The sequence below is a fragment of the Neisseria sp. P0016.S008 genome, assembly GCF_051957775.1.
Lineage (GTDB): Bacteria > Pseudomonadota > Gammaproteobacteria > Burkholderiales > Neisseriaceae > Neisseria > Neisseria flavescens_B.
Genome location: NZ_JBQCWB010000002.1, coordinates 1 through 103,976, shown reverse-complemented (window position 1 = coordinate 103,976; position 103,976 = coordinate 1). Strand labels below are relative to the sequence as shown.

Here is a 103,976-nt window from a genome sequence, read left to right as displayed (position 1 = left end):
AATACGGCGGCGAATGTGGTCAATACGTCCAACTCCGAAGTGAAAAACTATGTTTTTATCGCTTATGTAACATACGCTGTGGGCTTATTGATTTTGTTTACGCCCGTAATCGGTGTAATTTTGGCGTTTATCAAGCGCGATGAAGCGCAAGGCAGTATTTACGCCAGCCATATTGATTGGCTGATTAAGACATTTTGGGTGTCTTTGATTGGTCTGCTTTTAGGACGATTAACTATACTTATCTTGATTGGTTGGCTGATTCTGTTGGTAACTGCCATTTGGTTTATTTATCGCGTAGTCATCGGACTGATTAAACTGAATGAAGATAAGCCCATCTCCACTAAAGGATGGTTCTAGAGCATGGCATATTTGTTAGCAAGTATCGTTTGCAGCGTGTTGGTTTCCGTATTGCTGAAAGTGGCGCGCAAGCAAAAAATCAATATCGAGCAGGCGGTGGCGGTGAACTACATCGTTGCTGTCACTTTGACCATGCTGGTGTTAAAGCCTGATTTAAGCAATCCGCAGGTATTTTTGCCGACTTGGTGGCTTTTTGCGGCCTTGGGCATTTTGCTGCCAACCGTGTTTGTCATTATGGGCAAATCCGTAGATGCGGCAGGTATCGTCAAATCGGACGCGGCGCAACGATTATCGCTGTTTCTACCGATTGTCGCTTCATTCACGCTTTTTCATGAGCAGTTGACCGAAGGCCGTCTGATCGGTTTGGTATTGGCATTTACGGCACTGTTTTTCTTGCTTTGGAAAAGCGATGGCGGCAAGAAATCCGGCGGTCTCAGTACGCAAGTGATGCTGCTTTTGGGCGTTTGGTGCGGCTATGGTGTCATTGATATTTTGTTCAAACAAGTGGCGAAAAGCGGTACCGCGTTTGCCGGTAATTTGCTGGTGGCGTTTTGTTTGGCCGGTATCTTGATGTTTGGCTACCTGTTTGCCAAAGGAAGCAAATGGACTAAAGAGGGCATAGTGGGCGGTATGATTTTAGGCTGCCTGAACTTTTTGAATATTGTTACCTATATCTCAGCACACCAAATCATGAAGGATAATCCGACCTTGGTATTTGCCGGTATGAATATTGGCGTAATTGTTTTGGGTACGCTGATTGGTGCGGCAATATTTAAGGAAAAAATCAGCAGCATTAATGCAGCCGGTATCAGCATTGCTATTTGCTCGATAGCCTGTTTGTTTTACTGGCCGCAGATTCGTAGCTTGGTAGGCTAAAAATACTTAGGCCGTCTGAAAATTTTCAGACGGCCTTATTTTTATTATAAAATAGCCATTCATGCGCCAATTTGGCCGTATGGAAATTATTTTGCGCTTACGGGCGTTTCTATGTTAAACAAAGAAGTTGAACTCACACAATAATATCGATAGTTACATCATGAAACATATTCAAAAACACATTCAATGCGCCGTTCTCGGCATGCTGGTATTGTCTGGCTGTCAATCGTATCAGGAAGATCAAAGCCGCCGCAGTAAAATGGCTCAATTCGCGCTTAACCATCCCGTAGCTGCCCAAGTTATCGGCATGGAAGACGAAGGCTTAATCAATATGACCAGCAATGCCGCACGTTTTGCCGAGCGTTCAGGTTTGGACGACAAAGCAAACGGCGACAGCAGGGGGACACAAGTCAATGCCGTACGCCAAGCATTGTGGCAGGCGGCGATTGCTTCCAAATTTGACAGCATTATTGCAGAAAAAGCAGGTAATGCGCGTCTGACGGATATGGAATTGCGTGAAGGTAAAGACGACTACTTCAGCCGTTACCTTGCCGACCAAGCGGCCGATCAGCGCAACAACCGTATCGGCCGCAGTATCGGCAGTGCCAAGCCTGACAGCGATATGAAAACGCTGGCGGCAAGCATTTTGTTCTACTACAACAAAGTAGGTTTATGGACGGCTTCCGAAGTGAAAAACCGTTGGCACATCAAACAGGAAAAACTTTCAGACGGCCAGTATGCCGAGGCATTGAAAAATATCGCCAAATTGGATCAAAACGGCATGACCGAACAGGAGCGCAGCGGTTATAAAACTGATACGCTCAACGAAATCAAACGTTCGGTTAAGGCCATGCGTCAAGTCGAAGACTGATTTTAAGACTTCATCATTTAAAGGCAATTATTATGAATTTCCCTCCGCGTTATGTCTCAAACACCCGTATGCGCCGTATGCGTAAAGATGATTTTTCACGTCGCCTGATGCGCGAGCATACTTTGACGGCAGATGATTTGATCTATCCGGTTTTTGTATTGGAAGGCCAGAATCAGGAAGAGGCAGTGCCATCCATGCCCGGCGTCAAACGCCAAAGTTTGGACAAATTGTTGTTCACTGCTGAAGAAGCACTGAATCTCGGTATTCCTATGCTGGCTTTGTTTCCCGTAGTAACGCAAAACAAAACCGAGCTTGCGGAAGAGGCTTATAACCCTGAAGGCTTGGTGCCGACAGTGGTACGAGCCCTGCGCGAGAAATTCCCAGAGCTGGGTATCATGACTGACGTTGCCTTGGACCCTTATACCATTCACGGCCAAGACGGTTTAACCGATGAAAATGGCTATGTCCTCAACGATGAAACCATTGAAGTTTTGGTAAAACAGGCTTTGTGTCATGCTGATGCAGGCGCACAAGTCATTGCCCCATCCGATATGATGGACGGACGTATTCTTGCCATCCGCGAAGCTTTGGAAGATGCCGGACATATCCATACGCGCATCATGGCATATTCGGCAAAATATGCTTCAGCATTCTACGGTCCGTTCCGCGATGCTGTTGGCAGCTCCGGCAATTTGGGTAAGGCAGACAAGAAAACCTACCAAATGGATCCTGCAAACACTAACGAAGCCTTACACGAAGTCGCATTGGATATTCAAGAGGGTGCAGACATGGTAATGGTAAAACCAGGTCTGCCGTATCTGGATGTCGTCCGCCGAGTTAAAGATGAGTTCGGCGTACCGACTTATGCTTACCAAGTTTCCGGCGAATATGCCATGCTTCAGGCTGCCATTCAAAACGGTTGGCTGGATGGTGAGAAAACCATTTTGGAAAGCCTATTGGCATTCAAACGTGCCGGCGCTGATGGCATTTTGACTTACTATGCGATTGAAGCGGCAAAATTGTTGAAGAAGTAAAATAAAGAAATAAATCAAAAAAGCGGCAAACAGTGTTTATCCTGTTTAGCCGCTTTTTTGCATTACTTAAGATTGGCCCAATCATTATATTTCAGACGGCCTGGATACGAACAAATGTATAGTTATTAATAGATTAATTGAGATCTAAGTTACTGAATTTCAAATTATGCAATTTTGAAATTTATGGTTTGTTTTTAATAATATCGTCTGGTACCTAAGGCTTCTAATATGTTTTCAAGTAACGGCATGGTAATGAACGACAGTATCAATGAAGATATAATGCTTATCAAAATAATTTTATTTAAAAATTGAGCATATTGAGTTTTTGAAAAAGCCAAAGCCACAGCAATAATGAAATACAGTAATGTCATGAAAGGTGGGAACGCCAAGTAGTAAAAAGCAGCACTGCATATCACGCTGGATAAGATGATTTTGCTTAATTTGGACAGTTTCTCAAACTCAAGAGGCACGATAACTAGTGAAAGCACAAATGGTTTAAAAAATAGATAATTCATTTGTGTAAATAGTGGATCAAATGCCCAATATTCTTTTATGCGGACGTATTTCAAAAAAATAAAGGTATGTAGGAATATAGATAGTAATACACCATAGAAAATAACTTGTTTTCCAAGCTGCTTCTTAGAGTAGAATCCAGCAAGCCTGATAAAAGCAATGACAGCTGCAACTAAGCATAGACCCATTAGGAGGAAAAGGATAAATCCCATTTTTTCTCAATTTGTTATAAATATCGGTGGATTGAATTTTTAGTTTTCTTTAGAGTCCGACTAAGGTTTATTTTTTGAAAATCTAAAAAAATCTTGTATAGTAATTTTGACCAAATAAAGGCCGTCTGAAAAATAGCCTACTGATTTTTCAGACTAAGTAGCCTAGAAGGTGATCCGAATGTCCAATTATTGAATATTCAAGGAGGAATAGGGAAAATAAAGGGGAGATTTAGAACAAAACAGCTGAAATCCTGTATTTGGATCTCAGCTGTTGGGTAGAGTTTTTGCCCAGGCATAGACTTATTGATCCAATCGGATTGACTTACCTTTTATTTTGGTGCAAATACCTCCATCCTCTCCACATCGCACCAGTTTACCATTATCAATAGCTTTATTAATTTCTTCAACCCATTCTATACGTTTTATCTGGGTATTAGCTAGTTGAATAGAATAAACTATCGTACCTAAACATAATAGAGCAGTTAGGCCAAATAGGGTGATTGATGCTATTACCAAATATTTTAAATTTTTAGCTGATTGCTGCTGCTGCTTTTCAATTTCACGAGAATTTTCGAGCAACCATCTTCCACTTGTCTCCATTCTTTCGGTAAATTTATCTACAGACTGATTTATACCACGATGTACTTCTTCTGCTGCAGTTTGCTTAATAGTATCTACTGAGCGGTTCAAATCGGTAGTCGCTATATTCAATTCTTCGAATGCTTGTGAAATTAATAGTTCAGCATTTTTTGCCCGCTTTTCCGTTTGTCCAGCTAAAGCAATGATATTATCAGTCAGATGATCAATTTTTTGGTCTAGATCCATATGCTTTCCTTAGCTTCGAAATATACCTGAAGCCCTTGATTGCTCTTCAGCCAATCTCATACTTTCCTGTTCCTGAAGCATTTTTTCTGTATTTTGTTGTAAACCTCGATTAATGTTGGAAGCAAGTAGACTGTCTAGCGAATGTTGCATTGTTTTGTCGTCTGCTAATAATGCTGCAAAACCGTATTCACGGAATTCTTTAGAGGAAGCATTTGAAGCTAAAGGTTTGCTAAGATCAAGTTTATTTGCATCAGCATAAATAGTTTTATCGCTATGAGGATGTTTACCCTTATCTTGCATAAGATGCATTGACCGACTATCGAATATAGATTTTGGAGTAGGCGCACTATTAATAAGCTCCTTAATCTTTTCCTGATCTCTATCGTATTTTTCTGTCATGTTACGCAGGATTTTCATTTTTTCAAAAAGATTGGCATTCGCAAAACTAGCTGCAGCAAATAAAGTTTTTGAGGTAGCTACATCACCTCGATAGTCTGAAATCATAAATTTATTTGCTTCAGCAAGTTGGCGAGCACGAGTGTAATTATGTTCAGACAGGATCGAATCTTTACCCACAAAATGATCAGATGAGTGAGTTTTATATGATCTTGCTGCTGCAGTCACTGCATGGTAAGCAGACGTATTGCTTTTATTGTTATAGCCAGATTTTTTTAATGGTGCAAGATCGTCTTGTTCGGCTAGAATGATAACTTTGCCGTAATGCGGATTAGCAGAAGAGACGGCATCTGCAGCTTTAACGTAATTAGTTACATCACCGTTACCCTGTCGCACACCATGCATACGGACAGCGCCATATGCATTAAAGGTTACTCCTTCATGACCAAAGCGATATGTTTGAATTTGAACGTGTGTCCCACCGAGTGAATGTCCGGTATGGGTAACAGAAGGTTTGGGTAAATATGGGCGATTACGATGAAATTCTTCTGCTTTTGCAATAGCCATGCGTGTTAGTTTTTCTGCATCGGCTGATTGATTATTCATACTTCGGGTAACCATTTTTAAGTCTGTATACCCATCACTCAAATCATTAAGACTGATTAAGGTTCCTCGATGGGCAGCGATAAAGTCATTGGTACGGACATCTTGATATACAGCACCATAATATCCAGTTTTCGGATTATTCCATACAGCAGCCACTTTATATTCATTACCTCCGATTTTAATAGTTTCGTTTCCTTTGGTAACGGAGCGTGAGATATAAGCATCTACAGCCAAATCGGCATATTGTTGTCTGGTAATTGTACTCATGGTTGAATTTCCTCTAAAGAAACGGTAATGCTGAATTTTTCTTTGTCTTGATCTGGATTATATAGCTCTGATGGTGTTATGCCGTAATGAGTAGGATCATCAATATTAATAGTACCGTCTTCTTTTTTTGAAAAAGGATATGGTCGTGTTGAGAAGTATTGTGTCAGTGATTTTTTACTCAGTAGTTTTTCCAATATATCGCTAAAATTAAATCTAGTTTCTTCTGGTTTCCCCGTTGCTGATAGTGAAAATCCAAATCCTTCAGGGTTCCAGTGACAAACTCCGTTACCAAAGTAGTCTTCATTTAAAACAGCATCTGCATATATAATGGATTCATATTCAAACTCATTGATTTGATGGATATCAAACTGCACATTTTTTTCAGGATGGGCGGGAGCTCCTTCAATTTTATTGATAATGTATGTGCAATCCTCAGCTTTATAGCCAACACCCATCTTTCCCATGAGTTTTAAGGGGCCTGGAGCATCATTAATTTTAATTTTGAGGCGGTATGCCTGTTTAGGCTGAGGATTTAAATGAAATTTGGCTTCTGTCTCTTGTTGAATACTCATACTGTTCTCCGAATTACTACAAGCACTTATGCTGGAAATTGAAAGCAGGGCTGCAGTCAATAATACGGTCATCGGTTTCATTAGATAGTCCTATTGGAATAGAGAAGATAGTCCGAAGACTGGTGCAGATGGCTTTTTATTTTACACGAATAAACTAGTGAATCAACATATTAATCATTTTGGACATTTCTTTATTGTCGGGAGAAGGCATTTTTAAGAAGCCTTTGATAGGAAATTATTGTTTTGTGGACACACTTTTTTGCAAAGGTCTCGGCTTGTGCGGTTTGCTGGAAGAAAGTGCTCATGAGAAATCCCCTAAATGTCTTGGTGGGAATTTAGGGGATTTTTGGGAATTTTGCAAAGGTCTCAGGCCGTCTGGAAACTGCTGCAGACGGCCTTTTAATTATATACTAATAAATTTGCGAACTAACTTATTGATTATTTCAGAATGCGCAATATATTTTTCTACTATTGGAAAATCATAATATTTTAATTAAAGTTAGGAATTGAGCATCCTGCTGATTGAAGAATTCTGCATTCTTTTGCCCCTTTTTTGATACAACGGCGCAGAGCATCATCTTCCGTTTCTCCAGGGGAAGCTCCGCTGCCAGTAGTTACAAAATATTTCCCTTCTAATTTTCCTTCTGCTACGGCTAAACAACCATTCTTGATCCACGTAACCACTTTACAGGGAGTGTTACGGCTACCTTTTTGACACTGCTCAATCGCTTTCTTTTTGGCCATATCTAAAGATATTTGATTTATGGCTCCTCCAAAATGTGCTGCTTGACGACTCAAAGCCAAAGCCCCATATAAGGAAGGAAGTTCGACATCAACATTATAATAAATGATTTCTGTGGGTGGAGCAGATCTATTTTTAGAACCGCAATTTGGATTATATCCATATTGACACAAGGTAGGGTCGTTTTGCAGGGCGCCTCTTGTGGCATCATAGGCATAAGCATTAAAGCTTAGTAAGCCTAAAAAAATAACAATCATTTTTTTCATTATGATTTTTCCTGTTGTTTAGTGGTGGCTACACCCGCCGTGGGTTTCACGCAAAGCTTCGGCTGCTTGTTCATCTGCATGGTAGCTGGAACGAACCATTGCGCCGATGGCGGCATTGGTAAAGCCCAATTCGTATGCTTCTTTTTCAAAAACTTTGAATTGGTCGGGCGTTACATAGCGCAAGACGGGCAGGTGGCCGTCTGAAGGTTGCAGATATTGGCCGATGGTAATCATCTCGATATTGTTGGCACGCATATCGCGCATGATTTCGCGCACGTCCTCGTCTGTTTCGCCCAAGCCGACCATGATGCCGGATTTGGTCGGAATATGGGGCATCATTTCTTTGTAGCGGCGCAGAAGCTCGAGGGAATGTTGGTAGTTGGCACCCGGACGGGCTTTTTTATACAGGCTTGGATGGGTTTCCAAGTTGTGGTTCATCACGTCGGGCGGCGTTTCTGCCAAGATTTCCAGTGCGATGTCCAGACGGCCGCGGAAATCGGGAACAAGGATTTCGATTTTGGTATTCGGGCTGGTTTCGCGGATGGCTTTAATGCAGTCGGCGAAATGTTGGGCGCCGCCATCGCGCAGGTCGTCACGGTCGACGGAAGTGATCACGACATAGCGCAGGTTCATGGATTTGACGGATTCGGCCAAGTGTTTAGGCTCGTCAGGATCCAACATGTTGGGGCGGCCATGGCCAACGTCGCAGAACGGGCATCGGCGGGTACAAATATCACCCATGATCATGAATGTGGCAGTACCCTTGGTAAAGCATTCGCTGATGTTTGGACAAGATGCTTCTTCGCACACGGTATGCATTTTTTGTTCGCGAAGAATGTTTTTGATTTCAAAGAATTTCTTGCCCGGTAATTTGGCGCGGATCCATTCGGGCTTTTTCAATTTTTGTTCCAATGGAACAACTTTAATCGGAATACGTGCAGTTTTGTCTGCACCTTTTAGTTTGATGCCGCGTTTGGGGTCGTGTTTTACTTCTTCACTCATGGTGATGTGTTCTTTCTGTCGTTATAAAGGCCGTCTGAAAAGCTGATTGCGGCCTTTATGGCCTAAGGGCTTGTGGGTTCAGAGGGGCTGTTAAAGGATGGCGTTGGGGCTGAATATTTTCAGACGGCCTTATGCCAGCTCTTTTTGTAAATGCTTGGTCAGTTTGTCTGCAACTTCTGCCAAGCTGGGTGCCGGAGAGACATAGTCGGCAATTTGGGTCATTTCCATACCGGCATAACCGCAAGGGTTGATATGGGTGAACGGACTTAAATCCATGTTCACGTTGAGGGCCAAACCGTGGTAAACAGAGCCGTCTTTGATACGCAGGCCAAGGGAAGCGATTTTACGCTCGCCGACATAAACGCCGGGGCGTTTAGGGTCGGCTGCTGCTTCGATGCCGTATTCTGCCAAGGTAGCGATGATGCTGTTTTCAAGTGCGGAAACGATATGGCGGACACTGGTTTTACGGCGTTTGAAATTGATCATCGTATAGACGACCAGTTGACCGGGGCCGTGATAGGTAATTTGACCGCCTCTGTCGATTTGGACAACGGGAATATCGTCGCGGATGAGGAGGTGTTCGGGCTTGCCGGCCAAGCCTTGGGTAAATACGGGCGGATGTTCGACCACCCATAGTTCGTCTTCGGTATTTTCGTCACGCGAGGCATTAAATGCCTTCATGGCTTCGAAAGTCGGCAGGTAATCGACCAAGCCTTTGTGCACGATTTTCATTACAGCACCACTTTTACCAATTCGTGTGCAGTCAGGTCGCGGTAGATATTGTCGAGCTGCTCTTGGTTGTCGACATTTACTTTGACGGTTGCACCGGTGTAGTTGCCTTTGCTGCTTGGGCGCGTAGTAATGTGGTGCGGCTCGGTATCGGGAGCATGTTTGCGCACGGTTTCCAAGATGGCGGATTCAAATTCCGGATGAACCGCGCCCATGACTTTTACAGGGAAGGTGCAAGGGAATTCAATTAATGATTTTTTTTCGGTTGAGTCTGTCATGGTTTACTACCTTGTTTGGTTAGCCAGGGCCGTCTGAAAAGTTTTCAGACGGCCCAAAATCCGATATATTTTATCGTAAACGTCCATATCGGGCTATTAAAAATGATGTTTTCGAAAATAGGTGCGGATAAGCTGTTTTCAAGTCTTGAAATGGAGCGCTTCAGCCCAATTTTGAGCTACATTCTGATTTAACAATGATTGAGATTATTAACTATGCCGACAAAAGACAAATATTTCGAGGAATACAGTGCGCTGGCTACTTTGCCTTTACGCGATGTCGTGGTGTATCCGCATATGGTATTGCCGCTGTTCGTCGGTCGTCCTAAATCGATTGCGGCCCTTGAGGCGGCAATGGCCAATGATGATCCGGTTTTCCTGTTGGCCCAGCTTGACCCTAATACAGAAGACCCTAAAGCCGAAGATTTGCACCAAACTGGTACTGTTGCCCAAGTTTTGCAGGTTTTGAAGCTGCCTGACGGTACCGTTAAAGTATTGGTAGAAGGTATCCGTCGTGCGCGCGCGTTGACGGTTGATGAAACAGGAGGATTGTTTTTGTCTCATGTTGAGGCGATTGATGAGAATAGCGACAAGGACAATCCTGAAATTGAGGCCTTGCGCCGTACTCTGCTGACTCAATTTGAGCAATATGCGAAGTTGAACAAAAAAATCCCTGCCGAAGTTATCAGCACCATCAGCAGTATCGATGACAACAGCCGTCTTGCCGATACTATTGCCGCGCATTTGCAGCTGAAATTGGAGCAGCGTCAATATGTGCTGGAGACTGCCGGCATTGTTGAGCGTTTGGAATTTCTGCTGGCTCAGTTGGAAGCCGAACTCGACATCATGCAGGTTGAGAAACGCATTCGTGGCCGTGTGAAACGTCAAATGGAAAAATCCCAACGCGAGTATTACTTGAATGAGCAAGTGAAAGCGATTCAGAAAGAGTTGGGTGAAGAAGACGAGCGCGGCGAGCTGGATGCGCTGGAAAACAAAATCAAAGAAGCAGGCATGAGCAAAGAGGCTGAAGAAAAATGTCTGTCTGAATTGAAAAAACTGAAAATGATGCCGCCGATGTCTGCGGAATCTACCGTCGTGCGCAACTATATCGATACTTTGCTTGAGCTGCCGTGGAAGAAAAAATCCCGTGTCAGCAAAGATATTGCCAAAGCTGATTTGATTTTGAATGCCGACCACTATGGTTTGGAAAAAGTCAAAGAGCGCATTTTGGAATATTTGGCCGTTCAAAAACGTATGGACAAGCTCAAAGGCCCGATTTTGTGTCTGGTTGGTCCTCCGGGGGTGGGTAAAACTTCCTTGGGTGAGTCGATTGCCAAAGCGACAGGCCGCCAATATGTGCGTATGGCCTTGGGCGGCGTGCGTGACGAAAGCGAAATCCGCGGCCACCGCCGTACCTATATCGGCTCTATGCCGGGCAAAATCCTGCAAAACATGGCGAAAGCGGGTGTGAAAAATCCATTGTTCCTTCTTGATGAAATCGACAAGATGGGCAGCGATTTCCGTGGCGATCCGGCCAGTGCTTTGCTTGAGGTGCTGGATCCTGAGCAAAATAACAAGTTTGCCGACCACTATGCCGAAGTCGATTATGATTTGAGCGATGTGATGTTTATTGCCACTTCAAACAGCTTGAATATCCCGACTCCGCTGCTTGACCGTATGGAAATTATCCGTCTGTCCGGTTATACGGAAGATGAAAAAATCAATATTGCCATGCAATACCTTGTGCCGAAACAAATGAAGCGCAATGGTGTGAAAGAGGGCGAGTTGGTGGTTGATGAAAGTGCGGTGCGCGATATTATCCGTTATTACACCCGCGAAGCCGGTGTCCGCTCGTTGGATCGTGAAATTGCCAAAATCTGCCGCAAAGTGGTAATGCAGGTTACTTTGAATGAGGACAAGAAAAAAGCGTCCAAATCCAAAACAGTAAGCAAGGCCAAGCCTAAAGCGATTAAAGTTACTGAGAAAAATCTGCATGACTATCTAGGCGTGCGCCGTTTCGACTATGGCGTGGCCGAAAGCGAAAACCGCATCGGTCAGGTAACCGGTCTGGCTTGGACTGAAGTCGGTGGCGAGTTGTTGACTGTTGAGGCGGTTGCCTTGCCGGGCAAGGGTACGATTCAATGTACCGGCCAACTGGGCGATGTGATGAAAGAATCAGTATCGGCCGCATGGTCGGTTGTCCGTTCCCGTGCCGAATCAGTGGGTCTGGCTCCTGATTTTTACGAGAAGAAAGACATTCACGTCCATGTGCCGGAAGGTGCGACGCCGAAAGACGGTCCAAGCGCAGGTATTGCCATGACTTTGGCGATGGTTTCTGCCTTTACCAAAATTCCGGTGCGTGCGGATGTGGCGATGACCGGTGAAATCACTTTGCGTGGCGAAGTGTTGCCGATCGGCGGTTTGAAAGAAAAACTGCTGGCTGCTTTGCGCGGCGGCATCAAGCATGTATTGATTCCGAAAGACAACGTCAAAGATTTGGAAGAAATCCCTGAAAATGTCAAAACCGGTCTGACCATCCATCCGGTCAAATGGATTGATGAAGTGTTGGCTTTGAGTCTGGAAACTCAGCCTGAGCAATGGGTTGCCGAATTGGCAGTTGCCGAGACCGTGCAAACTCCTAAGACAAAGTCAAGAACAAAAGCAACCAAGCATTAAGTTGGCCGTCTGATGTTGCAAAAAATGTGGTTTTGCCCTGAATGCCCCAAAAATAGGGCAATTCCACATTTTTTACTTGACATGATAATTTCAGAATTGCTATAAAGTGCGTATGTGCTTTGAAAGCGCTCAAGCCCCGAGTATTCGGGCATTTCATCATTTTTTACGATAGGAAGGGACTAATTGTGAACAAGTCTGAATTGATCGAAGCAATTGCTCAAGAAGCCGGCATTTCCAAATCTGCTGCGCAAAAAGCTTTGGATGCTACTACTAATGCCGTAACCAATGCGTTGAAAAACGGCGACACTGTTACTCTGGTCGGTTTCGGTACTTTCTACGTCGGCGAACGCGCCGAACGTCAAGGCCGCAACCCTAAAACTGGCGAGCCTTTGACTATTGCTGCTGCTAAAACTCCTAAATTCCGTGCCGGTAAAGCATTGAAAGACGCTCTGTAATTTAGAGTCTTTCCCTGAATGGGAATAAAAAACCGATTTGATTCGGTTTTTTATTTTGAAGGCCGTCTGAAAGTTTTCAGACGGCCTTTAGTTTGTTGAGTGTATAAAAAGGCTGAAATCCTAATGATAAAAGGATTTCAGCCTTTTTAGTTTATCTTGTTACATTTGACTTTTACATTAATAAGATTTATCATTAGCAAAGAAAATAACAATACTTAAAACAAACCGCACTTATCGAAAGAAGAGGCAAATAGCCACTCATAACCAATCTTTCAAATGTGCCACACATTCATCATACTTCTCACGTTTTTTCAATAATCTATTTTTAAAACAAAAAGAAAAGAGAGACTTATGTCTGCTGTTCCTTTGTCGCGCCTGAAAAAAGGCGCAGTCGTACATATTGATTCCATTGCTCCCAATCCTGTTTTTGGTGATTTGGATACCTTGGTAACCCGTCGTCTTGCAGATTTGGGTTTTTCCAGCGGAATGCCGTTGCAAGTGATTGCAGTGGGTGGTTTTGGGAGAGGCCCGTTTGCGGTACGTTTGGGTAACCAATCTCAATTTTCCCTGCGTTCGGAAGAGGCCGGGAAGATTATGTGTCGTATCGTTGAGGCCGTTTAAGGCCGTCTGAAAGAATAAGGAAAAATGATGGAACTAAGCTATTTTGCCTTGATTGGCGCGCCAAACTGCGGCAAAACCGTTTTGTTCAACGGTTTGACCGGCTCACATGCCAAGGTTGCCAATTATCCGGGCGTAACTGTCGATAAGCGCGAGGGCGCCTTCCTCGACGACGAGGCCGTCCGCATTATCGACCTGCCGGGCACATACAGCCTACGCACGACCAGCCCCGACGAAGCGGTGGCGAAAGATGTAATGGTAGGCAAGATGGGCATTCCGCCCGATGCCATTATTGCCGTTGCCGACGCGACCAACCTGCGTATGACCCTGCGCATGATTTTGGAACTGAAAACGCTGGGACTGCCTATGGTGGTGTCGCTGAATTTGAGCGACGTGGCCCGCAAAAGGGGCTTGAATATCGACGCGGCCAAACTGAGCGAGTTGTTGGATGCACCTGTTTTGGAAACAGTTGCAGTGAGCGCGTCGGGTGTACAGGCTGTACGCGAAGCCGTGGCGAAGCTGCCGCGCAAACGCTCTTTCCCCGCAAACCCCGCCTCTGCCGAACGCACGCTCGATGCGCTGGATAGCGACAAACTTTATCAAGAAGTCGAATCGATTTTGGCACAAGTGGTACGCACCCAGATGACGCTGCCCGCATGGCACAAAAAACTCGACGACATCGTGCTGCACCCCGTCTGGGGCATGATTATGCTGCTGGTCATCCTGTTTATGGTGTTCCAAGCGGTTTACACATGGGCGGCGCCGATTATGGACGCCATCGAAGGTGGCTTTACCGCGCTGGGCGAATGGATAGGCGCCAACATGGAGCCGGGCATCCTCAACGATTTGCTGGTCAACGGCGTCATTGCCGGTTTGGGCAGCGTGTTGGTGTTCCTGCCTCAGATTACGATTTTGTTTGCCTTTATCCTGCTATTGGAAGACTCAGGCTATCTGCCGCGTGCAGCCTTCCTGCTGGATAACATCATGGCAAAAAGCGGTTTGTCCGGCCGTTCGTTTATTCCCCTTTTGTCCAGCTTTGCCTGTGCCGTTCCTGCCGTGATGTCGGCGCGTACCATTAACGACCCGCGCGAACGCCTTGTTACCATCGCGGTTGCGCCGTTGCTGACTTGTTCCGCACGTTTGCCGGTGTATGCGCTGATTATCGCCGCTGTTATTCCTGACCGTACAGTGGGTGGGATTTTCAACCTGCAAGGCCTGACATTGTTTATTCTTTATATCGTAGGCATTCTGTCGGCCGCATTGGCAGCGTATATCATGAAACGCTTGGCGCGGATGAAAGGCAATGTGCAACAATTCCCACTTTTGATGGAATTGCCGACTTTCCGTACGCCTAACTTCAAACACATCATGACCAGCTTGTGGGATAGGGTAAAAGCCTTCCTGAAACGCGCGGGTACCATCATTTTTGCGTTGGCCGTGGTTCTGTGGGGCTTGGTAAGCTGGCCGCAACCGCCTGAAGGCGCAACCGGTGCCGCCATCGATTACAGCTTGGCAGGTACGCTTGGTCATGCTATTCAGCCGTTTTTTGCACCTTTGGGTTTTACTTGGGAAATGTGTATCGCCATGATTCCGGGTATTGCCGCGCGCGAAGTGGTCGTTGCCGCATTGGGTACCGTTTATGCCGTCAGCGCGTCGTCTGAAGATGCCGTACAAAACGCATTAATTCCCATCATACACAACAACTGGGGCTTGCCGACCGCCTTTGCCTTCTTGGCTTGGTATGTGTATGCTCCGATGTGTGCCGCGACTTTGGCCGTAATTAAACGCGAAACCAAATCCACGAAAAATATGCTTATGATTACAGGCTATTTGTTCCTGATGGCTTATTTTGCCGCATTCGTGGTTTACCAAATTTCTTCAAGGATACTATCATCATGACTCAATATATTATCGTCGGCTTGATTATGCTCACTTGCGTATTCTTCCTCTTGCGAAAATTCGTGTTCAAACCGAAAAAACGCGACTGCAGCAGCGGCTGTGGCAAATGCGGTGGTTGCGGTTAAATATTGATAACCAGAAAGAATAAAGGTCGTCTGAAAAGAGGTTTCAGACGACCTTTTTAACGCAAACCGTTATAATAACGCCCCATCCATTTACACAATACATTCATTCCATAAAGTCATGAAAACCTTGCTCCAACTCCAAAGCGCTGCACAAAATTTCGCCGACCACTATAAAAACCAAACCGACGAACGCCGTGAAAAAGACACCTTTTGGAATGAATTTTTTGCGATTTTCGGCATAGACCGCAAAAACGTCGTCCACTTCGAATATGCCGTTAAAGACCCGAGCAACAACACCCAATTTGTCGATGTCTTTTGGGAAGGCATCTTCCTGGCAGAACACAAATCCGCCAACAAAAACCTAGCCAAAGCCAAAGAACAGGCGGAGCGTTATTTGCAGGAAATCGAGCGCACCAAGCCGTCTGCATTACCTGAATATTACGCCGTCAGCGATTTTGCCCATTTCCACCTTTATCGTCGCGAGCCTAAAGAAGGCGTAGAAAACCAATGGCAATTCCCGTTGGAAGCATTGCCCGAATACATTACGCGCGGCGTTTTCGACTTTATGTTCGGCATCGAAGCCAAAGTCCGCCAAATTCAAGAAGAAGCCAATATTCAAGCGGCGACGGCCATTGGCAGACTGCACGATGCCTTGCAGGAAGAGGGCATTTACGAAGAACACGAACTCAGGCTCTTCATCACGCGCCTGCTTTTCCTCTTTTTTGCCGACGACAGCGCCGTTTTCCAGCGCAACTACCTCTTTCAAGACTTTTTAGAAAGCTGCAAAGAGGCCGATATGCTTGGCGACAAGCTCAATCAACTCTTTGAATTCCTCAACACACCCGACCAAAAGCGCAGCAAGACCCAAAGCGAAAAATTTAAAGGTTTCGAATACGTCAACGGCGGCCTTTTCAAAGAACGCCTGCGCACTTTCGACTTCACCGACAAGCAGCACCGCGCCTTAATCGACTGCGGCAATTTCGATTGGCGCAACATCAGTCCAGAAATCTTCGGCACGCTCTTCCAATCCGTCATGGACGCACAAGAGCGGCGCGAAGCAGGCGCACATTACACCGAAGCCGCCAACATCGACAAAGTCATCAACGGCCTTTTTTTAGAAAACCTGCGCGCCGAATTTGAAGCCGTCAAAGCCCTCAAACGCGACAAAGCCAAAAAACTCGCCGCCTTCTACCAAAAAATCCAAAACCTGCAATTCCTCGACCCGGCCTGCGGCTGCGGCAATTTCCTTATCGTTGCCTACGATCGCATCCGCGCCCTTGAAGACGACATCATCGCCGAAGCCCTCAAAGACAAAGCAGGCGGCTTATTCGACAGCCCGTCCGTCCAATGCCGTCTGAAACAATTCCACGGCATCGAAATAGACGAATTTGCCGTTCTTATCGCCCGTACTGCCATGTGGCTCAAAAACCACCAATGCAACATCCGCACGCAAATCCGCTTCGACGGCGAAGTCGCCTGCCATACGCTGCCGCTCGAAGACGCCGCCGAAATCATCCACGCCAACAGCCTTCGAACACCTTGGCAGGCGGCAGACTACATCTTCGGCAATCCGCCCTTTATCGGCTCGACCTACCAAACCAAAGAGCAGAAAAACGACCTCGAAAGCATCTGCGGCCATATCAAAGGCTACGGCCTGTTGGATTACGTCTGCAACTGGTATGTCAAAGCCACCGGCATCATGGCGCAGAATCCCCAAGTTCAGACGGCATTTGTCTCCACCAATTCCATCTGCCAAGGCCAGCAGGTCGAAATTCTCTGGGGCAGCCTTTTGAACCAAGGCATCGAAATCAACTTTGCCCACCGTACCTTCCAATGGACGAGCCAAGCCGCAGGCAAAGCCGCCGTCCATTGCATCATCGTCGGCTTCAGCCGCAAACCGCAAACGTCGTCTGAAAACGGCAGTGCAAACACTTCGGAAATTTCCGCCTTGCCCAAATACCTCTACGACTATCCCGACATCAAAGGCGAACCCGTAAAAAACGTTGTAGCCAACATCAATCCTTATCTGATTGATGCGCCCGATTTGATTATTGCCAAGCGCAGAAGCCAAATCAGCGGGGAAAATGAAATGGTTTATGGTAATAAGCCGACCGACGGCGGCAACCTTATCCTTTCAACCGATGAAAAAGAAGCGTTGATTGCCGCCGAACCCTTGGCGGAAAAATACATCCGCCCCTTTGTCGGCGCAGAGGAATTTATCAACGGCAAAACCCGTTGGTGCTTGTGGTTTCACGGCGTATCCGATGTCAAACGCAACCACGACCTGAAACAGATGCCCAAAGTTCAAGCCCGCATTCAGGCAGTCAAAGCCATGCGAGAAACTAGCAACAAAGCCGCTACGCAAAAAAAAGCGGCCACCCCGTGGCTCTTCGACGAAATCCGTCAGCCTTCAGACGGCAATTATCTTGCTATTCCCGAAGTATCATCGGAAACACGTCGTTTCATTCCTATTGGTTTCTTATCTTCTGAAAATATTGCCAGCAATAAACTTTATATGCTCGCAAGTGATACGCCGCTTTATCATTTTGGTATCCTCAACTCTACTATGCACAATGCTTTTATGCGTACCGTTTCAGGTCGTCTAGAAAGCCGCTATCAATACTCCGGTGGCATTGTGTACAACAACTTTCCCTTCCCAGAAAGCTGCCGTAAACCCGACGATGACGAAACTGCCTGTCAGGAAACCTCGGGCAAAAAAGGCAAAACGCCAAGGTCGTCTGAAAACAATCCCCTCCGTTCCGCTATCGAAGCTGCCGCCCAAGCCATCCTCGACATTCGCGAGAAATACCGCGCCGATGCGCTTGCTGACGATCTGCCTCCCCCTACGCTCGCCGAACTCTATGCGCCCGACGCAGGCTATCCCGACCTCGTCAAAGCACACGCCGCCCTTGACAAAGCCGTAGATAAAGCCTACGGCTACAAAAAAGGCAAAAACACCGACGACGAGGCAGAACGCGTCGCCTTCCTGTTTGACCTATACCGAAAGGCAATAGAAAGCCAAAATACCAAACCGCCTAAAAAAACTAAATAAAGGCAAACGGCAAACCCGACTTGGTTTACAGTCAAACCTGATTCGCCGGAAATATTGGTTTTTCCTCATCTCATTACTTCACAACAAAAAGGCCGTCTGAAAACCAAATTCCGGTTTTCAGACGGCCTCAATCATTCAAAACTTTCAATAAACCATTATTTCAACGCTTCCAACAGCTTTCCGTGTATGCCGCCGAAACCGCCGTTACTCATCACCAAAATATGGTCGCCTGCTTCGGCATTTTTCACGATTTCGGCAACAAAGGCATCGAAGTCTTTGCCCACATGCAGCTTGCCGCCTAAAGGTGCGAGGGCTTCGGCGACGTCCCAGTCCACGCCGCCAGCGTAGCAGAACACTTGGTCTGCATCGTTTAAGCTTGCGGGCAGGGCGGCTTTCATGGTGCCGAGTTTCATGGTGTTGGAACGAGGCTCGAGGACGGCGAGGATGCGTGCGTTACCGACACGTTGGCGCAGGCCTTCGATGGTGGTTTCGATGGCGGTCGGGTGGTGGGCGAAGTCATCGTAAACAGTGATGCCGTTCACCGTGCCTTTGATTTCCATACGGCGTTTGACGTTTTTAAATGCACTCAAAGCTTCGCAAGCCGTCTGAATATCGACTCCGGCATGGCGTGCAGCGGAGATAACGGCGAGGGCGTTCATGCGGTTGTGTTCGCCCATCAGTTCCCAAGCGACGTGTCCAACCGTTTCGCCGTGATGGCGTACGTCAAACGAGCCGTCGGCATGGACGGTACCAACCTGCCAGCCTTGTTCGGTACCGAATTTTTCTACGGGCGTCCAGCAGCCTTTGTCCAAAGTATCTTGCAGGCTTTGCTGCTGGCCGTTGCAGACAATGAGGCCTTCAGACGGCACGGTGCGTACCAAATGATGGAATTGTGTTTGAATGGCGCCCAAATCGGCAAAAATATCGGCGTGATCAAATTCCAGATTGTTCAAAATGGCGGTACGCGGACGGTAGTGTACGAATTTGGAGCGTTTGTCAAAAAAGGCGGTATCGTATTCGTCGGCTTCGATGACGAAAAACGGCGATTTGCTGTTCGGATCTTGGCGTGGCGTTTGCGGCAGACGGGCGGAAACGCTGAAGTTTTCCGGTACGCCGCCAATCAGGAAGCCCGGTGCGAGTCCGGCATATTCTAAGGCCCATGCTAGCATGGAGGCGGTAGTCGTTTTGCCGTGTGTGCCGGCTACGCCGAGTACCCAATGATGGTGCAACACGTTTTCAGCCAGCCATTGCGGGCCGGAAATATAAGGCAGGCCTTTGTTCAAAATGGCTTCAATCACATCCATGCCGCGTTTGGCAACATTTCCGATAACGTAAATATCGGCTTTAAATTCGTCTAATTGAGCGGCATCAAAACCTTCGTGTACGTCAATGCCCAAGGCTTCGAGCTGGGTGCTCATCGGCGGATACATCTTTGCGTCGCAACCGCTGACTTTAAAACCTGCTTCTTTGGCAATAGCCGCTACGCCGCCCATAAATGTGCCGCCGATACCGATAATGTGGATGTGTTTCATGATAAGACCGTCTTGGAAATGAATTAATTTTAAAGCCGTCATTATAACGGAGTTTGGATAAAGGGGTCGTCTGAAAAGTAAAGCGGCAATAAGAATGGGGAAAAATATGGGGGATTTGATTTTAGAAGTAGGGCGTTGAGGTTTTTAAGTATGGGATTGGGTAATTTATTTTTTGGAAAGAGTTATTTGATACGGTAAAGTCGTTCATGAAGGCCAAGGGAAGCATTGCCTTGAATTCCTCCATACTTGATGGCGTGAGGTTTTCGGTAACCGGTTTATTTGGATAGACTTTAGAAAATGGATGGTTGTTGTTATTAAAATAATGCCGTCTGAGAAATAAGTCTTGATTAAAACAAGTCATGACTTTTTTCAGACGGCATTTGTATTCTGTGTTTTGAGATTTCTATTAAAGCGCTGCTTCTGAGCGTTCACCGGTACGGATACGGATAGCCTCTTCAACCGGATAAATAAAGATTTTACCGTCACCGATTTTGCCGGAATGCGCGGTTTCCAAGATGGCATCAACAGCTTGATCAACTTTGTCATCAGCCAATACCAATTCAATTTTCACTTTAGGCAGAAAATCGACTGCGTATTCTGCGTCGCGATAAATTTCCGTATGGCCTTTTTGGCGGCCGAAACCTTTGACTTCGCTGACAGTCATGCCGGTAATGCCGATTTCAGTCAGGGTTTCGCGTACATCGTCAAGTTTGAAAGGTTTGATAATAGCTTCGATTTTTTTCATATTGAGTCTCCTTATTTGCGAAAAGGCCGTCTGAAACATTCAGACGGCCTTTGTTCCATCAAGTTCGTTCAAATTTTATTTGAGTGAACTTATTTCTTTTTCTGAGCAGGCAGGTCGGTACATACGCCCAATGCCACTTCCGCAGCCATACCGATGGATTCGCCCAGGGTTGGGTGTGGGTGGATGGTTTTACCGATATCGGCTGCATCACAGCCCATTTCAATCGCCAAGCAGACTTCGCCGATCATATCGCCGCCGTTAGGGCCAACGATACCGCCGCCGATGATGCGGCCGGTTTCAGCATCAAAAATCAGTTTAGTGAAACCATTGTCGCAACCGTTGGCAATCGCACGGCCGGAAGCAGCCCATGGGAAGTTGGCTTTGGTGATTTTGCGGCCGGAGGCTTTGGCAGACAACTCGGTTTCGCCAACCCATGCCACTTCAGGAGAAGTGTAGGCAACGCCCGGAATAACGCGTGCGTCGAAGTAGGCTTTGTGGCCGGCACAGTTTTCAGCGGCAACGTGACCTTCGTGAACGGCTTTGTGTGCCAACATCGGTTGACCGACGATATCGCCGATGGCGTAGATGTGCGGCACATTGGTGCGCATTTGTTTGTCCACTTCGATGAAGCCGCGATCAGTTACAGCAACACCAGCTTTCTCAGCGCTGATGAGTTTGCCGTTAGGCGCACGACCGGCAGCTACCAGTACGGCATCGTAACGTTGTGGTTCTTTAGGCGCATTTGCACCTTCGAAGGTAACGTAAACGCCGTCTTCTTTCGGCTCGACTGCAACGGTTTTGGTGTTAATCATGATGTTGTCAAAACGGTATTCGTTTTGTTTTTGCCATACTTTCACCAAATCGCGGTCTGCACCTTGCATCAGACCGTCCATCATCTCAACAACGTCAAGACGAGAACCCAGCGTGCTGTAAACCGTACCCATCTCAAGGCCGATAATACCGCCGCCGATAATCAGCAGCTTGCCCGGTACTTCTTTCAGAGCCAAAGCACCGCTGGAATCGATGATGCGCGGATCTTCAGGGATGAAAGGCAGTTTGGTTACGCGGCTACCTGCTGCAATGATACAGTTTTTGAAGGCAACGATTTTTTTCTCGCCGGTAGGAGTCGCTTGCTCGTACACGTCGCTGGTCGTCAGAGAAACTTCCAAGTGGTGCGGATCTAAGAATTGGCCGTTACCTTGGATAATGTCTACTTTACGGCCTTTAGCCATGCCTGCCAAACCGGTAGTCAGGCGGGAAACAACGCCGTCTTTGTAAGCGCGCAGCATGTCGATATCGAGTTCAGGCTCAGGGTATTTGATACCGTTGGCAGCCAAGTGGCGTACTTCATCGATAACGGCAGCATTGTGCAAAAGGGCTTTGGAAGGGATACAGCCGACGTTCAAGCAAACGCCGCCCAAAGTTTTGTAACGTTCAACGATGGCAACTTTCAAGCCTTCGTCAGCAGCGGCAAATGCAGCAGAATAACCGCCAGGGCCGCCACCCAATACAACTACATCGTATTCAGCATCGGCAGAACCGCCAAATTGTGCAGCTTGAGGAGCTGGAGCAGCAGCTTTAGGGGCTTCTTGTGCAGGAGCAGCTGGTGCTTCGGCTTTAGGAGCGTCAGCCGCACCTTCGGCTTCAACGACTGCAATCAAGCCGCCTTCAGAGATTTTGTCGCCCACTTTAACTTTAACTTCTTTGACTACGCCTGCAACTTCGGCAGGTACGTCCATAGTGGCTTTATCGGTTTCCAAAGTAATCAGGGTATCGTCCACAGCAATGGTATCGCCCACATTTACTTCAACCGCAATAATATCTACGTTTTCGTGACCGCCAATGTCGGGCACTTTTAATTCAACTAAGCTCATGTCTAATCTTTCTGAATGATGTTCGGACTTCTTTTTTCAGACGGCCTGAATAAAAAGGCCGTCTGAAAATGCTCGGATTACAGAGTAATGCGGCGGAAGTCTTTCAACAGGTTAGCCAGGAATACGGTAAAGCGCATACCGGCGGCACCGTCGATGACGCGGTGGTCGAAGGACAGGCTCAATGGGCACATCAGGCGAGGAGCGAATTCTTTGCCGTTCCAAACAGGTTTGATTTGGGATTTGCACACGCCCAAGATAGCAACTTCAGGAGCATTCACGATCGGTGTGAAGCCTGTGCCGCCGATACCGCCCAAGCTGGAAATAGTAAAGCATGCGCCTTGCATTTCTTGTGGTTTGAGCTTGCCTTCGCGGGCTTTTTTAGATAATTCGGTCAGCTCTTGGCTGATTTGTTTCAAGCCTTTTTGATCTACGTCTTTGATTACTGGAACAACCAAGCCGTTTGGTGTATCGGCTGCGAAACCGATGTTGAAGTAGTTTTTCAGCACCAGGTTGTCGCCATCCAGAGAAGCGTTGAATTCAGGGAAAGCTTTCAGCGCAGCAACAGAGGCTTTAATGATGAACGCTAACGGAGACAGTTTCACGCCTTCGCGTTCCCATTCTTTGTTCAGCTGTTTGCGGAATTCTTCCAATTCGGTCATGTCCGCTTCTTCGTGTACGGTAACGTGAGGAATCACAACCCAGTTGCGAGACAGGTTTTGACCGGAGATTTTCTTAATGCGAGACAGTTCTTTAACTTCGACGCTGCCGAATTTAGAGAAGTCAACTTTAGGCCATGGCAACAAGTCCAGACCAACGCCCAAAGAAGCAGCGGCAGGTTTGCCTGCACCGCTTTGCATAACGGATTTAACGAAGGCTTTAACGTCTTCGCCCATGATACGGCCTTTCAGACCGGTACCTTTGACTTGGCCCAAATCTACGCCCAATTCGCGAGCCAGTTTACGAGCAGAAGGACCTGCGTGAGCTTTGGCAAATGCAGCTTCGTCGATTTTGGCAGCAGCAGGAGCAGCAGGTGCAGGCGCAGCGGCTGGTGCAGCAGGAGCTGGAGCGGCAGCTGGTGCAGGTGCGGCAGCTTGAGCGGCAGGAGCTGGAGCTGCAGCAGCAGAGCCAGCAGTTTCTACTTCGATGATGGCGGATCCTTCGGATACTTTGTCGCCAACTTTCAGGAATACGGCTTTAACCACACCAGCTTCGGTACATGGTACGTCCATAGTGGCTTTATCGGTTTCCAAAGTAATCAGGGTGTCGTCAACGGCAACAGTGTCGCCGACTTTAACTTCAACAGCAATAACGTCTACGTCAGAGTGACCGCCGATATCAGGTACAACAACTTGTACGGTAGCGCCACCGGCAGGAGCGGCTGCGGGCGCAGCAACTGGAGCAGCAGGAGCTTCTGCTGCAGGAGCCGGAGCGGCATCAGCAGCGGCAGCACCGGTTTCAACGGTCAGAATAACGCCGCCTTCAGAGATTTTATCGCCAACTTTCACTTTAACTTCTTTCACGACGCCGGCTGCATCAGCAGGCACATCCATAGTGGCTTTGTCGGTTTCCAACGTAATCAAGGTGTCGTCAACGGCGATGGTGTCGCCCGCTTTGACTTCTACGGCGATGATGTCGACGTTTTCATGACCGCCGATATCAGGGACTTTGATTTCTACGATACTCATTTGAGTTCCTTTAACATTTTCAGTTTGATGCCGTCTGAAAACTGTTTCTTACGGCATCGGTACAGTTTGTTCAAGCCATTCAAGCATTCGGTTTCCAGACGGCCTGATGTCTGAATAAAGCAAACAGGCCGTCTGAAACATCAATTAGCGTTTCCAGCTTGGAGCCACATCGGCATTAATGCCGTATTTTTCAATGGCTTGCTGAACGGTTTCTTTGCTGACTTTGCCTTGCTCTGCCAATGCGCTCAATGCTGCCACGGCAACGTTGTAGCGGTCCACTTCGAAGAAGCGGCGCAGGTTGGCACGGCTGTCGGAACGGCCGAAACCATCGGTACCCAAGACATGGTAGTCGTTCGGGATGTACGCGCGGATACGGTCGGCATAGCTGCGGATATAGTCGGTAGCGGCGATAACCGGACCGTCATGACCTTGCAGTTGTGAGGTAACGAAAGGCACTTTTTCAGCTTCCAGCGGATGCAGGCGGTTGAAACGTTCTACTTCGATGGCGTCGCGGTGCAACAGGTTGAAGGACGGGCAAGACCAAATGTCTGCTTCTACGCCGAAGTCGGCTTTCAGCAATTCGGCACCGGCAATCACTTCTTGCAGGATGGTGCCGGAACCCATCAATTGAACTTTCTTGTCGCCTTTGTCACCGGTTTTCAGCAAGTACATACCTTTCAGGATGTCTTGTTCCACGCCTTCAGGCATGTCAGGATGAGCGTAGTTCTCGTTCATCAGGGTGATGTAGTAGAACACGTCTTCGTTATTGGCATACATACGGCGCAGACCGTCTTGTACGATAACAGCTACTTCGTATTGAAAGGTCGGATCGTAAGAAACACAGTTCGGGATCAAATCGGCTTGAATGTGGCTGTGGCCGTCTTCGTGTTGCAGGCCTTCACCGTTCAGTGTTGTACGGCCGGCAGTACCACCCAACAGGAAGCCGCGTGCGTGCATATCGCCGGCAGCCCATGCCAAATCGCCGACACGTTGGAAACCGAACATAGAGTAGTAAATGTAGAAAGGAATCATCGCAAAGTTGTTGTTGGCGTAGCTGGTTGCAGCCGCGATCCAGTCAGCCATTGCGCCTGGCTCGTTAATACCTTCTTGCAAGATTTGACCGTCAACAGATTCTTTGTAGAACATCAGTTGGTCTTTATCTTGAGGGGTGTATTGTTGACCTTTAGGGTTCCAAATACCATATTGGCGGAACATACCTTCCATACCGAAAGTACGGCTTTCGTCAGGAACGATAGGTACAACGCGTTTGCCGATTTTTTTGTCTTTCAGCAGAGTAGACAGGATGCGTACGAAAGCCATAGTGGTTGAGAATTCACGGTCACCGCTGGATTTCAGTTGGGCATCAAATGCTGACAGTTCAGGCACTTCCAGAACGTCTTGGGTAGGGTTGCGTTGAGGCAGGTAGCCACCCAAAGATTCGCGGCGTGCGTGCAGGTATTTGTATTCTTCGCTGTCAGGAGCAAAAGTCAGGTAAGGCAGGTCGCCGCTGTCGATTTGCTCGTCAGTTACAGGAATGTCAAAGCGGTCACGGAATTGTTTCAGAGACGCTTTGTCCATTTTTTTTGCTTGGTGGGCAACGTTTTGACCTTCGCCGGATGCACCCATACCGTAACCTTTAATGGTTTTTGCCAAGATTACAGTAGGTTTGCCGTCGGCGTGGTTCACTGCGCGGTCGTAAGCGTTGTACACTTTTTGAGGGTCATGACCACCACGGTTCAATGCCCAAATTTGCTCATCGGTCATATCGGCAACCAATGCTTTCAATTCAGGGGTATTGAAGAAGTGTTCGCGAACGTACGCACCGTCTTTGGATTTGTAAGTTTGGTAGTCACCGTCCAAACATTCTTCCATGCGTTTGCGCAGGATACCGTCTTTGTCTTTTGCCAAGAGGCGGTCCCAACGACGACCCCAGATGACTTTCACAACATTCCAGCCGGCGCCGGCAAAGTTGCCTTCCAGCTCTTGAATGATTTTGCCGTTACCGCGTACTGGGCCGTCCAAACGTTGCAGGTTACAGTTGATAACGAATACCAAGTTGTCCAAGCCTTCGCGTGAAGCCAGAGCAATAGCACCTTGGCTTTCAGGTTCGTCCATTTCACCGTCGCCACAGAATACCCATACTTTACGGCCTTTGGTTTTAGCCAGGCCGCGAGATTCCAAGTATTTCAGGAAGCGTGCTTGGTAAATCGCCATCAATGGGCCAAGACCCATAGATACGGTTGGGAATTGCCAGAAGTCAGGCAGCAGGTGAGGGTGAGGGTAAGAAGGCAGACCTTTACCGTCAACTTCTTGACGGAAGTTGTTCAGCTGGTCTTCAGTCAGACGGCCTTCAACGAACGCGCGTGCGTAGATACCAGGAGCAACGTGGCCTTGGAAGAATACTAAATCGCCTTCTTCGCCTTCGCCTTTAGCTTTCCAGAAGTGGTTGAAGCCGACTTCGTACATAGTGGCGGCTGATTGGAAAGATGCAATGTGTCCACCCAATTCCAAATTTTTTTTACCCGCGCGCAAAACGATAGCGGCAGCGTTCCAACGGACGAATGCACGGATGCGGTGTTCGATGTTTTGGTCGCCAGGGATGCCTTTTTCGTCTTCAACGGAAACGGTGTTCAAGTATGGAGTAGTGGTGCCGTGAGGCATACGGATGCCTTTGTCACGGCTGTATTTGACCAAACTTTCCAGCAGGTATTGAGCGCGCTCACTGCCTTCATATTCTAAAACAGAGCTTAACGCGTCTAACCATTCTTTGGTTTCAATTGGGTCAACATCGTGTAATTGGGTGGACATAATATCTATCCTTGTGTTGAGTGTTTTTCAATGACGGAGTATTACTCCGATATTTTCGTTTGTGAACAAATGTGAGTTAAAAACGAAAATTCCTAGAGTCAAATTCGAAAAAGTCTTAATTACTGTAATGTTTTCAATACGTTATAACCGTTGATGAAAAATCAGAAAGAATTGAACTTTTTGCGAACAGGCTAATCTGCAAATGCTATCAGTAATTGGGCAAACTGGCAAATCATGCTGTAGATATTGATAGGATGTAGAGGTTGAAATTAAGACTTTTTAAAAGAGTTATGGAGCTTGTTTTTAGTAATACAGTAAAAAGTATCAGATATTTGAGTAAATAGATTCGAATACGAAAAATATTTTTTAAATTTTGTTGTAAATTGAAAGTTTAGATTGGATTTAGGGTTAGAAAGGGAAAATTTATATTATCTGATTTTTTACAAAGAGAATAGGCCATCTGAAGACTTTAAAAGAGATTAAGAGAAAATGGGATTTGAAATGAAGATTATTGAGGAAGGATAAATGAAAAAATGACATGTACAGGCTGTTTAGTTCTGACATGTCATTTGTGTAGGAAGTTAGAATTTCAGACGGCCTTTAAGCAGCAGAGGCTTTTTGAGCGAATTGCTTCCATTGAGCCAAAAGCTCTTTAAGAACGTCTTGCTGTTCATGTCCATGTTGGATGGCTTCTTGCAACCAGAAACAAGCATTGTTGATGTCTTTTTCTACACCCATGCCGTGATAATACAGACAGGCAAGATTATATTGAGCCATCGTGTCTCTTTGTTTGGCCGCTGCTTCAAACCATTTTGCAGCTTGGGCATAGTCGACAGGTACACCTTGTCCGCTGTAATACATCATGCCAAGGTTAGTTTGGGATTTGCTGTGTCCACGTTCTGCGGACTGATGGTATAGATCCAGTGCTTCAGCGTAATTCTGTTGGCGTTTTAAGCCATAGTGCGCTGCAAATGCCAGCTTATACAAACGTTCAGCTTCCTGACGTTGGAGGGCGATTTCTTTCGTCAGCTCATAGTTTTGCTGGTTATTCAATGCGCTGTCAGACAGAAGTTTTTGGTAAGCGACAAGATTACCTAAATCGGCCGAGCGTTGATAATATTGACGTGCGGTGTCTGCATCAACTGCTCGTCCCAATCCGTAGCGATGGATATCACCTAAAAGGCGCAAGCCTTCCGGATCATTTTGATCCGCAGCAAATTTAGCGTGCTGATAGGCTTTTTGAGGGTCTCGTTCGGTGTTTTTGCCCATTAGATAGATTTCGGCAAGTGCTACATGCGCATTACTATCACCTTGTTCAGCAGCTTTTTCAAACCATTCCAATGCTTCAGCAGGATTTGATGCGGCTAAGAGTTCAGCAAGAGAAGTTTGCGCAGGAACAATGTCGTAATCGGCGGCAATACGCAAATGTTCGATTGCTTTTTCAGGGTTTTGTGCAACACCTTGCCCCAATTTGTATTGAAGGCCGAGTTGCCAGTGTGCCGCAATAAACCCCTGTGCAGCCGATTGCTGATAAAGTTTATGAGAATATTCCAAATCAGGAGAGCTGGAATATTGGTAATGTTGGGCTAAGAAGTATTGTGCCTGAGGATTTTGTTGTTCGGCAGCTTTCAATGCCCATTTGATTGCTTCTTGGTCATTGCCATTATCTGAGTATAAACGCATCAGGCGCAGCTGGGCAGGGGCTAATCCTTCTTCGGCAAGCTCTTGATAGGCTGAAATAAGCGTTTCTACTTCTGCACCGTTATTTTCTTGTAATTGGAGAAGATTATAGCGGGCATAGGGATGGCCGGCTCTTGCTGCTTGTTTTAAATATTCAATTGCAATTGCCAAATCTTGTTCGTTTTCGTGGTTTTCGAACAGGCATCCTGCCAGTTGAAATGCAGCCTCAATATGCCCGGCTTCTGCTGCTTCGCAGAGCAATGGGATGGCTCGTGCAAAGTCAGGTGGGTCTTGAGTGATTAATTTTTCTGCTAGCAGAAAAGATTCTTCATATTGTTGAGCATTCATCGGTTTGCTTTTATATTTTGTGAAGGATTAAGAATAAAATTATTGGCCGACAAGGTGCGGCCGTTATGATTTTGTAATTTTGAGGTTATTTACAAAAACAGACAACCGTATTTGTATTTTTATAATTAGAATAATGGAATAATTTGTTTTATGCTGCATAAATACAACAGAAGGGTGTGATAAAGTGGGTTGAGAAAATACTTCTGTTGTTTATTCAGTTTAAATTATTCATCGTCCGGTTTTTTACGCCATAAAACAAGTAATTTGCCAATATGTTGCACCAGTTGAGCACCCAGTGTTTCACACAGAGCATCACAAATTTCAATACGTTCAGCACGATCATCGCCAAAAACACGGACTTTAATCAATTCGTGCGCTGTCAATGCGGCATCGGTTTCTTTGATGACCGAGTCGGTCAAGCCTTGTTGGCCGATCATAACGACAGGGTGGAGGTGGTGTGCTTGGGCTTTCAAGGCCAAAATTTCTTTGGTGCTTAATTTGTTGTCGCTCATATCAATAAGTATCCAATTAAAAAGAATAATGGCTATATTGTACGCGATTTAGAACATTTACGGGGGAAATAACGTACAATGCTGATTTTAACTTAAGCATTTCAAATCAAGATGGCTGTACGCTCAAAATCTTCAAAAGCATGGCTGCATGAGCATGTCAACGATCATTATGTCCATATGGCACAAAAGGACGGATATCGTGCCAGAGCGGCTTATAAATTATTGGAAATTAATCAAAAAGATAAATTAATCAAACCAGGTACGGTTTTGGCAGATTTGGGCAGTGCGCCGGGAAGTTGGTCACAGGTTGCAGCCAAGCTGGTCGGTAAAACTGGGGCTGTGTTTGCTTTGGATATTTTGCCGATGGATGCTATTGAAGGCGTGTCATTTATTCAGGGCGACTTTAGGGAAGATGCTGTTTTGGAGCAGTTTGAAGCCTTATTGGATAATCGTCCGTTAGATCTTGTAATCTGCGATATGGCACCCAATATGTCAGGCAATGCCGTAACAGACCAGGCACGCAGTTTTTATTTGTGTGAACTGGCTTTGGATTTTGCCTCCCAACATTTGAAAACCGGAGGCAGTTTTTTAGTGAAGGTGTTTCAAGGCGCGGGTTATCAAGAGTATACGGCGGCTATGCGTGAAATTTTTGCCAGTGTACAAACCCGAAAGCCGGATGCTTCCCGCAATCGTTCCAGTGAGATTTACCTATTAGGTAAAAATAAACGCTGACAATGTAGGGTGGGTGCTTTAAAATTCTTTCCCTTGATTTTATTTATTTTGTAACCATGGAGCCTGTTCAGTGGGGAATACCATTAAAAACATATTAGTCTGGGTAGTGGGTGGTGCTATGCTTTTAGCAGCATTCAATGCGCTCAGCGATAAGCAGGAAGATAAACAGCAAATCGAATATTCTCAATTTATTCAGCAAGTTAATAGTGGCGAAGTATCCAATGTCAATATTGAAGGATCTGTTGTCAGCGGCTATCTGATTAAAGGTGAGCGCACCGATAAAACTTCCTTCTATACCAATGCGCCTTTGGATGACAACTTGGTTAAAACACTGTTGGACAACAAAGTACGCGTCAAAGTGACTCCGGAAGAAAAACCAAGCATGTTGGCCAGTCTGTTTTACAGCCTGTTGCCTGTTTTGTTGTTGATTGGTGCATGGTTCTACTTCATGCGCATGCAAAGCGGCGGTGGCGGTAAAGGCGGCGCATTCTCTTTTGGTAAGAGCCGTGCACGTTTGTTGGACAAAGATTCCAATAAAGTGACTTTTGCCGATGTTGCCGGTTGTGATGAGGCAAAAGAAGAAGTACAAGAAATCGTGGATTATCTGAAATCGCCTAACCGTTACCAAAGCCTGGGTGGTCGTGTACCGCGCGGTATTTTGTTGGCCGGTAGCCCTGGTACGGGTAAAACATTGCTGGCTAAAGCGATTGCTGGTGAAGCCGGTGTGCCATTCTTCAGTATTTCAGGTTCTGACTTCGTAGAAATGTTTGTCGGTGTCGGTGCGAGCCGTGTCCGCGATATGTTCGAACAGGCTAAGAAAAACGCGCCATGTATCATCTTTATCGATGAAATTGATGCTGTCGGCCGTCAGCGCGGTGCCGGTTTGGGCGGTGGTAATGATGAGCGTGAGCAAACGTTGAACCAATTGTTGGTTGAAATGGATGGTTTTGAAAGCAACCAAACCGTTATTGTGATCGCAGCAACCAACCGTCCTGATGTACTTGATCCTGCGTTGCAGCGTCCGGGCCGTTTTGACCGTCAAGTCGTTGTTCCATTGCCTGATATCCGTGGCCGTGAGCAAATCTTGAAAGTACACGCTAAAAAAGTACCTTTGGATGCATCCGTAGATTTGACTTCTTTAGCACGCGGTACCCCTGGTTTCTCAGGTGCGGATTTGGCAAACTTGGTCAATGAAGCAGCTTTGTTTGCCGGCCGTCGCAATAAAGTTAAAGTCGATCAAAGCGACTTTGAAGATGCTAAAGACAAAATCTATATGGGTCCGGAGCGTCGCAGTATGGTGATGCACGAAGATGAAAAACGTGCGACAGCCTATCATGAGGCCGGCCATGCAATCGTAGCGGAAAGCCTGCCATTTACCGATCCGGTTCACAAAGTAACCATTATGCCTCGTGGCCGTGCACTGGGTTTGACTTGGCAGCTGCCTGAGCGTGACCGTATCAGCATGTACAAAGACCAAATGCTGAGTCAGCTCTCAATCTTGTTTGGTGGCCGTATTGCTGAAGATATTTTTATTGGCCGTATTTCTACCGGTGCATCTAACGACTTCGAGCGTGCAACTCAAATGGCACGCGAGATGGTAACGCGTTATGGTATGAGCGACAAAATGGGTGTGATGGTTTATGCTGAGAACGAAGGCGAAGTATTCTTGGGTCGTAGCGTAACCCGATCTCAAAATATTTCCGAGAAAACCCAACAAGATATCGATGCGGAAATCCGCCGTATTTTGGATGAGCAATACCAAGTCGCTTACAAAATCTTGGATGAAAATCGCGATAAGATGGAAACCATGTGCAAAGCACTGATGGATTGGGAAACCATCGATCGAGACCAAGTTTTGGAAATTATGGCCGGTAAACAGCCTAGCCCGCCTAAGGATTACAGCCACAATGTCCGCGATGACAAAGTAGAAGAGCCTGAAGCACCTGTTGCTGAAGCTGCTGAACCTGTTGAGCAAAATGAGGTTCAGAATATTGAGTCAGTAGAAGCAGACAAAACAGATAAATCTGTATAAGGTTTGAAACAGAAAACGGTAGCTTTTAAGCTACCGTTTTTATTTTGAAGATAATCTAAAGGCCGTCTGAAAATTTTCAGACGGCCTGATTTTATTTGGTTAATTACAAAACAGCCAAGGCTGCTTCATAGTCAGGCTCGTTCGCAATTTCAGAAACCAACTCAGCGTGGAGAACTTGGTTTTGCTCGTTCAAAACCACCACTGCGCGGGCAGTCAGGCCGCGTAATGGGCTTTCTGTCAGTGTAACACCGTAATCGTTAGAAAAGCCGCTGCGGAATGTAGAAAGTGTCACTACATTTTCCAAACCTTCTGCACCGCAGAAACGGGCTTGTGCAAACGGTAAATCGGCAGAAATACACAAAACGACGGTATTGTCCAAAGACGAGGCACGTTTGTTGAAAGTGCGGACGGACTGGGCGCATACGCCGGTGTCAATGCTGGGGAAAATATTCAGTACTTTGCGTTTGCCTGCAAAGTCAGCCAATGATTTCTCAGATAGGTCTGCCGCTACCAATGTGAAATCAGGTGCAACTTGGCCGATGGCAGGCAAATTGCCGTTTGTAGAAATAGGTGAGCCTTGGAAAGTAACTTGGGCCATGATTCAGTCCTTGTGTCAGGGGAAAATAGGATGGGTAGGGTTTTAGTAATGGCGGCGACGGAAATAGAACATGCCTTCGCTGTCAATTTCTAAAATATAGCGGCCGTTTTGTACGGCGGCATAACCGCTTTTGCCTTCGGTATAAGGTTGCAAAGCAGCGTGTGAAATCAGATAGTCGGTCAGTTTGCTGCCGTCTTGGGCAATATTGTCCACCATTTTTGCAAAGGCAGTGTGGCAGACACCGTTGGCTGACCAGCCGGCTGAAACGCCTTTTTCATTTTTTTCCATGCATTGGCCGCTGATGACTTCTAAGTCGGTAGGGTGCTTGCCAATCAGATTGATGACGCCGCCCTCTATGCCGTTAATCGGGTAGGTGCGTTGTTTTTTACCTTCTTTCGTTTCGCCTTCTTGAGCTGTACCTAAATCCAAACCGGCTATGGCTTGTTCATCGATATATTTAACTTTGAAGGTAGGCTTGGGCGCTTTGCCTGAAGCAGCATCATTGGCTGCAGTATCTTCAGATTTACCGCCGCAGGCAGCCAATGAAAGGCTGAGCAAGATAAGGGGAAAGGTTTTTTTCATATGAGAAACCCTAGAAAAACGATTATATTTCAAATGATAAACGATATTATGGCCGTCTGAAATATTCAGACGGCCTTGCTATTATTTCAACGGACGAATACCTACTGCATCGCGTACTTTATCCAACAATTCGCGTGCTTCTTTACGCGCTTTTTGTGCGCCGGCCTGCAAAATGTCTTCAATTTGAGAGGGTTTGGCTGTCAACTCGTTGTAACGCTCGCGCGGTTCTGCGAGTTCGGCATTGATTTTTGCACCCAAGAGTTTCTTGGCCTCACCCCAAGCAAGGCCTTCGGCCAGCATTTGCGTGAACTCGGTAGTTTCAGACGGCGTGGAGAAGGCTTTGTAGATTTCAAACAGAGGACTTTCATCAGGCTGTTTCGGCTCGCCGGGCTCTTTCATATTGGTGATAATTTTGTTAACCGATTTTTGGGTTTTCTTGTCGTTTTCCCAAAGCGGAATGGTGTTGCCGTAGGATTTGGACATTTTGCGTCCGTCCAAGCCGACCAAGAGTTCGACGTTTTCGTCGATTTTTACTTCAGGCAGAGTGAAGAGTTCTTTGAAGCGGTGGTTAAAGCGGCCGGCAATATCGCGTGCCATTTCAACGTGTTGGATTTGGTCGCGACCGACTGGAACTTCATGGGCATTAAACATGAGAATGTCGGCAGTCATGAGGATAGGGTAGCTGTACAGGCCCATTTCCACGCCGTGATCCGGATCTTCCTGACCGTTTTCAATATTTGCCTGTACTGCGGCTTTATAAGCGTGGGCGCGGTTCATCAGGCCTTTTGCGGTGATACAGGTCAGAATCCAGTTCAGCTCCATGACTTCAGGAATGTCGCTTTGACGGTAGAAAGTGGTTTGTTCCGGATTAAGTCCGCAGGCGAGCCATGTGGCGGCAACAGCTTGAGTAGATTGATGAATCATTTCCGGCTCATGACATTTGATGATGCCGTGATAGTCGGCTAAAAAGAGGAATGATTCGGTATTTGAATCTTGCGCTGCGCGGATAGCCGGGCGGATGGCACCGACATAGTTGCCCAAGTGTGGAATACCTGTTGTGGTAACGCCTGTTAAAACTCGTTTTTTGCTCATGAAAGTATCCTTCGGCACAAAGGCCGTCTGAAAATAAATATGGTGCCGATTATACCTGATTATTCTTGATTTTTCAGACGGCCTTTTGAGCAAAGGGTAAATGGATAATAAAAGTTATACACATAAATTTATAAAAAATAAAACTTTATAAAACAATAATATAGTAAAAACTGTTAATTAATTGAGTAAATAGCTATTGAGTTATCCACATTTGCGCTTATATAAGCTCTAACAGAATATATTTGAAGAGGAACGTAAAATGAGATTTGATAAATTGACTGCTAAATTCCAGCAAGCTCTGCAAGAGGGTCAAAGTTTGGCTTTGGCTGCGGACAGCAGCTACCTTGAGGCCGGCTTTATCTTAAAAGCGTTGCTTGACGATCAAAACAGTGGTGCCGCTGCGTTACTGGCTCATGCAGGTGTGAATGTGCCTCAAGTAAAACAACGTTTGCAGCAACATTTGAGCAGCTTGCCAAAAGTATCCGGTCAAGGCGGCGATATTATGCCTAGCCGTGAGCTGCAAGCTGTATTGAACTTGATGGACAAGGCTGCAACCAAACGCGGCGATGCCTATATTGCCAGCGAACTTTTCCTGCTGGCTTTGGTTCAGCAGAATGATGCTACCGGCAAAATTTTGAAAGAAGCCGGTGCGACCGAACAAAATATCAATGCCGCGATCGATGCGGTAAGAGGAGGACAAAACGTGAACGATGCGAATGCCGAAGACCAACGCGATGCTTTGAAAAAATACACACTCGACCTGACTCAACGTGCCCGTGACGGCAAGCTCGACCCTGTTATTGGTCGTGATGATGAAATCCGTCGTGCGATTCAGGTATTACAACGCCGTACCAAAAACAACCCTGTGCTGATTGGTGAGCCGGGTGTGGGTAAAACCGCGATTGTTGAAGGTTTGGCACAACGTATCGTCAACGGCGAAGTACCTGAATCCCTGCGTAACAAACGCCTTTTGGTTCTGGACTTGGCGGCTTTGATTGCCGGCGCGAAATACCGCGGCGAATTTGAAGAACGCTTGAAAGGCGTGTTGAACGACTTGGCTAAAGACGACGGCAACACTCTGATTTTCATCGACGAAATCCATACTTTGGTTGGCGCAGGCAAAACCGACGGCGCAATGGATGCGGGCAATATGTTGAAACCGGCTTTGGCGCGCGGCGAATTGCACTGTATCGGTGCGACTACTTTGGACGAATACCGTCAGTACATCGAAAAAGATGCTGCACTTGAACGTCGCTTCCAAAAAGTATTGGTTGGCGAGCCAAGCGTGGAGGATACCATCGCTATTTTGCGCGGTTTGCAAGAGCGTTATGAAATCCACCACGGTATCGATATTACTGACCCTGCTATCGTTGCCGCAGCGGAGTTGAGCGACCGTTATATTACCGACCGCTTCCTGCCTGATAAAGCGATTGATTTGATCGACGAAGCCGCCAGCCGCATCAAAATGGAGCTGGACAGCAAACCTGAGCAAATGGATAAACTTGACCGTCGCATTATCCAGCTCAAAATGGAAAAAATGCACGTTGCCAAAGAAACCGATGATGCCAGCAAAAAACGTCTGGAATTGATAGACGAAGAAATCGACGGACTGCAAAAAGAATACGCTGATTTGGACGAAATCTGGAAAGCTGAAAAAGCGGCATCATCCAGCACTGCCGACATCAAGAAACAGATGGACGACATCAAAGTCAAAATCGAGCAGGCCAAACGCCAAGGCGACTTTGCCCGCGCGTCCGAACTCGAATACGGCGAGTTACCGAAATTGGGTGCACAGTTGCAGGCAGCGGAAAGCAACTCCGACGGCAAAAAACAAAACAAACTTTTCCGTACTGAAGTCGGCGCGGATGAAGTAGCCGAAATCGTTTCCCGCATGACCGGTATCCCCGTGTCAAAAATGATGGAAGGCGAACGCGACAAGCTGCTGAAAATGGAAGAAGTATTGCACCGCCGCGTGGTTGGTCAAGACGAAGCTGTGCGTGCTGTGTCTGACGCTATCCGCCGCAGCCGTTCCGGTTTGGCCGATCCGAATAAACCTTATGGCAGCTTCTTGTTCTTAGGCCCGACCGGTGTAGGTAAGACCGAATTGTGTAAGGCATTGGCAGGCTTCCTGTTTGACAGCGAAGATCATCTGATTCGTATCGATATGTCCGAATACATGGAAAAACATGCTGTTGCCCGCTTAATCGGTGCGCCTCCCGGCTATGTCGGCTACGAAGAAGGCGGCTACCTGACTGAGCAAGTCCGCCGCAAACCATACAGCGTGATTCTTTTGGATGAAGTGGAAAAAGCCCATCCGGATGTATTCAACATTCTGTTGCAAGTATTGGATGACGGCCGCTTGACTGATGGACAAGGTCGAACTGTTGACTTCAAAAATACTGTTATCGTGATGACTTCTAATATCGGTAGCCAACATATCCAACAAATGGGTACTCAAGACTACGAAGCAGTGAAAGAAGTTGTAATGGAGGATGTGAAAGAACATTTCCGTCCTGAAATGATCAACCGTATTGATGAAGTAGTCGTGTTCCACGGTTTGGATCAAGCCAATATCCGCAGCATTGCGAAAATCCAGCTTAAAGGTTTGGAAAAACGTTTGGAAGCACAACATCTGCATCTGAAAGTCGATGATGCTGCCTTGGATCTGATTGCTAAAGCCGGTTTCGACCCTGTGTATGGTGCCCGTCCGCTCAAACGCGCCATTCAGTCAGAAATCGAAAACCCGTTGGCAAAAGCATTGCTTGAAGGTAAATATGCACCGGATAGCACAATCCATGTTAAAGAAGAGGATGGTAAGCTCTTGTTTGCATAAGGTTAAAACAATGTAGTATGCTGTTGTAAAAGGCCGTCTGAAAGAATTCAGACGGCCTTTCCTAGTTATTGATTCACATCATATATTTGTTATGTAATTTGATTATTCATTGAATTTTAGAGAATATTAATCGAAAATCTTGTACCATGGGTTGATAAAGAATGCGATATAATCCGACCTGTTTGCCGAGGTTCTTGCTAAATATCTCATTTTGTGTAATAATACTACAATGCAAAAACTGACTAATCAAAATCTTCACATTATTTTGTCGGAGCGCTTAAATGATACCGACTTTGTTCTTATTCTCAATGCATTAATCAAATTTTTGCGCCGAGGAGGCAAAAAACAGGCTTCCGAACGTTTCGATTTGATTTTATCTACTTTAAAACAAGACGATGCTTTATGCCGTCAATTCAGCCTGCGTTTCTATACCTGGCTGTCCAAAGTTCACATCTATCCTGCGCTGATTAAGCTGGGTATTTTCTCGCGCCATAGTTTTACCCGGGAGATGGGCATACGGATTTACGAACGTTTCAGCCCATCTTATAAAGATTTCTCCAACTTACGCGAAGTATTTTTGTATCTTTTTCATTCGAAAAACGATGATAAATGGTTGCAAACCCTGAGTTTGCGCCAATGGTTGAGCATGTATGAATTGTTGCAGGGTAAGGCGGATCCTGCTTTGCTTCAGACGGCCAGCCGACAGTTGGCGGATGCCCGTTTACGAGCGGTAGAAATGCTGTCTATTTGGATTGCATCCGAAGCGATTGAGCCAGATTTAATACGAATTGCCCCTCGTTTATTGGAGGCAGATTCGGCATTTGTCGCTTTGCAACGTGAAATTGCAAAATTGGTAGAACACTATCGCCACAGCGAAGAAACTTACGATACGGCGCACTTGGAGGTCATGTTCGACCAGTGCGACAAGCAAATTGAGTATCTGCGTCGTCGTGGTACGGGAGCAGGGTCTGGTTCGTCAGTGAAAGTGGCGCACCTGCTGGAGCGCCTGCAACAAACCATAGACCGTCTGAAACTGTTGACCAATATTCAAATCGAAACCGGCAGCCGTACTCGTTTAACCATCAATCTGATGAATGCGATGATTTACGCGGCGGTAGAGCAATACAGCACCAGCCACTTGCGTAAAAGCAGTATCCGAATGCTGGCACGCAGTATTACGGAAAACAAAAGCCATCATGGTGAGCATTACATTACGCGCAACCGTAGCGAATATTTCAAAATGTTTTATTCCGCAGCAGGCGGCGGCGTAATTATTGCTTTGATGGCATTGAATAAAATCCATATTGCGTCTTTGGGATTCGGCGAGTTTACTACTTCATTCCTTGCCGGGCTTAACTACGGCTTAGGCTTTATGCTGATTCATATGCTGCACTGTACCGTTGCGACCAAGCAGCCTGCCATGACGGCGGCGAGCTTTGCCGAGCAGGTGGACTCAAATGAAGGCAGCAAAGCAGTGGACAACAAATTGGCAAAATTGTTGATTGACGTGTGTCGTTCGCAAAGTGTTGCCGTGTTTGGCAATGTATCGATCGCTGTATTGTTGGCGGCGGGGATCGCTTGGGGCTATGCCTACACGCATGGCCAGCCTTTATTGAATGAGGCAGTTACAGCCTACCAGCTTAAATCTATTGAGATTTTTACTCAGCCGACCTTGTGGTATGCCGCTATTGCCGGTGTATGGCTGTTTTGTTCGGGGATTATTGCCGGCTTCTTTGACAACCGTTCTGATTATCTGAACCTGCGTCAGCGCCTGCCGTTTAATCCGTTTTTACGAAAAATCATGCGTCCGCAGCCGCGCCGCCGTTTGGCCGCTTATATTCATAAACATTACGGCTCGCTTATGGGCAATTTTATTTTTGGTATGCTTTTGGGGATGACCGGCTATTTTGGCCATCTTTTCGGCTTGCCGCTGGATATTCGCCATGTGGCGTTCTCTTCGGCAAATTTGGGTTATGCTGCGATTAGCGGCCATACAGATATATTCACTTTTATGCTTGGCTTGGCAAGTGTATTGGCAATCGGCATGGTAAATTTAGTGGTCAGCTTTTCTTTGGCTTTGGCTGTTGCACTCCGTTCTCGCGGTACGCGTTTGGGCAGTATGCGTAATCTGCTGAAGAGCTTCTGGAGTCAAGTGAAAGCTAATCCTTTGATTTTGTTGTATCCGGTTCAAGTGAATAACAAAGAAAACACGAAGTAAGATTGAAGAAAGGCCGTCTGAATATATACTTTTCAGACGGCCTTTTAATTTAAAAACTATAAAGATTAGGCTTGCAGAGAGGCACGGTTTTCCAAAACTTGGTCAATCAAACCATATTCTTTAGCTTCATCGGCAGACATATAATTGTCGCGGTCGGTATCGCGTTCCAAGTCGGCCAAATCGCGATCACAATGTTTGGCGAGTAAGCGGTTCAGTTTCTCTTTGATTTTCAGCAGCTCTTTAGCGTGAATTTCAATATCGGAAGCTTGGCCCGCCAAGCCGCCGCTGATAAGCGGTTGGTGAATCATGATACGGCTGTTTGGCAGGGCAAAGCGTTTGCCTTTTTCGCCTGCGGACAACAGGAATGCGCCCATACTTGCCGCTTGACCCAAGCATAAGGTAGAAACATGAGGCTTGATGAAGTTCATGGTGTCGTAAATCGACATACCGGCAGTAACCGAACCGCCCGGAGAGTTGATATAGAAGAAGATATCTTTATCAGGGTTTTCACTTTCCAAGAACAGTAATTGCGCAACAACCAAGTTGGCAGATTCGTCTGTCACCGGGCCAATCAAGAAAACGATGCGCTCTTTCAAAAGGCGTGAGTAGATGTCGAATGCGCGCTCGCCGCGACCGCTTTGTTCGATAACGGTAGGGACAAGGTAATTATTGAAATCGAAGGACATTTTTGTCTCCTGTTAATGATGGAAAAGCACCAAAGCCATTTAAAGCGCTTCGGTGCTTTTGATTGTCTGTTTCAGACGGCCTTAGAGCAATTAAGCTTGTGCGCCCATTACTTCGTCAAAAGACAGCGCTTTTTCAGTTACTTTAGCTTTGCTCAGAACGAAATCAACAACGTTGCTTTCTACTGCCAAAGAAGTCGGGCCTTGCAGGCGGGAAGGCTCTGCGTAGTACCAGTCGATAACTTCTTGAGGATCTTCGTAGCTTTCAGCGAAGTTGGCAACAACGGCTTTAATTTGGTCTTCAGTTGGCTCAAGTTTGTTTTCTTCAACCAATTTAGCCAAAATCAGACCCAAAGCAACGCGGCGTTCTGCTTGTTCTTTGAACATATCCAAAGGCAGATCCAAGTTTGCAGCGTCAGCCATGCCTTGGTTAACGAAGTTTTGTTTCATTTCATTTGCCAAGCGGGCGGCTTCTTCGTTGACCAAAGCAACAGGAACTTGCAAATCGGCCGCTTTGAGCAGGGCGTTCATTACAGATTCTTTGGTTTGTTCACCGATGCGGCGCTCAACTTCGCGGCCAACGTTTTTCTTCACTTCTTCACGCATTTTGGCAACGTCGCCGTCTTCAATGCCCAGAGCTTTAGCAAAGTCTGCGTCAACTTCAGGCAAAGTAGCTTCAGAAACGTTGTTCAGAGTGATGGTGAATACGGCAGATTTACCGGCAACATCTTTACCGTGGTAGTCTTCAGGGAAGTTTACGGTAACATCTTTGCTTTCGCCGGCTTTCATGCCGACAACACCGGCTTCGAATTCAGGCAGCATTTGGCCTGCGCCCAATACGAAAGCGTAGTTTTTAGACGCGCCGCCAGCGAAAGGCTCTCCATCGATTTTGCCTTCAAAGTCGATGATGACGCGGTCGCCGTTTTGGGCTTCGCGGTCAACATGGTTGAAGCGGGTGCGTTGTTTACGCAGGATTTCTACAGTTTGGTCAACTTCGGCATCGCCAACAGTCGCAGTAACTTTTTCTACTTCTTGGGCAGACAGGTCGCCAATAGTTACTTCAGGGAAAACTTCAAAAATAGCGGCAACTTTGAAAGACTCTTGATCGTCTTGTTCTTCAACGCCTTCAAAACGTGGGTAACCGGCAACTTTCAATTCTTGAGCAACGGCAACTTCGTAGAATTCGCGTTGTACCAATTCGTTGATAACGTCGTTTTGTGCGCTTGCGCCGTACATTTGGGCAATCATTTTGAACGGTGCTTTACCCGGACGGAAGCCGTCAACTTTTGCACGGCGTTGGGTTTGTTTCAGTTTTTTCTCAGTTTCTGCGTTGATTTTGGACCAAGGCAGAGACAATACTACTTTGCGTTCCAGATTTTCTAAAGTTTCAACAGTTACGCTCATCGTAAGCCCTTAAATTTGTTGTGTTTAAACGGTTATCCTTCTGCTCAGTATTCCGAAGAATTTCGGAAGCGTGCATAAGGTCAAAATTTAGCTGCTTAGTATAACACAATGTTTCACGAATAACATAAAAAGGCCGTCTGAAAAGTGGGAAATTCTTTTCAGACGGCCTTTGCGTTTCGATATTATTGTTTTTTACAGCTGGTCTTTTTGTGCCAGAATCCGTCGGCTGCCGTTGATGTCTGCCGGAGAAAGAACACCGGCATTTTCAAGCGCATCTATCAAATTGGCGGCACGGTTGTAGCCGATGCGCAATTGGCGTTGGAGGGCGGAAATGGAAGTTTTTCGGCTCTCCAATACGAAGGCAACGGCTTGATCGAATAACTCATCGCTGTTTGCGTTCGGATTGACAATATTGGTGGTTTCGATAGCCGCTTCGCCACTGAGCAGACCTTCAACATAGTTGGTTGGAGCCTGTTCTTTGACGAAATTGACGACCTGATGCACTTCATCATCGGAAACAAAAGCACCTTGCAGGCGTGTCGGTTCTGCGCTGCCCGGTTGCAGGAATAATGAGTCGCCGTATTTGAGCAATTCGTCCGCACCCATTTGGTCAAGAATAGTGCGGCTGTCGATTTTGCTTTGTACGGTAAAGGCCATACGTGTCGGAATGTTGGCTTTAATCAGGCCGGTAACCACATCGACACTCGGGCGCTGGGTGGCAACAATCATGTGAATGCCTGCTGCACGTGCTTTTTGGGCAAGGCGTGCGATTTGCTGCTCAACGGATTTGCGTTCGGTCATCATCAAGTCAGCCAACTCATCAATAACGACCACAATCAACGGCAGTTTTTCCAGAGGCTCAGGATCGTCAGGATTTAAGCTGAACGGATTGAGCAATGGTTTGCCTGCTGCTTTGGCTTGTTCGACTTTTTGGTTGAAGCCGTCCAAATTACGCACGCCGGCGTGAGAAAGCAGACGATAGCGTTTTTCCATTTCGGCAACACACCAGTTCAATGCTTGTCCGGCTTCACGCATATCGGTCACAACCGGACAGAGTAGGTGCGGAATGCCGTCGTAAATGCTTAATTCCAGCATTTTCGGGTCAATCATAATGAAGCGGACCTCGTCGGGCGTGGCTTTGAAGAGCATGGACATAATCATGCCGTTCACGCCGACGGATTTACCCGAGCCGGTCATACCTGCGACCAAAAGATGCGGCATTTTGGCCAAGTCGCCGACAACGGGCGTACCTGCAATATCTTTACCCAAAGCAACGGTCAGTTTGGACTTGGCGTCGGTAAACACGGGTGAAGAGAGGATTTCGCTCAACATCACGTCTTGGCGTTTCTCATTGGGCAATTCAATGCCCATGGTGTTTTTACCGGCAATGGTTTCTACGATGCGTACCGCTTGCAGAGACATCGAGCGCGCTAAATCTTTGGACAGGGCGACAATTTGGCTGCCTTTGACACCTTGTGCCGGTTCGATTTCGTAGCGGGTGATTACGGGGCCGGAAGTGGCGGAAACAACCTGTACGCCGATGCCGAATTCAGCCAGCTTGGCTTCGATCAATTCTGCGGTCTGTTGCAATTCATCCGGATTGACGGCAACCGGTTCTTCAGACGGCATACGCAACAGGTTTATATTGGGCTTGTGATATTCGCCGTTGTTTTTAAGTTCAGTATCGTCAAATAGGGAAGTTTGGATTTTAGGGGGCGGCGCAACGGATACGGCAACGGTTTTACGGTTGCTGCTGCTGCCTGCCAACGGAGCAACTGGAGTGGCGGTAATGGTTTTGGCCTCTTTCACCATGCGGCGCGTATTTTGGGTTTCCAAAGCCTCGGAGTGGACATCTTCTTTTTTATTTTGGAATTGAGACAGTTTTTTCATCAAATTGCCAAACAGGCCGCCCATATGGCTGCCGGATTTGGCCATGACTTCCAACCATGACACCTGAGCCAGTAGGGAAATGGATAAAAGCAACATCACCAGCATAATCAACAGGCTGCCCGACTTACCCAACAGCCAAGCCAAGCCTGAACCGGCCAACAAGCCGACCAAGCCGCCGGCGCCGACGGGAAGGGATTCGCTCAATGCATTGTCAAACAGGAAATGTTCGATAATCGGGCTGCACACCAGCAGGAGAAACAATGCCAAAGCGGCTACACCGTGATTGTAGGGCTTGTGGTTTTCCTGCTTTTTCATGGGGCGGAAATTTTTGTAGAGGAAAACGCAAGAGGCAGCTATCCACCACCAAAACGATAAGCCGAACAGATAATATCCGACATCGGAAAGATATGCGCCGAAGAGGCCGCCGAGGTTGGCGACATCGTTGCTTTTGGGAACGCTGCGCGACCATGCAGGGTCGTCCATACTGAAGCTGGCCAGGGAAATGGCCAGATAAATGGTAATAACCAAGCCAAACAGCCATAAAGCATCATTAATCAAGTTGACGACATGCTCGGGACGCGCTTTTTTTTCTTCGTTTCTTTGCAGCTCTTTGGCGGCCTTGAGGCGTTGGGAGACTTTATTGTCGGCTTGAGTTTGTGCTTTGGTGGATTTGCGTGTGGTCGGTTTGGCTGCCGGTTTGGTAGAGACGCGTTTTTTTGTTTGGGTTTTAGAAGATTTTGCAGTCATGAGATAAAGGCCGTCTGAAAAGACCGGGGGTAATGTGCGTAAAGGGCAAATTATACCGTATTTACTAGGCACAAGAAATTGAAACGGGCGTAATCATTATAGGATTCAGGCCGTCTGTTTGGCGCGACGAAAATTTTGGATTTCGTTTCCACCTGTTCAGACGGCCTGATGTTTTGATTGATTTGGACTTACATTCTGCCCAGTTCGCGCTGGAGGGCTTGAATGTTTTTCTCCCTATCCAAAACCGCACCTTGCAATGTGCTGATGGCCTGTTGATTGACGCTGCCCCCTTTGGCTGTCCGTGCTTGGCTCAGTTGCTTTTTGGCATCGGCCAAAGCCGCGCGTTCATTGGATAACTCGGTTTCCAAAATAGAGCGGCGGCTGTTGACGCCGGAGGATTTTGGAACCGGAGGAGGAGCCGTTTCAGAAGCGGTACGGACAGGGGCTGGTTTGGGCGTTGCCTTATGGTTGGATTTTGCCGCTGTGTTTTTGCTTTTTGCCGGAGCAGTTTGTGATGTCGGCGCATCTAGTGTAGGGGCATCGCTGACCGGGGCGTCGTATCGGCTGCTGCTGTATTTGCCGACAATCGGCAAATCGTTGACGGCTTGGCAGTTGCCGCTTGGACGCGAGGTATAGACAATCGAGCCGTTGACTTCACAGGTGTAGATTTTTGCGGCGTGGGCTTGGCTGTTAAAAACGGCAAGCGGCAGCAGGGATAGGGTAAGCAGATATTTTTTCATGATTCAGGTAGGGCTGATTCGTTGCAGTTGAGCATTTTATTCTTGTTCAGACGGCATGGGCTGCTGTTTTTTAGCTTTTGCACTGTTTTTGTTTTTGCTCGGTTTGTCGGCTTTTTTCTCTTGTTTATCGGATTTTCCCGCGCGTGCCTTTTTCTTAGGCTTTGCACTTGCACGGTCATCGGAGGCATTGAGGCTGCGGATGTTGAGGTGGTAACCGCTGCCTTGATGGCCGCTGATTTTAGGCAATTCGGCCTGTGCGCAGGAGGATTTGGGTTCGGAAGTATAGCTGCCGTTGCCGCAGGAATAAACTGCGGCGACAGCGTGAAGAGAAATGCCCAAGACGAAAGAGGATACGAGGAAGTATCCGGCTTGTTTGATGGTTGAAGTCATGTTTTTCCGTATTGTGTTTTATTTCAGACGGCCTGATGGCTCTATTTTTATTGGGAAAACTCGGCTTCGACATCCACTTGGATTTGCTCAAGCTCTTCCTGCCATTGCAGCCAGTTTTCTTCCAGTTGCGTTAATTTTACTTTAGTTTCTGTTAATTGTGCGAGTGTCTCTTGCAATTTGGGTTTATTTTCTTCTGAATAAGCAAATTCTTGTGCCAAAAATGCTTCACAGGCCGTCTGAATATCAGTTAATCGTGCGATTTCTTTTTCGGCTTTGTCGATTTTCTGCTGAATCGGTTTGCTGCGTTTGGCTTTTTCCTGACGGATTTGTGCCTCGATACGCTTGGTGTCCTTACGGCTTTGGCTTTGTGAAGAAGCGGCGGGGGCCGCTGCGGCGTTTTCTTGTGCCAACCGCCATTGACGGTAGTCGTTCAAATCGCCGTCGAAGTTGTTCAGACGACCTTTGTCAATAAGGAGGAAACTATCGGTAGTCGCTTCAAGCAGGCTGCGGTCGTGCGAAACAACAATCAATGCGCCTTGGAAACTTTGCAGGGCAAGTGTCAGGGCGTGGCGCATATCCAAGTCTAGGTGGTTGGTCGGTTCGTCAAGCAGGAGCAGATTAGGTTTTTGCCAGATAATCATGGCAAGGGCAAGCCGAGCTTTTTCACCGCCCGAAAAAGGCTCGGTCTTTTGAATCGCCATATCGCCAACAAAGTTGAAACCGCCTAAAAAGTTGCGGATTTCCTGTTCGCGGACTTCGGGCGAAAGCTGTTGGATATGCCAAACCGGACTTTGGTCGGTGCGTAAAGTATCCAGTTGATGTTGGGCAAAATAGCCGATATTGAGCTTTTCGGAGCGGACGATGCTGCCGGAAAGTAAATCGATTTTTCCTGCCAATGCTTTGATAAATGTAGATTTACCGCTGCCGTTAACGCCCAACAGGCCGTAACGTGCCCCGCTTTCCAGAGACAAGGTGATATCGTGCAAAACGGTATTATCACCATAACCCAAGTCGGCATGGTCGAGTTTTAATAATGGATTGGGCAGGTGGGTCGGATTGGCAAACTCAAAGGAAAACTCGCTATCCAAATGCGCAGGAGCGATGCGCTCGAGCTTGGCTAATGCCTTCATGCGGCTTTGAGCTTGTACGGCCTTTGTGGCTTTGGCTTTGAAACGGTCGATAAAGGATTGCAGATGTTTGATTTGCGCCTGCTGTTTGACGTAGGCGGCTTGTTGTTGCACCAGACGTTGGGCGCGTTCAGCTTGGTAGAAATCGTAATTGCCGCCGTATTGGGTCAGTTTTTGTTGCGACAGCTCGATGGTCTGCGTTGTGGTGGCATTCAAGAAGTCGCGGTCATGGGAGATGATGATTTGCGTACAGGGCAGGGAGGCGAGATGGTTTTCCAGCCACAATACGGTTTCTAAATCCAAGTGGTTGGTTGGTTCGTCCAAAAGCAGCAAATCGGCACGACAAATCAGCGCTTGGGCAAGGTTGAGGCGCATACGCCAGCCGCCGGAAAAAGATTTGACGGGGCGGGTATGTTCTTCTTGTGCAAAACCTAAGCCGTTAAGCAGTTTGGCGGCGCGTGCCGGAGCAGTGTAGGCATCGATTTCTTCAAGTTTGGCGTGATATTCGGCTTGCTTCATGCCGTCGTTTTGCGCTTCTGCTTGGGCCAAAGCCGTCTGAAAAGCCTGTAATTCGGCATCGCCTTGCAAAACGTAGTCTAAAGCGGAAATATCTAAATCAGGCGTTTCTTGAGAGACGGAAGCCAGACGCCATGTTTTGGGAATAAGGATTTCGCCGCCATCTTGTGTGATTTCACCTTTTATCAGCGCAAACAGGCTGGATTTCCCCGTACCGTTTTTGCCGATTAAACCAACGCGTTGGCCGGGGTTGATTACGGCATCGGCTTTATCGAGCAGGACTTTCAAACCGCGTTGCAGGGTGAGTTTTTTAATTTCTATCATGATGGCAGGCAAGGGGGTAAGTAAAACGAAAGGCGTTATTTTACCTGAAAAGACATATAAAAGGCCGTCTGAACAAGTATGAAAATGAAATCAACGATTTCTATATCACTTATTCAGACGGCCTTTATGAAATGACAGCCGGAAATGCTTTCAAATTGTCTGTTGTTTCAATTAAATTTAAAGATCGGCATTGTCCGCACGGATTTGGCGCAGGAATTTTTGTGTGCGCTCATGTTTGGGATGGTTGAACAAATCTTGCGGGCTGCCTTGTTCGACAATAACGCCGCCGTCCATCACGACAACAGTGGTTGCCACTTCTAAGGCGAATTTAATTTCATGCGTAACGACAACCATGGTCCAACCTTCTTGTGCCAATTCCTTCATGGTATCCAAAACATCTTGTACCAATTCAGGGTCGAGCGCGGAAGTCGGTTCGTCAAACAGCATTAATTCAGGCTGAATCGCCAATGCGCGGGCAATACCGACGCGCTGCTGTTGACCGCCGGAAAGCTGGTAAGGGTAGAGGTCAATCTTATCGCCCAAGCCGACTTTTTCAAGCAATTTGACAGCCTCTTCACGCGCTTTGGCGACAGGTTTGCCTTGTACGGCAACCGGCCCTTCCATGACGTTTTCCAACGCAGTTTTGTGCGGAAAGAGGTTGTATTGTTGGAACACCATGCCAGATTTGCGGCGCAGTGCCAAGATATCGTGTTTGCTTGGTTTTTTGGAAAAATCGATGCTTAACGGCTGCGCATTGTCAAACTCGATCTGACCTTGTTCAGGCATTTCTAAAGCATTTAAACAGCGTAAAAACGTGGTTTTGCCTGAGCCGGAAGGGCCTAAGATAACAACTACTTGTCCTTTGCCGACATCCAAATCGATGCCGCGCAAAATGGTATTTTCGCCAAAGGTCTTATGGATATTGCGAATTTTAATCATGACAACTCCTTATTTGGCGACATAGCGGTCGAAACGTTTTTCCAAACGCGCCTGAATCAAAAACAGCACTTTGCAGAAGCACCAATAAACCAATGCGGCTTCGATATAGACCGGTAAGAAGTCATAAGTACGGTTTGCTGTCTCTTGGGCGACACGGAAAAGCTCCGTTACCGTTACCACGGCGGCAAGCGAGGTGTTTTTGAATAAGCCGATAAACTCGTTGCTCAAAGGCGGTACAGCAACGCGGAATGCCTGCGGTGCGACAATGCGGCGGAAAGTCTGCATATAGGTCATACCGATGGAGAAACCTGCTTCCCATTGGCCTTTAGGTACGGACAAAATTGCCGCACGTATGGTTTCGGAAGCGTATGCACCGACATTGAGCGAAAAGCCGATGATGGCGGCAGGAATCGGGTCGATATAGATGCCGACGGAAGGCAAACCATAGAATACGATAACCAACTGCACCAGAAGCGGCGTACCGCGAATGACAGAAATATAAAATTCTACCAGTTTCAGCAAGCATTTTTGGAAAATGCCGGCGGAGGGCATGATTCGCACCAAAGCAACGGCTACGGCAATAATCATGCCGATAACGAAAGAAGCGATCGCCAAAGGCAAAGATACTGCGAAGCCGGCTTTGACCATAGGCCAAAACGCGCTGATGAGCATATCAGCGCGTGTTTCCGTCATAAACGGCAGAGAGGCAAGGAAATTATTTAACACTGATGTCTTTTCCGAAGAATTGTTCGCCCAGCTTTTTCAGCGTGCCGTCGGCTTTCAGCTCAGTCATGGCTGTGCTGAATTTGGCCAATGCTTCATCATTGCCTTTATTGACAATCAAGCCGGAGCCGACTTTTTCGTCAGCAGGGGCAGACCAAACGATTTGTACGCCGGCATTTGGGTTTTTCTTCAGGTAGTCCAATACCGCCAATTCGTCGTTCAGGGTTGCGTCGGCACGTTTTTGTTCAATCAGGGTTAGAGATTGCGCCAAACCGTCTACCGGTACGAGTTCTGCGCCTGCAGCTTTGGCTTTTTCGCCATAGTTGCTGGTCAGGGATTGTGCGGTTTTCACGCCTTTGATGTCGTCGATGGATTTGATGTTGCTATCTTTACGGGCAACCAATACGGCACCGCTCCAGCTGTAAGGCTCGGATTTGTCAAAAGTCGCTTGACGCTCAGGGCTGGTCAGGCCGACTTGGTTGGCAACTACGTCAAAACGGCCGGCTTTCAAACCTGCCATCATGGAGTCCCATTGTGTTTCTTTAAATTCAACTTTGATGCCCAGTTTGTCGGCAACTGCGCGGGTTACTTCGACATCGTAGCCGGTCAATTTGCCGTCTTTATCGTGGTAGGTGAATGGTGCGTAAGTACCTTCCGTACCGACAGTGATGGTACCTTTGTTGTTGATACGTTCAATCAGTGAACCGGAGGCTGCACCGGATTGTGCCGGAGCAGAAGAAGCTGCGTTGCTGCCTTCGCCGCCGCAAGCAGCCAAAACTACTGCAGCGATGGTGCCGAGTACGAATTTTTTCAACATGGATTTTTACTCCTGACTTAAGTGTGTCATTTAGTATTAAAGCGTGCATTCTAAGCGAAACTGCCCAAAATACAAAATACATCTTATGCCTTAAAAGGCCGTCTGAATGCTGATTTGTTCAGACGGCCTTGAATGATGTATAAAAAATTCAGCTTATGCAATTTCAAGCCACATGACTTGATAGGGTTGCAGTACCAAGTCTTGATTCAGAGAAACGGTTTGACCGCTGATCAAATCGTGCGCTTTAAACGGCATGGCCTGCAGGGTGTGCGCACTGATGGTTTGCGCATGTTCGCTGAAGTTGCCGAATGCCAAAAGCGCGTTGTTGCGCATATAGCCGATGATGTGTTTGTTGTTGGTGTTGAAGGTGACCAGTCTGCCGCCATTAAAGCGCGGATTGTTTTGGCGGATGGAGATCATATGACGCAAACCTTGGAAGATTTGACCGGCAGTGGTCGAGCTGTCATGACGTTGTTTGTACAACTCCTCATTGTAACGAGGACGGTGTGCCCAGCGGCTGTCGTCGCTCTTATTGCTGTCTTGCGACCAGTCGTCGTCATTGAGCGTACCCACTTCGTCGCCTAGGTAAATCAGTGGCAGGCCGCCGGTACTCAAAGCAATGCTGTACAAGAGTTTGATGCGGTCAACGGCATGCGGATCGTTTTGAGCCAAGCCGACCAATGCCGCGGCTGTACCGCTGACACGGCAGTCACCTGTGCTTGGGTTGTATTGGAACGGTACGCCGCGCGCGAAGCTGCCGTCAAAATGGTTGACGAAGAAACGGTTGAGGAATTGTCGGTGGTCGTAGCCGTGAATACCGAACTGCCATGCATCCTCATCGGCAAATGTCCAGCCAATGTCGTCATGACTGCGGACATAGTTGACCCATGCTGTGTGGTCGGGCAGATTGTGGCGGTAGGTCAGGGCTTGATGGAGCAGGTTGACTTCGCGTGTGGCGAGGGTGTTCCACAATAATGCCATTTGCAGAGGGTTGTAGCCGATTTGGCATTCGTCTTGGCTGATGTATTGGACAACTTGGTCAGGGTGGACAATGGCTTCGGATTTGAAGAATACGGCAGGTGCAGCGATGCGCATTACAGAGTTAAACGCACGAATCAGGGCGTGTGCCTGAGGCAGATTTTCGCAGCTTGTGCCCATTTGCTTCCAAATAAAGGCAACGGCATCCATGCGCAGAATATCAACGCCTAAGTTGGCAAGGAACATCATTTCGCCTGCCATGGCACGGAATACCCATGGGTTGCTGTAATTCAAATCCCATTGGAAGGAGTTGAACGTCGTCCATACCCAGCGTCCGTCTTCTAGTTGGGAGAAGCCGCCCGGATGTTGGTCAGGGAAGATTTCACGCAGGGTGCGGTCGTATTGGTCGGGCATCCAGCGGTCGGGGAAAATATAGTAGAAATTGTCGAAAAGCGGATTGCCGGAGGCGCAGCCTTTCGCCCATTCGTGTTCGTTGGACGTGTGGTTGAAGATGAAATCGACGACGGCGGAAATGCCCGCTTCGTGCAGCGCGGCAATGACATCGCGCAAGTCGTCTATTGTGCCCAGTGCCGGATTGACATCGCGGTAGCTGCTGACTGCATAGCCGCCGTCGCTTTTGCCTTCAGGGCATTTAAACAGGGGCATCAGGTGCAGATAGGTCAGGCCCAATTCTTGGAAATAAGGGATTTTGGCTTTTAAGCCTTGCAGATCGCCTGCAAACAAATCGACGTAGCACACGCCACCAACCTGTTTGTTGGACAAAATCCAGTCAGGATCGTTTTCGCGCGCGATATCGATATCTTTTAAGGATGAGTTGCGTTGGGAATAGCTTTGCCATGCTTGGGCGATCAGTTGCTCCAGCATGGGGAGGACGGCTTCGTTGTTGTTGTAAACATTGTCCAGCTCATGCATCAGTTTTGGGAAGTGTTCCTCAAGTCGTCTGTCAAACTGTTTCCAGTCTTCAGATGCCTCGATGCTTGCACGCTGTTCGGGGGTATAAATCGATAGGGTGCGTTCTTTAAGGTGATGCAAGGTCAAATCAACCTGTTGAGTCTGGGTCAACATAATGCCTACTCCGAAGTTAAGGTGAAATTGTTTTGAAGCTTGGTTTCACTTCTTTTGCAAATCCATGCCGATTATGGGCGGCTAAGACTGTAATTTTGCGTCAAGAAACTGTCTCAATGATACTGGAAGTGCTTGAGTGTGCATAGGGTTTTCAAGGTTAGGAACGATGGTTTTTCAAGTGTTTGATTTTGATTAAAAGTAGGATTAAGCAGATGGAAAGAGGCCTTTTGACGAACTTATCTTTCAGACGGCCTGAGTCTTGTGAGAAAAACTTTTATTTTTATTGTCTTAGATATCTTTTTATTCCTGTATGGCCGTCTGAAACATATGTACAGCATAGCGGATTGCTTGTTTCGTCTAAAAACGTGTCATAGCGATTAAATTTATGACTTCTGATGTAAATCAAGATTCGATAAAGAGGCAGTTATTCTGATTTGAAGAGAGAGGGGATGGACGAGTTTCATTTATTAAAAAATGAATCCATTAGTTTTCTTATTGATAGTAGTTATTATGTAGATTATCAAGTTAATAAAGGAAAGGTTTTTGTCTGGTTTGTCATGCTTTTTTAATATTATTTTTTAAAATTAGACTTGACCCGTTACAAGCAATTACTTAAAGTACCCATCTTATTTTTACACAAGAAAACGGGTTGTCCCGTTCCAAAAAAATGAGCGCAATCAAACCACCACAAATCACCGTATTCGACAGCAAGCCAACCGATGCTTATTTCTTCGGCACTTGCGTTCTCGACCTTTTCATGCCGGAAGCAGGCATGGATGCCATCACTTTAATCGAACAACAGGGCATCCGTATCCATTATCCTATGGAGCAAAGCTGCTGCGGCCAACCGGCCTATTCGTCAGGCCATCCTAAAGAAGCCTTTGATGTTGCCAAAGCGCAACTGGATTTATTCCCTGAAAATTGGCCGATTGTCGTGCCTTCCGGTTCTTGCGGCGGCATGATGAAACACCACTGGCCGACTTTGTTCAAAGGCACCGAGTACGAGCAAAAAGCGATTGATTGCGCCAACCGTATCATTGAATTTACCCACTTCCTGCTGGCGATTGGTTACAAACCCGAAGATAAAGGCGAGCCGGTTAAAGTGGCCGTTCATACTTCTTGCGCGGCACGTCGTGAGATGAATGTCCATTTGTCAGGCTGGCAGCTGATTGACGGCATGGAAAATGTTGAACGTATCGTTCACGACCATGAAAGCGAGTGCTGCGGTTTTGGCGGTACATTCTCTGTGAAACAAGCCGATATTTCCGGTGCGATGGTAACCGACAAAGTCGCAGCCTTAAAAGAAACAGGCGCAACTGAAATCATCAGCGCGGATTGCGGCTGCATGATGAATATCGGCGGCAAAATTGCCAAAGACGAACCCAATATGCCACGTCCGAAACATATTGCATCTTTCCTGTTGGAACGTACCGGAGGTAAAGCATGAGCGCGCGCGAAAATATTTTAGCGAAATTGAAAAAAGCCGATGCCTTGCCGATGGAAGAACCGCCGGTTTTCGATTATTACCGTGAAATGGGTGTTTCTTGGGCAAACGATGTCGAGCGCTTGAAACATTGGGCGGCTGCCATGCGTGCCGTCAAAACTGAAATCTATTGGGTTACTAAAACCAACTGGCCGCAAGTATTCCGTCAAGCAGCCGAAGGCAAAGGCTTGAAAAACATTCTGCTCCCATTGGAAACAGAACATGGTCAGCTGGCTCGTGCAGCTTTGGCCGATACCAATATTGAAGCGCGTGGTTTTGAGCGAAAAATCGATGACTGGAAAAACGAGTTCTTTACCGATATTGAGGCTGGTTTTAGTGGCTCTAAATGCGGTATTGCCCGTACCGGTACGATTATGCTGGAGTCCAGCCCTGTTGAGCCGCGCAGCCTGAGTTTGGTTCCGCCTGTACATTTCTGCCTGTTTGACACCAGCAAAATGTACAACGAATTCCATAATGCTGTTGAAGGCGAAAAACTGGTAGAAAAAGGCATGCCTACCAACGTTATTTTGATTTCCGGCCCATCTAAGACTGCCGATATTCAATTGACTTTGGCCTATGGTGCACACGGCCCGCGCGATTTGGTGGTTTTGGCCGTTCTGCCTGATCATATTTCCCCTGCCGATTTGGAGGAAAAAGCATGAGTTCTCAAACCATTAAATTCCATATGAAGCCGGAAACGTTCAAGCAAAACGCTGCGATTTCTTTGCAAGACAAGCCTCTGCGTAAAAGCTTGCGCACAGCGATGGATATGCTGATGACCAAGCGCAAAGCCGTTTTGACAGATGAAGAAGAGCTGCAAAGCCTGCGTGACTTGTGTGAACATGTCCGTCAACGTTCGTTGTCCAAATTGCCTGCATTGTTGGAACAGCTGGAAGAAAACCTGACCAAGCTGGGCGTTAAAGTCCACTGGGCGGAAACCCCTGCCGAAGCCTGCCAAATTATTCACAATATCATTACCGATAAAAACGGCAAGCTGATGGTGAAAGGCAAATCTATGGTCAGCGAAGAGATTGAGCTGAACCATTATCTGCAAGATCAAGGCATTAAAGCAGTTGAGAGCGACTTGGGCGAGTTTATCGTGCAAATGGCCGGCGAGAAACCAACCCATATCGTGATGCCTGCCATTCACAAGACCAAAGAGCAGGTTAGCGAGCTTTTCCATCAAAACCTCGGTACTCCATTAACAGACGACGTAGACCAACTGACCGGATTTGCGCGTAAAGCATTGCGCGATATTTACAGCACTGCTGATGTCGGTTTGAGCGGTGTGAACTTTGCCGTTGCGGAAACGGGCACTTTGTGTCTAGTTGAAAACGAAGGCAACGGCCGTTTGAGTACCACTGTACCGCCTGTGCACATCGCCATTACCGGTATTGAGAAAGTGGTTGCGAAGCTGTCAGATGTTCCGCCTTTGTACAGCCTGTTGCCACGTTCTGCCATCGGTCAGAACATTACCACTTATTTCAATATGATTACCGGCCCTCGCCGTAGTGAAGAGCTGGACGGCCCTCAAGAAATGCACTTGGTACTGCTTGATAACGGCCGTAGCCAGGCTTATGCAGAAGATCAAATGCGCCGTACCTTGCAATGTATCCGTTGCGGTGCATGTATGAACCACTGTCCGGTTTATACCCGTATCGGTGGCGCGGCTTACGGTACGACTTATCCCGGCCCGATTGGTGAGATTATCTCTCCGCATTTGTTGGGCTTGGATGCGACACGCGATCTGCCGACTGCGTGTACCATGTGTGGCGCCTGTGTTGAGGTTTGTCCGGTACGCATTCCGATTACCGAACAAATGCAACGTCTGCGTGTTGAAGCGCAACGTTCGCCAACCGAAATTGTTCCACATCCTATCCGTGGTCAAGGCGCATCGCATACTTTCGGCGAACAAATGGCATGGCGTACGTTTGACGGTATTTTCAGCGGCAGTAAAGCTTACCGTGCATTCGGTTGGACAGCCACTAAATTCCGTGCATTGACGCCTAGCAAGCAGCTGGGCTGGACGGATAACCGTGTTCCGATGAAACCGGCTAAGAAAACGCTGCATCAAATGATGGCAGAGAAACTCCAGAAAGAAAAAGCATAAGGCTTGATAAATAAAACCTGAGGAATAAAAGGCCTCAGGTTTTATTTTTTATTGAATGCTGCTGGTGTAGCATCGCTATTTGTAAAGGCGTTTGATTTGATTATTTTATCTTGATTCTTTTGAATAAAAAGGCCGTCTGGAAGATTTTCAGACGGCCTTTATTACAGCCAAAAGTTTTTGTCTAAGTCCTTAGAGCAATACTTTTTCTACACCGCCGTTATTGGCTTTTTTCACAAACTCGTCCAGCCAGTTTTCGCCGAGGATATGTTTCGCCATTTCGATGACGATGTAGTCTGCGGGCATGTTGTTGTCGTCGGCATAGCGGCTTAAGCCTTGCAGGCAGGCTGGGCAGGAGGTAAGCATTTTGACGGGTTCTCCCTGTGGCAGCTCTTTGAGGTTTTTCTCAATTTCCTCTTGTTTGCGGAACTTGACCTGAGTGGCGATGTCGGGCCGTTTGACGGCAAACATACCGGACTCGCCGCAGCAGCGGTCGCTTAAGACGACTTTCTGTCCCATCAGGCTGCTGGCCATTTGGGTGGCATTCATGGTTTTGATCGGGGTATGGCAAGGATCGTGGTAGAGGTATTGCTGACCTTGTACGCCGTTTAGTTTCACTCCTTTTTCAAGCAGATATTCGTGGATGTCGATGATACGGCAGCCTGGGAAGATTTCTTCAAAACGGTATTTTTCCAGTTGGTCGTAGCAGGTACCGCAACTGACGACGACGGTTTTAATGTCGAGGTAGTTGAGGGTATTTGCCATACGGTGGAAAGCAACGCGGTTGTTGGTGCTCATTTCTTCGGCTTTAGTCTTATTACCACCTGCGTCTTGCGGATAGCCGCAACACATATAGCCCGGTGGCAGGACAGTTTGTACGCCGACATGCCAAAGCATGGCTTGAACGGCAAGTCCGATTTGGCTGAACAGGCGCTCGGAACCGCAGCCGGGGAAGTAGAACACGGCTTCGGCATCTTCCGGAGAAGCCGGATTGCGGATGATAGGAATACTCTTGTCGTCTTCTATACCCAGCATGGAGCGCGGAGTTTTGGCAGGCACGCTTTTCGGCAAAGGACGGTTGATGAAGTGGATAACCTGTTCTTTGATTGAGGCGGTACCGACGGTGGCTTTCGGTTCGGCTTTTTGCTTTTTAGTGCCGATCGGAAGAAGCTTGCCGATTTTGTAGGCAAAGTTTTGCGCAGGGAAGCCGGTCTGTATCATGGCGGCGCGAAGGGCTTTGATGGTTTTTGGGCCTGTGGCATTCAGAAATGCCATGCCCATCGAAGCGGCGGGCGCGAAGCGTTTGTGGCCGGAATCGGCAAGGTAGTTGCGAACGGCTACGGTAACGTCGCCGAAGTCGATGTTGACAGGGCAAGGTTTAACGCAACGGTGGCACACGGTGCAGTGGTCGCCGATGTCCATCAGTTCTTCAAAATGTTTAATGGAAACGCCGCGACGGGTTTGTTCTTCGTATAAGAAGGCTTCGGTCAGCAAGCCTACGCCGAGGATTTTGTTGCGTGGGCTGTACAGCAAATTGGCACGCGGAACATGAGTAGAGCAAACAGGTTTACATTTGCCGCAGCGCAGGCAGTCTTTGACGGAATCGGCGATGGTGCCGAGGTCTGATTTTTCCATAATCAGCGATTCCGCCCCCAAAAGCTCGAAGGATGGCGTGTAGGCGTTGCGCAGGTCCGAGCCTTTCATCAGTTTGTGACGGTTGAAGGTATGTTTCGGATCGACTTGGTTTTTGTAGTTCCAAAACGGTTGCAAATCTTCATCGGTCAAAAATTCGAGCTTGGTGATGCCGATGCCGTGTTCGCCAGAAATCACGCCGCCGAGCGAACGGGCGATTTTCATGATGCGTTCGACCGAACGGTAGGCCGTCTGAAGCATTTCAGCATCGTCTGAGTTAACTGGAATATTGGTATGAACGTTACCGTCGCCGGCGTGCATATGCAGGGCGACGAAGACGCGGCTGCGTACGGTTTTGGCGTGGATTTTTCCCAAACCTTGGATAATTTTAGTATCGGTTTTGCCGCTGAAGATTTCAGACAGCGGCTTCATTACGTCCGCTTTGACAGATACGCGCAGGCGGAAATCGCGGAAGGCAATAAAGCAGCTTTCATTGTCTTTGGCTTCGGGCGCGGCGTGGACGGCTGCGCCATAGCGAGCCTTATAGTCGGCAAGCGGCGTATCGAGATTGGCGAGCAACCATTCCCAACGCGCTTTGACAGCGGAAACGTGGGCAAGGGCGTGTTTGCCGCGTTCGCCCAAAAGTTCGGCGGTCGGCAGGTCCGTGCCCATTTTGTCGATGGGGAGTTTGCCGGACAGATATTGCTCCAAAGCGGCACAGAGTTTGAGTTTGTTTTGGATGGAAAGCTCGATGTTGATGCGCTCGATACCGTCTGAATACTCGCCCAGCCGCTCCAGCGGAATCACCACGTCTTCGTTGATTTTAAAGGCGTTGGTGTGTTTGGCGATGGCGGCGGTGCGGCTGCGGTCGAGCCAGAAGGTTTTACGGGCTTCAGGAGATATGGCGATAAAGCCTTCGCCGTCGCGGGCGCGGGCGAGTTCGCAGATGTGCTCGGCGGCTGCCTGTACGGCGGCTTCGTCGTCGGAAACCACGTCTGCCAGCAAGACCATTTTAGGTCGGCCTTTACCTGCCGCTTTGGTGGCATAGCCGACGGCGCGGACGTATCGCCAGTCTAAATGCTCCAAACCGGCCAGCCGCACGCTTTCATGGGCAAGCAGGAAATCACGGATTTCGACGATGGAAGGTGTAGCGGTGGCGACCGTACCGAAAAACTCCATACACACGGTGCGCGTGTATTTCGGCATTTTGTGCAACACGAAGGCGACGCTGGTGATGATGCCGTCCGTGCCTTCTTTCTGCACGCCGGGCAGACCGCTCAAGAATTTGTCGGTAACGTCTTTGCCCAAGCCGACTTTGCGGAATTTGTGGCCGGGGATTTCCAAGCGTTCAGTTTTAACGATATTGAGGCTGTCTGAATCCAGCGTATGTACGTCAAACACGGCAGTTTCTTCATCGTGGATTTTGCCAAAATTATGGCGCACACGTTCGATACGCAACCATTCGCCTTGAGGGTTAACCATGTTCCAGTAGGCGAGGTTGTCCAAGGCAGTACCCCACAGCACGGCTTTTTTACCGCCTGCGTTCATCGCCACATTACCGCCCACGCAAGACGCATCGGCGGAAGTTGGATCAACAGCGAACACCAAACCTGCGTGATGCGCGGTTTCTTCTACCCGGCGGGTTACCACGCCTGCGCCGCAATGGATAATCGGATGTCTGCCGTCCAAGCCTGCCAGCTCAACGTATTCGACGCCGCGATGCTTGTCGAGTTTTTCGGTATTGATGACTGCGCTGTTTGCGTCTAAAGGTACTGCGCCGCCGGTATAACCTGTACCGCCGCCGCGCGGGATAATAACTAAGTCCAACTCGATTAAGGCGCGCACCAAAGGCGCGATCTCTGCTTCGGTATCAGGATTAACGACAACAAATGGATACTCCACGCGCCAGTCGGTCGCATCGGTAACGTGCGTTACGCGAGCCAAGCCGTCAAACATGATGTTGTGTGGTTTGGTGATTTTGCTTAAGCGTTCCAAAATCTGATAGCGTCTTTGGCTGGTTTCATCAAAACTGCTATTAAAACGCTCGACTGCTTTTTCTGCTGCGGCAACCAAGACGTCCACTTGCTGATTGTCGTCGCGGCGCTTGCGGATTTCATTTAAGCGGTGGCGCATTTCGCGTACCAGCGCGGCGCGGCGTTTCGGGTGCTCCAACAAGTCATCGACCAGATACGGATTGCGCACGACCACCCAAATATCGCCCAATACTTCAAACAGCATTCGTGCCGAACGTCCTGTTTTGCGTTGACCGCGCAGGTCTTGCAAGATTTGCCACGCTTCGTCGCCCAATAATCGGATAACGATTTCGCGGTCGGTATAAGAAGTATAGTTATAGGGAATTTCTCGAATACGCTGAGGGGCAGTAGTCGTGGTCATGGTCGTGTTCCGTTGATGGATGTAATGTTTTTATATTAAAGGCCGTCTGAAAAATGCAATTTCTTCTTGATGCCGTAAAGTGTTAATGTAGTGTAATTTTCGATATTTTTCAATGGAAAAGACAATAAACATTTCAATAGGAATGATTTGCAACTAGGTAATATTGTTTACAATCTTGTCGTGTAAATGGTTTTCAGACGGCCTGACAGATTTTATCGCTTGAGTTTTTCTGTAAAACCGCTATAATGCGTTTCTTCTATGGCGGGTCTCCCCGCATGGTAATTCGGAACACCGGGTCAGGGGCGGAAGCCAGCAGCCCACTCTGATGAGCCAGTGCCGGGGGTTCGGCTCGCCACCTTATTCAAAAGATGCCGGAGATGGTTAAGTCTCCGGCATTTTTCATTGCATAAAGCGTATTAAAAAGGCCGTCTGAAATCTCATTTTCAGACGGCCTTTGAGTTTATGAACCAGCTATTTATGCTTCTTCTGATTTTGTATTGGGCAAAACGCAGTTCAGAATAATCGCCAATACGGCACACAAACCTACACCAGCAAAGCTCAAAGTACCTACTTTGATAATCATACCGCCGATACCGGTGGTCAATACGGAGCTGACGATAACCAGATTTTTCGGCTGCATCAAATCGACTTTCGCATCAATCAATGTTTTGATGCCCAAAGAGGCGATTGTACCGAATAGCAGTAACATAATGCCGCCCATAACCGGCATAGGGATCGAAGCCAAAAACGCGTTAAACTTACCGAAAAATGCCATAAAAATCGCAAAAATTGCCGCCCAAGTCATGATGACGGGGTTGCTGTTTTTGGTAATCATCACCGCGCCGGTTACCTCGCCGTAAGTGGTTACAGGAGGGCCGCCGATCAAACCGGCTACGCACACGCCCAAGCCGTCGCCGGCGAGGGTTTTGTCCAAGCCAGGGTCTTTGGTGTAGTTTTTGCCGGTCACATTACCGATGGCCATAATGCCGCCGATGTGTTCGATAGCCGGGGCGATGGCAACGGGCAACATAAACAAGGCAGCCTGCCAGTTGACTTGAGGCGTTTCAAAATGAGGGACGGCAAACCAAGGAGCGTTGATGATGGCGCTGGTATCGACCAAGCCCATGATTAAAGCCAACACATAGCCGGAAGCCACGCCGATCAGAATCGGAATCAGCTTCATCATTTTGCTGCCGAAGACAGAAACAATGACGGTTACCGCAAAGGTAAAGCCGGACAGAATCAGCGAGTCGATATAGTCGATGACCTGCTTGCCGCCTGATTGACCCATGGCCATCTTGCTGGCTTCTGAGGCAACGGACAAACCGATTACCATAATCACCGGGCCGATAACCACGGGCGGCAACAGCTTGTGTACCGCATCCAGACCGCGCCATCTAATCAGCGCGGCAAAGATGAAGTACATGAAACCTGCCGCAAACAGGCCAAACATGGTAGAAGGCAGACCCCATTCTTTGACTGAATAGATGATCGGTGCAATAAAGGCAAAAGAAGAACCGAGGAAAATCGGCACTTTACGTTTGGTAACCAATTGGAACAACAAAGTGCCCAAGCCTGCACCCAATAACGCCAAAGCCGGGTTCAGTCCCGTCAGAAGCGGCACAAGCACCATGGCACCGAATGCGACAAACAAAATCTGCGCACCGGCTACTGCCGTTTTAAGCTGGTTCATAAAAGCTCCGAATAAAATTCAAACGGCGCAGATTATACTGATTTATCCTAGTCATGAACATTTATTTACAAAAGGCCGTCTGAACAAATGTAACGATGACACCTGTTCAGACGGCCTTGTTCGATAACGAATGGTTAATAACTTATCAAAATCGATTAGGAAAATTTTCAGCCGCGTGTTTCGCGCCAAACCAAATAATCGCGCAGGGGTGGCATGGGCGGATTGATGCAGTGCAGACAGATACCGGTTATGTCTTCATCGTCGCTGTCGATATGGTAGTCGTTTGGATCGAAGCGCACCTGCTGCATCACAGCTTGCGCCAATGCTTGTTCCTGTATGACATCAAATTTAAATTTTTCCAAAATCTCATTCAATAGGCAGATTTCGCCGTCGCTGAAAGATTCGCTGTGTTTGACAATGAGGCGTTGATAATCTTCATTGCTGATTTTTTCGTGAAGTAAATCGGTCTGGATAGTCATGATTTTTATTGTTGAAATAAGATGGTCAAGGTGCGGATTATAGCAGATATCGTGGTGGCTGTTTTAAAGGCCGTCTTTAAGTTGACGGGCTTTGGCAGATATGGGGATAAATCTGTTCAATTCAATATTGACTGCCTGAAAATCGCGGCTATCAAAAAAATCGCCGATACGTATGGTTTTTCCCTGATAATCGAAAGACCATGCACCTTGTACACATTTTTGGATACGTAAAATATTGGGAATATTGTGAATTTTTCGTTTCATACCATTTTGGTATAGGTTTTCGTTTGGCAACCTCTGTTTCCTTCCTTGTGCAACAGGAGCTTGGGGAATATGGTCACGAGAATGCCATTCGGAGATTTCTGACAATGGGAAACTACGCCAACGCCCAATGGAGAACAAGGTATAACCATGAGACAGCGTATGGTTACGGATCTTGATGTTTTCACGTACGAAAAGTTGCCAAAGAAGGCCGTAAACAAGTGAACCCACTAAGTAGAAAGTAAAAAGTAAAGGGATGAGAATGGCTTCTAAATTAGTGAAATAGTGTTCTTCAAGGTAAAACGGCGCGATGCATGTAAGAGCAAAGGAAAACATAAGAAATACCGCGGTAAAACCGATTTCCTGCGAGTCATGTACAACACGCGCAGATACGGCAATGCCGTCGGGCATGCGCTCGATTTTATAACGCGAAGATGCCATTAAGAGCTTCCTATTTTTCTGTCTTATACGCTTTTTGCAGCGGTGTAATTTGTGCTAAGCGGGCATGATCGATTTGTTCGGCAATTAAATGGGCTTTCCCTTGTGCGCGGTACTCGGCGGCAATTTTGCCTGCATCTACTTGGTTGGCGGCCTCAAGTAAGGCCAGCCAGTGTTCGCGTTGCGGATAGGGGGCATCTTCAAGGTTCAGACGGCCTTGTTTGTCGGCCACGCAGACGTTTAAGGCCGTCTGAAAACGTTCGGGGCGGCGGAATGCGTCGGTTTTTTTCAAAACATTCAAAATGGTTTTGCTTTTGAACTGCCCGACTTGATGGAACATGATGTGCCAACGGCAGACAAGTTCGGCAAGCTCGGCGCAGTGTTTGGGTGCGCGCAGGCGTTGATTGACTTCGCGGACGGGTTCGACGCCGTTGACGTCGTGTCCGTAGTGTTTGGGCAGGATGTCGGCCGGTGTTTTTGCCTTGCCTAAGTCGTGCAATAAGGCGGCATAGCGTTCGGCGAGGGACAGGTTCATTTCTGCGGCTCGTTGTACAACCATCAGCGTATGAATACCGCTGTCGATTTCGGGATGATAGTCGGCGCGTTGCGGTACGCCGAAAAGGGCATCAAGCTCGGGCAGCAAAACTTTGAGTGCGCCGCATTCGCGTAAAACTTCAATCATTCGGCGCGGATTTTTCTCCATCAAGCCTTTGGCCAATTCCTGCCAGACGCGTTCGGCAACCAAGGCATCGGCTTCACCGTTTTCTACCATTTGCCGCATCAGCGACATGGTTTCATCGGCAATTTGAAAACCATAACGCGCGGCAAAACGGGCGATACGCAAAATACGCACGGGGTCTTCGGCAAAGGCAGGCGAAACGTGGCGCAGGATGCCGGCCGCCAAGTCTTGTTGTCCGCCAAAAGGATCGATGATCGTGCCGTCTGAATCTTGAGCCATGGCATTGATGGTCAGGTCGCGGCGCATCAGGTCTTGTTTCAGCGTAACGTCTTTATCGGCATGAAAGCTGAATCCGGCGTAGCCTTTGGCGGTTTTGCGCTCGGTACGGGCGAGGGCGTATTCTTCGTGACTGTCCGGATGGAGAAAGACTGGAAAATCCTTGCCGACAGGTTGATAGCCTTGAGCCAACATGGTTTGCGCATCTGCACCGACGACTACCCAGTCGCGGTCCTTGACGGGCAGGCCTAACAGATGGTCGCGGACGGCGCCGCCGACAAGATAGGTTTTGATGGTTTGTGTATTCATATAAAAATCGAACGATATAAAAAGGCCGTCTGAAAAGCCGTATTGGGTTTTCAGACGGCCTGAGTCAGAACGCTATTATGAGGCTTTAGGCTTGTTGCCGTCGATGATTTTCAAACCGGCGGAGACCAAGCTGCCGATGTCGGCAACGTTGGCGGGCATAATCAGCGTGTTGCTTTCTTTAGCCAAATTGCTGAAGGCGGCAACGTATTGCTCGGCAACTTTCAGGTTGACGGCTTCAGCACCGCCCTCGGAGCGGACAGCCTCGGCGATTTTGCGGATGGCGTCGGCGTTGGCTTCGGCCACCAGGCGCAGGGCTTCGGCTTCACCTTGTGCGCGGTTGATGCGGGCGATTTTTTCACCGTTTGATGCGTTGATGGCGGCTTGCGCTTCACCTTCGGATTGTTGGATTTCTGCTTCGCGCTGACCGCTGGCAAGGTTGATTTGCTCGATTTTACGGCCTTCGGATTCGGCAATGCGCGCGCGTTTTTCACGTTCGGCGGTAATTTGCGCCTGCATTGAGCGCAGAATTTCTTGCGGCGGAACCAAGTCTTTGATTTCGTAACGCAAGACTTTCACACCCCATGCGCCTGCGGCTTCGTCCAAAGCAGCAACAACAATGCTGTTGATTTCGTCACGTTCTTCAAAGGTTTTATCCAATTCCATGCGGCCGATGACAGAGCGCAAAGTTGTTTGCGCAAGCTGGGTAATCGCCATGATGTAGTTGCTGGACCCATATGAAGCGAGTTTAGGATCGGTAACTTGGAAGTAGATGATACCGTCCACGGTCAGCTGAGTGTTGTCGCGGGTGATACAGACTTGGCTGGGAACATCCAAAGGAACTTCTTTCAGCGAGTGACGATAGGCGACACGGTCGATAAAAGGGATCAGGATGTTCAGGCCTGCGGTCAGCGCTTTGTGAAAACGGCCTAATCGTTCGACCACATAAACTTCCTGCTGCGGCACAACAATAAAGGATTTGAAACCAAAAACAACAACGACGATGAGGATGAGGACGGGGAGGCTGAGCAGAAATTCCATAATGTTTCCTTATGATGATGGTTGGGAGAGTGTGCGGATAATCAGAAGATTACCGTTTTTGGCAGTAATGACTGCGCTTGAGGCCGTCTGAAAAGTATCTTGAGGCCGTTCGGCTTGTGCCTGCCAGTGTGTCCCGCGGTAGGCGACTTCGTAAATATTGTCATGCAGGTGGCGTAGGATGCGGACGTTTTGCCCAATATCCAAATCATCGTTGAGCGCTTGGGGAGCCAACTGATTTTTCAGACGGCCGTGTACCAGCCAGATACCGAGTGCGCTGATGATGGCGGCAGTCAAAACGGCGGCAGAAAAGTGACCGCTTAATCCGTACATGATTCCGGCAGCGGCCAGCGCTACGCTGACCACCAAAAGATAAACCGTTCCGATAAACAATTCGACAATCAGAACAACGGCGGCGGCAACAAACCATATCGTCATGCGGCATATCCTTTTAATAATCTTTTGATAATCCTTATCATAATGGCAGCGGCTTGAAATGAAAAGGCTAAGGTTGAAATTTATTTCAGTTATAATTAAGTCCATTCAAATACGGAGCGGCAAATAATGCAGACTTGGCACGAGGCAATTGGTGCGGAAAAAGAGAAGGCGTATTTTCAAACGATTTTGGAGAAGGTGCGCCATGAAAGGCAGGCGGGGATAACCGTTTATCCGCCTGAGCGCGACGTATTCAATGCCTTTCGGACGACTGAATTCGGAAATGTAAAAGTAGTGATATTGGGGCAAGACCCGTATCACGGCGCAGGTCAGGCACATGGTTTGGCGTTTTCCGTGCAACCTGAAATTGCGGTGCCGCCGTCGCTGGTCAATATTTATAAAGAGTTGGCGACGGATATTGAGGGCTTTCAGATTCCGCAACACGGCTATTTGCAGCATTGGGCGGAACAGGGCGTATTGCTGTTGAACACGGTATTGACTGTCCGTGCCGGTTCGGCGCATTCTCATGCGACTTTTGGCTGGGAGGCGTTTACCGATGAAGTCATCCGGCAATTGGATAAGGAACGCGAGCATTTGGTCTTTATGCTGTGGGGCAGTCATGCGCAGAAGAAAGGCGCGTTTATCGATCGCAACCGCCATTTGGTGCTGACCGCGCCGCATCCTTCCCCCTTGTCGGCCTATCGCGGCTTTTTCGGCTGCAAACATTTTTCGCAGGCAAACGCTTATTTGCAGGCGCATGGTTTAGAACCGATTGATTGGCAGGTTTAAATAAAGTGAAAGGCCGTCTGAAAGCAGATTTTCAGACGGCCTTATAATTTAGTCTCAAATCGAATATTCAATCAGTTCGTTTTGAGAAAAGACATAAACCTGTTTCGGAATCAGCTTCAATTCTTTGCCTTCGGCGATTTGGTAACGCGCGGCATCGCTGCCAGCCAGCGTGATATGCACGTCTTGTTTGTCGTGTTTGACCAAAATATGCGTCAATGCGCCGACTGCGTGGATTTTTTCGATTTTGGCACGAATCATCGGGGTTTCATTTTCGGCGGCAAGTTGCCATTCGTGCGGACGGATATAGCCGATAGCGGTTTGCTCCTGCCATTTGTAGTGCGCGTCCAATTTCCATGAGAAGCCGTTGTAGTGCCAGATGCCTTTTTCGATGCGACCTTCAAAAGCGTCGGTTTCGCCTAAGAACTCGGTAACGAAGGCGTTTTCAGGTTTGCGGTAAATGGCTTCGGCGCTGCCGGTTTGTTCGATTTTGCCGTGGTTCATGACGACGATTTCGTCGGAAACTTCGAGGGCTTCTTCTTGGTCGTGAGTTACTAAAATACTGGTCACGCCCAAGTTGTGGTGAATGTCGCGCAGCCAGGTGCGTAATTCTTTGCGCACTTTGGCATCCAGTGCGCCGAAGGGTTCGTCCAAAAGCAGGAGTTTCGGTTCGACCGCAAGCGCACGGGCGAGGGCAATGCGCTGGCGTTGGCCGCCGGAGAGTTGGTGCGGATAGGATTTGGCGAGGTGGGAGAGCTGTACGAGTTTCAGCAATTCTTCAACTTTGGCACGGATTTGTTCTTTGGACGGACGTTCGGACTTGGGCAATACGGTCAAACCGAAAGCGACGTTGTCAAACACGTTCATGTGGCGGAAGAGGGCGTAGTGTTGGAACACGAAGCCAACTTTGCGCTCGCGCACATGCTTGGCGGTGACGTCTTGGCCGTCAAAGAGAATTTGGCCATTGTCGGCGTTTTCCAATCCGGCGATAATGCGCAGGAGCGTGGTTTTGCCGCAGCCGGAAGGGCCGAGCAGGGAAACGAGTTTGCCGGTGGGGACGTTGAGGTTGATGTTTTTCAGCGCGTGGAAACTGCCGAAGTGTTTGTTTAAGTTTTGAATGGTGATGCTCATGCTGCGTTCCTTTCGGCGGCGGCGAGTTTTTTGTCTTGTAATTTTGTGATGATGTTTTGCACTGCCAGCGTCGCCAGTGCTAAAAGTGCCAATACGCCGGAGAGGGCGAATGCGCCGGTAAAGTTGTATTCGTTGTAGAAGATTTCGACCAGAAGCGGGATGGTGTTGGTTTCGCCGCGTATATGCCCCGATACCACGCTGACCGCGCCGAACTCGCCCATCGCGCGGGCATTGGTGAGGATGATGCCGTAGAGCAGCGCCCATTTGATGTTGGGCAGGGTAACGCGCCAAAACATCTGCCAGCCGCTTGCACCGAGAATCAGCGCTGCCTGTTCTTCGCTGTCGCCCTGCGCCTGCATTAAAGGAATGATTTCGCGTGCAACAAAGGGGAAGGTAACGAACAGCGTCGCCAGAATAATGCCCGGGATGGCGAAGATAATCTGTATGCCTTGCGCTTCGAGCCAGCCGCCCAATGCCGTGTGCGCGCCGAACAATAAGACAAACATCAAACCGGCCACCACGGGCGATACGGAAAACGGCAAATCGAGCAGGGTAGTCAGCAACTGCTTGCCGCGAAAGTCAAAACGGGTCAGCAGCCACGCCATCGCTACGCCCAATACGGCATTGACGGGGACGACAATCAGCGCGGTAATCAGCGTTAATTTGATGGCAGACCATGCCTCGGGATCAGTCAAGGATTGCAGGTACAAATCCCAACCGCCTTTTAAGGCCTCGTAGAATACGGCAATCAAAGGCACAACCAGCATCAGCAGCAGAAAGCCCAAGGCGGTAGCGGTCAGCAACACGCGCAGCCAACGCGGTTCGCTCAGGTTTGGATTGGTAGAATGGGTTTTCATGTTAGTGAAGCCTCTATTTATTCTTGTATCCGTTTAGGCCGTCTGAAAAATGTTTGCTTGGTGTTTCAGACGGCCTGTTGTTTGTTAAACCTTCGCTCCGGCGCGGCGGCTCAAAGTCCATTGCATAATGTTTAAGATCAGCAGGATGACAAACGAGATCATCAGCATAAACAGAGCAACGGCTGATGCGCCCTGAGCATCGTATTGCTCCAGTTTGCCGGTAATAATCAAGGGCAGGATTTCAGACACCATCGGAATATTGCCCGCGATAAAAATGACCGAGCCGTATTCGCCGGTTGAGCGGGCAAACATCATGCCTGCGCCGGTCAACAGGGCCGGTGTGATTTCAGGCAAGAGGACGCGGCGGAACGTAGTCCAACGGCTTGCGCCCAAAGTTGCCGCCGCTTCTTCATACTCGCCCGACAATTCTTCCAATACCGGCTGCACGGCGCGGACGATAAAGGGCAGGCTGACGACAATCAGCGCAATCCAAATGCCGATGGGCGTAAAGGCAATTTTGATACCCAAAGGCTCGAAAAAATGGCCTATCCAGCCATTGGGCGCATATAGGGTTGCCAACGCAATGCCTGTTACCGCCGTCGGCAGCGCAAACGGCAAATCGACCAAAGCGTTTACCAACCCTTTGCCCGGAAATTCATAGCGCACCAATACCCAGGCGACCAACGTGCCGAACACGATATTGGTCAACATCGCATAAAACGACATCCGCAAACTCAGCCAGACGGCTGCCAAGACATTGGGCTCGGTAATCGTGTTCCAAAATCCGCTCCAACCGATTTCCGCCGCTTTGGCCGCCATCATCGCAAAAGGCAAAACCACCAAAAGCGACAGGCATAAAACCGTCAAACCCAGGCTGAGTTTGAAACCCGGCAATACAGAAGGCGTTTTGAGTAACAACATAATGGCAACCGTTAGAATTTAATACACGCTTACTTTAACAAGGCCGTCTGAAAACGGGAAAGAATGCTTTGTTTGGTATAAAGACGATTTTGTTATATTGAAAAGATGAAAAGGCCGTCTGAACATCAAATTTCAGACGGCCTTGCTGGTGTGGTAAGGATCAATAAGCAACAGGATCTTGAGATGCAGGCTGGTGTTGCGCCGCATCATAGTTTTCCTGAGCCGAGCGGACGGCTTTTTCCAAACCGTTGATCCGTTCGAGATAGCGGGCATAGTTGCGTTCATTGCCATAACGCACTTTTTTGCCTTCTTCCAAGTTTTTCTTGGCGGTATCTAAAGCACGCTTGGCCGCGCCGACATCAGCCGGATTGACCGGGGCGACAGCTTCTTCCGCCTGCTCAGCTTTGCTTGGGGAAGTCGGCGTTGCCGGTGTTGAAACAGGCGCAGAAGTATAGACGGATGGTTTGCCGATATTGCTGGCTTTGCAGTTTTTGCCGCCGGCTTGGGTATAGACTTTGCGGCCGGCAGAATCGGTACATTCAAAAATAGGCGCGGCAGAAACCGCAGTTGTCAAAGCGAGCAGTAATGTGCAGATCCAAAGTTTGTTCATTTTTATTTTTCCTTAAAACCATTTCCACCAAACAAACAAAGCCGCAATCATGATGATGTTGGCGAAGAGGATGGGCTTCCACTGTCTGGGCGCACGTCGTAATTCAGAGCCAGATCGTGTGCGGCGGATATAGAAAAACGGGCTGAGTAGCATGGAAGCGGCACATACCAAAATAATCACGGCGTAATAGATTTTGTGCGTCTCCATATCGTTTCTCCGATTCAGACGGCCTGAAATGCTGACTGCAACGCATTTTTTCGTGAAGCGTTGTCTCGAAATTGGGCACATTTGCCATGGCCTCAATCCTGAGGTCTTTGCAAAAATATGCTACAATCGCGTCCGATTATAACATTCTATTTATAAAGGTTTTACGAATAATGATTTCTACCAACGGCATCACCATGCAGTTCGGCGCAAAGCCGCTGTTTGAAAACGTATCCGTCAAATTCGGCGAAGGCAACCGTTACGGCTTGATCGGCGCCAACGGCTCAGGCAAATCCACCTTCATGAAAATCCTCGGCGGCGATTTGGAACAGACTGCCGGCGAAGTCGCGATTGAAAACGGCGTGCGTTTAGGTAAATTGCGCCAAGACCAGTTTGCCTACGAAGACATGCGCGTGCTGGACGTGGTGATGATGGGTCACACCGAAATGTGGGCGGCGATGACTGAGCGTGATGCGATTTACGCCAATCCCGAAGCCACCGAAGACGACTACATGAAAGCCGCCGAACTGGAAGCCAAGTTCGCCGAGTACGACGGCTACACCGCCGAAGCGCGCGCCGCCGAACTGTTGAGCGGTGTGGGCATTTCCGAAGATTTGCACAATGCGACCATGGCAGAAGTTGCTCCGGGCTTCAAACTGCGCGTATTGCTGGCGCAAGCTCTGTTCTCCAAACCAGATGTATTGCTTTTGGACGAACCGACCAATAACTTGGACATTAATACCATCCGCTGGCTGGAAGGCGTGTTGAACCAATACGACTCCACCATGATTATCATCTCGCACGACCGTCACTTTTTGAACGAAGTCTGCACCCACATGGCGGATTTGGACTACAACACCATCACCATCTATCCGGGCAACTACGACGACTATATGCTCGCTTCCGCCCAATCGCGTGAGCGTGCCCTGAAAGACAACGCCAAAGCCAAAGAGAAACTGCAAGAGCTGCAAGAGTTCGTTGCTCGCTTCTCTGCTAACAAATCCAAAGCCCGTCAGGCAACCAGCCGTCTGAAACAGGCAGATAAAATCAAATCGGAGATGGTCGAAGTCAAACCTTCTACCCGTCAAAACCCGTATATCCGTTTTGAAGCCGATGAAAAAGCCAAGTTGCACCGTCAGGCTGTGGAAGTTGAAAAACTGGCCAAACGTTTTGAAACCCAGTTGTTTAAAAACCTGAACTTCATCCTTGAAGCAGGCCAGCGCCTCGCCATCATCGGCCCGAACGGCGCAGGTAAATCTACCTTGCTGAAACTCTTGGCAGGCGCATACAACCCCGAATATTCAGACGGCCTGCTGCCGGACGAAGGCACCATCAAATGGGCGGAAAAAGCCAGTGTCGGCTACTACCCGCAAGACCATGAAAACGACTTCGACGTCGATATGGACCTGAGCGAATGGATGCGCCAATGGGGGCAGGAAGGCGATGACGAACAAGTCATCCGCGGCACTTTGGGCCGCTTGCTCTTCGGCAACAACGATGTCGTGAAAAAAGTGAAGGTTCTCTCAGGTGGCGAAAAAGGCCGTATGCTTTACGGCAAACTGTTGCTGTTGAAACCCAATGTCTTGGTCATGGACGAACCGACCAACCACATGGACATGGAAAGCATCGAATCTTTGAACATGGCGCTGGAAAAATACAACGGCACGCTGATTTTCGTATCGCACGACCGTCAGTTTGTATCTTCGCTGGCTACCCAAATCATCGAATTAGACGGCAAAGGCGGATATGAACACTACCTGGGCGATTACGAAAGCTATCTGGAGAAAAAAGGCGTTTTGTAAGGAAACAATATGAATGCAAATCTTAAAAAACTACTACAAAATCTGTTTGCGCTAATCGTATTGCCAGTGCTGGGCTGGTACATTACGCTTGGAGATACTGTAAATGTTGTCAATACTGAACACGCTTCTCGTAAAGGCCGAGCAGTTGCTTGGTTATTTAACGAGTTCGGTGCAACCGGTGTTTGGGGCTTCTTGGGTATAATTTGGATTGTCTGCCTGTTTTTAGCCATTCGTTCATACCAAGCATGGCAGAAGGATAAGTCGCAGTAAATCAAGGTTTCAGGTAGTCCAAATGTAAGTTAACGCGTAGTAGATGCCCACATAATTCATCAGATTAGATGAGAAAGATGGACATAAAACGGGTGATTACGAAAGCTATCTGGAGAAAAAAGGCTTAGTTTAAGCCCGTATTGATAAGCTATTCTATTAAGGTATTGAAATGCCGTCTGAAAACTGTTGTGTTTTCAGACGGCATTTTTTCTTTATCAAACTTAATAATAGATTACTGAACTTTTATGCTAATTTTATGACCAATAGGAGCTTATATCGGAGATTAATTTAAAAATACAATATTTTTGAAGGAATATATCAAATGGTAGATCTTAAAACTGTAGTACCAAATGCTTCCCAATATGGTGCAAAACTTGCCTATACGACTTACGAGGCAGAACAAGGCGAGTTGAAGAGCGGTATCGTTGAGAGCCAGTCTTCTTCTAAAGAAACAGATCGCGTAACTGCCCGTGAAGCAAGCGGTCAAGCATATGTTGATTTGCCTACCAATGCGTCCGTTTCATTTATTGCGCAAGCAGAAGCCAATGCCGTAACCGTCCGTTATACTGTTCCTGACGGTGAAAGCGGTAAAGTAGAAGTCAAAGTCAATAATACAGTGATCGGTACTTTGGATTTATCTTCCAAATCCAACTGGCAATATTTGGATAACTACAAATATCATCCGGATGGCGATGTTAAAGTTCATGATACACCCGCGGCAGATAGGCTTGCCCGCTTCCAATTTGACGAAGTTAGCCAATTATTTAAAGAGGCCAATATCAAGGTAGGGGATAAGGTTACCATCACTAATATCGACAGCACGCCCGTAGGCATTGACTTGGTTGATTTGGAAAAGGCACCGGATGCTATTAAACAGCCTGAAAACAGTGTCAGCATTACTGATTTTGGCGCAGTCGCCAATGATGGCTCTGATGATTACCAAGCATTCATGGCTGCGATTGAATCTGCCAAAGCGTCTAAAAAATCTGTTTACATTCCTGAAGGTCAATTTGATTTTAGTGAACAACTGCACATTTACGCGCCTGAAGGTGTAAAAATTAGCGGAGCAGGCCAATGGCACACTAAATTGCATTTTACTAGTACTAAAATAGGTGGCGGTGGTATCGTGTTTGAACACGGCACCAACAAAATTGATTTTGGAAATGTTTCCATGGATTCGGATTTAACTTCTCGCTATAACGAAGGCGCGAACTATAAAGGTATTTCCGGTACCTTGGGTCACGGTTCATCGATTCACGATATCAAAATTGAACATTTTGAAGTAGGTGCCTGGATTGGTGATTATGTCCCAGCATCTGATATGCACTACACTAATGGTTTGACTATTTCTAATGCTACTATTCGCAATAACTTGGCAGATGGTGTTAACTTTGCCCAAGGTACCAGCAATTCCACCGTTATCAATTCCAATATCCGTGGCAATGGTGATGATGGCTTAGCAACATGGTCGAGCATTCATGAAAATACCAATGCTCATGTTGCTGAAAATAACCGCTTTTTGAATAATACCGTTGAATTAGGCTGGCGTGCGGCTGGTATTGGTATCTTTGGCGGCAAAGGTCATGAAGTAGCCAATAACCTTATCAAAGATAATGCTAATTGGGGCGGTGTACGCTTAAACACTGTATTCAAAAACAGCCATAATTTTGATTTCAATGATACAGGCATTTCCGTTCACGATAATTTACTGGTAAACAACGGGACTAATGCAGATACATATGGCCGCGTTAAAGGTTCTATCGATTTGGAAGAAGGCAGGGATTATGCTACTCCCGAAAAAGATATTTTGGGAGAACTCAAAAATATCAAAATTGAAAATAACACTATTGTGAATAATCTTTCCGATCAAGAAATTACCAAAACCCGTAATCCTAAAGAAGGTAATATTCCGGAGTCTGTAAACGAGACTACATTGACCATCGAAAATAATCATAGCCTTTCTGTAGCAGAAAATAATTCTGCAAAAAATGTAGCGGAAGTAGATGATCATAGTCTTACCCAAGCCTCGCTTCATTTAGGGGAGAATAACATCATAACCATTACGGACAGCAGCCATGCTCTTGTCAGCGGCGGCGATGGCAATGACCGTATCAGAGGCGGTTTGGGTAATGATACGATTAACGGTGATTCAGGTAATGACATCATTTTCGGCTATGATGGGGTCGACCGTCTTAATGGCGGTATTGGTAATGATTCTGTGCATGGAGGCAATGGCAACGATACCTTATGGGGCGAAAGTGGCGATGACCGTTTGAATGGCGGCGATGGTAACGACGTCTTGTTCGGCGGACAAGGAACCGATTACTTGGTAGGCGGCAAGGATGCCGATACTTATGTTTTCAGCCTTGGAGAAGGTCAGGATACGATTACCGATAATGTGGGCGAACATAATGCACTGCAATTCGGCCAAAATATCTCTGTTAATGACCTGCATATTGATGCCATCACTGATATTCGAGGCAATACCGATTGGAAAATTACCATTAAGGGATCAGAAGGGGACAGCATTACCATCAATGACCAATTCGTTTCCGGTAACACTAACGATGCCGTGATTGATACCTTCCGTTTCGATGAAGGTACATTGAGCCTGCAAGAGTTGATGGGCAGGTTGTCAGGTAATGGCAATATCAGTAATTTGTCAGACGTCAATACGCATACTGAGCGTATGAGCTACTCGTCTGTCGATACGGCTGATGTTCACGATGACACAGCTGCTGCCGCCAATGCTGGAATTATCTGATTGACAGTATATTAGGCTAAATAAAAAAAGGCCGTCTGAAATCTGGAAAATAGGTTTCAGACGGCCTTTTTGTGGCTTATCTTGTTATGGTTGATTGTTTAGAAGGGGATTAACTGAATAAACCTTTAAACCACAACACAATCGCGTCCCACATACGGCGCAACCAGCTGCCTTCTTCCACGCCGGTCAGGGCGACGACGTCTTTTTCGGCAATGATTTTACCGTCTTTCATGACTTTCAGCTTGCCCAATACTTGGCCTTTTTCAATCGGAGCGAGGACGGGCTGAAGCGTTTCTAAAATAGGTTTGACGTTTTTGCCGGTATCATGGGGAATGGTAATGTACACATCGTCCAAGAAACCGATATCTACGGCTTTGGTGCTGCCTTTGTAAACTTTGACTTGGGAAATCACTTCTCCGCCGTTGTAAAGTTTAGGTGTATCAAATGCCTGCAATGACCAGTTGAGCAGTTTACTGCTTTCGCTGGCACGCGCTTCGGTGGATTCGGCACCGGCAAGGATGGAAACAATACGGCGGTTGTTACGTTTGCTGGAAGCAGCAAGATGATAGCCTGCGCCTTCGCTATAGCCGGTTTTTAAACCATCGATACTGCTGTCGCGATAGAGCAGGAGATTACGGTTGGGCTGCTCAATGTTATTGTATTTGAAAGATTTATTTGCAAATAAAGGATAATATTTCGGATAGTCATTAATGAGTGCGGCGGCCAAGATGGCAAGGTCGCCAACGGTTGAAACATGGCCGTTAGAAGAAATACCGGTTGGGTTGTTGAAATGGGTGTGCTTCATGCCCAAGCGTTTGGCTTCTTCATTCATTTGTTTGACGAATTCGTCGATAGAGCCGTTGCCAATGGCTTCGGCAAGGGTAATGGCGGCATCGTTAGCCGATTGGATGGTTGTACCCTTAATCAAGGAGCTGACGCTGACAGGAACTTTAGGATCGAGGAACATACGCGAACCTTCGACTTTCCATGCAGCATTGGAAACCGTCAGCATTTGGCCTGCCTCAAGCGTACCGTTTTCCAGTGCTTTAAAGGCAAGGTAGGCGGTCATCATTTGCGTCAACGCGGCAGGCTCGATAGGGGTATCGGCATTGTTGGATGCCAAGGTTTGCTTGCTGTGCAGGTCGGTAACGATATAGGCAGTCGCCGCAATTTCCGGCGGCGATGTCGGGCTGTTGATGCTGTGCAGCAGCGGTTGCGTTTGAGCATTGCTTTGTACGGCAGGTGCGGATGCAACCGGATCGGCAGCAAGGGCAGGAGTACTAATAAGAGTAGCAAAAATTAAGCTAAGTAGCGTTTTTTTCATCATTATTTGTAGATTTGAATATGAGTGGACACTGTTATGGGGTAAACAGTTTGGCATATTAAATAGATATTAAGCGGACATTATACCGTCTCATTTAGGCTTTGCTAAGATTTTTCTTGCCTTCAGACGGCCTCAGGGGTATGGTTTTAACTTTTTCCTCCGGTCGATTTGACCGAATTGTAATTTATTTCCGAACACTAAAATACCATGAACCATTCCCTTCCTCTTTCTGATTATCTAACCCGTATTTTGACCGCTTCCGTTTATGATGTGGCCGTAGAAACGCCTTTGGATTTGGCGCGCAGTTTGTCAGACCGTCTGAACAATCAGGTTTTGCTCAAACGTGAAGATTTGCAGCCGGTGTTTTCGTTCAAAATCCGCGGCGCGTACAACAAAATGGCGAAGCTGCCGAAAGAAGCCTTGGATTGCGGTGTAATCGCTGCCAGCGCGGGCAACCATGCGCAGGGTGTGGCTTTATCGGCGCAGTATTTGGGTTGCCGCGCCGTTATCGTGATGCCGGAAACAACGCCTAAAATTAAAATTGACGCGGTCAAGAGCCGAGGTGGCGAAGTGGTGTTGAAAGGTGTGTCTTACAACGATGCCTATGATTATGCGATGGAGTTGGCAGAAAAGGAAAAACTGACTTATATTGCGCCGTTTGATGATCCTGATGTGATTGCTGGTCAGGGAACTGTCGGCATGGAAATCCTCCGTCAACACCGCAATATCAATGCGATTTTTGTGCCGATTGGCGGCGGCGGTTTGGCAGCAGGCGTAGCGGCATTTATCAAACAGGTTTGCCCTGAAATTAAAGTCATTGGCGTGCAAACCGATGATTCTTGCTGTATGAAACAATCGGTTGAGGCAGGGGAAATCGTACATTTGAAAGATGTCGGCCTGTTTTCAGACGGCACGGCGGTTAAAGTGGTGGGTGAGGAAACCTTCCGCCTGTGTAAAGAGCTGTTGGACGAAATTATTACGGTCAATACGGATATGTTGTGCGGCGCGATTAAAGATATTTTTGACGATACGCGCAGTATTACCGAGCCTGCGGGCGCATTGGCCCTTGCCGGCCTGAAGGCTTATGTTGCGAAAAACAATATCCAAGGTCAAAATTTGGTTGCGGTCACCAGTGGTGCCAATATGAACTTCCACCGCCTGCGCCATGTTTCTGAACGCAGTGAGTTGGGTGAGGGCAACGAAGGTATTTTTGCCGTTACCATTCCTGAAGAAAAAGGTAGCTTCCTTAAGTTTATCAATGTATTGGGTAGTCGGAATATTACTGAGTTCAACTATCGCTACGGCAACGACAACAATGCTCATATCTTTGTCGGTCTGCAAACTGCCGGTGCGCAAGACTTGGCCGTCATCAGTAAACAACTGGCTGACGCTGGTTTGCCGAATGTTGACCTGACCAATGATGAAATCGCCAAAATCCATATCCGTTACATGGTCGGAGGACGTACGGAAAAAGTTTCCAGCGAACGCTTGGTCAGCTTTGAATTCCCTGAGCGTCCCGGCGCATTGTCCCGCTTCTTGAACCATATGCGCGCCGAATGGAATATTACTTTGTTCCATTATCGCAATCATGGTGCGGACTACGGCCGCATTTTGGTCGGTATCGATGTACCTGAAAGCGATAATGAAACATTTACCGACTTCTTGGAGAGCTTGGGTTATGTGTATAAAGAAGAAACCGATAATCCTGCTTATAAACTTTTCTTAGCTTAATCAGTAAGATAACAGGCCGTCTGAAATTTTTCAGACGGCCTTGTGTTTTATGTTTGGCTTTATCTCTTACGGAACACCAAGTCCCAAACGCCATGACCCAATCGTTTGCCTCGGGCTTCAAATTTGGTTTCAGGACGATAATCAGGCGTAGGGGCGTAATCGGCAGCCGTGTTTTGCAAAGCGTCGAAACTGCTCAAAACTTCCAGCATTTGCACGGCGTATTCTTCCCAGTCGGTCGCCATATGGACATAGCCGCCGCTTTTGAGTTTGGGCAACAGCTTTTCAACAAACGGCACTTGTACCAAGCGGCGTTTGTTATGGCGTTTTTTGTGCCAAGGGTCAGGGAAGAAAATATGAATGCCGTCTAAAGAACCGTCTTCCAGCATCTTTTCCACTACTTCCACCGCATCATGACGCATCACGCGGATATTGGAAATGTGTTCTTCTTCAATCAGCTTCAAGATATTGCCGACGCCTGGGCCGTGAACATCAATTGCTAAAAAGTCGGTATCGGGCAGACGTTTGGCGATTTCCACTGTCGCAACGCCCATGCCGAAACCGATTTCCAATACTTTAGGATTATCCCGTCCAAAAGCGCTGTTCAAATCCAAAGGAGCCTCTTGGAAGTCCACACCAAATTGCGGCCACATCGTATCGATGGCGCGCTGTTGGGCCGCGGTCATATGGCCTTGGCGCAGGACGAAACTGCGGATGCTGCGTTTGTGTTCTTCAGGAACGGTATTTTCGGGTGTATTTTCTGGAATGTTTTCGGACATGTTGTTTTAAATTAGTGAGAAATCAAATAAAAAGGCCGTCTGAAAGAATCAGACAACCCTGCATATAAATCGGCGTGATTATAGCGAATAAACGCTTTTCCTGAAACCTTTTAAAAAGAAGGTTTCAGACGGCCTTTTTAAGACAATACCGGTTGCGGTACTTTGTGTTGCACCGCATAAACCGCTGCTTGGACGCGGCTGCTTAGGTTTAACTTACGCAACAGGTTTTGCACATGCACTTTGACGGTTGACTCTGCCAGATTCAAATGGCGGGCAATGATTTTGTTGCTGTGTCCTGCGGCAAGATAGCCCAAGATTTCCATCTCGCGCGGGGTCAGTTGCTCCAGCAGATGGTCGGAGCGGGAAGGAGATGGAGAAATCAGCGATTGCACCAAGCGGCTGGTCATTTCCGGAGAAAAGACATTGTCGCCATCGACAGCTTTGCGGATGCTTTCCAACAGAAAGTCGGCATTGATGTTTTTCAGCAAAAAGCCTTTTGCACCCATACGCATACATTCGGTCAAATCATCGCTGTCTTCAGAAACAGTCAGCATGATGACGGTCAGCTGTGGATTGATACTTAAAATTTGAGCCAATGCTTCGCGGCCGTTCATGACCGGCATATCCAAGTCCAGCAAGACCACATCAGGCTTGAGCTGCTCAACCATTTTTACGCCGGCCAGGCCGTCTGAAGCTTCGCCGACGACTTCAAAATCAGGCTGGCGTGAAAGCAAGGCTTTGATGCCGCTGCGAAATAGGGTGTGGTCGTCAATAAGGGTAATTTTAATCGTCATGATGCTGTTCTCATTTGTTGCGGCAAAGTCAGCATAACCGCCGTACCTTGCCCAATCTGCGATGTAATGGCCAATTCTGCGTTAATCCGTTGGGCCCGTTCTTGCATAATGCCCAAGCCGACATGTTCGCCTGAAGGCCGGTTTGATAGGTGTTCTTTATTAAAGCCTGCGCCGTCGTCACGAATCGTCATGACAAAATCGCCGTGGTTGGCAATTTCAACGCTGACATGTTGCGCACGCGCGTGCTTCCGGATATTGGACAGGCTTTCCTGCAAGATGAAGATGATCTGCAAATGCTCATCATAATTCAAAGCCTGCCCGTCGTCCTGCCATTTTAAATCAACTGGAATACCTGTTTGTCGTTCAAAGCGCGCCAGCAGCGATTCTACCGCTTCAGGAAAATCTTTATTACTGATTTTTGTGCGGAAATTCATCAAAAGTTCGCGTACGTCTTCGTAGCATTCCTGCACACCGTCTTTGATGAAGCCGATATTTTCTTCGGCCTGCTCGCGTTGGTCTGAAGCAAACGCGCTTTCCAGCATTTGTACCTGCAAATTCAAAAAGGTCAAAGCTTGCGCGATGCTGTCATGCAAACCTTGCGCAATCAAGTTACGCTCCTGCAAGACCGCAAGCAGGCGGCGCTCTTGTTCCATGCGGTTGTTGGCGATGGAAATGCCCAGCTGTCCGCTTAAAGTATGCAGCAGTTTTTCGTCTTGCTCATCAGGCATATGGCCGTCTGAAAAATATAGGGTCAGTACGCCGAGCTGTTCGTCTTGATAAACGATTGGAAATTCTACACGATTTCCTTCTTCGGTTTCACCGACGCTTGCCGCCAAATCAGAACGTTTCCGTTCCTCATCGGAAAGATATACCGTGCCGCCCAAGGCGGAAAACGCCGGTAGAATCTGAGTTAAAAATTCTTCTGCCGCCTGTTGCGGTGTAAAGGTTTGGTGCAGATTGCGCGTGGTTTGGTAGAGCAGGGTCAAATCACGGTTTTGCCGCGCCAAGTCTTGGGTTTGTTTGGCAACTTGTCCTTCCAAGTCTGTATAAAGCGTATGCAGACGGCGGCTCATTTGATTGAAGCCCTTGCTTACTTGGGCAAACTCACGGATCTGGTCTGTCTCGATTTGAACGCCGAAATGCCCTTTACTGATGGTTTCTACACCATTGCGCAATTTTTCCAAGGGCCGGATAATCCATGAATAATGCCAAACAATCATCAAGCCGGCAGCCACAACAATCATCAGCATCATTGCCATTTGAAAGCGGCGCAGCCACAAGGTATTTTGCTCGTTGGCATTTTCCATCGCCTGTAAAAACAGCTCGATGTTGCCGGCAAAACGGTACAGGCCGATTTGGGTCGGACGCTCGTAATGTTGCAAAGACGGCTTGATATTGGATTCCCAATCAATCAACAGCATCGATTGAATCAAGTCGTAAGCCAATGGCATTTGAGACGGAATCAGCGGATGAATGGCATCGCTTTGCGTCACATTAGCCAGCGTACGCTCAAATTCTTTGATTTGGTTGTCAATTTGCGCATTGGGTGTACGGACACTTGCCATGTAAGCCAAACGGTACACCTGCATTTTCAAACTGCCCGCATCTTCAATCGTTTTGGCTGCGTTTTCCAAACGCCAAGAAAGCAGCAGGGTAAAGACAATCGACAAAAACGCCGAACTGACCCATAAAAAAGTCAGCAGTTTTAAACGCGAAGACAGGCTTAGGCCGTCTGAAGATCCGGAGAATAATCGCATAAAGCACGCAGGGAACTAATCCGATAATCTTATAAAAATATCATTCTTTCGGTCTATAAACAACCTGTCTAAAATAATTGTATGGTTATGATAAGAAAAAACAGGGGTTTAATGTAAAATCATGTTATGATAAAATTCATCTCAAGTGAATTAAATCATAAAAATAAGGTTTCAGACGGCCTGAAACCTTAAAACTTATCCAATAAACACAACATCTTGAACCATACTCCATACTCTGCTTCGCAAAGGACTACCAAAATGAAAATTTTCGCACTGATATTGGCCGGCGGGCAGGGAAGCCGGATGGGAGGTGTCGATAAGGGGTTGGTGCAATGGCACAACAAAGCCTTGATAGATCATGTTATCGAAAAAATCCGCCCCCAAGTCAGCCATATCGCCATCAGTGCCAACCGCAACCTTGAATCTTACGCGCAACGCAGCGCACACGTTTTCTCGGATGCGCGCCAATGGCAGCATTACGGCCCTTTAGCCGCTTTGTGTACCGCCGCCAACGATTTGCAAATTGCCACTGCCGATTGGCTACTTATCGTATCCTGCGATATGCCGCGTTTGCCGGAAAACTTAGTTTCCCAGTTTGAAACCATCGCGCGGCGCACGCCATTGTGCAATGCGTTTTATGTGGAGACCCCTGCCAGACCGCATTACAGCGTGATGTTTATCCGGCCGCAAATCCTGCAAAGCACCGTGCCATACCTTTATTCAGGAATGCGCAGCATCCGCGGCTGGCTGCAGCAACAGCGCGCAAGGGTTGTCCATTTCCCTCATGAGCAGGATTTTATTAGCTACAATACGGAAAATGATTTGGCCCAACCTTTGTAGTTGGGTAGGTAGAAGCAATAAGTCTCTGATGAACTAAATTGTTTTGCAATAAAGTATTTTATAAAAGCTTTAGGCCGTCTGAACAACAGACGGCCTTTGTTTGTCATTTTAAAACTAAACAAATTATAGGTAACCGGCAAAGTTTTCTGCTGCCAATGGTTCCCTGCCTAGTAAAGCTGCAAAATCAGAATAGTCGGCGCATGAGCCTTGCTGGAGCAGGGCAAAGCTGTTGTGGCTGATAATGCCGTTGCTGAGGATGTTTGCCAACGGTAGCGCTGGATCAAGCAGGCGTAGGGGGAAAGGCAAAATACGTTGCGGCGGTTTATGGTGCAGGGTTTGGCGGATGGTGGTCAGGTATTCCGCCAAAGTCAGCGTTTGGCTGCCGGTCATATTGATGACGCTATGGTTATTGCCGGTTAGGACGGCAAGTTTCGCCAAACCTTCGGCAACATCGGTAAGATGCACGGGCTGCAAATGAAAGCATCCGCCTTCCGGTAGGGGAAGCAAAGGGAGGCGGGCTAATTTGATGAACAGTTCGCAGCTGGTTCCTCCACGTCCGTAAACGACGGATGGTCTGGCTATGGCAGTCGGCATACCGCTTTGGACGACGGCATCATCTCCACGTCCTTTACTGCCGACAAAGTTGATGGATTGAGATGGGTCGGCACCCAGTGCGGATAGTTGCACCCAGCGTTTGATGCCTGCTGCTTTTGCCCATGCGGCGAGCTGTTTAGGCGTGTGGTGGTGCACGGTTTCGAGTGTTTCAGCATGACGGCTCATGATGCCGATGCAGTTGATGAGGATGTCTTGTCCTTCCAATAAACGGCGTGCGGCGGTTTCGTCGGGGTGAAGAAAATCAAAGGCGCGGCGGTCGGGCGTACAAACTTGGTGACCTTGTTCTTTGAGGATTTGAACGGTACGGCTGCCGATGAAGCCGCTGCCTCCGAAAATGATGATGTTCATATGTTTTTCTTTATGTTGTTGCTGAGGCCGTCTGAAAACCTTTAAATCGGTTTCATCACCATCAGGAAGTAAATCACAATAGTGGCGCAAAAGGCGGGATAGCCGAGCAATTCCCAGCGTCTGGCGTAACGCCAGTAGGGCTCCGGAATGGTGTCTGCGTTTTCTTTATGTGCTTTTTCGGCAATCTTGGCCATGCGGATTTGCAGCCAGACAACGGGCAGCCAGCAAATGCCTGAAAAGATGTATAAGGCAAGCGTCATCCATACCCAATTTTGTTCCAGCATAGTGGAAACAGTGTAGCCGCGTTCATACAGCATCCATAAACCGGACAAGGGTTGGAAAATAACGGCGGGGGTTGTAAACCACCAATCTGCTTTGATGACCCAATGCGAGACGACCGACTGCGCGGCAACCGAACCGCTGCGGTTTGCCCAAAAGAGGTAAAACGCTGTACCAAAACCAGTGCCGACCATTAAAGTAGCCGAGATGATGTGCAGGGTTTTAACGATTAAATAGGTGTTCATTTTTTATCTCCTACGGATTGATACAGGAAAAACAAAGTAGCCATGATTGGCAGGTTTTTTACCAAAGGCGCAAATGGATGCGCCCACATTTCGGGCAGTCTGAAGGCAATGATCAGGCTGTATGCCGCGACGGTTATCAATTGCAGCAGCCATATTGCAGAACGGGAGCGAAAGCGGCTGAAGCATAAAAAGGCAAAACCGATATCCAATAGTGAAGCGGTAATTAATGTTGGCCATTGCAACGGATCGGGAATGCCGACCGATTGCAGCAAATCCAATGACATTTCAGGCATGAAAAGCAGAGGCTGGGTACCGCTCCAGAGCCATAGCAGCCCCATCGAGTAAGGCAGGTAGGCAGGGAGATTGTGCGTAGTGTTGTCGGACATGCTGGTTTCCTAATTTCATTTCAGTTTAAAATATAATCAGTCTGAAATTTCTATAATTTCTGTTAAAAGAGAAATTATAGAATAAAAAAATTTTAGATACTCTTCTGGATTGTTTCTTTAGGAGGGAAATCCATATCCAGTGATTCAAAATCTACCAAAGAATATTAAGCTTCAGATAAACATGCCCATACAAGGACACTATGAGCATGTTTTCATATCCTAAAATAATATTGCCTGTGTTTATTGCTCACAAGTCCATTGCCATCATCGGAAAAATTTTTGTATTCCAGCGCCTATTTTCAAAATTTTCACCATGGTTGAAGTAGAAAGCTTCAGCATTTCATTTGCCCACATGGTCAGCGTACTGATGAAATCATGGGTTTGTTGGATTCTCTGCTTGGCAGTTTCATTTTCCTGACTAAATTCAGGGCTGTCGATCAGGCTTTGCAAAAATTGCCGCGTCGGTTCGATTTCACGCTGCATACGCACTTCTGCGATGGTACGGAACAAAGTCCAGACGTCATCCGAAGTTTCAAAATGATCGCGCCTGTCGCCCAAGATATGCACGGTATGCACCAGTCTCAGGTTTTGCAGCTCTTTAATGCTGTTGCTAACATTGGAGCGCGCTACGCCGAGCGTTTCGGTGATTTCTTCGGCGTTCATCGGTCTGCCTAAGATGTAGAGCAGGGCGTGGATTTGCGCAACGGTACGGTTTACGCCCCATTTGGTACCCATTTCGCCCCAGTGAAGGATAAATTTTTCAGTGGTCGGATTCAGTTTCATAGTGATGACATTCTATTTTTATCTTTTATTTCTGTCAATACAGAAATAAAGAAATTTTTTGCCGTCTGAAATAAAATGTTCAGACGGCCTTTTGTATAAATCCTTATTCTACATATTCTCCAGAAGCTCCAGTCATCATTAGTCATGATTTCCTATCAGTAAAAGATGTTGTTCATAAACTGGTATTTTTTGAAGAAAAATTTATCCGTACAATCTGCCGTATCCGATAACGAGGAGTAAATCATGAAAAAAATGCCTGTATTGTTTGTTGGGCATGGTAGCCCGATGAATGTGTTGGATAAAGAAAACCCGTTCAATCAGAATTTCAGCCTAATTACGCAAAAGTTTGCCAAACCAAAAGCCATTTTGATGATTTCAGCACATTGGTACAGCAGCTGTTTGCAGGTTACATCTGGCAAACATCCTGAAATGATTTACGACTTCTACGGTTTTCCTGATGAACTCAGCCAAGTGCAATATCCCGCGCCCGGTTCGTCTGAGTTGGCGGAGCAAGTGCGGTCATTATTACAGCCGGAAAATGTCGAGCTGAACCCAACGCGTGGCTTTGATCATGGCGCTTGGGCGGTGTTGAAATATCTCTATCCTGATGCCGATATTCCTGTGGTGCAACTTAGCCTTAACCGTTTGCAATCGGCAGAATGGCATTTCAACTTGGCGAAAAAGTTGGCTGCTTTGCGAGAACAAGGCGTACTGATTATCGGCAGTGGCAATATTGTGCATAATCTTAGGGCGATAAGCTGGGAACATATTGATCAAATCGGTGCAGGGTATGATTGGGCGTTTGCTTTCCGTGAAACAGTCAATCAAGCGATTGCAACACGAGATGATCAAACTTTGGTGCATTATGAGCAATTAGGCGAAAAAGCCAAGCTTTCCGTACCAACGCCGGATCATTACTTGCCCTTGCTGTACATCATGGCATTATGCGAACCGCAAGATGAAGTAACGTTTTTCAATGATAATTTGATTGCAGGCTCGCTTAGTATGACGTCGGTTTTGGTGGGGTAAAAAGGGAAGAATCAGAACAAAACAAACCATTCTTTATTTGTTCGATCCGCTTTGCGGATGGTGCTCAGTTGTTTCAGACGGCATTTCAAATCCATATAAAAGCCTTAACCTATATTGGCAAAGATAAGATTAAGCTTGTGTAAATAATCTAGCAGACTAGACGGTTAGATTTGAAGGTAACTTGCAAAATCTCTTTGTAAGAGAAAAGGCCGTCTGAATATCAGACGGCCTTTGTGTAGATAGATTATCGATGTACGACTATTTCGATAATAGGAGCAATCTCTTTGTCACGTGAAGCAGGACACTGCTGAAGGAAGCGGCGGCGGGCGCTAATGGTGTCTTGCGCGTATTTGTGGTGAATGGAATAGAACCTGTGCAGTGCAGGGTTGCATTCTTTAGGCGGCGTACCCGGAGAAGTCAGGCAGGTAATGGCCTCGCAGGCATATTTTTTATCGCCAGTCAGCAGTTTGCCGGCAATATCAGAAGCGTTGACGGCAGAGGCAGAAAACGGCAACAAGGCCGCGGTTAAAACAAAAATGGATAAATTTTTCATAGTGTCGTACTCGTTAAAATAGAATTGGGATTAGAGGAGGGCATCAAAGACCGTCTGAACAACAGACAGCTTTTGGTCTATTAGAATTTAGGCATTGAGCAGCCTTCATTTGCAACGATAGAACATTGAGAACTACCAGACGCTTGACATTGCCTTAGTGCGTCGGCCTCAGCAAGACCGGGTTCTTTTGCGCTTGGAAAGGCAGTCCATTTTTTACCAGATTTACCTTGAGCAACGGCAATGCAACCATTCCGAACCCAAACAGCTACTTTACATGGCGCGTTACGACCACCTTGTTCACAGTTTTTGATGGCTGCCTTTTCTGCTGCCGCACGGGAGTCCATATCAATCGCACCACCTGAAACTCCAGTTTTATTGTTGGTAGCCCAAGCACCGTATTTTGAAGGAACATTGATATTGACAACACGTGGCTGGCTCTGAGCGTAACCGTTATTCGAAGACTGTGGTCTTCCTACGTTATATAGAATCTGTCGACCCGAACTATCGATAATGCGACAGGTACCTGTTGCAGGCTGGTATTCTCCGCCACAACCGTTGGCATAAATATTCAGGCTAACTAACCCTAATAGTACTAAAAGCAATTTTTTCATTATAAGTCCAATCTTTTGTTTATTGATTATTTTTAATATTTAATATTTAAATACAGAAATACTAGGATAGCTTACTTCCATTGTCAGATTGTCCGGGCTGTTTCATGGCATCGGTAGTTGTACTTCCTGTTTGACTACCGCCTATTATCCATGGATTAGTAGTATAGTTATTATTTGATTGTTGTTTATTTGATTCACTAGAGAAATTCTGCGCATTATAATTAGCCTGCTGCTGTTGGCTATTCATCCCCGGCGGAGTAGCAGGCTGACCGTTTCCCCAGCCTTGCATTGCATTGTATCCAGAGTAGGATGCCATGATACCGTTAAACCACATGCCTGCCATAGGCGGTACGGTAATCAGTAGGGTAGAGAGCATCAGACCCAAGCCTAGTTGTTGGGTAACGGTTTCCATAATGCCGGTAGTGCCGCCTTCACCGATGACGGTTGCCACAAATTTGCCGGCTGCCGCTCCGCCGAATAAGTGGCCTACCAAGTCCATGGAAATCTCCGCCATGACGCCGAGCAAGACGCTGGAGAAGATGGTAGCCAATCCGAAGTATAGCCATTTTTGGAACAGCGGGGCGGTTCTTTTGAACAGGAAGCACAAAATAAAGATAGGCGAGAAACCGACTATTTACAAAAGGCCGTCTGAATATCAGACGGCCTTTGTGTAGGTAGATTATCGATGTACGACTATTTCGATAATAGGCGCAATCTCTTTGTCACGGGAAGCAGGACACTGCTGGAGGAAGCGGCGGCGTGCGCTGATGGTGTCTTGCGCGTATTTGTGGTGAATGGAATAGAACCTGTGCAGTGCAGGGTTACATTCTTTAGGCGGCGTACCCGGAGAAGTCAGGCAGGTAATGGCCTCGCAGGCATATTTTTTATCGCCAGTCAGCAGCTTGCCGGCAATATCTGAAGCGTTGACTACAGGCATAGAAAATGGCAGCAGAGCCGCTGTTAAAACAAAGATGGATAAGCGTTTCATATTGTCGTACTCGGTAAAATTAGGATGGGAGGTTAGAGGAGGGTTTCAAGAGCCGCCTGAACAACAGACGGCATTGGGTCTATTAGAATTTAGGCATTGAGCAGCCTTCGGGAGTGGTAATTTTACATTGAACTCTTCCTGAAGCGTGGCATTTCCTCAAGGCTTCAGCTTCAGCAAGGCCAGGGTCAGTTGATCCGAAAAAAAGTGTACCATCTTTTGCTTGGGCAACGGCGAGACAGCCATTCCGAACCCAAGCCAAAACTTTACACGGTTTATTCTGCCCGCCTCGTTCGCAGGTTTTAATAGCTTGTCTTTTAGCGGCCGCAACTGAATCCATCTCGAGTGCCCCACCTGATATACCTGTTTTAGGATTGATTGCCCAAGCACCGTATTTTGAAGGGACATAGATATTAACAATTTCCGTAGGTTGATTTTGTTGATACTGACTAGACGACGTACAGTTGGGATTATAGCCATACTGACACAGCGCCGGATTGTTTTGTAATGCTCCTCTAGTTACGGGGTCAGCAGCATAAATATTAAGGCTAGTCAGTCCTAACAATACAAAAAGCAATTTTTTCATTACGAATCCAATCTTTTGTTTTTTGAATATTTTTAATATTTAAATGTAGAAATACTAGGATGGTTTACTTCCTTTGCCGGGTTGTCCGGGTTGTTTCATGGTATCGGTAGTTGTACTTCCTGTCTGGCTGCCACCAGTCGTCCATAGATTTTGCTGATTGGTGTTTGTATTTGCATCATTGACAAGATTGTCAGTTTTATTATGAGTATGATAATTAGCCTGCCTACTCGCTCCACCATCCAAGTGAGGCGGTACTTCCTGGCGGTTTCCATTGCCGATGACCGAGTAGGCGCTGAAGCTACCCATCACACCGTTAAACCACATGCCTGCCATAGGCGGTACGGTAATCAGCAGGGTAGAGAGCATCAGGCCCAAGCCCAGCTGCTGTGTAACGGTTTCCATGATGCCGGTTGTGCCACCTTCACCGATGATGGTTGCCACAAATTTGCCGGCTGCCGCGCCGCCGAATAAGTTGCCCACCAAGTCCATGGAAATCTCCGCCATGACGCCGAGCAAGACGCTGGAGAAGATGGTAGCCAATCCGAAGTATAGCCATTTTTGGAACAGCGGGGCGGTTCTTTTGAACAGGAGGCACAAAATAAAGATAGGCGCGAAACCGACAAACAGGGAAATCGCGATACGGTACATGATGAGCATGGTACCTGCCACGACGGCAGGACCTGCCGTACCTACCCCGGCAAACCATTTGGCTTCGGAAAGCTTATCTTCCAGATGGTCGTCATCTGCGGTATCAATGGCAGAAAGGCTGGACAGGACAAGTTGAGTTGTTTTCAGGTTTAAGTCGATTTTACAGCCGGTAATATAGGAGGTCTGTTCGGTCAGGCACTCGCTGCCGAAATCGTTATTGCCATGCATAACTTGACTGATGCCATTGGCAAGATTATCAGTCAATACACGGACGCTAAAGCTGCTGCCTAAGGAGACCCCAAGTGCAATGGCAATAACAACATAGTTTTTACCAAGGTTAAAAATAAATCCTTTGAGGCCTTCCTGACTCCGACCTGTTACGATCAGATAGCCCTGAACCATAATCCATAATGTCAGCAATGCCAAAACCATTGTAAGGGCGAGGTTTAAGTTTTTAGATAAGACTACTTCGGTAAAGTAGCCGATTCGCGCATAAAGATAGTCGCGAATGCCGGTATAAAGGAGTAAATCCATCATAATGAGATGAGCTTTCGATTAATTTTTGTAAAATGATGAGATGATCGATTTGTTTGGGCCGTCTGAAACCGATCCGGTTCAGACGGCCTTATACTCAATTGGGTTTATAGATCGGTTTGGTTTTGCTTTCGATTTCTTTTCTATCATCAACTACGTCTTTTGCTTTTTTTCTAAAGCGATTCGTAGCTTCAGTTAGTTTGCCGTATGTCACTCCTTTAGTGATGTTTGTGTTCAAACTGCTGCCGGTAAGCTGTTCTTTGGTTAGCATTTTGCGCATTGAGTTGTAATGTGCAATCAAGCTGTCTAAAGTTTCAATTCGGTTCTTGTACTGATGGTACTTGGCAATTAGGGCATTTACTTGTATCTGTACATTGTTTTCGGCAGTTTCAGCCTTACCTGCCTGATTCGAGTAATTAAAAGCTGTCGTGTTTTTAGACAAAGGGGTAGCAGCAGCGATTGAATTTGCTGATTTGCCTTGAGATTTTACCAAGCCGTTGATTCTATCAAAATCATCTTTAAGCTCCTTATCTATTTGAAGCAGCAGGTCATATTTTTCTTGTTCTAATTCTGTAATTTTTAGACAAATCGTACCTGAGGCAGTGTTGTTTCGTTGTATTTCCCTGCATTTTTTCTTGCGTCGCTCAAACATTCTTTTTGCTTGAGAAGATTCTTGAACATTTGTATCTGCGCCTTTTAATTTGTCCAACCCCCCACGAGTGAGAGCGGATAATTGAGCCTGCCAGTTCATCAGCTGCTGGAAGGCATTGGTCATCGCTGCTCCATCAAATGTCGGTATACCTGTTGCCGTTACGGATGTATTTCCCAGCATTCCTGCGCACACTAAAACTGCAGCCAGTTTTCTCATTGTGTTTTTCATTTGCTTACAATCTTTCTTAAATTAAATTATTTAAACGTATTCAAGTTTTTTGTTTTTCAGTAAGGATCATCTGAAACGCTTGCTGCTTTCAGACGGCCTTTGAGTTTATTCGTCTATACGACTAATCCGCGTTGCGCATCACATTGGTGCTTGCTTTCTTACCAGAACCCTTACGTTCATCGTAGAAGGTCTGTAACCAATCCTCTGGTCTTACCGCATCAATGCCGACACCAAGACGTTCGGCCGTTTTCTTAATAATGCCGTCCATGATGTCGATGTTGTCGGTACTGGCGGAGATGACTGCCAATTCATCGTCAAATCCGCGCAGATTAAGCTGGCATACTGCGGAAGCATGGCCCTGTTTGACCAAGAAGCAGCGGCTTCGCTCATCCAGGCTTTTAATCACTTGGAACTCTGAGTCCGTCAGCTTTAGTCCATCGATGTAGTCTTTTTTATCTGCATTCGGATTTGGCAGCAGTATCATGGTAGCTGTCTGCTCAATCAGTGCTGCAGAAATATCGCTTTTGAGGGCGTCTTCCGGAGACTGGGTGGCAAAGATACCCATACCGTTTTGCTTACGGATGGTTTTTTGTTTGTTTTTGGCAAACTCTTTCAAGCCGCCTTCGCCATCAAGGATTTTCCAGAATTCATCCATGATGTAGATAAAGCGGCGACCATCGATAAGCTCTTCCATTCGATGGATCAGATAACCGATGACTGGATCGCGTACCTGTGGGTTTTCAATCACGTCGGTGTAGTCGAAGCCGATGATGTTGGCACCACTGAAGTCGATTTTGTCCTGAGGGTTATCAAAGACCCAGCCGAGACTGTTTCCTCTAGTCCATTTGCGGATATTGGCATAGAGGGAATCGTCGCCGGTATTGGGCAGCGATTTTTGGAAGTTAGAAATACTGCGCAGTGCCATTGGGGTATCAAGCATGGCTCGAACGGCGCGCAGGATATCGTCGTCTTCTGCTGCTGAATAGTGCGCCTTGCCACCTAATTGCTTCATAAGGCCACAGAGGAATTGGACATTTGCCTCTGTATTTTCGCATTGGAAGGGGTTGAAACCGGTCGGCTGACCGCTTTCCAGCGCCATATAGGCACCGCCACAAGCTCTGACGAAGATCTCGGCACCACGGTCTTTATCGAAGAAGAAGATAGTGGGTTTGGGATCGTATTTTTGTACCTGGCTAAGGAGGAAGTTGATAAGGGCTGTTTTACCTGTACCGGACTTACCAATAACCATGGTGTTGGCAATGGCTTTTTCACCTTCGGAATCTTCACCTTCAAGGGTTGCATGGAAGTTGAAGTAGTAGGGCTGACCATTGGTTGTTTGAAGAACGGTAACGCATTGCCCCCATGGGTTGCCCTCACGTTTACCAACGGCAAAGTTGTGAAGAGGACAAAGGCCCAAGAAATTTAACGATGAGAGATTGGCAATACGAGTGCGGTAGTTCCAGTTACCCGGAAGCTGGGCATAATATGCGGCGCAGATGGCCAAGTCTTCTTTTGTCGTTACAAAACCTGCATTGGAAAGCTCTGCTCGGGCAGAGGCAATGTTTTGGGAAAGCTGCTCTTGGCTGTCGGCGTAGATAGCAAGGCTAAAATGGTAGCCGCCAAGGACAAAATTGCCAGATGCCAGCTGGTCCATTGCATGGTCGAGTTCTGCAATTTGGGTAAAGGATTTGTCGCCGGAAGAGATCATCATGCCACGAGTGCGCTCGAGGGTTTTCATAGCATCGTATCGGCTCATAGGGCTGAAGCTATGGGTGATGATGTATTCAACATCCAAATATTTGAGACCATTCAGTATCCCAGGGTAGGTACCATCAGGATATTCTTTAAGGTTGAGTATGGCACCGTAGTGGTTTTTACCCTCAGGAGTACGTACGATATAGTCGCCGGTTTTGGAAGAAAAGAGATGTCGGCTGAGGGGTAAGTAGTTGTAAACTGGGGCTGGAAGTACAGGAACTGGCTCGTTAACGCGGTTAAGGATGTAACCGAAAAGTTCGAGGGTTTCAGAGAATACAGTCCCGTTTTTACCTTCGTACATACCAAGTCGGTATGGATGGTAGTCTTTGAGAACAGCTTCAAGGTTGGTTGCTAATTCGTTAAGTGTACCAATAGCTTGTTCCTGCTCGGCTTTGAGACGATCGATATTACCCGATTTATCAACGAACTTTTTGCCATCGACAACTGGGCGATAAATCATGGTCAAGTAAAGCTCGTTATTCATGAGCTTTTCTTGGGAGAGTCGAGAGAAATAACGATCAGAGAGGCTTTGGTTGAAAGACTCTTGAAATTCAGGACGTAAATCGATACTACGATGACGTCGAATGTCATGTACCCAAAAGGCGACATTTACGTAGTCGGGGGCACGCAAGGATTGGAGCAGACGGTTAAATGTATTGTGCTTGTGCTCAAGCTCCCATTCTTCACGACCTACGAAGGGAAGGCCAGACAAATGCCATGTTGTCAGGTAGTCTCCACCAGTGGTTTTGACAATGGTTGGAGAGACATGAGTGGAGAGGGATACGAATTGACTAATTGATGCGTCAGGAGTAAACATTTTATTTGTTTTTTGTGTTGGAATTGTCCGACAGAAAAAAGTATCTGTCGGACGTTTTGTTGTCATTGTTTGGGAGGATTGTTGCGGTACTCGTTAGGCGAGAAGCACCATGTGTCAGGAAACTCTTCTCGATTTCTGGCTTTAAGCCTAAATTTCAGGCGTAAGCCTAGAAAACGAAAAATCATGTCATCTCGCTTAGCCATCTGCCTCATAATCAGAATGATGAATGGGATGGTTAGCAAAAAAAACAAATTGAAGTACATTCCCATTAATAATCCTGAGCCGGCCCCTATAAAGAAAGGTATATAGGGTACGCCGAGAAAGGTTGCCGGACGTGTACATCCTCGAAAAACGATGTTTTTTTGCATAATGAATAATTATGCAAAGAATTGCAATACTTGCATCATTGCTGAAGTTGTACCTGCAGAGCAGGAGTCTGCATTACCAACCAGCATTTTTGCAATTTGACCAGCTGCACCAATCAACACACCACCAATCAAAATAGGAGCAACGTCGGAAATGCGTTTGTGAGCAAAAGCAATTTGGTAACCGGCAAAGATGATGGCGATGGTTACGACGGCAACGGACATCAAGTTCAATACGGTATGAATATTTTTAATAAATTTACAGGCACCGCCAGAAGCTGAGGTGAAATCATCGGCTGCCATACCTATTGTCGGTGCTAAAAATGCTGCAGCAACAAAAGCTGCTGTTGCAACGTTTTCAGCAGTAAAGCGGGATTTTTTTTGGATCTGAGTGTTTTTCATTTGAAATTTCCTATGTTTATTACAGGTTGATGTGGAAAAAAATCGTATTGTCTAGAAGACTGCTGCACTATCTGTGTAAATATTGCTTTGCGCTTGTACAGCATTATTGTCTCGTAGGCTATGTTGTTTTTTGGGTACAGTAGCCGGGTATGATTGTAGATCGGTGGCAACTGTCGAATTTTGGCGGTTAGGCTGTTGCGCTGTCATTTGCAATATAGGGCGTGAAGCATTTACGGTATTGTTGATGACTGGGATGGCATTTTGTGGATTAGCTTTTCCCCTTCTCCCCATAGATGAAAAAATTTTTTGTACATATCCGTGCTTATAGCCAGTTACAAAGTTACCAGAATAATAGCAGCTGAAAGATTTACCCCAATCTTTTGCTCGATTGTAGCATTCTCGCAATATATGAGAACCTGCCTTGACGTTTGGGCATACTTGGAATGCTTGTTCGTAGGAATGCAATCCGTATTTTTTTAAATTGTATCGATTAACTTGAGCTAGTCCCAAGGAGAAGTTAAATCCTTTTTGTTCCAACATCTTGGCAGTAGCAACTGCTTCAGCCAAATTTTTCGGTTGTCTTTGTAGTCGGCCACCTACAACACCTATAGCATATGGATTACCTGAGGATTCAACTCTCACAACATGATGCATGACGTCATGAGGAACAGCTAAGTCAGTGCAGGAAAAAAACATGATAGTAGAGATGAAAATATGAATTTGTATTGACGCGAAATTTAGCACAGATTAAAATAATTCACAAGATTTTAATCAATAAAAATAACCAAACATGAATTGTCTTTTCTTCATTTTTAATTTAAGACGCTTTGGTTGTAACTTAAGTTGTTTTATAAGGTGCTATGTATGTTTCTTTTAAGAACGCTGTTGCTGTCTGCTAGTGTGGGCGCGCTAATGGCAGGTTGTGTAAATCAGTCTGCTCCAGATTTCCCAAGTTCATGGAAGCCATTAAATGAACTACCTGATCAGGTAACTGAGATTCCTCTTGTCAAACCTCATGTTTATCAAGTAACACGACTTGATACAACTGTAAAAGGTTTGTTGGAGCGTTGGGGAGAAGAGGCAAAGATGCCTGTTGTTTATGACTATACGCTTGATTTTACTTTGTATAAGAAAGTATCAACAATACGAAATACCGATCTTGATAATGCCTTAAGTGAATTATCTAAACTTTATGAAGATAAAGGGATGGTTTTCTATGTGCAAAATGGTGTCATTATGGCGCATAAGAGAATGGATGTTGCTGTGAAAAACAGTGGAAAGAAAAAACATGAGAGATCAGCAAAAGCTGATGTAAAAACTCAAGATTAAAATGGAAACATATGTTCAAATCAAGTAAAAATACTACTGATGGCAATATCCAAAAGGCTGTAAAAAGATCTTTGGATTTTGAAACGACCTTGGTTGATATCCGCAAAAAAAGTGAGAAAAGGGCATGGATTGTTGCCGGTATTTCTACCTTCTCTTCTTTGTGTCTGCTTGGCGGATTATTTTATATTTTGCCGCTGAAAGAAAAAGAACCTTATCTTGTTATGGCTGATGTCTATACGGGACAAGCTACTGTTGCTAAACTAGCCGGCGATTGGAATAATTTAGATATTACTAAAAATGAAGCAGTAAATAAGAGTAATATTTCCCACTTTATTATAGCTAGAGAATCTTTTGATAGTCAGATTATTTATGATAATGACTGGGCTACAGTTTATTCTATGTCGGTTGCAGGGGTATCTGACAGCTATCGCAATCTGATGAATAAAAGTAACCCGAATAGCCCATTTAATCTTTATGGGTCTGCTCAGTCAATTCGCGTTAAGATTTTGAGTATCGTCCTTAATAATAGTGGAAAGGCCGATGGTCGCGATGCTAGCGCAACAGTAAGATTCCAAAGATTTTTATTAAATAAGAGTACTGGCATATCAAGATTTATGGATAGCAATGTTGCTACTCTGACCTATACTTATAATAGCAATTTGAAGATGGATGAAAAGTATAGGTTAAAAAATCCCCTGGGATTCCAGGTATTGTCTTATCGTGTTGATCCTGATGCTAGTGAATCACCTGTTCAAGATTTATCTTCAGATTATCTTTCTGCAGGAACATCATCTGAAAGCCAGGCTCAGCAACAAGTACAAAGTGTACCCCAGCCCCAGTTAGAAGCTCCTACATCTGTAGATAATGATGTTCCTAATGCTTCTCCTATATCTGTTGAAAGTGGAAATCAATAATGTTAAGAAAAATGTTTTTAGCAACAGCAGCATCGTGTTTGTTGCAAGGAAGCGTCTATGCTGCAGCTATTCAAGAGTATACGTTTCAAGAAAATACAACTTATCCTGTTCATACGGCACAAGGCGTAGTCACACAAATTGAACTTGACTCTCGTGAAAAGGTTAAAGATTTTGGTGCAGGCCTAAGTGGTGGATGGGATTTGGTACGTAGAGAAAATGTGTTTTATCTGCGTCCAAAGGCTGATGCAGTTGATACTAATCTTATTGTTCGTACTCAGGCTCACCAATATATTTTTGAGCTTAAGGTTATGAAAAATGTTGTTGGTAATTTAGCAGAAGCTTCAGACAAAGGGGTGAATTATCAAGTTAAATTCAGATATCCCGATTCTACGGATTTCAGTCTTCGTGCTAGTACTTTGGCTGGTTATAGCCTGAAATATGATTCTTCTAAAATCTATAATACTAATTATGATGTGGCTGCAAATGAAAAATCTCGTTGGCTAGTTCCTTTAAAAGTCTATGATGATGGCAGATTTACCTATGTCCACTTGAATAAGGGCAAGTTCACAGGTGATTTTCCTGCTGTTTATGGCAGAAAATCAGAGAAAGGAGCTGAGTTTGTCTTAAACAGTAATGTTGAAGGTAATGTAGTTATTGTCCATGGGACTTATCCATTCTTAGTTTTGAGACATGGAAATGATGTAGTTGGATTAAAAAGGAATTAAGAATGTCTGATAAGCTAAATAATGAACATCACAAAGATAGTGAATCATCACAAAATTTATATTCAAGCCAATACGAACAAGAACAATTGGCGGGACTTGAGGAGAATGCTCCTCAACTAAATGCTCCTATTGATCGCACAGTCAACAAAAAAGCTATTGCGTTTATTGTAGCTGCAGGTTTTGGGTTAGCTGGGCTAGGGGCATTTGCCTATCATCAATTTAGTGGTTCTGATGAAGCTCCCCCTCCAGAACGTCCTCAGGTAGTTACTGTACCAGATTTACCTGCTCCGGAGCCTCAAGTTGCTGAGATACCTCCAGTTGACTTAGTGGAAGAGCAGAAGCCTGATTTAGAAAGTTCTAAAACTACCGAAACTGTTACACCACCAATAGAAATACCATCTCCACCGATAGTAGAGACCCCTCCACCTATAATTCCTAATATTCCTGTGCAGCCTGTGGATATGTATGCCAACACGGATTCTAAATTTGTTGAAGATGGGGAGGCTGCTCAGAAAGAATCGGGAGCAAGCATAGCTCAAGCTAATGCTGTTCGTTATATGCATAACAGGGATAAATTACTTTTACAAGGTACTTATTTACGCTGTGTATTAGAAACTAAAATTGTTTCTGAAGTAAAAGGATTTACATCTTGTATCATCACTGAGCCTGTATACTCTGCCAGTGGAAAATATCTCTTGTTACCGAAAGGTTCGAAAGTAATGGGACAATATGGTTCCAGCAATCCTACCGGCCCACGAATGGAGGTTATTTGGAATCGAATCATAACACCTGAAGGGATTGATGTAACACTTGAATCTCCTGGTGTAGATAATCTTGGTGCGGCTGGCCATGTTGGTAAATTTAAGTCTCATTGGGGATCACGTTTGGCATCGGCTTTATTGATTAGTATGATTTCAGATGCTTTTAAATATGCTGCTACTGAATATGGCCCACAAGGACAAACAGTTACAACATCCTCATCAACTACCACTAATCCTTACGAGAGTGATACAGCCAATACATTGAAGCAACAGGCTATCAGCCAGCTTGAGCGAAATAATGCTCGTCCCAATACAATAACGATTAACCAAGGGACCTTGATTAATATTTATACTGCCCAGGACATTGATTTCAGTTCGGTTATGCAGTAATTTAAAGGGCCGTCTGTTTTTTCAGACGGCCTACTTATTATGCTTTCATCACAAAGAGGATTACTGATTAAGCCTCTTGTCCTACTACTATCTATAGCCCTATTGTTAAATATAGTGCTAAGAGTTTGTATAGAGAGGTGTATCATAATTATTAAAACTTATTTCAAAAATATTTAGTTCAAATATACAGTGAAACTGCCAAGGATAGCACCAAAAGAGAGTGATAAATTTCATACTACACATTAGTAGAACTGAGCTTTTCCTCATCTCCTAAGGCTGTCTGAAAACTAATATCTTCACTAGAAAACTAAAATAATCTATTTCTTTGACTACAGGTATTGAAATGACTCTAAAAAACAAATCTATTATTACGGTAGTTTTACTATTAATTTCTTTCATTTTAGGCTGTTACCTTTCAGGCTTTATCTTGCTGCAATGGTTAGGCTTAGATAAAACCCCCTTACTGCTTACAACATGGTTCACATACTATAATACGTTGGATATCCCTCAGGTTGCCAAATATTCACTGCAAATTAAAACATCAGGAATTGTTGGATTTGGTTTTACTTTTCTGATTGGTCTGCTTGGTTTAATTCCTATTTGGCGTACAGCCTCCCAAAGTCTTCATGGGGAAGCACGATTTGCTGGAATGGCTGATTTGACAAAAGCAGGATTTTTCAAACAAACGGATACTTCAATTGTTGTCGGTAAATACAACGGCAAATTATTACATTACAATGGCCAGCAATTCGCATTGTTGGCAGCGCCAACACGTTCGGGTAAAGGTGTCGGCATCGTTATTCCGAACCTGTTAAGTTATAAAGGATCGGTAGTAGTTTTGGATATCAAACAGGAGAACTTCAATTTGACTAGCGGCTACCGCAAAGAAGTATTAGGTCAGGAAGTCTATTTGTTCAACCCGTTTGCCGAAGATGGAAGGACGCACCGTTGGAATCCATTTACCTATGTTTCTTCCGATCCTGACCAGCGAGTATCGGACTTAATGTCGATAGCTGCAATGCTATATCCTGATGGAGATAGTCGTGACAAGTTTTGGGTAGCGCAGGCAAGAAATGCGTTTTTGGCGTTTTCACTTTATTGTTTTGATGAACATGAAGCAATGGCGGATTTTCCAATAGAGGGTAAGGGAAATGAGCCGGCTTGTACCTTAGGAAAAATATACCGTCTTTCATCAGGTAATGGAACAGAACTTAAGGAATACTTCACTTCTCTATCACAACAACCATACCTCAGCGAGGCTACAAAAACTGCTTTTTCCGGTTTAATCTCTCAAGAAAAAGAAACTTTCGGTTCTATCATGGGTACATTTAAAGAACCTTTAAACCCATGGATTAATCCCGTCATTGATGCCGCCACTTCCGCTGATGATTTTCTGTTGACTGACGTACGTAAAAAGAAAATGACTGTTTATATCGGCATTCTTCCTAACAAACTTGCTGAATCAAGAGTCATTGTTAACCTTTTTTTCTCTCAACTTATCAACCAAAATACGAAAGAGCTGCCTCAGGATAATCCAGATTTAAAACACCAATGTATGTTGTTAATGGACGAATTCACAAGTATCGGTAAAGTTGAAATTATTGCTCATTCTGTCAGCTATATGGCAGGTTACAACATTCGCCTATTTCCGATTATCCAATCAGTTGCCCAGCTGGATGCTGTTTATGGCAAAGAATATGCGCGTACTATTATCACTAACCATGCTTTGCAAATCATCTATACACCTAGAGAACAGCAGGATGCAAACGAATACTCTGAAATGCTGGGTTATACCACAGTGAAAAGAAAAAATGTCAGCCGTGGACGCGAACGTAGTGTCTCAGAAAGCGAAGAACGTCGAGCACTAATGCTGCCGCAAGAGTTAAAGGCAATGAGCCAAGATAAGGAAATTATCCTTTACGAAGGTATGTCACATCCGGCGCAAGTGGGGAAAATCCGTTATTACCAAGATGGAACATTTACCAAACGACTGATGGGGGCAGTGAAAGTTGCCTCGTTAAAAGGAAAACGGTAATAGTAATAAAAGCTCAAGGCCGTCTGAAAATTAAATTTCCAGAATGATTAAAAAGGAATTTATATGAGACTATCAGCGATTACAGCCATATTAACTGTATGCTTGGTGACTTCCTGTACTCCACAGATTAGTAATAACAATATTAAGGATTCTTCCAAGATGCAGAATATACAAATGGAAATAACTATGGAACAAGTGCGCAATCGTTGCCGAAGTATGTTGCACAAAGTGGAAAATCGGGATGATCTAATTAAGCAGATGTATGATACGGCCTTTAAAGATGACTGCCTGTATGCAATGTATGCGCTAGAATTAGAAAATATTTGGAAAATCCCGGTTGTTGAAGGTTATGTCAATAATCATTTCGAAAATTTTGCTTCTCCTATCGGATTGTATGTGGCAGTACAATATAGTTCATATCAAACCAGTTTCATTATTTTACCGACCAAACAATATTTCAAAGAAAAAATAAGTATTTTCCCAGAAAACAGATTTCCCGACTTTTTACCGAAGCCTAAGGAGAAAGAAATGCCTCCTGAGTATGGGGATTATTATCCAAGACGTGAAAGTGACCCAATTAAAGAGCTGGTTGATTACTACTGGCGTGAAAACGGTCGTGAAATAATTGCAGCAAATAACGGTTCTGGAGCAATTACATCATTTACTTTTTATAGTAATACAGAAATGAGCCCGATGGGTTATTGATACTGAGACTAATATATTATGACTAAATTAAAAGAAAAAGCAGAAACTCAATTAAAAATATTGGGTTTCCATAAAACAAAAACACAATTCAATCCTACTATGTCAGAATTGGACAGGATAAAGGCAAATTATGAGCTGGTTAGACAGATTAATCAGTTTAGCAGTAAAGGACAGGGTTTTTTCAAAGTCACAAATAGTAAGAGTAATGCGTATTATGAGCCTAACGATAGAAACATCTATTTCCGACCAGGAACAGAGTATACTACTGCCACAGCAGTAGCCCATGAAATAGGACATGGATTGGGTAAATATCAGGCTAAATCTGCTAGTTATTATAATACTGCTAAAGCTTATGCTCAAGCACGAGGCTATGGAGAAGCAGAGGCTATCTTTAATGAAGCACGTATGATTGCTTATGAAGAGCGAAATAATGGAAGTGCTTATAGTACTCAAATTAGCGGTAATCTTTATCCTTATATCAAGGGTAAATCTTTCGAGCAAGTTAAGGATTTGATTGCTCGCCAAAATATGTATGGTATGCGTCCAAATTCAGAAGAAAATGGATCTATTAAATTGAGTTATTACGAAAAAGATATTTATTACTTTCTGAATAACCGTACTAATTTTGCCAAAGACTTTTCTGAGGCATTCTTAAAACCGGAAGATAAACAAGTATTTGTTAAACATATGGCAGATTATGATACGTTTGGAAATAAGGGTAACAATAAAATTGTTGCTGATGGATCATATAGCCGTGATAGTTTATTAATAGGCAGATCTAAGACTTATCTAAAAAGTGGGGCATATATGTATGGAGATGCCGGAGATGATGTTCTAAAAGGTACTAATCAAAATGATATTTTATTAGGCGGTAGTGGTAATGATGTATTAATTGGTGGTAATGGTAATGATGTTTTAGCCGGTAATTCTGGAAGAGATAAATTGTTTGGTGGTAAAGGATATGACAAATATCGTGCTGACAATTCAGATATTATCCGAGATTCAGACGGCAAGGGTGAAGTGTCATTAAATGGTTATATATTACAGGGAGGTGTACGCGATTTATCTAAGCCAGACCGTTTTGTTTACCGCAGTTCTAGAATGGTATATGAATGGGATAGAAATACAGGGACATTAGATGTAAATGGTCTTAAAATTGAAAATTTCAAAAATGGTGATTTAGGAATTCATTTAAAAGAACAAAAAACAGGCCAATATAATGATGTTGTTAGAGTACATTCTGCTACGGGAATAGATGGTATAAAGATTTTGCGTCAACCTCGGAATACCAACATGGCTCATACTCCAGCTCCTAGCAATGGGGATGATATGTACACTAATCAGCCTTTGAATTTGGAAGCAATCCCACAAAATGCCCAAAATATCTATCAGCAGAGTAAAAAAATTTTTACTGAATTCTGTAATAAAAAAGATATTATCTACGATGAAAGAAGCCTAGATAATATTGCTATGGCACTGGCTGCTGAAGGGTACGCAAACAAGATGAGAGGTGCATCTCTTATTAATATCAAAGAAAATGGGCATATTTTTATTGGTGATAAGGCTCCTGAATTAAGAACTGCTTCTGTGGATATGCAGAAAGCTGCAGTTACACCGATAGAGGAAAGTCTTATAAAGGTACAGGTAACAGCTCAGCAATTTGAATTAGAAACACAGCAAAGACAGTTGTCACAAGTACAAGCTCGGGGAATATAGGTGTTTCTTAATCTTGAATAAAAAACTTCCTCAAATTTTAAATTTCATTATAATCGCATATTTTAAATCAATTTATTTTTAACTATGGATGAATTAAACTCAACAATTTCAGCGGATTTCTTAGATTATCAATATGAAGTATTGGGAATTACCTCTTTCTTAAAAGATCCTGATGTGACTGAGATTTGTATTAATAGACCAGGAGAGGTATTTTTAGAAACCTCTCAGGGGTGGAAAAAGGTAGAAGTAAATACGCTAAACTTTGATAGGGCACGTCAGTTCTGTACTGCTGTTGTTAATGAAAGTAATACTGGGCAGCGAATTACGGAAGCGGAGCCGATGGTATCGTTGACATTCCCAACAGGACAACGTGCCCAATTTGTGATTCCTCCTGCCTGTGATGCAGGAAAAGCTTCAATTACAATCCGTTTACCATCAAAACACACAAAAAGCTTAAGCCAGTATAGCAAAGATGGTTTCTTTAGTCAGATTATTGAATTAAATGGAGAATTGTCTCCTCAAGATAAGGAATTAGTTGAACTGAAAAATAATCGGAATTACGAGGAATTTTTTAAAAAAGCCGTTGAGTATAAAAAAAATATTGTTGTTTCAGGTGCAACTGGTAGCGGTAAGACTACTTTCATGAAAGCATTGGTTAATCACATTCCTTTAAGTGAGCGACTAATCAGCATTGAGGATGCTAGGGAGCTATTTATTCCTCATGAAAATGTAGTTCATTTACTTTACTCAAAAGGTGGACAAGGTAGTTCAAATATTACGGCAAAAAGTTGTATGGAATCCTGTCTGCGTATGAAGCCGGATAGAATTATTCTAGCAGAGCTACGTGGTGACGAATCATTTTATTTTATTCGAAATTGTGCATCTGGACACCCGGGATCTATTACAAGTTGCCATGCTGGTAGCACAGAACAAACATGGGATCAATTAGCATTAATGGTAAAAGCATCACCAGAAGGAAGTGGTCTGGAGTTTGAAGTTATTAAAAATCTGCTCAGGCAGACCATTGATATTGTTGTACACATTAAAGCTCATGCTGGACAACGTTATATTACGGGTATTGATTTTAATCCTATTAAAACTTGATATTGAACATGACGTTTATGCTTGTAATTGAAGCAATATATTATTTAGATGATACAGAATGTGTGAAACATAAAAAGCAACCGTAGGCTTATGCTGTTAAGGTTGTATATTAATGAAAGCATAAAGGCCGTCTGAAAATCTTTCAGACGGCCTTTATGCTTTACTACTTAAAACTTTGTAGGTTAGATTCATTTAGCGGAATTCAAATAGCTCTTGATGCAATGAACGTATCTTAAGTTTTCCAGCAATACTATTTGTAAAGCTGCGACTACCACAAAGCCATAGGCTGAGACCTTTGCAAAAGTCTCAAGTTGATCGTATTGGCGGAAAAAATTCAAACGCGTAGTAAGGGCATTTTCAGGGAGTTGTTGAACGGTATGCATAAAATTCGGCAAATAATCGCCGTCCGGGTCAAGGATATTTGGGTGGCGCACCAAAATTACTACAAAATGACTTGCGTCTATTGGTAGGTGAATGCACTTTTAAAAGATGTAGTAAAAAGGCATAATGATAGCCCCATTTTTATAATTATTTATTTTAGAAGCAAAAAGATGAATATTTTATTACTAGACGGTGGAAAAGAGTTCGGTCATTCGCATGGCGAGTTAAATCACACGCTTCACAAAAAAGCGAAAGAAGTTTTGACCGCACTTGGACATGATGTAAAAGAAACCGTGATTGATGC

The 103,976-nt window shown here is 46.3% G+C and carries 90 protein-coding genes, 1 other RNA gene and 3 pseudogenes; 34 read left to right on the top strand and 60 right to left on the bottom strand.

Translation table 11 applies throughout. From position 1 onward, the window contains the following. The 4 genes from ACTHS8_RS02660 to hemB form a co-directional block, all read left to right on the top strand. Positions 1 to 357, top strand: a 357-nt coding sequence (locus tag ACTHS8_RS02660; protein WP_440372903.1) for a DUF4870 family protein, incomplete at its 5' end; no start/stop codon positions are given. Between the two features lie 3 nt (positions 358 to 360). Beyond that, positions 361 to 1,233, top strand: a complete 873-nt coding sequence (locus ACTHS8_RS02655) for an EamA/RhaT family transporter (RefSeq protein WP_440372902.1) — start codon at positions 361 to 363, stop codon at positions 1,231 to 1,233. Positions 1,234 to 1,393: 160 nt separating this feature from the next. Further along, positions 1,394 to 2,104, top strand: a complete 711-nt coding sequence (locus ACTHS8_RS02650; protein WP_440372901.1) for a DUF6973 domain-containing protein — start codon at positions 1,394 to 1,396, stop codon at positions 2,102 to 2,104. Between the two features lie 32 nt (positions 2,105 to 2,136). Continuing rightward, entirely contained in the window at positions 2,137 to 3,138 is a 1,002-nt protein-coding gene (gene hemB, locus ACTHS8_RS02645) for a porphobilinogen synthase (RefSeq protein WP_063075307.1), read from the top strand. A 194-nt stretch (positions 3,139 to 3,332) separates the two neighbouring features. Here the strand turns inward: hemB and ACTHS8_RS02640 are convergent, their stop codons facing one another. The 8 genes from ACTHS8_RS02640 to ACTHS8_RS02605 form a co-directional block, all read right to left on the bottom strand. Further along, a complete protein-coding gene (locus tag ACTHS8_RS02640; protein ID WP_063075308.1) occupies positions 3,333 to 3,863 on the bottom strand; it encodes a hypothetical protein in 531 nt (176 codons plus the stop codon). Positions 3,864 to 4,163: 300 nt separating this feature from the next. After that, the gene (locus tag ACTHS8_RS02635) at positions 4,164 to 4,688 is read right to left on the bottom strand and encodes a hypothetical protein (protein ID WP_063075309.1); all 525 of its coding nucleotides are present in this window, start codon (positions 4,686 to 4,688) and stop codon (positions 4,164 to 4,166) included. 9 nt (positions 4,689 to 4,697) lie between these two features. Continuing rightward, positions 4,698 to 5,957, bottom strand: a complete 1,260-nt coding sequence (locus ACTHS8_RS02630) for a lipase (RefSeq protein ID WP_440372900.1) — start codon at positions 5,955 to 5,957, stop codon at positions 4,698 to 4,700. Then, positions 5,954 to 6,610, bottom strand: coding sequence for a hypothetical protein (locus ACTHS8_RS02625; protein ID WP_063075311.1), 657 nt, complete (start codon positions 6,608 to 6,610; stop codon positions 5,954 to 5,956). The genes ACTHS8_RS02630 and ACTHS8_RS02625 overlap by 4 nt, the downstream gene beginning before the upstream one ends. 408 nt (positions 6,611 to 7,018) lie before the next feature. Next, positions 7,019 to 7,537: a DUF4189 domain-containing protein gene (locus ACTHS8_RS02620; RefSeq protein ID WP_440372899.1), complete on the bottom strand. Its 519-nt coding sequence runs from the start codon at positions 7,535 to 7,537 to the stop codon at positions 7,019 to 7,021. A gap of 18 nt (positions 7,538 to 7,555) precedes the next feature. Next, complete coding sequence (gene lipA / locus ACTHS8_RS02615) at positions 7,556 to 8,539, bottom strand: lipoyl synthase (RefSeq protein WP_070591250.1); 984 nt, start codon at positions 8,537 to 8,539, stop codon at positions 7,556 to 7,558. A gap of 129 nt (positions 8,540 to 8,668) precedes the next feature. Then, positions 8,669 to 9,271 (bottom strand): lipoyl(octanoyl) transferase LipB, encoded by a 603-nt coding sequence (gene lipB, locus ACTHS8_RS02610; RefSeq protein ID WP_049344799.1) that lies wholly within the window; start codon positions 9,269 to 9,271, stop codon positions 8,669 to 8,671. Continuing rightward, positions 9,271 to 9,546, bottom strand: coding sequence for an HP0495 family protein (locus tag ACTHS8_RS02605; protein ID WP_154953681.1), 276 nt, complete (start codon positions 9,544 to 9,546; stop codon positions 9,271 to 9,273). The genes lipB and ACTHS8_RS02605 overlap by 1 nt, the downstream gene beginning before the upstream one ends. Before the next feature lie 213 nt (positions 9,547 to 9,759). On the opposite strand from ACTHS8_RS02605, the gene lon reads away from it, so the two are divergent. The 6 genes from lon (at position 9,760) to ACTHS8_RS02575 (ending at position 18,368) form a co-directional block, all read left to right on the top strand. Beyond that, complete coding sequence (gene lon, locus ACTHS8_RS02600) at positions 9,760 to 12,219, top strand: endopeptidase La (protein WP_440372898.1); 2,460 nt, start codon at positions 9,760 to 9,762, stop codon at positions 12,217 to 12,219. A gap of 185 nt (positions 12,220 to 12,404) precedes the next feature. Further along, positions 12,405 to 12,674: an HU family DNA-binding protein gene (locus ACTHS8_RS02595; protein ID WP_003683413.1), complete on the top strand. Its 270-nt coding sequence runs from the start codon at positions 12,405 to 12,407 to the stop codon at positions 12,672 to 12,674. A 351-nt stretch (positions 12,675 to 13,025) separates the two neighbouring features. Beyond that, a complete protein-coding gene (locus tag ACTHS8_RS02590; protein WP_003746882.1) occupies positions 13,026 to 13,295 on the top strand; it encodes a FeoA family protein in 270 nt (89 codons plus the stop codon). A 27-nt stretch (positions 13,296 to 13,322) separates the two neighbouring features. After that, a complete protein-coding gene (gene feoB, locus ACTHS8_RS02585; RefSeq protein WP_070646101.1) occupies positions 13,323 to 15,191 on the top strand; it encodes a ferrous iron transporter B in 1,869 nt (622 codons plus the stop codon). After that, positions 15,188 to 15,316, top strand: coding sequence for a FeoB-associated Cys-rich membrane protein (locus ACTHS8_RS02580; RefSeq protein ID WP_082156001.1), 129 nt, complete (start codon positions 15,188 to 15,190; stop codon positions 15,314 to 15,316). Before feoB ends, ACTHS8_RS02580 begins: the two co-directional genes overlap by 4 nt. A gap of 118 nt (positions 15,317 to 15,434) precedes the next feature. Further along, positions 15,435 to 18,368 (top strand): class I SAM-dependent DNA methyltransferase, encoded by a 2,934-nt coding sequence (locus tag ACTHS8_RS02575; protein WP_440372897.1) that lies wholly within the window; start codon positions 15,435 to 15,437, stop codon positions 18,366 to 18,368. 155 nt (positions 18,369 to 18,523) lie between these two features. Here ACTHS8_RS02575 and mpl read toward each other — a convergent pair whose 3' ends face one another. The 7 genes from mpl to yhbY form a co-directional block, all read right to left on the bottom strand. Further along, the gene (mpl, locus tag ACTHS8_RS02570; protein WP_440372896.1) at positions 18,524 to 19,900 is read right to left on the bottom strand and encodes a UDP-N-acetylmuramate:L-alanyl-gamma-D-glutamyl-meso-diaminopimelate ligase; all 1,377 of its coding nucleotides are present in this window, start codon (positions 19,898 to 19,900) and stop codon (positions 18,524 to 18,526) included. Positions 19,901 to 20,306: 406 nt separating this feature from the next. Further along, complete coding sequence (locus ACTHS8_RS02565) at positions 20,307 to 20,645, bottom strand: P-II family nitrogen regulator (RefSeq protein WP_440372895.1); 339 nt, start codon at positions 20,643 to 20,645, stop codon at positions 20,307 to 20,309. Positions 20,646 to 20,734: 89 nt separating this feature from the next. Further along, positions 20,735 to 22,519, bottom strand: coding sequence for a dihydrolipoyl dehydrogenase (lpdA, locus tag ACTHS8_RS02560; RefSeq protein WP_440372894.1), 1,785 nt, complete (start codon positions 22,517 to 22,519; stop codon positions 20,735 to 20,737). 77 nt (positions 22,520 to 22,596) lie between these two features. Then, positions 22,597 to 24,204: a dihydrolipoyllysine-residue acetyltransferase gene (aceF, locus tag ACTHS8_RS02555; RefSeq protein WP_440372893.1), complete on the bottom strand. Its 1,608-nt coding sequence runs from the start codon at positions 24,202 to 24,204 to the stop codon at positions 22,597 to 22,599. Between the two features lie 144 nt (positions 24,205 to 24,348). Continuing rightward, complete coding sequence (gene aceE, locus ACTHS8_RS02550) at positions 24,349 to 27,012, bottom strand: pyruvate dehydrogenase (acetyl-transferring), homodimeric type (protein ID WP_440372892.1); 2,664 nt, start codon at positions 27,010 to 27,012, stop codon at positions 24,349 to 24,351. 600 nt (positions 27,013 to 27,612) lie between these two features. Continuing rightward, positions 27,613 to 29,040 (bottom strand): tetratricopeptide repeat protein, encoded by a 1,428-nt coding sequence (locus tag ACTHS8_RS02545; RefSeq protein WP_063075706.1) that lies wholly within the window; start codon positions 29,038 to 29,040, stop codon positions 27,613 to 27,615. A 224-nt stretch (positions 29,041 to 29,264) separates the two neighbouring features. Next, complete coding sequence (gene yhbY, locus ACTHS8_RS02540; protein WP_063075707.1) at positions 29,265 to 29,552, bottom strand: ribosome assembly RNA-binding protein YhbY; 288 nt, start codon at positions 29,550 to 29,552, stop codon at positions 29,265 to 29,267. Positions 29,553 to 29,663: 111 nt separating this feature from the next. Here yhbY and ACTHS8_RS02535 point away from each other — a divergent pair, with 111 nt between their 5' ends. Together ACTHS8_RS02535 and ftsH are read left to right on the top strand one after the other, a co-directional pair. Further along, a complete protein-coding gene (locus ACTHS8_RS02535; RefSeq protein ID WP_004520613.1) occupies positions 29,664 to 30,284 on the top strand; it encodes an RlmE family RNA methyltransferase in 621 nt (206 codons plus the stop codon). Positions 30,285 to 30,354: 70 nt separating this feature from the next. Then, on the top strand, positions 30,355 to 32,316 hold the full coding sequence (ftsH, locus tag ACTHS8_RS02530; RefSeq protein ID WP_063075708.1) for an ATP-dependent zinc metalloprotease FtsH: 1,962 nt from the start codon (positions 30,355 to 30,357) through the stop codon (positions 32,314 to 32,316). Between the two features lie 103 nt (positions 32,317 to 32,419). On the opposite strand, the gene tpx is transcribed toward ftsH, so the two are convergent. The 3 genes from tpx to trpS form a co-directional block, all read right to left on the bottom strand. Continuing rightward, the gene (gene tpx / locus ACTHS8_RS02525; protein ID WP_063075709.1) at positions 32,420 to 32,914 is read right to left on the bottom strand and encodes a thiol peroxidase; all 495 of its coding nucleotides are present in this window, start codon (positions 32,912 to 32,914) and stop codon (positions 32,420 to 32,422) included. A 42-nt stretch (positions 32,915 to 32,956) separates the two neighbouring features. Beyond that, entirely contained in the window at positions 32,957 to 33,496 is a 540-nt protein-coding gene (locus ACTHS8_RS02520) for a hypothetical protein (protein WP_070587691.1), read from the bottom strand. Between the two features lie 81 nt (positions 33,497 to 33,577). Beyond that, complete coding sequence (trpS, locus tag ACTHS8_RS02515) at positions 33,578 to 34,588, bottom strand: tryptophan--tRNA ligase (RefSeq protein WP_440372891.1); 1,011 nt, start codon at positions 34,586 to 34,588, stop codon at positions 33,578 to 33,580. Between the two features lie 259 nt (positions 34,589 to 34,847). On the opposite strand from trpS, the gene clpB reads away from it, so the two are divergent. Together clpB and ACTHS8_RS02505 are read left to right on the top strand one after the other, a co-directional pair. Next, positions 34,848 to 37,421: an ATP-dependent chaperone ClpB gene (gene clpB, locus ACTHS8_RS02510; protein WP_440372890.1), complete on the top strand. Its 2,574-nt coding sequence runs from the start codon at positions 34,848 to 34,850 to the stop codon at positions 37,419 to 37,421. A 229-nt stretch (positions 37,422 to 37,650) separates the two neighbouring features. Then, positions 37,651 to 39,639 (top strand): site-specific recombinase, encoded by a 1,989-nt coding sequence (locus ACTHS8_RS02505; protein ID WP_440372889.1) that lies wholly within the window; start codon positions 37,651 to 37,653, stop codon positions 39,637 to 39,639. 65 nt (positions 39,640 to 39,704) lie between these two features. Here ACTHS8_RS02505 and clpP read toward each other — a convergent pair whose 3' ends face one another. From clpP to ACTHS8_RS02450, 11 genes and pseudogenes are all read right to left on the bottom strand, one after another. After that, on the bottom strand, positions 39,705 to 40,325 hold the full coding sequence (gene clpP / locus ACTHS8_RS02500) for an ATP-dependent Clp endopeptidase proteolytic subunit ClpP (RefSeq protein WP_003683589.1): 621 nt from the start codon (positions 40,323 to 40,325) through the stop codon (positions 39,705 to 39,707). Between the two features lie 90 nt (positions 40,326 to 40,415). Continuing rightward, complete coding sequence (tig, locus tag ACTHS8_RS02495) at positions 40,416 to 41,726, bottom strand: trigger factor (protein ID WP_004520605.1); 1,311 nt, start codon at positions 41,724 to 41,726, stop codon at positions 40,416 to 40,418. 192 nt (positions 41,727 to 41,918) lie between these two features. Further along, positions 41,919 to 43,559 (bottom strand): annotated as a pseudogene (locus tag ACTHS8_RS02490) (DNA translocase FtsK); the annotation flags it as partial. A gap of 101 nt (positions 43,560 to 43,660) precedes the next feature. Further along, a pseudogene (locus ACTHS8_RS02485) lies at positions 43,661 to 44,363 on the bottom strand (DNA translocase FtsK 4TM domain-containing protein); the annotation flags it as partial. A gap of 188 nt (positions 44,364 to 44,551) precedes the next feature. Further along, positions 44,552 to 45,103: a hypothetical protein gene (locus ACTHS8_RS02480; RefSeq protein WP_049328344.1), complete on the bottom strand. Its 552-nt coding sequence runs from the start codon at positions 45,101 to 45,103 to the stop codon at positions 44,552 to 44,554. A 36-nt stretch (positions 45,104 to 45,139) separates the two neighbouring features. Then, the gene (locus ACTHS8_RS02475) at positions 45,140 to 45,493 is read right to left on the bottom strand and encodes a nucleolar protein (protein ID WP_440372888.1); all 354 of its coding nucleotides are present in this window, start codon (positions 45,491 to 45,493) and stop codon (positions 45,140 to 45,142) included. 47 nt (positions 45,494 to 45,540) lie between these two features. Then, positions 45,541 to 47,460 carry an ATP-binding cassette domain-containing protein gene (locus tag ACTHS8_RS02470; protein ID WP_440372887.1) on the bottom strand — a complete coding sequence of 640 codons (1,920 nt, stop codon included), beginning with the start codon at positions 47,458 to 47,460 and terminating at the stop codon, positions 45,541 to 45,543. A gap of 177 nt (positions 47,461 to 47,637) precedes the next feature. Further along, positions 47,638 to 48,399, bottom strand: coding sequence for an amino acid ABC transporter ATP-binding protein (locus ACTHS8_RS02465; protein WP_440372886.1), 762 nt, complete (start codon positions 48,397 to 48,399; stop codon positions 47,638 to 47,640). A 9-nt stretch (positions 48,400 to 48,408) separates the two neighbouring features. Beyond that, a complete protein-coding gene (locus ACTHS8_RS02460) occupies positions 48,409 to 49,125 on the bottom strand; it encodes an amino acid ABC transporter permease (RefSeq protein ID WP_191620639.1) in 717 nt (238 codons plus the stop codon). After that, positions 49,115 to 49,939, bottom strand: coding sequence for an amino acid ABC transporter substrate-binding protein (locus ACTHS8_RS02455; protein WP_440372885.1), 825 nt, complete (start codon positions 49,937 to 49,939; stop codon positions 49,115 to 49,117). The genes ACTHS8_RS02460 and ACTHS8_RS02455 overlap by 11 nt, the downstream gene beginning before the upstream one ends. Before the next feature lie 153 nt (positions 49,940 to 50,092). Continuing rightward, complete coding sequence (locus tag ACTHS8_RS02450) at positions 50,093 to 52,003, bottom strand: alpha-amylase family protein (RefSeq protein WP_440372884.1); 1,911 nt, start codon at positions 52,001 to 52,003, stop codon at positions 50,093 to 50,095. A 667-nt stretch (positions 52,004 to 52,670) separates the two neighbouring features. Here ACTHS8_RS02450 and ACTHS8_RS02445 point away from each other — a divergent pair. Genes ACTHS8_RS02445 through ACTHS8_RS02435 form a run of 3 tightly spaced genes read left to right on the top strand, consistent with a single transcriptional unit; the run spans position 52,671 to position 55,596 of the window. Next, positions 52,671 to 53,450, top strand: coding sequence for a (Fe-S)-binding protein (locus ACTHS8_RS02445; protein ID WP_049323225.1), 780 nt, complete (start codon positions 52,671 to 52,673; stop codon positions 53,448 to 53,450). Beyond that, on the top strand, positions 53,447 to 54,148 hold the full coding sequence (locus tag ACTHS8_RS02440; protein ID WP_314590292.1) for a lactate utilization protein C: 702 nt from the start codon (positions 53,447 to 53,449) through the stop codon (positions 54,146 to 54,148). Before ACTHS8_RS02445 ends, ACTHS8_RS02440 begins: the two co-directional genes overlap by 4 nt. Further along, complete coding sequence (locus tag ACTHS8_RS02435; RefSeq protein ID WP_137040802.1) at positions 54,145 to 55,596, top strand: LutB/LldF family L-lactate oxidation iron-sulfur protein; 1,452 nt, start codon at positions 54,145 to 54,147, stop codon at positions 55,594 to 55,596. Before ACTHS8_RS02440 ends, ACTHS8_RS02435 begins: the two co-directional genes overlap by 4 nt. 189 nt (positions 55,597 to 55,785) lie before the next feature. On the opposite strand, the gene ACTHS8_RS02430 is transcribed toward ACTHS8_RS02435, so the two are convergent. Continuing rightward, the gene (locus tag ACTHS8_RS02430; protein WP_440372883.1) at positions 55,786 to 59,619 is read right to left on the bottom strand and encodes a DUF3683 domain-containing protein; all 3,834 of its coding nucleotides are present in this window, start codon (positions 59,617 to 59,619) and stop codon (positions 55,786 to 55,788) included. Positions 59,620 to 59,879: 260 nt separating this feature from the next. On the opposite strand from ACTHS8_RS02430, the gene ffs reads away from it, so the two are divergent. Then, an RNA gene (gene ffs, locus ACTHS8_RS02425) (signal recognition particle sRNA small type) lies at positions 59,880 to 59,976 on the top strand. 118 nt (positions 59,977 to 60,094) lie between these two features. Here ffs and ACTHS8_RS02420 read toward each other — a convergent pair. The 6 genes from ACTHS8_RS02420 to ACTHS8_RS02395 form a co-directional block, all read right to left on the bottom strand. Then, positions 60,095 to 61,312: a uracil-xanthine permease family protein gene (locus tag ACTHS8_RS02420; RefSeq protein WP_440372882.1), complete on the bottom strand. Its 1,218-nt coding sequence runs from the start codon at positions 61,310 to 61,312 to the stop codon at positions 60,095 to 60,097. Positions 61,313 to 61,479: 167 nt separating this feature from the next. Then, entirely contained in the window at positions 61,480 to 61,791 is a 312-nt protein-coding gene (locus tag ACTHS8_RS02415) for a hypothetical protein (protein WP_440372881.1), read from the bottom strand. 63 nt (positions 61,792 to 61,854) lie between these two features. Beyond that, a complete protein-coding gene (locus ACTHS8_RS02410) occupies positions 61,855 to 62,493 on the bottom strand; it encodes a hypothetical protein (protein ID WP_440372880.1) in 639 nt (212 codons plus the stop codon). Positions 62,494 to 62,503: 10 nt separating this feature from the next. After that, positions 62,504 to 63,754, bottom strand: a complete 1,251-nt coding sequence (locus tag ACTHS8_RS02405; protein ID WP_440372879.1) for a multifunctional CCA addition/repair protein — start codon at positions 63,752 to 63,754, stop codon at positions 62,504 to 62,506. Positions 63,755 to 63,829: 75 nt separating this feature from the next. Then, positions 63,830 to 64,792, bottom strand: coding sequence for an SPFH domain-containing protein (locus tag ACTHS8_RS02400; RefSeq protein ID WP_039863787.1), 963 nt, complete (start codon positions 64,790 to 64,792; stop codon positions 63,830 to 63,832). Positions 64,793 to 64,801: 9 nt separating this feature from the next. Then, positions 64,802 to 65,227 carry an NfeD family protein gene (locus ACTHS8_RS02395; protein ID WP_063069005.1) on the bottom strand — a complete coding sequence of 142 codons (426 nt, stop codon included), beginning with the start codon at positions 65,225 to 65,227 and terminating at the stop codon, positions 64,802 to 64,804. A gap of 126 nt (positions 65,228 to 65,353) precedes the next feature. Here ACTHS8_RS02395 and ung point away from each other — a divergent pair, with 126 nt between their 5' ends. Next, on the top strand, positions 65,354 to 66,013 hold the full coding sequence (ung, locus tag ACTHS8_RS02390; RefSeq protein WP_049336116.1) for a uracil-DNA glycosylase: 660 nt from the start codon (positions 65,354 to 65,356) through the stop codon (positions 66,011 to 66,013). 54 nt (positions 66,014 to 66,067) lie between these two features. Here ung and ACTHS8_RS02385 read toward each other — a convergent pair whose 3' ends face one another. The 5 genes from ACTHS8_RS02385 to ACTHS8_RS02365 form a co-directional block, all read right to left on the bottom strand. Then, positions 66,068 to 67,141 (bottom strand): sulfate/molybdate ABC transporter ATP-binding protein, encoded by a 1,074-nt coding sequence (locus ACTHS8_RS02385; RefSeq protein ID WP_440372878.1) that lies wholly within the window; start codon positions 67,139 to 67,141, stop codon positions 66,068 to 66,070. After that, positions 67,138 to 67,998: a sulfate ABC transporter permease subunit CysW gene (cysW, locus tag ACTHS8_RS02380; protein ID WP_049352232.1), complete on the bottom strand. Its 861-nt coding sequence runs from the start codon at positions 67,996 to 67,998 to the stop codon at positions 67,138 to 67,140. The genes ACTHS8_RS02385 and cysW overlap by 4 nt, the downstream gene beginning before the upstream one ends. An 84-nt stretch (positions 67,999 to 68,082) precedes the next feature. After that, entirely contained in the window at positions 68,083 to 68,919 is an 837-nt protein-coding gene (gene cysT / locus ACTHS8_RS02375; protein WP_371508799.1) for a sulfate ABC transporter permease subunit CysT, read from the bottom strand. A 160-nt stretch (positions 68,920 to 69,079) separates the two neighbouring features. Continuing rightward, complete coding sequence (locus tag ACTHS8_RS02370; protein ID WP_440372877.1) at positions 69,080 to 69,529, bottom strand: DUF4124 domain-containing protein; 450 nt, start codon at positions 69,527 to 69,529, stop codon at positions 69,080 to 69,082. Between the two features lie 12 nt (positions 69,530 to 69,541). Further along, complete coding sequence (locus ACTHS8_RS02365; protein WP_036493670.1) at positions 69,542 to 69,736, bottom strand: hypothetical protein; 195 nt, start codon at positions 69,734 to 69,736, stop codon at positions 69,542 to 69,544. A 170-nt stretch (positions 69,737 to 69,906) separates the two neighbouring features. On the opposite strand from ACTHS8_RS02365, the gene ACTHS8_RS02360 reads away from it, so the two are divergent. From ACTHS8_RS02360 to ACTHS8_RS02350, 3 genes are all read left to right on the top strand, one after another. After that, positions 69,907 to 71,535 carry an ABC-F family ATPase gene (locus ACTHS8_RS02360; protein ID WP_440372876.1) on the top strand — a complete coding sequence of 543 codons (1,629 nt, stop codon included), beginning with the start codon at positions 69,907 to 69,909 and terminating at the stop codon, positions 71,533 to 71,535. A 9-nt stretch (positions 71,536 to 71,544) separates the two neighbouring features. Beyond that, entirely contained in the window at positions 71,545 to 71,805 is a 261-nt protein-coding gene (locus ACTHS8_RS02355) for a hypothetical protein (protein ID WP_440372875.1), read from the top strand. 322 nt (positions 71,806 to 72,127) lie between these two features. Further along, positions 72,128 to 74,569: a calcium-binding protein gene (locus ACTHS8_RS02350; RefSeq protein ID WP_440372874.1), complete on the top strand. Its 2,442-nt coding sequence runs from the start codon at positions 72,128 to 72,130 to the stop codon at positions 74,567 to 74,569. Between the two features lie 109 nt (positions 74,570 to 74,678). Here the strand turns inward: ACTHS8_RS02350 and ACTHS8_RS02345 are convergent, their stop codons facing one another. Continuing rightward, complete coding sequence (locus ACTHS8_RS02345; RefSeq protein ID WP_440372873.1) at positions 74,679 to 75,896, bottom strand: D-alanyl-D-alanine carboxypeptidase family protein; 1,218 nt, start codon at positions 75,894 to 75,896, stop codon at positions 74,679 to 74,681. A gap of 204 nt (positions 75,897 to 76,100) precedes the next feature. Here ACTHS8_RS02345 and ilvA point away from each other — a divergent pair, with 204 nt between their 5' ends. Then, the gene (gene ilvA, locus ACTHS8_RS02340) at positions 76,101 to 77,624 is read left to right on the top strand and encodes a threonine ammonia-lyase, biosynthetic (protein ID WP_440372872.1); all 1,524 of its coding nucleotides are present in this window, start codon (positions 76,101 to 76,103) and stop codon (positions 77,622 to 77,624) included. Positions 77,625 to 77,683: 59 nt separating this feature from the next. Here ilvA and trmB read toward each other — a convergent pair whose 3' ends face one another. From trmB to ACTHS8_RS02325, 3 genes are all read right to left on the bottom strand, one after another. After that, on the bottom strand, positions 77,684 to 78,400 hold the full coding sequence (trmB, locus tag ACTHS8_RS02335; RefSeq protein ID WP_440372871.1) for a tRNA (guanosine(46)-N7)-methyltransferase TrmB: 717 nt from the start codon (positions 78,398 to 78,400) through the stop codon (positions 77,684 to 77,686). 137 nt (positions 78,401 to 78,537) lie between these two features. Continuing rightward, positions 78,538 to 79,194, bottom strand: coding sequence for a response regulator (locus tag ACTHS8_RS02330; RefSeq protein WP_003680203.1), 657 nt, complete (start codon positions 79,192 to 79,194; stop codon positions 78,538 to 78,540). Further along, positions 79,191 to 80,951, bottom strand: a complete 1,761-nt coding sequence (locus ACTHS8_RS02325; RefSeq protein ID WP_440372870.1) for a histidine kinase — start codon at positions 80,949 to 80,951, stop codon at positions 79,191 to 79,193. Before ACTHS8_RS02325 ends, ACTHS8_RS02330 begins: the two co-directional genes overlap by 4 nt. 258 nt (positions 80,952 to 81,209) lie before the next feature. Here ACTHS8_RS02325 and mobA point away from each other — a divergent pair, with 258 nt between their 5' ends. Next, positions 81,210 to 81,791, top strand: a complete 582-nt coding sequence (mobA, locus tag ACTHS8_RS02320) for a molybdenum cofactor guanylyltransferase MobA (protein ID WP_049328535.1) — start codon at positions 81,210 to 81,212, stop codon at positions 81,789 to 81,791. Positions 81,792 to 81,914: 123 nt separating this feature from the next. Here the strand turns inward: mobA and ACTHS8_RS02315 are convergent, their stop codons facing one another. From ACTHS8_RS02315 to ACTHS8_RS02300, 4 genes are all read right to left on the bottom strand, one after another. Then, positions 81,915 to 82,754, bottom strand: coding sequence for an NAD-dependent epimerase/dehydratase family protein (locus tag ACTHS8_RS02315; protein WP_440372869.1), 840 nt, complete (start codon positions 82,752 to 82,754; stop codon positions 81,915 to 81,917). A 41-nt stretch (positions 82,755 to 82,795) separates the two neighbouring features. Continuing rightward, entirely contained in the window at positions 82,796 to 83,278 is a 483-nt protein-coding gene (locus tag ACTHS8_RS02310) for a DUF2269 family protein (RefSeq protein ID WP_049352212.1), read from the bottom strand. Beyond that, positions 83,275 to 83,664 carry a DoxX-like family protein gene (locus ACTHS8_RS02305; RefSeq protein WP_440372868.1) on the bottom strand — a complete coding sequence of 130 codons (390 nt, stop codon included), beginning with the start codon at positions 83,662 to 83,664 and terminating at the stop codon, positions 83,275 to 83,277. The genes ACTHS8_RS02310 and ACTHS8_RS02305 overlap by 4 nt, the downstream gene beginning before the upstream one ends. A gap of 264 nt (positions 83,665 to 83,928) precedes the next feature. Further along, positions 83,929 to 84,447: a GbsR/MarR family transcriptional regulator gene (locus ACTHS8_RS02300; RefSeq protein ID WP_049333867.1), complete on the bottom strand. Its 519-nt coding sequence runs from the start codon at positions 84,445 to 84,447 to the stop codon at positions 83,929 to 83,931. Positions 84,448 to 84,690: 243 nt separating this feature from the next. On the opposite strand from ACTHS8_RS02300, the gene ygiD reads away from it, so the two are divergent. Continuing rightward, positions 84,691 to 85,476 (top strand): 4,5-DOPA dioxygenase extradiol, encoded by a 786-nt coding sequence (gene ygiD, locus ACTHS8_RS02295; RefSeq protein ID WP_440372867.1) that lies wholly within the window; start codon positions 84,691 to 84,693, stop codon positions 85,474 to 85,476. A gap of 244 nt (positions 85,477 to 85,720) precedes the next feature. Here the strand turns inward: ygiD and ACTHS8_RS02290 are convergent, their stop codons facing one another. The 11 genes from ACTHS8_RS02290 to ACTHS8_RS02240 form a co-directional block, all read right to left on the bottom strand. Then, the gene (locus ACTHS8_RS02290; protein WP_063075743.1) at positions 85,721 to 86,029 is read right to left on the bottom strand and encodes a TrbM/KikA/MpfK family conjugal transfer protein; all 309 of its coding nucleotides are present in this window, start codon (positions 86,027 to 86,029) and stop codon (positions 85,721 to 85,723) included. A gap of 80 nt (positions 86,030 to 86,109) precedes the next feature. Beyond that, entirely contained in the window at positions 86,110 to 86,640 is a 531-nt protein-coding gene (locus tag ACTHS8_RS02285) for a DUF4189 domain-containing protein (RefSeq protein WP_049328724.1), read from the bottom strand. 61 nt (positions 86,641 to 86,701) lie between these two features. Continuing rightward, complete coding sequence (locus tag ACTHS8_RS02280; protein WP_440373061.1) at positions 86,702 to 87,274, bottom strand: type IV secretion system protein; 573 nt, start codon at positions 87,272 to 87,274, stop codon at positions 86,702 to 86,704. 45 nt (positions 87,275 to 87,319) lie between these two features. Further along, entirely contained in the window at positions 87,320 to 87,628 is a 309-nt protein-coding gene (locus ACTHS8_RS02275; RefSeq protein ID WP_440372866.1) for a TrbM/KikA/MpfK family conjugal transfer protein, read from the bottom strand. 82 nt (positions 87,629 to 87,710) lie between these two features. Further along, positions 87,711 to 88,211, bottom strand: coding sequence for a DUF4189 domain-containing protein (locus ACTHS8_RS02270; protein WP_440372865.1), 501 nt, complete (start codon positions 88,209 to 88,211; stop codon positions 87,711 to 87,713). A 54-nt stretch (positions 88,212 to 88,265) separates the two neighbouring features. Then, positions 88,266 to 89,396, bottom strand: a complete 1,131-nt coding sequence (locus tag ACTHS8_RS02265) for a type IV secretion system protein (protein WP_440372864.1) — start codon at positions 89,394 to 89,396, stop codon at positions 88,266 to 88,268. A gap of 94 nt (positions 89,397 to 89,490) precedes the next feature. After that, entirely contained in the window at positions 89,491 to 90,261 is a 771-nt protein-coding gene (locus ACTHS8_RS02260; protein WP_440372863.1) for a hypothetical protein, read from the bottom strand. A 133-nt stretch (positions 90,262 to 90,394) separates the two neighbouring features. Next, the gene (locus ACTHS8_RS02255) at positions 90,395 to 92,845 is read right to left on the bottom strand and encodes a VirB4 family type IV secretion/conjugal transfer ATPase (protein WP_440372862.1); all 2,451 of its coding nucleotides are present in this window, start codon (positions 92,843 to 92,845) and stop codon (positions 90,395 to 90,397) included. Positions 92,846 to 92,907: 62 nt separating this feature from the next. After that, a complete protein-coding gene (locus tag ACTHS8_RS02250; RefSeq protein WP_036472428.1) occupies positions 92,908 to 93,213 on the bottom strand; it encodes a type IV secretion system protein VirB3 in 306 nt (101 codons plus the stop codon). Positions 93,214 to 93,222: 9 nt separating this feature from the next. After that, complete coding sequence (locus ACTHS8_RS02245) at positions 93,223 to 93,612, bottom strand: TrbC/VirB2 family protein (protein ID WP_440372861.1); 390 nt, start codon at positions 93,610 to 93,612, stop codon at positions 93,223 to 93,225. A gap of 51 nt (positions 93,613 to 93,663) precedes the next feature. Beyond that, complete coding sequence (locus tag ACTHS8_RS02240; RefSeq protein WP_082815500.1) at positions 93,664 to 94,308, bottom strand: lytic transglycosylase domain-containing protein; 645 nt, start codon at positions 94,306 to 94,308, stop codon at positions 93,664 to 93,666. A 168-nt stretch (positions 94,309 to 94,476) separates the two neighbouring features. On the opposite strand from ACTHS8_RS02240, the gene ACTHS8_RS02235 reads away from it, so the two are divergent. The 9 genes and pseudogenes from ACTHS8_RS02235 to ACTHS8_RS02195 all read left to right on the top strand — a co-directional run. After that, positions 94,477 to 94,941: a hypothetical protein gene (locus ACTHS8_RS02235; RefSeq protein WP_440372860.1), complete on the top strand. Its 465-nt coding sequence runs from the start codon at positions 94,477 to 94,479 to the stop codon at positions 94,939 to 94,941. An 11-nt stretch (positions 94,942 to 94,952) separates the two neighbouring features. Next, positions 94,953 to 95,855 (top strand): virB8 family protein, encoded by a 903-nt coding sequence (locus tag ACTHS8_RS02230; RefSeq protein ID WP_049323267.1) that lies wholly within the window; start codon positions 94,953 to 94,955, stop codon positions 95,853 to 95,855. An 11-nt stretch (positions 95,856 to 95,866) separates the two neighbouring features. Then, entirely contained in the window at positions 95,867 to 96,580 is a 714-nt protein-coding gene (locus tag ACTHS8_RS02225) for a TrbG/VirB9 family P-type conjugative transfer protein (protein WP_231900143.1), read from the top strand. Between the two features lie 2 nt (positions 96,581 to 96,582). Continuing rightward, positions 96,583 to 97,731 (top strand): TrbI/VirB10 family protein, encoded by a 1,149-nt coding sequence (locus ACTHS8_RS02220; protein WP_440372859.1) that lies wholly within the window; start codon positions 96,583 to 96,585, stop codon positions 97,729 to 97,731. Positions 97,732 to 98,074: 343 nt separating this feature from the next. Beyond that, positions 98,075 to 99,766, top strand: a complete 1,692-nt coding sequence (locus ACTHS8_RS02215) for a type IV secretory system conjugative DNA transfer family protein (RefSeq protein ID WP_440372858.1) — start codon at positions 98,075 to 98,077, stop codon at positions 99,764 to 99,766. 186 nt (positions 99,767 to 99,952) lie between these two features. Next, positions 99,953 to 100,471, top strand: a complete 519-nt coding sequence (locus tag ACTHS8_RS02210; RefSeq protein ID WP_440372857.1) for a hypothetical protein — start codon at positions 99,953 to 99,955, stop codon at positions 100,469 to 100,471. A gap of 18 nt (positions 100,472 to 100,489) precedes the next feature. After that, on the top strand, positions 100,490 to 102,187 hold the full coding sequence (locus tag ACTHS8_RS02205) for a calcium-binding protein (RefSeq protein WP_440372856.1): 1,698 nt from the start codon (positions 100,490 to 100,492) through the stop codon (positions 102,185 to 102,187). 84 nt (positions 102,188 to 102,271) lie between these two features. Next, positions 102,272 to 103,291, top strand: coding sequence for a P-type DNA transfer ATPase VirB11 (gene virB11, locus ACTHS8_RS02200; protein ID WP_049329383.1), 1,020 nt, complete (start codon positions 102,272 to 102,274; stop codon positions 103,289 to 103,291). A gap of 551 nt (positions 103,292 to 103,842) precedes the next feature. Continuing rightward, positions 103,843 to 103,976, top strand: a pseudogene (locus ACTHS8_RS02195) (NADPH quinone reductase MdaB); the annotation flags it as partial.

Bases quoted from the DNA above. Each gene is read 5' to 3' on its own strand.
- ACTHS8_RS02655 (WP_440372902.1), top strand. From the start codon at position 361: ATGGCATATTTGTTAGCAAGTATCGTTTGCAGCGTGTTGGTTTCCGTA.
- ACTHS8_RS02650 (WP_440372901.1), top strand. From the start codon at position 1,394: ATGAAACATATTCAAAAACACATTCAATGCGCCGTTCTCGGCATGCTG.
- hemB (WP_063075307.1), top strand. From the start codon at position 2,137: ATGAATTTCCCTCCGCGTTATGTCTCAAACACCCGTATGCGCCGTATG.
- ACTHS8_RS02640 (WP_063075308.1), bottom strand. From the start codon at position 3,863: ATGGGATTTATCCTTTTCCTCCTAATGGGTCTATGCTTAGTTGCAGCT.
- ACTHS8_RS02635 (WP_063075309.1), bottom strand. From the start codon at position 4,688: ATGGATCTAGACCAAAAAATTGATCATCTGACTGATAATATCATTGCT.
- ACTHS8_RS02630 (WP_440372900.1), bottom strand. From the start codon at position 5,957: ATGAGTACAATTACCAGACAACAATATGCCGATTTGGCTGTAGATGCT.
- ACTHS8_RS02625 (WP_063075311.1), bottom strand. From the start codon at position 6,610: ATGAAACCGATGACCGTATTATTGACTGCAGCCCTGCTTTCAATTTCC.
- ACTHS8_RS02620 (WP_440372899.1), bottom strand. From the start codon at position 7,537: ATGAAAAAAATGATTGTTATTTTTTTAGGCTTACTAAGCTTTAATGCT.
- lipA (WP_070591250.1), bottom strand. From the start codon at position 8,539: ATGAGTGAAGAAGTAAAACACGACCCCAAACGCGGCATCAAACTAAAA.
- lipB (WP_049344799.1), bottom strand. From the start codon at position 9,271: ATGAAAATCGTGCACAAAGGCTTGGTCGATTACCTGCCGACTTTCGAA.
- ACTHS8_RS02605 (WP_154953681.1), bottom strand. From the start codon at position 9,546: ATGACAGACTCAACCGAAAAAAAATCATTAATTGAATTCCCTTGCACC.
- lon (WP_440372898.1), top strand. From the start codon at position 9,760: ATGCCGACAAAAGACAAATATTTCGAGGAATACAGTGCGCTGGCTACT.
- ACTHS8_RS02590 (WP_003746882.1), top strand. From the start codon at position 13,026: ATGTCTGCTGTTCCTTTGTCGCGCCTGAAAAAAGGCGCAGTCGTACAT.
- feoB (WP_070646101.1), top strand. From the start codon at position 13,323: ATGGAACTAAGCTATTTTGCCTTGATTGGCGCGCCAAACTGCGGCAAA.
- ACTHS8_RS02580 (WP_082156001.1), top strand. From the start codon at position 15,188: ATGACTCAATATATTATCGTCGGCTTGATTATGCTCACTTGCGTATTC.
- ACTHS8_RS02575 (WP_440372897.1), top strand. From the start codon at position 15,435: ATGAAAACCTTGCTCCAACTCCAAAGCGCTGCACAAAATTTCGCCGAC.
- mpl (WP_440372896.1), bottom strand. From the start codon at position 19,900: ATGAAACACATCCACATTATCGGTATCGGCGGCACATTTATGGGCGGC.
- ACTHS8_RS02565 (WP_440372895.1), bottom strand. From the start codon at position 20,645: ATGAAAAAAATCGAAGCTATTATCAAACCTTTCAAACTTGACGATGTA.
- lpdA (WP_440372894.1), bottom strand. From the start codon at position 22,519: ATGAGCTTAGTTGAATTAAAAGTGCCCGACATTGGCGGTCACGAAAAC.
- aceF (WP_440372893.1), bottom strand. From the start codon at position 24,204: ATGAGTATCGTAGAAATCAAAGTCCCTGATATCGGCGGTCATGAAAAC.
- aceE (WP_440372892.1), bottom strand. From the start codon at position 27,012: ATGTCCACCCAATTACACGATGTTGACCCAATTGAAACCAAAGAATGG.
- ACTHS8_RS02545 (WP_063075706.1), bottom strand. From the start codon at position 29,040: ATGAATGCTCAACAATATGAAGAATCTTTTCTGCTAGCAGAAAAATTA.
- yhbY (WP_063075707.1), bottom strand. From the start codon at position 29,552: ATGAGCGACAACAAATTAAGCACCAAAGAAATTTTGGCCTTGAAAGCC.
- ACTHS8_RS02535 (WP_004520613.1), top strand. From the start codon at position 29,664: ATGGCTGTACGCTCAAAATCTTCAAAAGCATGGCTGCATGAGCATGTC.
- tpx (WP_063075709.1), bottom strand. From the start codon at position 32,914: ATGGCCCAAGTTACTTTCCAAGGCTCACCTATTTCTACAAACGGCAAT.
- ACTHS8_RS02520 (WP_070587691.1), bottom strand. From the start codon at position 33,496: ATGAAAAAAACCTTTCCCCTTATCTTGCTCAGCCTTTCATTGGCTGCC.
- trpS (WP_440372891.1), bottom strand. From the start codon at position 34,588: ATGAGCAAAAAACGAGTTTTAACAGGCGTTACCACAACAGGTATTCCA.
- clpB (WP_440372890.1), top strand. From the start codon at position 34,848: ATGAGATTTGATAAATTGACTGCTAAATTCCAGCAAGCTCTGCAAGAG.
- ACTHS8_RS02505 (WP_440372889.1), top strand. From the start codon at position 37,651: ATGCAAAAACTGACTAATCAAAATCTTCACATTATTTTGTCGGAGCGC.
- clpP (WP_003683589.1), bottom strand. From the start codon at position 40,325: ATGTCCTTCGATTTCAATAATTACCTTGTCCCTACCGTTATCGAACAA.
- tig (WP_004520605.1), bottom strand. From the start codon at position 41,726: ATGAGCGTAACTGTTGAAACTTTAGAAAATCTGGAACGCAAAGTAGTA.
- ACTHS8_RS02480 (WP_049328344.1), bottom strand. From the start codon at position 45,103: ATGAAAAAATATCTGCTTACCCTATCCCTGCTGCCGCTTGCCGTTTTT.
- ACTHS8_RS02475 (WP_440372888.1), bottom strand. From the start codon at position 45,493: ATGACTTCAACCATCAAACAAGCCGGATACTTCCTCGTATCCTCTTTC.
- ACTHS8_RS02470 (WP_440372887.1), bottom strand. From the start codon at position 47,460: ATGATAGAAATTAAAAAACTCACCCTGCAACGCGGTTTGAAAGTCCTG.
- ACTHS8_RS02465 (WP_440372886.1), bottom strand. From the start codon at position 48,399: ATGATTAAAATTCGCAATATCCATAAGACCTTTGGCGAAAATACCATT.
- ACTHS8_RS02455 (WP_440372885.1), bottom strand. From the start codon at position 49,939: ATGTTGAAAAAATTCGTACTCGGCACCATCGCTGCAGTAGTTTTGGCT.
- ACTHS8_RS02450 (WP_440372884.1), bottom strand. From the start codon at position 52,003: ATGTTGACCCAGACTCAACAGGTTGATTTGACCTTGCATCACCTTAAA.
- ACTHS8_RS02445 (WP_049323225.1), top strand. From the start codon at position 52,671: ATGAGCGCAATCAAACCACCACAAATCACCGTATTCGACAGCAAGCCA.
- ACTHS8_RS02440 (WP_314590292.1), top strand. From the start codon at position 53,447: ATGAGCGCGCGCGAAAATATTTTAGCGAAATTGAAAAAAGCCGATGCC.
- ACTHS8_RS02435 (WP_137040802.1), top strand. From the start codon at position 54,145: ATGAGTTCTCAAACCATTAAATTCCATATGAAGCCGGAAACGTTCAAG.
- ACTHS8_RS02430 (WP_440372883.1), bottom strand. From the start codon at position 59,619: ATGACCACGACTACTGCCCCTCAGCGTATTCGAGAAATTCCCTATAAC.
- ACTHS8_RS02420 (WP_440372882.1), bottom strand. From the start codon at position 61,312: ATGAACCAGCTTAAAACGGCAGTAGCCGGTGCGCAGATTTTGTTTGTC.
- ACTHS8_RS02415 (WP_440372881.1), bottom strand. From the start codon at position 61,791: ATGACTATCCAGACCGATTTACTTCACGAAAAAATCAGCAATGAAGAT.
- ACTHS8_RS02410 (WP_440372880.1), bottom strand. From the start codon at position 62,493: ATGGCATCTTCGCGTTATAAAATCGAGCGCATGCCCGACGGCATTGCC.
- ACTHS8_RS02405 (WP_440372879.1), bottom strand. From the start codon at position 63,754: ATGAATACACAAACCATCAAAACCTATCTTGTCGGCGGCGCCGTCCGC.
- ACTHS8_RS02400 (WP_039863787.1), bottom strand. From the start codon at position 64,792: ATGGAATTTCTGCTCAGCCTCCCCGTCCTCATCCTCATCGTCGTTGTT.
- ACTHS8_RS02395 (WP_063069005.1), bottom strand. From the start codon at position 65,227: ATGACGATATGGTTTGTTGCCGCCGCCGTTGTTCTGATTGTCGAATTG.
- ung (WP_049336116.1), top strand. From the start codon at position 65,354: ATGCAGACTTGGCACGAGGCAATTGGTGCGGAAAAAGAGAAGGCGTAT.
- ACTHS8_RS02385 (WP_440372878.1), bottom strand. From the start codon at position 67,141: ATGAGCATCACCATTCAAAACTTAAACAAACACTTCGGCAGTTTCCAC.
- cysW (WP_049352232.1), bottom strand. From the start codon at position 67,998: ATGAAAACCCATTCTACCAATCCAAACCTGAGCGAACCGCGTTGGCTG.
- cysT (WP_371508799.1), bottom strand. From the start codon at position 68,919: ATGTTGTTACTCAAAACGCCTTCTGTATTGCCGGGTTTCAAACTCAGC.
- ACTHS8_RS02370 (WP_440372877.1), bottom strand. From the start codon at position 69,529: ATGAACAAACTTTGGATCTGCACATTACTGCTCGCTTTGACAACTGCG.
- ACTHS8_RS02365 (WP_036493670.1), bottom strand. From the start codon at position 69,736: ATGGAGACGCACAAAATCTATTACGCCGTGATTATTTTGGTATGTGCC.
- ACTHS8_RS02360 (WP_440372876.1), top strand. From the start codon at position 69,907: ATGATTTCTACCAACGGCATCACCATGCAGTTCGGCGCAAAGCCGCTG.
- ACTHS8_RS02355 (WP_440372875.1), top strand. From the start codon at position 71,545: ATGAATGCAAATCTTAAAAAACTACTACAAAATCTGTTTGCGCTAATC.
- ACTHS8_RS02350 (WP_440372874.1), top strand. From the start codon at position 72,128: ATGGTAGATCTTAAAACTGTAGTACCAAATGCTTCCCAATATGGTGCA.
- ACTHS8_RS02345 (WP_440372873.1), bottom strand. From the start codon at position 75,896: ATGATGAAAAAAACGCTACTTAGCTTAATTTTTGCTACTCTTATTAGT.
- ilvA (WP_440372872.1), top strand. From the start codon at position 76,101: ATGAACCATTCCCTTCCTCTTTCTGATTATCTAACCCGTATTTTGACC.
- trmB (WP_440372871.1), bottom strand. From the start codon at position 78,400: ATGTCCGAAAACATTCCAGAAAATACACCCGAAAATACCGTTCCTGAA.
- ACTHS8_RS02330 (WP_003680203.1), bottom strand. From the start codon at position 79,194: ATGACGATTAAAATTACCCTTATTGACGACCACACCCTATTTCGCAGC.
- ACTHS8_RS02325 (WP_440372870.1), bottom strand. From the start codon at position 80,951: ATGCGATTATTCTCCGGATCTTCAGACGGCCTAAGCCTGTCTTCGCGT.
- mobA (WP_049328535.1), top strand. From the start codon at position 81,210: ATGAAAATTTTCGCACTGATATTGGCCGGCGGGCAGGGAAGCCGGATG.
- ACTHS8_RS02315 (WP_440372869.1), bottom strand. From the start codon at position 82,754: ATGAACATCATCATTTTCGGAGGCAGCGGCTTCATCGGCAGCCGTACC.
- ACTHS8_RS02310 (WP_049352212.1), bottom strand. From the start codon at position 83,278: ATGAACACCTATTTAATCGTTAAAACCCTGCACATCATCTCGGCTACT.
- ACTHS8_RS02305 (WP_440372868.1), bottom strand. From the start codon at position 83,664: ATGTCCGACAACACTACGCACAATCTCCCTGCCTACCTGCCTTACTCG.
- ACTHS8_RS02300 (WP_049333867.1), bottom strand. From the start codon at position 84,447: ATGAAACTGAATCCGACCACTGAAAAATTTATCCTTCACTGGGGCGAA.
- ygiD (WP_440372867.1), top strand. From the start codon at position 84,691: ATGAAAAAAATGCCTGTATTGTTTGTTGGGCATGGTAGCCCGATGAAT.
- ACTHS8_RS02290 (WP_063075743.1), bottom strand. From the start codon at position 86,029: ATGAAAAATTTATCCATTTTTGTTTTAACCGCGGCCTTGTTGCCGTTT.
- ACTHS8_RS02285 (WP_049328724.1), bottom strand. From the start codon at position 86,640: ATGAAAAAATTGCTTTTAGTACTATTAGGGTTAGTTAGCCTGAATATT.
- ACTHS8_RS02275 (WP_440372866.1), bottom strand. From the start codon at position 87,628: ATGAAACGCTTATCCATCTTTGTTTTAACAGCGGCTCTGCTGCCATTT.
- ACTHS8_RS02270 (WP_440372865.1), bottom strand. From the start codon at position 88,211: ATGAAAAAATTGCTTTTTGTATTGTTAGGACTGACTAGCCTTAATATT.
- ACTHS8_RS02265 (WP_440372864.1), bottom strand. From the start codon at position 89,396: ATGATGGATTTACTCCTTTATACCGGCATTCGCGACTATCTTTATGCG.
- ACTHS8_RS02260 (WP_440372863.1), bottom strand. From the start codon at position 90,261: ATGAGAAAACTGGCTGCAGTTTTAGTGTGCGCAGGAATGCTGGGAAAT.
- ACTHS8_RS02255 (WP_440372862.1), bottom strand. From the start codon at position 92,845: ATGTTTACTCCTGACGCATCAATTAGTCAATTCGTATCCCTCTCCACT.
- ACTHS8_RS02250 (WP_036472428.1), bottom strand. From the start codon at position 93,213: ATGCAAAAAAACATCGTTTTTCGAGGATGTACACGTCCGGCAACCTTT.
- ACTHS8_RS02245 (WP_440372861.1), bottom strand. From the start codon at position 93,612: ATGAAAAACACTCAGATCCAAAAAAAATCCCGCTTTACTGCTGAAAAC.
- ACTHS8_RS02240 (WP_082815500.1), bottom strand. From the start codon at position 94,308: ATGTTTTTTTCCTGCACTGACTTAGCTGTTCCTCATGACGTCATGCAT.
- ACTHS8_RS02235 (WP_440372860.1), top strand. From the start codon at position 94,477: ATGTTTCTTTTAAGAACGCTGTTGCTGTCTGCTAGTGTGGGCGCGCTA.
- ACTHS8_RS02230 (WP_049323267.1), top strand. From the start codon at position 94,953: ATGTTCAAATCAAGTAAAAATACTACTGATGGCAATATCCAAAAGGCT.
- ACTHS8_RS02225 (WP_231900143.1), top strand. From the start codon at position 95,867: ATGTTTTTAGCAACAGCAGCATCGTGTTTGTTGCAAGGAAGCGTCTAT.
- ACTHS8_RS02220 (WP_440372859.1), top strand. From the start codon at position 96,583: ATGTCTGATAAGCTAAATAATGAACATCACAAAGATAGTGAATCATCA.
- ACTHS8_RS02215 (WP_440372858.1), top strand. From the start codon at position 98,075: ATGACTCTAAAAAACAAATCTATTATTACGGTAGTTTTACTATTAATT.
- ACTHS8_RS02210 (WP_440372857.1), top strand. From the start codon at position 99,953: ATGGAACAAGTGCGCAATCGTTGCCGAAGTATGTTGCACAAAGTGGAA.
- ACTHS8_RS02205 (WP_440372856.1), top strand. From the start codon at position 100,490: ATGACTAAATTAAAAGAAAAAGCAGAAACTCAATTAAAAATATTGGGT.
- virB11 (WP_049329383.1), top strand. From the start codon at position 102,272: ATGGATGAATTAAACTCAACAATTTCAGCGGATTTCTTAGATTATCAA.